At 63.7% G+C, this 113410-nt stretch carries 105 protein-coding genes, 1 tRNA gene, 1 pseudogene and 1 riboswitch (1 of these 108 cut by a window edge); of the genes and pseudogenes, 64 read left to right on the top strand and 43 right to left on the bottom strand.

The features are described 5' to 3' along the window. Nucleotides 1-1535, top strand: the 3' portion of a protein-coding gene (locus B0E51_RS00545) for an EAL domain-containing protein (RefSeq protein WP_077442883.1). The gene continues 1420 nt to the left of window position 1, outside the view; 1535 of the gene's 2955 nt are visible here — the last part of the coding sequence; its start codon lies beyond the left edge, outside the window; it ends in the stop codon at nucleotides 1533-1535. A 4-nt stretch (nucleotides 1536-1539) separates the two neighbouring features. On the opposite strand, the gene B0E51_RS00540 is transcribed toward B0E51_RS00545, so the two are convergent. The 6 genes from B0E51_RS00540 to hemH form a co-directional block, all read right to left on the bottom strand. After that, the gene (locus tag B0E51_RS00540; RefSeq protein WP_077442882.1) at nucleotides 1540-2199 is read right to left on the bottom strand and encodes a DsbA family oxidoreductase; all 660 of its coding nucleotides are present in this window, start codon (nucleotides 2197-2199) and stop codon (nucleotides 1540-1542) included. A gap of 122 nt (nucleotides 2200-2321) precedes the next feature. Beyond that, nucleotides 2322-3977 (bottom strand): NAD(P)/FAD-dependent oxidoreductase, encoded by a 1656-nt coding sequence (locus B0E51_RS00535; RefSeq protein ID WP_077442881.1) that lies wholly within the window; start codon nucleotides 3975-3977, stop codon nucleotides 2322-2324. Nucleotides 3978-4085: 108 nt separating this feature from the next. Further along, nucleotides 4086-4592, bottom strand: a complete 507-nt coding sequence (locus B0E51_RS00530; RefSeq protein WP_077442880.1) for a DUF1993 domain-containing protein — start codon at nucleotides 4590-4592, stop codon at nucleotides 4086-4088. Further along, complete coding sequence (locus tag B0E51_RS00525) at nucleotides 4589-5926, bottom strand: TCR/Tet family MFS transporter (protein ID WP_077442879.1); 1338 nt, start codon at nucleotides 5924-5926, stop codon at nucleotides 4589-4591. Before B0E51_RS00525 ends, B0E51_RS00530 begins: the two co-directional genes overlap by 4 nt. Before the next feature lie 70 nt (nucleotides 5927-5996). Further along, nucleotides 5997-6842, bottom strand: coding sequence for an alpha/beta fold hydrolase (locus tag B0E51_RS00520; protein ID WP_077442878.1), 846 nt, complete (start codon nucleotides 6840-6842; stop codon nucleotides 5997-5999). Continuing rightward, nucleotides 6839-7894, bottom strand: coding sequence for a ferrochelatase (hemH, locus tag B0E51_RS00515; protein WP_077443261.1), 1056 nt, complete (start codon nucleotides 7892-7894; stop codon nucleotides 6839-6841). Before hemH ends, B0E51_RS00520 begins: the two co-directional genes overlap by 4 nt. A gap of 95 nt (nucleotides 7895-7989) precedes the next feature. Here hemH and B0E51_RS00510 point away from each other — a divergent pair, with 95 nt between their 5' ends. The 4 genes from B0E51_RS00510 (at nucleotide 7990) to tatC (ending at nucleotide 10235) form a co-directional block, all read left to right on the top strand. After that, entirely contained in the window at nucleotides 7990-8682 is a 693-nt protein-coding gene (locus tag B0E51_RS00510; protein ID WP_077442877.1) for a lipid-binding SYLF domain-containing protein, read from the top strand. A gap of 61 nt (nucleotides 8683-8743) precedes the next feature. Further along, nucleotides 8744-9004 carry a Sec-independent protein translocase subunit TatA gene (gene tatA, locus B0E51_RS00505; RefSeq protein WP_077442876.1) on the top strand — a complete coding sequence of 87 codons (261 nt, stop codon included), beginning with the start codon at nucleotides 8744-8746 and terminating at the stop codon, nucleotides 9002-9004. 24 nt (nucleotides 9005-9028) lie between these two features. Next, nucleotides 9029-9478: a Sec-independent protein translocase protein TatB gene (gene tatB / locus B0E51_RS00500; protein WP_077442875.1), complete on the top strand. Its 450-nt coding sequence runs from the start codon at nucleotides 9029-9031 to the stop codon at nucleotides 9476-9478. Beyond that, on the top strand, nucleotides 9465-10235 hold the full coding sequence (gene tatC, locus B0E51_RS00495; RefSeq protein WP_077442874.1) for a twin-arginine translocase subunit TatC: 771 nt from the start codon (nucleotides 9465-9467) through the stop codon (nucleotides 10233-10235). The genes tatB and tatC overlap by 14 nt, the downstream gene beginning before the upstream one ends. 34 nt (nucleotides 10236-10269) lie before the next feature. On the opposite strand, the gene B0E51_RS00490 is transcribed toward tatC, so the two are convergent. Beyond that, nucleotides 10270-12444: a primosomal protein N' gene (locus tag B0E51_RS00490; protein WP_077442873.1), complete on the bottom strand. Its 2175-nt coding sequence runs from the start codon at nucleotides 12442-12444 to the stop codon at nucleotides 10270-10272. A 427-nt stretch (nucleotides 12445-12871) separates the two neighbouring features. Next, nucleotides 12872-14089, bottom strand: a complete 1218-nt coding sequence (locus B0E51_RS00485; RefSeq protein ID WP_077443260.1) for a DUF3667 domain-containing protein — start codon at nucleotides 14087-14089, stop codon at nucleotides 12872-12874. 106 nt (nucleotides 14090-14195) lie between these two features. On the opposite strand from B0E51_RS00485, the gene B0E51_RS00480 reads away from it, so the two are divergent. After that, nucleotides 14196-15584 (top strand): MATE family efflux transporter, encoded by a 1389-nt coding sequence (locus B0E51_RS00480; protein WP_077443259.1) that lies wholly within the window; start codon nucleotides 14196-14198, stop codon nucleotides 15582-15584. Nucleotides 15585-15622: 38 nt separating this feature from the next. Then, nucleotides 15623-17497 (top strand): signal peptide peptidase SppA, encoded by a 1875-nt coding sequence (sppA, locus tag B0E51_RS00475; protein ID WP_077442872.1) that lies wholly within the window; start codon nucleotides 15623-15625, stop codon nucleotides 17495-17497. Nucleotides 17498-17550: 53 nt separating this feature from the next. Here the strand turns inward: sppA and B0E51_RS00470 are convergent, their stop codons facing one another. Next, nucleotides 17551-17754, bottom strand: a complete 204-nt coding sequence (locus B0E51_RS00470; RefSeq protein ID WP_077442871.1) for a hypothetical protein — start codon at nucleotides 17752-17754, stop codon at nucleotides 17551-17553. A gap of 111 nt (nucleotides 17755-17865) precedes the next feature. On the opposite strand from B0E51_RS00470, the gene B0E51_RS00465 reads away from it, so the two are divergent. After that, nucleotides 17866-18648, top strand: coding sequence for an SDR family oxidoreductase (locus B0E51_RS00465; protein WP_077442870.1), 783 nt, complete (start codon nucleotides 17866-17868; stop codon nucleotides 18646-18648). 11 nt (nucleotides 18649-18659) lie between these two features. Here the strand turns inward: B0E51_RS00465 and B0E51_RS00460 are convergent, their stop codons facing one another. Further along, nucleotides 18660-19295, bottom strand: a complete 636-nt coding sequence (locus B0E51_RS00460) for a DUF4124 domain-containing protein (protein WP_077442869.1) — start codon at nucleotides 19293-19295, stop codon at nucleotides 18660-18662. Between the two features lie 14 nt (nucleotides 19296-19309). Further along, nucleotides 19310-20248: a DegV family protein gene (locus tag B0E51_RS00455; RefSeq protein ID WP_077442868.1), complete on the bottom strand. Its 939-nt coding sequence runs from the start codon at nucleotides 20246-20248 to the stop codon at nucleotides 19310-19312. Nucleotides 20249-20460: 212 nt separating this feature from the next. Here B0E51_RS00455 and B0E51_RS00450 point away from each other — a divergent pair, with 212 nt between their 5' ends. From B0E51_RS00450 to B0E51_RS00430, 5 genes are all read left to right on the top strand, one after another. Continuing rightward, nucleotides 20461-21252: an AMP nucleosidase gene (locus B0E51_RS00450; RefSeq protein ID WP_077442867.1), complete on the top strand. Its 792-nt coding sequence runs from the start codon at nucleotides 20461-20463 to the stop codon at nucleotides 21250-21252. Between the two features lie 485 nt (nucleotides 21253-21737). Further along, a complete protein-coding gene (locus B0E51_RS00445; RefSeq protein ID WP_077442866.1) occupies nucleotides 21738-24779 on the top strand; it encodes a TonB-dependent receptor in 3042 nt (1013 codons plus the stop codon). Nucleotides 24780-24843: 64 nt separating this feature from the next. After that, the gene (locus B0E51_RS00440) at nucleotides 24844-26679 is read left to right on the top strand and encodes a tetratricopeptide repeat-containing sulfotransferase family protein (RefSeq protein ID WP_077442865.1); all 1836 of its coding nucleotides are present in this window, start codon (nucleotides 24844-24846) and stop codon (nucleotides 26677-26679) included. Nucleotides 26680-26857: 178 nt separating this feature from the next. Next, entirely contained in the window at nucleotides 26858-28354 is a 1497-nt protein-coding gene (locus B0E51_RS00435) for a sulfotransferase (protein WP_168172535.1), read from the top strand. A 150-nt stretch (nucleotides 28355-28504) separates the two neighbouring features. Continuing rightward, on the top strand, nucleotides 28505-30355 hold the full coding sequence (locus tag B0E51_RS00430) for a sulfotransferase (protein WP_143525739.1): 1851 nt from the start codon (nucleotides 28505-28507) through the stop codon (nucleotides 30353-30355). A 108-nt stretch (nucleotides 30356-30463) separates the two neighbouring features. Here B0E51_RS00430 and B0E51_RS00425 read toward each other — a convergent pair whose 3' ends face one another. From B0E51_RS00425 to B0E51_RS00415, 3 genes are all read right to left on the bottom strand, one after another. After that, nucleotides 30464-31897, bottom strand: coding sequence for a sulfotransferase (locus tag B0E51_RS00425; protein WP_077442862.1), 1434 nt, complete (start codon nucleotides 31895-31897; stop codon nucleotides 30464-30466). 105 nt (nucleotides 31898-32002) lie between these two features. Then, nucleotides 32003-33643, bottom strand: coding sequence for a tetratricopeptide repeat-containing sulfotransferase family protein (locus B0E51_RS00420; RefSeq protein ID WP_254424349.1), 1641 nt, complete (start codon nucleotides 33641-33643; stop codon nucleotides 32003-32005). Further along, a complete protein-coding gene (locus tag B0E51_RS00415) occupies nucleotides 33640-35223 on the bottom strand; it encodes a sulfotransferase (protein WP_077442861.1) in 1584 nt (527 codons plus the stop codon). The genes B0E51_RS00420 and B0E51_RS00415 overlap by 4 nt, the downstream gene beginning before the upstream one ends. Before the next feature lie 191 nt (nucleotides 35224-35414). Between B0E51_RS00415 and B0E51_RS00410 the strand changes: the two genes are divergently transcribed. Beyond that, the gene (locus B0E51_RS00410; protein ID WP_077442860.1) at nucleotides 35415-36737 is read left to right on the top strand and encodes an aspartyl/asparaginyl beta-hydroxylase domain-containing protein; all 1323 of its coding nucleotides are present in this window, start codon (nucleotides 35415-35417) and stop codon (nucleotides 36735-36737) included. A gap of 99 nt (nucleotides 36738-36836) precedes the next feature. Here B0E51_RS00410 and grxD read toward each other — a convergent pair whose 3' ends face one another. The 4 genes from grxD to B0E51_RS00390 all read right to left on the bottom strand — a co-directional run bounded on the left by grxD (nucleotide 36837) and on the right by B0E51_RS00390 (nucleotide 40688). Next, nucleotides 36837-37760 carry a Grx4 family monothiol glutaredoxin gene (gene grxD, locus B0E51_RS00405; RefSeq protein WP_077442859.1) on the bottom strand — a complete coding sequence of 308 codons (924 nt, stop codon included), beginning with the start codon at nucleotides 37758-37760 and terminating at the stop codon, nucleotides 36837-36839. Between the two features lie 77 nt (nucleotides 37761-37837). After that, complete coding sequence (locus tag B0E51_RS00400) at nucleotides 37838-38695, bottom strand: UDP-2,3-diacylglucosamine diphosphatase (protein WP_077442858.1); 858 nt, start codon at nucleotides 38693-38695, stop codon at nucleotides 37838-37840. Between the two features lie 101 nt (nucleotides 38696-38796). Continuing rightward, nucleotides 38797-39417: an SGNH/GDSL hydrolase family protein gene (locus tag B0E51_RS00395; protein ID WP_077443257.1), complete on the bottom strand. Its 621-nt coding sequence runs from the start codon at nucleotides 39415-39417 to the stop codon at nucleotides 38797-38799. A gap of 23 nt (nucleotides 39418-39440) precedes the next feature. Continuing rightward, on the bottom strand, nucleotides 39441-40688 hold the full coding sequence (locus tag B0E51_RS00390; protein WP_143525738.1) for an aminotransferase class I/II-fold pyridoxal phosphate-dependent enzyme: 1248 nt from the start codon (nucleotides 40686-40688) through the stop codon (nucleotides 39441-39443). Nucleotides 40689-40866: 178 nt separating this feature from the next. On the opposite strand from B0E51_RS00390, the gene rsgA reads away from it, so the two are divergent. From rsgA to aceE, 5 genes and pseudogenes are all read left to right on the top strand, one after another. Continuing rightward, on the top strand, nucleotides 40867-41922 hold the full coding sequence (rsgA, locus tag B0E51_RS00385) for a ribosome small subunit-dependent GTPase A (RefSeq protein ID WP_077442856.1): 1056 nt from the start codon (nucleotides 40867-40869) through the stop codon (nucleotides 41920-41922). A 52-nt stretch (nucleotides 41923-41974) separates the two neighbouring features. Beyond that, entirely contained in the window at nucleotides 41975-42463 is a 489-nt protein-coding gene (locus tag B0E51_RS00380; protein ID WP_077442855.1) for a hypothetical protein, read from the top strand. Next, a pseudogene (locus B0E51_RS00375) lies at nucleotides 42460-43725 on the top strand (flavohemoglobin expression-modulating QEGLA motif protein); the annotation flags it as partial. The gene B0E51_RS00380 and the pseudogene B0E51_RS00375, both read left to right, overlap by 4 nt. A gap of 137 nt (nucleotides 43726-43862) precedes the next feature. After that, complete coding sequence (locus tag B0E51_RS00370) at nucleotides 43863-46151, top strand: NADP-dependent malic enzyme (RefSeq protein ID WP_077442854.1); 2289 nt, start codon at nucleotides 43863-43865, stop codon at nucleotides 46149-46151. 175 nt (nucleotides 46152-46326) lie between these two features. Then, nucleotides 46327-49020: a pyruvate dehydrogenase (acetyl-transferring), homodimeric type gene (aceE, locus tag B0E51_RS00365; RefSeq protein WP_077442853.1), complete on the top strand. Its 2694-nt coding sequence runs from the start codon at nucleotides 46327-46329 to the stop codon at nucleotides 49018-49020. Nucleotides 49021-49095: 75 nt separating this feature from the next. On the opposite strand, the gene B0E51_RS00360 is transcribed toward aceE, so the two are convergent. Further along, nucleotides 49096-50706, bottom strand: a complete 1611-nt coding sequence (locus B0E51_RS00360; protein ID WP_077442852.1) for an MFS transporter — start codon at nucleotides 50704-50706, stop codon at nucleotides 49096-49098. Nucleotides 50707-50973: 267 nt separating this feature from the next. Here B0E51_RS00360 and B0E51_RS00355 point away from each other — a divergent pair, with 267 nt between their 5' ends. Next, nucleotides 50974-51501, top strand: coding sequence for an OmpA family protein (locus tag B0E51_RS00355; RefSeq protein WP_168172534.1), 528 nt, complete (start codon nucleotides 50974-50976; stop codon nucleotides 51499-51501). Nucleotides 51502-51582: 81 nt separating this feature from the next. Here B0E51_RS00355 and B0E51_RS00350 read toward each other — a convergent pair whose 3' ends face one another. From B0E51_RS00350 to B0E51_RS00335, 4 genes are all read right to left on the bottom strand, one after another. Beyond that, a complete protein-coding gene (locus B0E51_RS00350; RefSeq protein ID WP_077442850.1) occupies nucleotides 51583-51915 on the bottom strand; it encodes a hypothetical protein in 333 nt (110 codons plus the stop codon). A 106-nt stretch (nucleotides 51916-52021) separates the two neighbouring features. Beyond that, a complete protein-coding gene (locus tag B0E51_RS00345) occupies nucleotides 52022-52693 on the bottom strand; it encodes a glutathione S-transferase (protein WP_077443256.1) in 672 nt (223 codons plus the stop codon). A 121-nt stretch (nucleotides 52694-52814) separates the two neighbouring features. Next, a complete protein-coding gene (locus B0E51_RS00340) occupies nucleotides 52815-53732 on the bottom strand; it encodes an arginine deiminase-related protein (protein WP_077442849.1) in 918 nt (305 codons plus the stop codon). A gap of 69 nt (nucleotides 53733-53801) precedes the next feature. Then, complete coding sequence (locus tag B0E51_RS00335; RefSeq protein WP_077442848.1) at nucleotides 53802-55067, bottom strand: MFS transporter; 1266 nt, start codon at nucleotides 55065-55067, stop codon at nucleotides 53802-53804. Between the two features lie 157 nt (nucleotides 55068-55224). On the opposite strand from B0E51_RS00335, the gene B0E51_RS00330 reads away from it, so the two are divergent. Next, entirely contained in the window at nucleotides 55225-55527 is a 303-nt protein-coding gene (locus B0E51_RS00330) for a DUF3247 family protein (RefSeq protein WP_077442847.1), read from the top strand. Between the two features lie 2 nt (nucleotides 55528-55529). Here B0E51_RS00330 and B0E51_RS00325 read toward each other — a convergent pair whose 3' ends face one another. Continuing rightward, nucleotides 55530-56726 carry an acyltransferase gene (locus B0E51_RS00325; protein WP_077442846.1) on the bottom strand — a complete coding sequence of 399 codons (1197 nt, stop codon included), beginning with the start codon at nucleotides 56724-56726 and terminating at the stop codon, nucleotides 55530-55532. A gap of 152 nt (nucleotides 56727-56878) precedes the next feature. Between B0E51_RS00325 and B0E51_RS00320 the strand changes: the two genes are divergently transcribed. The 4 genes from B0E51_RS00320 to B0E51_RS00305 all read left to right on the top strand — a co-directional run bounded on the left by B0E51_RS00320 (nucleotide 56879) and on the right by B0E51_RS00305 (nucleotide 59609). Continuing rightward, nucleotides 56879-57757: a LytTR family DNA-binding domain-containing protein gene (locus tag B0E51_RS00320; RefSeq protein ID WP_077442845.1), complete on the top strand. Its 879-nt coding sequence runs from the start codon at nucleotides 56879-56881 to the stop codon at nucleotides 57755-57757. 72 nt (nucleotides 57758-57829) lie between these two features. Then, nucleotides 57830-58564: a hypothetical protein gene (locus B0E51_RS00315; RefSeq protein WP_077443255.1), complete on the top strand. Its 735-nt coding sequence runs from the start codon at nucleotides 57830-57832 to the stop codon at nucleotides 58562-58564. A 63-nt stretch (nucleotides 58565-58627) separates the two neighbouring features. Next, complete coding sequence (locus tag B0E51_RS00310) at nucleotides 58628-59077, top strand: DUF6491 family protein (RefSeq protein ID WP_077443254.1); 450 nt, start codon at nucleotides 58628-58630, stop codon at nucleotides 59075-59077. Between the two features lie 58 nt (nucleotides 59078-59135). Then, nucleotides 59136-59609 (top strand): DUF6491 family protein, encoded by a 474-nt coding sequence (locus tag B0E51_RS00305; protein WP_077442844.1) that lies wholly within the window; start codon nucleotides 59136-59138, stop codon nucleotides 59607-59609. A 62-nt stretch (nucleotides 59610-59671) separates the two neighbouring features. On the opposite strand, the gene B0E51_RS00300 is transcribed toward B0E51_RS00305, so the two are convergent. Both B0E51_RS00300 and B0E51_RS00295 read right to left on the bottom strand, forming a co-directional pair. Continuing rightward, the gene (locus B0E51_RS00300) at nucleotides 59672-60493 is read right to left on the bottom strand and encodes a ferritin-like domain-containing protein (protein ID WP_077442843.1); all 822 of its coding nucleotides are present in this window, start codon (nucleotides 60491-60493) and stop codon (nucleotides 59672-59674) included. 140 nt (nucleotides 60494-60633) lie between these two features. Beyond that, nucleotides 60634-61050 (bottom strand): universal stress protein, encoded by a 417-nt coding sequence (locus B0E51_RS00295; RefSeq protein ID WP_077442842.1) that lies wholly within the window; start codon nucleotides 61048-61050, stop codon nucleotides 60634-60636. A gap of 283 nt (nucleotides 61051-61333) precedes the next feature. On the opposite strand from B0E51_RS00295, the gene B0E51_RS00290 reads away from it, so the two are divergent. The 11 genes from B0E51_RS00290 (at nucleotide 61334) to B0E51_RS00240 (ending at nucleotide 68880) form a co-directional block, all read left to right on the top strand. Next, nucleotides 61334-61792 (top strand): hypothetical protein, encoded by a 459-nt coding sequence (locus B0E51_RS00290; protein ID WP_077443253.1) that lies wholly within the window; start codon nucleotides 61334-61336, stop codon nucleotides 61790-61792. 125 nt (nucleotides 61793-61917) lie between these two features. After that, entirely contained in the window at nucleotides 61918-62448 is a 531-nt protein-coding gene (locus B0E51_RS00285; protein ID WP_077442841.1) for a peroxiredoxin, read from the top strand. Further along, nucleotides 62448-62987, top strand: a complete 540-nt coding sequence (locus tag B0E51_RS00280) for a hypothetical protein (protein ID WP_077442840.1) — start codon at nucleotides 62448-62450, stop codon at nucleotides 62985-62987. The genes B0E51_RS00285 and B0E51_RS00280 overlap by 1 nt, the downstream gene beginning before the upstream one ends. Before the next feature lie 85 nt (nucleotides 62988-63072). Next, a complete protein-coding gene (locus B0E51_RS00275; RefSeq protein WP_077442839.1) occupies nucleotides 63073-63924 on the top strand; it encodes an energy transducer TonB in 852 nt (283 codons plus the stop codon). A gap of 127 nt (nucleotides 63925-64051) precedes the next feature. After that, nucleotides 64052-64813 (top strand): DUF2884 family protein, encoded by a 762-nt coding sequence (locus B0E51_RS00270; protein ID WP_143525737.1) that lies wholly within the window; start codon nucleotides 64052-64054, stop codon nucleotides 64811-64813. 135 nt (nucleotides 64814-64948) lie between these two features. Next, the gene (locus tag B0E51_RS00265; protein ID WP_077443251.1) at nucleotides 64949-65380 is read left to right on the top strand and encodes a hypothetical protein; all 432 of its coding nucleotides are present in this window, start codon (nucleotides 64949-64951) and stop codon (nucleotides 65378-65380) included. A 10-nt stretch (nucleotides 65381-65390) separates the two neighbouring features. Continuing rightward, nucleotides 65391-65966, top strand: a complete 576-nt coding sequence (locus B0E51_RS00260) for a DUF924 family protein (protein WP_077442838.1) — start codon at nucleotides 65391-65393, stop codon at nucleotides 65964-65966. Nucleotides 65967-65995: 29 nt separating this feature from the next. Further along, nucleotides 65996-66280: a DUF2845 domain-containing protein gene (locus B0E51_RS00255; protein WP_077442837.1), complete on the top strand. Its 285-nt coding sequence runs from the start codon at nucleotides 65996-65998 to the stop codon at nucleotides 66278-66280. A gap of 57 nt (nucleotides 66281-66337) precedes the next feature. Further along, nucleotides 66338-66658, top strand: a complete 321-nt coding sequence (locus tag B0E51_RS00250; protein ID WP_077442836.1) for a DUF2845 domain-containing protein — start codon at nucleotides 66338-66340, stop codon at nucleotides 66656-66658. 65 nt (nucleotides 66659-66723) lie between these two features. Next, nucleotides 66724-67950, top strand: a complete 1227-nt coding sequence (locus B0E51_RS00245) for a low temperature requirement protein A (RefSeq protein WP_254424348.1) — start codon at nucleotides 66724-66726, stop codon at nucleotides 67948-67950. Nucleotides 67951-68031: 81 nt separating this feature from the next. Then, nucleotides 68032-68880: a mechanosensitive ion channel domain-containing protein gene (locus tag B0E51_RS00240; RefSeq protein WP_077442834.1), complete on the top strand. Its 849-nt coding sequence runs from the start codon at nucleotides 68032-68034 to the stop codon at nucleotides 68878-68880. Between the two features lie 7 nt (nucleotides 68881-68887). Here B0E51_RS00240 and B0E51_RS00235 read toward each other — a convergent pair whose 3' ends face one another. Further along, entirely contained in the window at nucleotides 68888-72469 is a 3582-nt protein-coding gene (locus tag B0E51_RS00235) for a M1 family aminopeptidase (protein ID WP_077442833.1), read from the bottom strand. A 44-nt stretch (nucleotides 72470-72513) separates the two neighbouring features. Next, entirely contained in the window at nucleotides 72514-73398 is an 885-nt protein-coding gene (locus tag B0E51_RS00230) for an ABC transporter ATP-binding protein (RefSeq protein WP_077442832.1), read from the bottom strand. Here B0E51_RS00230 and aceF point away from each other — a divergent pair. The 3 genes from aceF to ggt are packed head-to-tail and all read left to right on the top strand — an operon-like array spanning nucleotide 73397 to nucleotide 78587. Next, nucleotides 73397-74968, top strand: coding sequence for a dihydrolipoyllysine-residue acetyltransferase (aceF, locus tag B0E51_RS00225; protein ID WP_343124649.1), 1572 nt, complete (start codon nucleotides 73397-73399; stop codon nucleotides 74966-74968). The genes B0E51_RS00230 and aceF overlap by 2 nt on opposite strands. A 13-nt stretch (nucleotides 74969-74981) precedes the next feature. Beyond that, the gene (gene lpdA, locus B0E51_RS00220; RefSeq protein ID WP_077443249.1) at nucleotides 74982-76754 is read left to right on the top strand and encodes a dihydrolipoyl dehydrogenase; all 1773 of its coding nucleotides are present in this window, start codon (nucleotides 74982-74984) and stop codon (nucleotides 76752-76754) included. A 51-nt stretch (nucleotides 76755-76805) separates the two neighbouring features. Continuing rightward, nucleotides 76806-78587 (top strand): gamma-glutamyltransferase, encoded by a 1782-nt coding sequence (gene ggt / locus B0E51_RS00215; RefSeq protein WP_077442831.1) that lies wholly within the window; start codon nucleotides 76806-76808, stop codon nucleotides 78585-78587. A gap of 160 nt (nucleotides 78588-78747) precedes the next feature. Here ggt and B0E51_RS00210 read toward each other — a convergent pair whose 3' ends face one another. Then, entirely contained in the window at nucleotides 78748-79095 is a 348-nt protein-coding gene (locus B0E51_RS00210; RefSeq protein WP_077442830.1) for a GIY-YIG nuclease family protein, read from the bottom strand. Nucleotides 79096-79361: 266 nt separating this feature from the next. Between B0E51_RS00210 and dapB the strand changes: the two genes are divergently transcribed. Next, a complete protein-coding gene (gene dapB, locus B0E51_RS00205) occupies nucleotides 79362-80162 on the top strand; it encodes a 4-hydroxy-tetrahydrodipicolinate reductase (protein WP_077442829.1) in 801 nt (266 codons plus the stop codon). Nucleotides 80163-80195: 33 nt separating this feature from the next. Here the strand turns inward: dapB and B0E51_RS00200 are convergent, their stop codons facing one another. After that, the gene (locus B0E51_RS00200; RefSeq protein ID WP_077442828.1) at nucleotides 80196-80669 is read right to left on the bottom strand and encodes a hypothetical protein; all 474 of its coding nucleotides are present in this window, start codon (nucleotides 80667-80669) and stop codon (nucleotides 80196-80198) included. After that, the gene (locus B0E51_RS00195) at nucleotides 80666-81247 is read right to left on the bottom strand and encodes a sigma-70 family RNA polymerase sigma factor (protein ID WP_077442827.1); all 582 of its coding nucleotides are present in this window, start codon (nucleotides 81245-81247) and stop codon (nucleotides 80666-80668) included. Before B0E51_RS00195 ends, B0E51_RS00200 begins: the two co-directional genes overlap by 4 nt. Before the next feature lie 122 nt (nucleotides 81248-81369). On the opposite strand from B0E51_RS00195, the gene B0E51_RS00190 reads away from it, so the two are divergent. Together B0E51_RS00190 and B0E51_RS00185 are read left to right on the top strand one after the other, a co-directional pair. Continuing rightward, entirely contained in the window at nucleotides 81370-81696 is a 327-nt protein-coding gene (locus B0E51_RS00190; protein ID WP_077442826.1) for a hypothetical protein, read from the top strand. Between the two features lie 44 nt (nucleotides 81697-81740). Next, nucleotides 81741-82145, top strand: coding sequence for a DUF3224 domain-containing protein (locus B0E51_RS00185; protein ID WP_077442825.1), 405 nt, complete (start codon nucleotides 81741-81743; stop codon nucleotides 82143-82145). Nucleotides 82146-82179: 34 nt separating this feature from the next. On the opposite strand, the gene B0E51_RS00180 is transcribed toward B0E51_RS00185, so the two are convergent. Then, a complete protein-coding gene (locus B0E51_RS00180) occupies nucleotides 82180-82857 on the bottom strand; it encodes a hypothetical protein (RefSeq protein WP_143525736.1) in 678 nt (225 codons plus the stop codon). Between the two features lie 176 nt (nucleotides 82858-83033). On the opposite strand from B0E51_RS00180, the gene B0E51_RS00175 reads away from it, so the two are divergent. Further along, the gene (locus B0E51_RS00175; protein WP_254424346.1) at nucleotides 83034-83984 is read left to right on the top strand and encodes an ATP-binding cassette domain-containing protein; all 951 of its coding nucleotides are present in this window, start codon (nucleotides 83034-83036) and stop codon (nucleotides 83982-83984) included. Further along, nucleotides 83981-85297, top strand: coding sequence for an ABC transporter permease (locus tag B0E51_RS00170; protein WP_077442823.1), 1317 nt, complete (start codon nucleotides 83981-83983; stop codon nucleotides 85295-85297). The genes B0E51_RS00175 and B0E51_RS00170 overlap by 4 nt, the downstream gene beginning before the upstream one ends. Here the strand turns inward: B0E51_RS00170 and dinB are convergent. Both dinB and B0E51_RS00160 read right to left on the bottom strand, forming a co-directional pair. After that, nucleotides 85287-86390 (bottom strand): DNA polymerase IV, encoded by a 1104-nt coding sequence (gene dinB / locus B0E51_RS00165; RefSeq protein ID WP_077442822.1) that lies wholly within the window; start codon nucleotides 86388-86390, stop codon nucleotides 85287-85289. The genes B0E51_RS00170 and dinB overlap by 11 nt on opposite strands. Nucleotides 86391-86414: 24 nt before the next feature. Continuing rightward, entirely contained in the window at nucleotides 86415-87329 is a 915-nt protein-coding gene (locus B0E51_RS00160; protein WP_077442821.1) for a hypothetical protein, read from the bottom strand. Between the two features lie 17 nt (nucleotides 87330-87346). Further along, a riboswitch (S-adenosyl-L-homocysteine riboswitch) is annotated at nucleotides 87347-87423 on the bottom strand. A 185-nt stretch (nucleotides 87424-87608) separates the two neighbouring features. Here B0E51_RS00160 and B0E51_RS00155 point away from each other — a divergent pair. Next, nucleotides 87609-88940, top strand: coding sequence for an amino acid permease (locus tag B0E51_RS00155; RefSeq protein ID WP_077442820.1), 1332 nt, complete (start codon nucleotides 87609-87611; stop codon nucleotides 88938-88940). A 122-nt stretch (nucleotides 88941-89062) separates the two neighbouring features. Here the strand turns inward: B0E51_RS00155 and B0E51_RS00150 are convergent, their stop codons facing one another. Next, nucleotides 89063-90430: a hypothetical protein gene (locus B0E51_RS00150; RefSeq protein WP_077442819.1), complete on the bottom strand. Its 1368-nt coding sequence runs from the start codon at nucleotides 90428-90430 to the stop codon at nucleotides 89063-89065. A 166-nt stretch (nucleotides 90431-90596) separates the two neighbouring features. Between B0E51_RS00150 and B0E51_RS00145 the strand changes: the two genes are divergently transcribed. Beyond that, entirely contained in the window at nucleotides 90597-91028 is a 432-nt protein-coding gene (locus tag B0E51_RS00145) for a hypothetical protein (protein ID WP_077442818.1), read from the top strand. A gap of 80 nt (nucleotides 91029-91108) precedes the next feature. On the opposite strand, the gene B0E51_RS00140 is transcribed toward B0E51_RS00145, so the two are convergent. The 3 genes from B0E51_RS00140 to B0E51_RS00130 are packed head-to-tail and all read right to left on the bottom strand — an operon-like array spanning nucleotide 91109 to nucleotide 92905. Continuing rightward, nucleotides 91109-91516 (bottom strand): hypothetical protein, encoded by a 408-nt coding sequence (locus tag B0E51_RS00140; RefSeq protein ID WP_077442817.1) that lies wholly within the window; start codon nucleotides 91514-91516, stop codon nucleotides 91109-91111. Beyond that, nucleotides 91513-91983 carry an Mpo1-like protein gene (locus B0E51_RS00135; RefSeq protein ID WP_077442816.1) on the bottom strand — a complete coding sequence of 157 codons (471 nt, stop codon included), beginning with the start codon at nucleotides 91981-91983 and terminating at the stop codon, nucleotides 91513-91515. Before B0E51_RS00135 ends, B0E51_RS00140 begins: the two co-directional genes overlap by 4 nt. A gap of 25 nt (nucleotides 91984-92008) precedes the next feature. Next, the gene (locus B0E51_RS00130) at nucleotides 92009-92905 is read right to left on the bottom strand and encodes a phosphoribosylaminoimidazolesuccinocarboxamide synthase (protein ID WP_077442815.1); all 897 of its coding nucleotides are present in this window, start codon (nucleotides 92903-92905) and stop codon (nucleotides 92009-92011) included. Between the two features lie 309 nt (nucleotides 92906-93214). On the opposite strand from B0E51_RS00130, the gene B0E51_RS00125 reads away from it, so the two are divergent. The 3 genes from B0E51_RS00125 to rpe are packed head-to-tail and all read left to right on the top strand — an operon-like array spanning nucleotide 93215 to nucleotide 95067. Further along, a complete protein-coding gene (locus tag B0E51_RS00125; RefSeq protein WP_077442814.1) occupies nucleotides 93215-93535 on the top strand; it encodes a c-type cytochrome in 321 nt (106 codons plus the stop codon). Continuing rightward, nucleotides 93532-94353, top strand: a complete 822-nt coding sequence (gene djlA / locus B0E51_RS00120; RefSeq protein ID WP_077442813.1) for a co-chaperone DjlA — start codon at nucleotides 93532-93534, stop codon at nucleotides 94351-94353. Before B0E51_RS00125 ends, djlA begins: the two co-directional genes overlap by 4 nt. A gap of 45 nt (nucleotides 94354-94398) precedes the next feature. Beyond that, on the top strand, nucleotides 94399-95067 hold the full coding sequence (rpe, locus tag B0E51_RS00115; protein WP_077442812.1) for a ribulose-phosphate 3-epimerase: 669 nt from the start codon (nucleotides 94399-94401) through the stop codon (nucleotides 95065-95067). A 625-nt stretch (nucleotides 95068-95692) separates the two neighbouring features. Here rpe and B0E51_RS19800 read toward each other — a convergent pair. Next, nucleotides 95693-95818 carry a hypothetical protein gene (locus B0E51_RS19800; protein ID WP_256364095.1) on the bottom strand — a complete coding sequence of 42 codons (126 nt, stop codon included), beginning with the start codon at nucleotides 95816-95818 and terminating at the stop codon, nucleotides 95693-95695. Here B0E51_RS19800 and pdsR point away from each other — a divergent pair. From pdsR to B0E51_RS00065, 10 genes are all read left to right on the top strand, one after another. After that, on the top strand, nucleotides 95817-96506 hold the full coding sequence (gene pdsR / locus B0E51_RS00110) for a proteobacterial dedicated sortase system response regulator (RefSeq protein WP_077442811.1): 690 nt from the start codon (nucleotides 95817-95819) through the stop codon (nucleotides 96504-96506). The two genes, B0E51_RS19800 and pdsR, sit on opposite strands and share 2 nt — an antisense overlap. After that, nucleotides 96503-97105 carry a hypothetical protein gene (locus B0E51_RS00105; RefSeq protein WP_254424345.1) on the top strand — a complete coding sequence of 201 codons (603 nt, stop codon included), beginning with the start codon at nucleotides 96503-96505 and terminating at the stop codon, nucleotides 97103-97105. The genes pdsR and B0E51_RS00105 overlap by 4 nt, the downstream gene beginning before the upstream one ends. Before the next feature lie 45 nt (nucleotides 97106-97150). Further along, nucleotides 97151-99166, top strand: coding sequence for an ATP-binding protein (locus B0E51_RS00100; RefSeq protein WP_077442810.1), 2016 nt, complete (start codon nucleotides 97151-97153; stop codon nucleotides 99164-99166). A 57-nt stretch (nucleotides 99167-99223) separates the two neighbouring features. Further along, nucleotides 99224-100699: an anthranilate synthase component I gene (trpE, locus tag B0E51_RS00095; RefSeq protein ID WP_077442809.1), complete on the top strand. Its 1476-nt coding sequence runs from the start codon at nucleotides 99224-99226 to the stop codon at nucleotides 100697-100699. A gap of 362 nt (nucleotides 100700-101061) precedes the next feature. Next, on the top strand, nucleotides 101062-101745 hold the full coding sequence (locus tag B0E51_RS00090; protein WP_077442808.1) for a hypothetical protein: 684 nt from the start codon (nucleotides 101062-101064) through the stop codon (nucleotides 101743-101745). A 128-nt stretch (nucleotides 101746-101873) separates the two neighbouring features. Next, nucleotides 101874-102470: an aminodeoxychorismate/anthranilate synthase component II gene (locus B0E51_RS00085; protein WP_077442807.1), complete on the top strand. Its 597-nt coding sequence runs from the start codon at nucleotides 101874-101876 to the stop codon at nucleotides 102468-102470. Next, complete coding sequence (trpD, locus tag B0E51_RS00080; RefSeq protein WP_077442806.1) at nucleotides 102467-103528, top strand: anthranilate phosphoribosyltransferase; 1062 nt, start codon at nucleotides 102467-102469, stop codon at nucleotides 103526-103528. The genes B0E51_RS00085 and trpD overlap by 4 nt, the downstream gene beginning before the upstream one ends. Nucleotides 103529-103621: 93 nt before the next feature. Continuing rightward, nucleotides 103622-104416, top strand: a complete 795-nt coding sequence (trpC, locus tag B0E51_RS00075; protein WP_077442805.1) for an indole-3-glycerol phosphate synthase TrpC — start codon at nucleotides 103622-103624, stop codon at nucleotides 104414-104416. 5 nt (nucleotides 104417-104421) lie between these two features. Further along, complete coding sequence (locus tag B0E51_RS00070) at nucleotides 104422-105111, top strand: HAD family hydrolase (protein ID WP_083744988.1); 690 nt, start codon at nucleotides 104422-104424, stop codon at nucleotides 105109-105111. Nucleotides 105112-105155: 44 nt separating this feature from the next. Next, nucleotides 105156-105659, top strand: coding sequence for a GNAT family N-acetyltransferase (locus tag B0E51_RS00065; RefSeq protein WP_254424344.1), 504 nt, complete (start codon nucleotides 105156-105158; stop codon nucleotides 105657-105659). On the opposite strand, the gene crp is transcribed toward B0E51_RS00065, so the two are convergent. Next, entirely contained in the window at nucleotides 105656-106390 is a 735-nt protein-coding gene (crp, locus tag B0E51_RS00060; RefSeq protein WP_174570569.1) for a cAMP-activated global transcriptional regulator CRP, read from the bottom strand. The genes B0E51_RS00065 and crp overlap by 4 nt on opposite strands. 255 nt (nucleotides 106391-106645) lie before the next feature. On the opposite strand from crp, the gene speD reads away from it, so the two are divergent. Further along, entirely contained in the window at nucleotides 106646-107431 is a 786-nt protein-coding gene (gene speD, locus B0E51_RS00055; RefSeq protein ID WP_077442802.1) for an adenosylmethionine decarboxylase, read from the top strand. Between the two features lie 59 nt (nucleotides 107432-107490). Here the strand turns inward: speD and coq7 are convergent, their stop codons facing one another. Together coq7 and B0E51_RS00045 are read right to left on the bottom strand one after the other, a co-directional pair. Then, nucleotides 107491-108132, bottom strand: coding sequence for a 2-polyprenyl-3-methyl-6-methoxy-1,4-benzoquinone monooxygenase (coq7, locus tag B0E51_RS00050; protein ID WP_077442801.1), 642 nt, complete (start codon nucleotides 108130-108132; stop codon nucleotides 107491-107493). Between the two features lie 26 nt (nucleotides 108133-108158). After that, nucleotides 108159-109346 (bottom strand): (Fe-S)-binding protein, encoded by a 1188-nt coding sequence (locus tag B0E51_RS00045; RefSeq protein ID WP_254424343.1) that lies wholly within the window; start codon nucleotides 109344-109346, stop codon nucleotides 108159-108161. Between the two features lie 160 nt (nucleotides 109347-109506). Between B0E51_RS00045 and rplM the strand changes: the two genes are divergently transcribed. From rplM to B0E51_RS00025, 4 genes are all read left to right on the top strand, one after another. Then, nucleotides 109507-109935: a 50S ribosomal protein L13 gene (gene rplM, locus B0E51_RS00040; protein ID WP_077440973.1), complete on the top strand. Its 429-nt coding sequence runs from the start codon at nucleotides 109507-109509 to the stop codon at nucleotides 109933-109935. 64 nt (nucleotides 109936-109999) lie between these two features. Continuing rightward, a complete protein-coding gene (gene rpsI, locus B0E51_RS00035; protein WP_077442799.1) occupies nucleotides 110000-110392 on the top strand; it encodes a 30S ribosomal protein S9 in 393 nt (130 codons plus the stop codon). A 12-nt stretch (nucleotides 110393-110404) separates the two neighbouring features. Beyond that, nucleotides 110405-110478: transfer RNA gene (locus B0E51_RS00030), tRNA-Gln, on the top strand. 189 nt (nucleotides 110479-110667) lie between these two features. Further along, nucleotides 110668-112566, top strand: a complete 1899-nt coding sequence (locus tag B0E51_RS00025; RefSeq protein ID WP_077442798.1) for a chloride channel protein — start codon at nucleotides 110668-110670, stop codon at nucleotides 112564-112566. Between the two features lie 67 nt (nucleotides 112567-112633). Here the strand turns inward: B0E51_RS00025 and rpiA are convergent, their stop codons facing one another. Next, nucleotides 112634-113275, bottom strand: coding sequence for a ribose-5-phosphate isomerase RpiA (gene rpiA / locus B0E51_RS00020; RefSeq protein WP_077443245.1), 642 nt, complete (start codon nucleotides 113273-113275; stop codon nucleotides 112634-112636). Nucleotides 113276-113410: the final 135 nt, after the last annotated feature.

Genomic DNA, 113410 nt, shown 5'->3' with positions numbered 1-113410 from the left:
TCGTGGGCGACGAAGTGATCGGGCTGGTGACGGTGCAGAGCTACAGTCCGCTGGTGGTCTACAACGAGGCCGACCAGGAACTGCTCAGTTTCGTGGGATCGCAGATCGCCAACAGCCTGGCCCGGCGCCGTTCTGCCGAATCGCTCAAGCGCGCGTACGAGCAGCTCGAACACCGCGTGGAGGAGCGCACGCTGGCGTTGCGCAAGGAAATCACCGAGCGTGAGCGCATCCAGGATCAGCTGCGGCATCAGGTGATGCACGACTCGCTGACCGGCCTGCCCAACCGTGGCTACCTGCGCGACCGGATTGACCGTGTACTGGCCGCCATCAAGCGCGAGCCGAAACGGCGCTGCGCCTTGCTGTATCTGGATGTCGACCGCTTCAAGGTGATCAACGACAGCCTGGGCCATCTTGCCGGCGACGAGGTGTTGAAAGAGGTCGCGACGCGGCTGGCCGGTTGCGTGCGTCATCCTGATCTGGTGGCACGACTGGCCGGCGACGAATTCGCGATACTGCTGGAGCAGGTGGAGTCGCCGGCACTTGCCTTGAACGTGGCGCAGCGTGCACTGGATGCCCTGGGTGTCCCGATGCATATCGCCGGCAAGGAATTGCAGGGCACCGCCAGCATCGGCATCGCCATCGGCGACGAGCATTACCATGCAGCAGACGAAGTGCTGCGCGACGCCGACATTGCGCTGTACCGGGCCAAGGAGCTGGGACGCAAACGTTTCGAACTGTTCGACGAGACGCTGGCGAAGAACGTGGTCGACGTGCTGGCGATGGAAGGCGACCTGCGCCGGGCACTGAAGCACGATCAATTCGAGCCGTATTTCCAGCCGATCTGCAGCCTCGACGATGGACAGGTGGTGGGCTACGAGGCCTTGATCCGCTGGAACCATCCGCAGCGTGGCCTGCTGAGGCCGGGCGATTTCCTGAAGATCGCCGAAGACAGTGGCCTGATCGAGACGATCGATTGGCACATGTTCGAGCTCAGCTGCAATCTGCTGATGCAGCACGATCACAGCGACACCTTCATGACCTTGAATGTTTCGGCGCTGCATCTGCGTCACGCGGATTTCGACGGGCGTCTGGTGCGGCTGTTGCAGCGCACCGGACTGGCACCGTCACGGCTGGTTGCCGAGGTCACCGAGGGCGCGCTGCTGGACAGCCCAGAGCGCGTGCGCGCCACGCTCGAACGGTTGCGCGTGATCGGTGTCGGTGCCGCGCTGGACGATTTCGGCACTGGCTACTCGTCGCTCAGCTACCTGCATTCACTGCCGCTGCGCATCCTGAAGATCGACCGCGCTTTCGTGCATGAGCTGGACAAGGATGCCAATGCCAGCACCACCACGGTGGTGGCAGCGATCCTCGCATTGGCGCGGGCGCTGAACATCCAGGTGATCGCCGAAGGCATCGAGACTGAAACCCAGCGCGATGTGTTGCTGGCGATGGGCTGCGAGATGGGCCAGGGCTATCTGCTTGGCCATCCCGCACCGATCGGCCACTGGCTGGAATCACGCGTCGCCGACGCATGAACCGCTACGCAGCGGTGATCTGCCGCAATGCCTGTTCGAACGCTTCGGGCGGCTGTCCGCCGGAAATCAGGTGCTGGCCGTTGATGATGGTGGCCGGTACCGAGTGGATGCCACGGCTCTGGAAGAACTGCTCCTGCGCACGTACCTCGTCGGCATAGGCATCACTGGCAAGAATCTGCTGCGCACGCTGGGTATCCAGACCCGCCTCGCCGGCCAGCCGCACCAGCGTGTCATGCGCGCTGACGTCCTCGCCATCGGTGAAATAGGCGCGTAGCAGTACCTGTTTCAGCGCGAGGTGCTTATCTTCCAATTCGGCCCAGTGCAGCAGCCGATGCGCATCGAACGTGTTGTAGATGCGGCTGCGCCGATCCATGTTGAAGGTGAAACCCAGTGCCGCGCCGCGATCACGGATCGCTGCGCGATTGGCGTCGATCTGCTCGGCTGTGCTGCCGTATTTGTGCAGCAGATGTTCGGTGGCATCCTCGCCTTCCGGTGCCATTTGCGGATTCAGTTCGAATGGCTGGAAATGAATTTCAGCGGCCACTTCTCCATCCAGTTTCGCCAGCGCGTGTTGCAGCGAGGCCAGTCCAATCGCGCACCACGGGCAGGAGACGTCCGAGACGAAATCGATGCGGACCGGAGCGGGAGTGGTTTGCGTGGACATGAGGGCACCTTCGGAAATGTGAGCGACGTAGACAGCGGCGACTGGGGATTCGCCCTAGATAGGGTCACCTGATACTGCAATCAATCGTTATTGGGCATTGCCTCGCTGAGGCCGGTGCACCGTCAGGATTGCGGCTTGCCTGTGATGCTCAAGCCCACTGCCTCGGCTATCCGGATGCCATCTACCGCCGCGGAGAGGATGCCCCCGGCGTAGCCGGCGCCTTCGCCGGCGGGATAGAGGCCGCGGGTGTTGAGGCTTTGCAGGCTGTCGTCGCGTTTGATCCGTACCGGCGAGGAGGTACGTGTCTCGACGCCGGTGAGGATCGCGTCGTGCATCGCGTAGCCACGGATCTGGCGTTCGAACGCGGGGAGTGCCTCGCGGATCGCGGCGATCGCATAACCGGGCAGGGCGCTGTCGAGGCTGCCCAGGGTCACGCCCGGCTTGTACGACGGTTGCACATCGCCGAAGTCATGCGAGGCGCGGCCGGCGAGGAAGTCGCCGACCAGTTGGCCCGGCGCGCTGTAGTTCTCGCCGCCCAAGGTATAGGCATGGCTTTCCAGTGCACGTTGCAAGGCGATGCCGGCGAGCGGGCTGCCGCTGTCGTCGAATGGCGCGAAGTCGGACGGCTCGATGCCGACCACCACCGCTGCATTCGCGTTGCGCTCGTTGCGCGAATACTGGCTCATGCCGTTGGTGACCACTCGGCCCGGCTCGGAGGCGGCCGCAACCACGGTGCCGCCGGGGCACATGCAGAAGCTGTACACCGAACGTCCGTTGCCCTCATGATTGCCCTTGCAGTGATGCACCAGCTTGTAGTCGGCGGCACCGAGGATCGGATGGCCGGCCTGCGGGCCGAAGCGCGCATGGTCGATGACCGACTGCGGATGCTCGATGCGGAAACCGATCGAGAACGGCTTGGCTTCCAGATAGACACCACGTGCATGCAGCATCTCGAAGGTATCGCGCGCGCTGTGGCCGACCGCCAGCACCACGTGGTCAGTACGGATCTGCTCGCCGCTGGCCAGGGTCACGCCGCGGATCTGCTGCTGGCCGTCCGCGCCGTGCTCAAGCAAAAGGTCGTCGACGCGCTGGCTGAAGCGGATCTCGCCACCCAGCGATTCGATGGTGGCGCGCATGTTCTCCACCATCGTCACCAGCCGGAATGTGCCGATATGCGGCTTGCTGACGTAGAGGATTTCCTCCGGTGCGCCGGCCTTGACGAATTCGGTAAGCACCTTGCGACCGTGATGCAGCGGATCGCGGATCTGGCTGTGCAACTTGCCGTCGGAGAACGTGCCGGCACCGCCTTCGCCGAACTGCACGTTGGATTCCGGATGCAGGTTGCGCTTGCGCCACAGGTCCCAGGTGTCCTTGGTGCGCTCGCGTACCTCCTTGCCGCGATCGAGGATGATCGGCCGAAAACCCATCTGCGCCAGGATCAGCCCGGCGAACAGGCCGCAGGGGCCGAAGCCGATCACCAGCGGGCGGTGAGGCAACGGTGCGGGTGCCTGGGCGACAAAGTGGTAATCGGTGTCGGGCGTGGGCTGGACATGCTGGTCGTCGGCGTAGCGCCGCAACAGCTCCGCTTCCTGCGGCGTCTCGATGTCCAGCGCGTAGATCAGCGCGATCGCGCCACGCTTGCGTGCGTCGTAGCCGCGCCGGGCGATGGTGTAGCCGTTCAGCGCTGCGGCCTCGATATCCAGCCGCTTGAGGATCGCGGCGGTCAGCATGCCCTCGGTGTGATCGAGCGGCAGTTTGAGGTCGGTCAGTCGCAACATGGGTCTGGGAATCCGGAAACTGAAATCAGCTGCAGGATTTTCGCAGATATCGCGTTGAAGCGACGGTTGGAGCTGGCGCCACGGCCACAGCTGTGGCGCCAGCGTCGGTCAGGCCTGCCCGATGAAGTCCATCTTGCCGATCTCGGTGCCAGCCTCGCGCAGGATGTTGTACGCGGTGGTGCAATGGAAGAACACGTTCGGAAGAACGAAACCCAGCAGATAGGCCTGCCCTTCGAACGTCATCTCGCCGCTGCGCATCTTGAGGACGATCGTGCGGCCCTCGCTGCCGTCGATCTGCTCGGGCTTGAACGTCTTGATGTAGTCGATCGCGCTGTCGATGCGCGAGTAGACCTGCTCCAGCGTGGTCTCATTGTCTTCGAACGACTTCGGTTCGACGTCGGCCAGACGGGCGCTGCCGCGCGTTGCCATGTCACAAGCGATCTGCACCTGCTTGACCAGCGGCAGCATGTCGGGGACCAGCCGGGTCTGCAGCAGCACTTCATCGGCGACGTTCTTTGCCTTCGCATGTTCCGCGCCTTTCTGCAGCACGTGCTTGAGATTGCCGAGCGCGCGGATGAAGACGGGGACGGAAGCCTGGTACATGGACAGTGTCATGGGGTTTGCTCCGGTGGGACGTGGGGAATCGATTCGGATGAAAACTCGTTGAACGGCAGGGTGGGGACGATCTCGTCCGCCGGCAAGGGGCCTGCCGCAGGCACGTGCCGGGTCACCTTTATGGCGATCAAGCCGGCGGTCAGCAGCAGCGCCGCGGCCAGCACGAACGCAGCGCCCGGCAGATGCTGCACCGGCGCGTGGTCACTGATGAACAGTGCGAACAGATTGGAGAACATCGCCGGGCCGAAGATGCCGGCGAGGCTGGCAAGGCTGGTCAGTGCGCCCTGCAGGCGACCTTGCTCATGCGGATCGACCTGATGCGTCATCATCGCCTGCGCCGGCGGCCCGGCCAGTCCACCGAGACTGAGGAACGGAATGCCGAGCAGGAACACCCACGGTAGCGACGCAAAGCCAAAGAACACATAACCGACGATGCACAGTGCGAGTCCGGCCAGGATCATCCGCCGCTCACCCAGTTTCGGCATCAGCCGGCGCACCAGCACCGCCTGGACCAGACCGCTGCACAGGCCGACCAGGCCCAGCGTATAGCCGACCGCCTGCGGTCCCCAGCCATAGCGGTAGTCGGTGTACAGCACGTAGGTAGAGTTCAGCGAGAACTGCGCCAGGTTGATCAGGAAGAACACCGTCGCCAACCCGAACACCTGCGGATAGCGACGCAGCAGCACCACGGCGCCGAACGGATTGGCATGGCGCCAGTCGAAGCGCGCACTGCGGCGTTCCTTCGGCAGTGATTCCGGCAGTACGAAATAGCCGTAGCAGAAATTGATCAACGACAAGGCTGCCGCCACCCAGAACGGCAGGCGGATATGCAGATGACCGAGGAAGCCGCCCAGCGCCGGGCCCACGATGAAGCCGATGCCGAACGCGGCGCCGAGCGTGCCGAAGGCCGCGGCACGCCTTTCCTTTGGCACGATGTCGGCGATATACGCATTCGCGGTGGAGAAACTCGCCGCGCAGATGCCGGACACCGCACGGCCGACGAACAGCAGCCACAGCACCGGTGCCAGCGCCATCACGATGAAGTCGATGCCGAGACCGAAGCTGGAGATCAGGATCACCGTGCGCCGGCCGAAACGGTCCGACAGCGCACCCTGCACCGGCGAGAACACGAACTGCATCAGCATGAACAGCGTGACAAACGCGCCGGCCCACACGGCGGCCTGCGAGATGCTGCCGCCGATCAACTGCACGATCAGATGCGGCAACACCGGGATGATGATGCCGAACGCCAGCATGTCCAGCATCACGGTGACGAAGATGAAGTTGAGGGCGGCGCGGTGGCGCGGAGCGGCGAGAGTGGGTGGCTGATCCATGGGGCGAGGCGAGGCGATGGGATGTGCACGATAGCCGAACGGCGCTGCCGCTACATGTGCGGAGGCTGCGTCAGGTCGCTGCGTCGATCCATGTCGCCACGGCAGCGGGGTGTTCGAGGTGCAGGTGGTGACCGCCATCCATGTGGCTGACCGTGATGTTCGGCACGCAGTCAGCGCGTGCCTGCATCGGCGCTTCCGGCAGGTAGGAGGTGGCCGGCTGCGCCAGCAGCAGCGCGGTGGGTGCCTCGATGCCGCGAAGCAGGGCATGGATCTGCGACTCGGCCAGCCGCACGGGACTGGGCCGGGTCAGCCGGGGGGCGCTGCGCCAGCGCCAGCCCCCGTCGGCCTCGATCAGTCCGCGTTCGACGATCGGTTGTGCAAGCTCGGCCGGCAGGCCACTGACCATGCTGCGCGCACTGGCTGCCTGCGCAATGCTGTGAAAGACGCGTAGCGGCTTGGCGTTGTCGCCACGTGGTGCGAACGCATCGCGGAAGCGCTGCAGCGTATGCGAGCCGTCGTCACCGAGCGGGCCGAGACCTTCGATCAGCCACAGGCGGTCGATCCGCTGCGGCGAGGTGGCGGCCACCAGCGAGGCAATCCCCGCACCCAGCGAGTGGCCGAGCAGCCTGTAGCGCTCCAGCCCCAAGGCATCGGCGGCCGCGAGTACCACCTGCACATAGTCGAGATAGCGATAGCTGGCGCCGGCAGCCAAGTGATCGGAATGTCCGTGGCCGGGCAGTTCCAGCGCGATTACCCGAAAGCGAGCCGCCAGCAGCGGCGCCAGAAGCGCAAAGCTGCCGGCATTGTCCAGCCAGCCGTGCAGGGCCAGCAGTGGTGGCAGGGCTTCATCGCCCCAGACCTGCGCGCTCAGGCTCAGGTGCGGCAGCGCGATGCGGCGCTCGCCGGGTGCGCTCACGCGATGGATTCCGGCCAGCCACGAACATGCCGTCGCACCAGGGCGGCGAGACTGCGCACGTGTTCGGCACTGTCATTGAGTGCGGGGATATAGCGCAGCGTTTCGCCACCGGCAGCGAGGAAGAAGTCGCGGTTCTGCATCGCGATCTCCTCCAGTGTCTCCAGGCAGTCCACCGCGAAACCGGGGCAGGCCACGTCGAGTTTCTTCACGCCATTGCTGGCAAGCTGGCGCACGGTGGCGTCGGTGTAGGGTTGCAGCCATTGCTCGCGACCTACGCGAGACTGGAAGCTGACGAGCATGTCATCTGCGTTGATATGCAGCCGTTCGCGCAGCAGTCGCGCGGTGGTCTGGCACTGGTCGAAATACGGATCGCCCAGCTGCACATAACGCTCGGGAATGCCGTGGAACGACAGCAGCAATTTGTCGCCACGGCCATGCGTTGTCCACCAGCGTTCGATGCTGCTCGCCAGCGCGTCGATATGCCTGGGATCGTCGTGATAATCGTTGACGAAGCGCAGCTCCGGCGGCCAGCGCAGCGTCTTGAACGTGTCGGCGACGGCATCGATCACCGAGCCGGTGGAGGTGGCTGAATACTGCGGATACAGCGGCAGCACCAGCAGCCGGCGCACGCCTTCGCGCTGCAACTGTTTGATCGTGTGCGCCACCGACGGTTCGCCATAACGCATTGCAAGCGCCACGCGCAGCGTGCCCGGTTGCTGCCGGTCCAGCTCGGCCTGCAGGCCCGCGGCGAGTGCCTCGCTGCCGAAGCGCAGTGGCGAGCCCTGCCCGGTCCAGATCTTGCCGTAGGCATGTGCCGAACGTGCCGGTCGTACGCGCAGGATCACGCCATGCAGGACCAGCCACCACAGCCAGCGCGGGTAGTCGATCACGCGCGCATCGCCGAGAAATTCGGCCAGATAAGGTCGCACCGCTTTCGCGGTGGGCGCAGTCGGCGTGCCCAGATTGACCAGCAGCACGCCAGCCTGAACGAACTGAACGCCCGACGCGTGGGAATGGCCGGCAACGTCGGTATAGTGATTGCTGCGTGGCATCGTGGCAGTCATGGCTGGATCAGTCGTGGAGTCTGCCACAAGCCTTGGCGCGCCGCGGCGCGCTGCCCCCATCCCCGAACCAAGTGGAGCCGCCCATGTTCAAGACACCACTGCATCGTCTGCTGTTGATTGGCCTCGCCCTGTTGCTGCCGGCGATGGCCGTGCATGCCGAGGATCCGCCGCTGGTACGTGCGCAGAACGCGGTGCGCGTACTCAACGACATCATGCAGGCGCCGGACAAGGCGATTCCCCAGGATCTGCTGCGCGATGCGAGAGCGATCGCGGTGATACCCGACGTGCTCAAGGTCGGTTTCGTCTTCGGTGGTCGGCGGGGCGAAGGCTTGATTTCGGTGAAGGGACCGGACGGCACCTGGTCCAATCCCAGTTTCATCAGCATCACCGGCGGAAGCGTGGGCTTCCAGGCCGGCGTGTCATCGACCGACGTGATTCTGGTGTTTCGTACCCAGCGCGGCGTGGATTCGATCGTGCGCGGCAAGTTTACCCTCGGCGCGGACGCTTCGGCGGCGGCCGGCCCGGTCGGGCGCACCACCAGTGCCTCCACCGACGAGCAGATGAAGGCGGAGATCTACTCCTACTCACGCGCTCGCGGCCTGTTTGCCGGCGTGGCGATCGACGGCGCGGCACTGCGCATCGACTACGACGCGAATGAAGCGGTGTATGGCGCCGGCATCACGCCGCGCCGCATCTTCGAGGGCGGCGTCAGCAACGTGCCGGGGTCGGTGGTCGATTTCCGCGACCGGCTTGAGGAGTACACTTCGCGTCAATGATTGCGAAGTGTCGGCGCGAATTGCGCCTGTGACTTGGCTGGAATTTGCCTCGAGGTTGATTATGGGTTTTGACAGTATCTGGCATTGGCTGATCCTCCTGGTGGTCGTATTGCTGATTTTCGGCACCAAGAAGATCCGCAACCTCGGGCCGGATCTCGGCGCGGCGATCCGTGACTTCAAGAAAGGCCTCAGCGGTGACGACGAGGCGAAGCAGAAGGAAGAGGAAGCTGCGCGCAAGGCCGCCGAACAGCTGCGCGCCGACCCGCCGCCGGCCGCCGGCAGCAGCACGCAGAGTCAGCGCGACTCCAGCGAAACCAAGTAAGCGCGCGGCGGCCGGAGCGCGGCAATGATCGAGATCAGTCTCGGCAAAATGGTGCTGCTCGCCCTGATCGCGCTGATCGTGCTCGGTCCCGAGAAGCTGCCTGGTGCCGCGCGTACCGCCGGTGCGCTGCTGCGACGCGTGCGCAGCGGCTGGGACAACGTGCGCGCCGAGGTCGAGCGCGAACTGGAGATTGAGGAAATCAAGCGCACCGCGCGAGAGGCGGCAACCCAGGCGGAGGCCGCGCAGAACGCGATGAAGGACACGCTGCAGCAGGTACATGAGCCGCTCGCCGATGCCGCGGCGATGATCAAGGACGTGCCGAGCAAGGACGCGGTGGTCAAGGCCGAGTCGCCAGCGGCTTCGTCGGCCGAGGTGGCTCACGACGAACCGGCCAACCAGATGCAGGCGGAATTGCCGCTGGGTGAACCATCAGCCACACCGCACAACCGGGAAGCCTCGCATGGCGGCGCCTGAATCCGATCCGTCGATCGCCGACGACCTGCAGCAGGGACTGTTCTCGCATCTGCTGGAATTGCGCACGCGCCTGCTCAAGTCGGTGGCGGCGCTGGTACTGGTGCTGGTGGCGCTGGTGCCGTTTGCGAATCGCCTGTACAGCGAACTGGCCGCGCCGCTGGTGGCGCGCCTGCCGCAAGGGGCGCACCTGATCGCCACCGGCGTGACCAGTCCGTTCATCACGCCGCTGAAGCTGGCCTTCTATGCCTCGCTGTTCATCAGCATGCCGGTGATCCTGTACCAGCTGTGGGCGTTCGTCAGTCCGGGCCTGTACAAGCACGAAAAACGCCTGGCCCGGCCGCTGCTGGTGGCCGCGCTCGCACTGTTCTACATCGGCGCGGCGTTTGCCTATTTTCTGGTGCTGCCAGCCGCGTTCCGCTTTCTCATCGCGGTGACGCCGCAGGGGGTGGAGATGATGACCGACATCACCCAGTACCTCGACTTCGTGATGCTGATGTTCTTCGCGTTCGGGCTGTGCTTCGAGGTGCCGGTGGCGGTGGTGATCCTCGCCGCGGTCGGCGTGGTCGATCTGGACAAGCTGCGAAGTGGCCGGCGTTACGCGATCGTCGGCGCGTTCGCGATTGCCGCGCTGATCACGCCGCCGGACATCACCTCGATGATGATGCTGGGCATTCCGATGTGCCTGCTCTATGAGCTGGGTGTGCTGGCCGTTCGCTGGCTGGTGAAGCCGGGTTCACTGAGGTCCGACGCGACCTGATACGCCATCGTCCCGATCGCGAGGCGACCGGCGATCAGTACAGATCGATCGGATCGACGTCCAGCGACCAGCGTACCCGTCGTGCAGACGGCAGCACCGTCAGTGCCAGCTGCCACGAGCGCAGCATCGCATGCAGCGTGTGACGGCTCCCCGCTTCGAGCAGCAGCTGACCGCGCTGGCGGCCCGCGCGCAGTGGCATCGGCGCAGGCATCGGACCGGCGATTTGCAATTGATCGCTGACCGGCAACGCGGCATGGGCGTCGGTGAGAAACGCGTCCATGTGTTCGCGCATTGGCGCATCGGCTCGCAGCAGTACCTGGTAGCTGTAGGGTGGTAACTGGATCTGCCGACGTTCGGCGAGCAGCTCACGGGCGGCGGCGGCATAGCCATGGGCCAACAATGTACGCAGCAGCGCATGTTCCGGCTGGTGCGTCTGCAGCAGTACGCGTCCCGGTTTTCGCGCGCGGCCGGCGCGGCCGGCCACTTGCACCACCAGTTGGGCCAGCCGCTCGCCGGCGCGGAAATCCACGCTGTGCAGACCTTCGTCCACGCCGACGATCGCCACCAGGGTGAGGTTGGGCAGATCGTGGCCCTTGGCCAGCATCTGGGTACCGACCAGGATCGCCGGTTGATCATCCTTGAGCGTGGCCAGCAGTTGCTCGAACGCGTCGCGCCGGCGGGTGGTCTCACGGTCGACGCGCAGCACCGGCACCTGCGGGAACTGCGAGATCAGTGCTTCCTCCAGCCGCTCGGTACCCTGGCCTTGCGGCTTCAGCTCGGTGGCACCGCAGGTCGGGCAGGTGACCGGCATGCGGGTCTGGTAGTCGCAGTGATGGCAGATCAGTTGGCGACGGCCGGCATGCAAGGTCAGCGGGCGATCGCAGCGCGGACACTCGGCATGCCAGCCGCAGCTGTGGCATAGCAGCACCGGCGCATAGCCGCGACGATTGCGGAACACCAGCGCCTGCTCGCCCCGCGCGACAGTTTCGGCAATCGCCGTCAACAGCGCCGGCGACATGCCGTGCTCCAGCCGTTGCGCGCGCATGTCGATGATCTGCACCTGCGGCGGCCGGATCGTGCCGGGACGGGCGCGCAGATGCAGGGTGCGGTAACGGCCGGCCTCGGCGTTCGCCAGCGATTCCAGCGACGGCGTGCCCGAACCCAGCAGCACCGGCACACCCAGCGCACGCGCACGCACCAAAGCCAGGTCGCGGGCGTGATAGCGGAAGCCTTCCTGCTGCTTGTAGGCGCTGTCGTGTTCCTCGTCGACGATGATCAGGCCGGCCTGTGGCAGCGGCGTGAACACCGCCGAACGGGTACCCAGGATCACCCGCGCGCTGCCGTTGCGCGCGCGCAGCCAGGCGCGCGCGCGATCGCCTTCGGACAGATTGGAGTGCAGCACCTCGACGATCACGCCGAGCCGCTCGCGCAGTCGGCGCACGGTCTGCGGCGCCAGGCCGATTTCCGGTACCAGCAGCAGCGCCTGTTTGCCCTGCGCCAGCACCTGTTCGATCAGCGCCAGATACACCTCGGTCTTGCCGCTGCCGGTGACACCATCGAGCAGGAATGGCTGGTACTGGCCGAGGCTGGCGCCGACCGTGCTGACGGCCAGTTGCTGCTCGTCGTTCAGTTGCGGTGCGAGCGATGCAGGCAGTTGGCGGTCAGGCGGTGACCGTTCGCTGCGTTCGAGCAGGCCCGCGGCCGCCAGTCGACGGGCCGTCTCGCGCCAGCCGGGCAGGCGTTCGGTCAGATCCTGAGCACTCATCGAGCCGGCGGCCAACAAGGCCAGCAGCGTCTTGCTGCCGCCGCGACGGCTGCCGGCGTCGTGGGCGCTGTGGCCGGCGCTGCTCAGCGACCAGTATTCGTCGCCCAGTGCCGGCGGCGGCTTCGCTTCGCGCAGTGCCAGTGGCAACGCATTCGCATAGGCCTCGCCGGGTGCGCCGAGCCAGTAGTCGGCGGCCCAGGCCAGCGTCTGCATCAGTTCGGCGTCGAGCAGTGGCGTCTCATCAAGCAGCCGGATCACCTGCTTCAGCCGGCTGCCACTAACCGCGGTTTCGGCCTCGACCGCCACCACCACGCCGACCTGTCTGCCGCGGCCGAACGGAACCAGCACCCGGCAACCTGCGCACGCTTCGCCTGCCGCAGGCGGCAAGTAGTCGAACAGGGTCAGCAGGGGAACTGGCAGGGCAACGCGAAGGACGGCGGGCATGGCTACCTCGTGAGCGGGTCAGTGTACCCGTGCTGCCCGAACTCCCTCGCATGCAAAGGGCGACAGGGTCGAGATGAACCTGCCGCCGGCGCTTGCGCACACTTTCTGCTCGATGGTCGAGAAATCAGAGGTAAGTAGCTCACCGGGGAAGGTTTTAGTGCTTATCCACAAGTGCTGTGGATAAGTCTGTGGATGCAGCGGGGAAGGAGTGCCTCAAAGCGCGTTGTGGCGCCTTTTTCGACACGCTGACCAAATTTTGGTCATGCGAAAATATGATTCATTTTCAATGACTTGAAAATATACGTCAGCGGATGTTCATGCAACTGACAAATGTCGGCATCCCAGCTTGACAGCCCCATGACGCTGTGCAAAACCCGCGGCAACCCGGCTTGATGGGTGCGCTGTGGACGTCGGCGCCGGACGCTGTTCAGTGCGCCATGCCCACGACGGCCGCAACGGCCAGCGCGAAGCACAGCAGCCAGAAATAGCACCAGCCGATGCACCAGAATTTCAGTACGGTCATCGGCCAACCCTGACGGTAAAGGCGTTTCTGCATGATCAGCAGATAGGTGGGGATCCACAGGATCAACGCTGCCTGCAACAGGCCCAGCGCGTAGCCGGTCCAGGCGGCATGGGGACGCAGCCAGGTCGACAGCATGCCGGTCACGGTGATCAACAGCAGGCTGAGGAACATGAACGCATGGCTGTGCAGGGCGACAATCAGATGTTCCATGTACAGCCGCCGCCGGAAGACGTAGAACAGCTTGAGCAAGACCGCGAAAACCGGGACCAGCACGAACATCGTCGGCGGCAAGGCACTGAAGACCCCGCTGATTATCCGTTGCTGGGCTTCTTGGCGAGCCACGGGATCGCCCTTCTTGAGGGCGTGCATGTTTTCCTGGATGTGTTTGCCTAGCTCGGTCAGGCGGGCGTTGACCATGTCCGGCAGCCAGGCGATCTGCACGGGAGTCGATTCCTGCCCGCTGGCCTTGGGCTCGACATCGTCCGGCACGGTGGGGGCGGCCCTCATGGCAGCCGCGGGCTTCACCGTCACGCTGGGAAGGGGCTCCGCGATGGATGCGGCTGATATCGGTGCAGCACCGAGTTCGAGCAAGCGCCGACTGGCTTTCTGGCGCAGATCCCGCGCGGCGACATTGGTCTGATCGAGCAAATTTGGCGCGAGCAGGCCGGTTGCGCGGGCGGTCTGCAGTCCGTCAAGCTGCTTCTGCAGCGCCTTGCGCACCTGCGCCGGGCTGTCGGCATTCTCGATCGCGCTGTCATTCACGCTCACCAATGGAAAGCCGCCTCTTCCGACCTTGCTGCTGATCTGGTCGATCGCCAGATGGAACACGAAGAACGACAGCAGACAGAGCACGAACATCATTCGGAACGGCGCGATATAGCGCACGCGTCGACCGCTGAAGTATTCGAGCGTGAGGAAACCGGGCTTCAGCAACAGCGGCGGCAGCGTATGCACGATGCGGCCGTCGATGTGCAGCACGGTTTCCAGCGTCTCCTCGGCCATCGCGTGCACCGGCTTGAGCACGCTGTGGATCGACTGGCCGCACTCGTGGCAGAACTCGCCCTGCATCGAAGCGCCGCAGTTGGCGCAGTGCAGTCCCTCGTAAGTGGTCAGCTGCTTCATCGCGGTTCCCATCCGGTGCAGCGGGCGATCTTCGCACAGAGCTACATGCAGCGGAGCGTGACGAATGGCTCAGGTAGAATGGGTGACCTTGGAGTCTGCTGTGTCGATGAAACCGTTCCGTCCCGAGCGCGCCCACCTGGCGCACGAGATGCGCGCCACCGTGCGTCTCGCGTTGCCGTTGATCTGCGCCCAGCTTGCGGCGATTGGCAGCAATGTGATCGATGCCGTGCTGGCCGGACATGTCAGTGCGCACGTGCTAGGCGCGGTAGCAGTGGGTGCCAGCATCTGGTCGCTGGCGATCGTCAGTGGCATCGGCATGATGATGGCGGTGCCGCCGTCAGTGGCTCAGCTAGATGGTGCGGGCCGCCGCCACGAGGTTGGCGCGGTGTTCCGTCAGGCGCTGTGGCTTGCGCTGGGGATGGGTATGGTTTTGTGGTTTGCGGTGCGTCATGCAGCGCCGCTGATCGACCTGATCGGGGTGACGCCGAGCTTGCGCGATGACGTGCAGCGTTTCCTGCTGGCGATCAGCTGGGGCGCGCCGGCGCTTACCAGTTATTTCTCCTTGCGCGGCCTGTCCGAGGGGCTGTCGCTGACCCGGCCTTCGATGTACTTCAGCCTGGGCGGTCTGGTGCTGCTGGTGCCGCTCGGCTACGTGCTGATGTTTGGCAAGCTGGGTATCCCGCCGCAGGGTGCGCACGGCTGCGGCGTCGCTACCGCCATCGTGCTGTGGTTGGAGATGCTGACGTTCGGCATCTATGTGATTTTCCGACGCAACTATTGCGGGCTCGGTCTGTTCGATCATTTTGAATGGCCGAACCTGCGTCGCATCGGTGCACTGGCGCACATCGGCTTGCCGATGGCGGTGACCCTGCTGGCCGAGGCCGGACTGTTCGTGGCCACCGCATTGATCATCGCCACATTGGGTGAGGATGTGATCGCCAGCCACCAGGTGGCGATCAACATTGCCTCGCTGTTCTTCATGATTCCACTGGGGCTGGCGATGGCGATCACCGTGCGCGTCGGCAATGCCGTCGGGCGTGGCGACGAGCGCGGCGTGCGCTATGCCGGTTTCTGCGGCATCGGCCTGACTCTGGTCACCCAGCTGTTCTCGGCCGGCCTGATGCTGGGCCTGCCGCATTTCATCGCCACGCTGTACACGCAGGATCCGAAGGTGATCGCGCTGGCCGCGCAGCTGATCATGCTGGCCGGGTTGTTCCAGTTCTCCGATGGCATCCAGGTGGCAGCCAACGGCGCGCTGCGCGGCCTCAAGGACACCCGCGTGCCGATGGCGATCACCTTGTTCGCGTACTGGATCATCGGCATGCCGGTGGGCTGGTGGCTGGCGTTCCATCACGGCATGGGCGCGCGCGGCATGTGGATGGGGCTGATCGCCGGCCTTACGGTGGCCGCGGTGATGCTGTTCACCCGTTTCTGGCGCAGCGCGTGGAAGCAGCGCTGGCGCCGTGCTGCCACCGCTATGTCGGCAACCGCCTGAACGGCTACGCTAGCTGCTATCCCTTTGGAAGATCACGCATGACACCACCGCTCCCGCCGCCCCGCCGCAATGGCTTCTGGGCTTTTCTGTGCACGTTCGGTCGTGGCATCAACATGGTCAGACTGGTGATCCTCAACCTGGTGTTCTTCGGTCTGCTGTTCGTGCTGTTGCTGCTGCTGACTGCCGGCATGGCCGGCAGTCAGCAGCGCACGTTGCAAGACGACAGCGTGTTGGTGATCAAGCCGCAAGGCCAGCTGGTCGAGCAGTACAGCATCGATCCGCTGCAGCGCGCGATGGCCAGCCTGTCCGGCGACGAACCGAAGCAGGTACAGTTGCGCGATCTGGTGGGCGCGATCGATGCGGCGGCGAAGGACAAGCGCATCACCCGCATCCTGCTGCTGCCGGGTGATCTGCAGGGTGGTGGCTTTGCCGCCTTGCGTGAAGTCGGCGCGGCACTGGATCGCTTCCGTGCGGCAGGCAAGCCGGTGATTGCGTGGGCAGTCAACCTGGATCAGGGGCAGTACTACCTGGCGGCGCATGCCGACCGTCTGCTGGTCGATCCGCAGGGCGGTGTGATGATCACCGGGTTGGCGAACTACCGCCTGTTCTACAAGGACCTGCTCGACAAGCTCGGTGTGGACGTCCATTTGTTCCGTGTCGGTGAGTTCAAGAGTGCCGCCGAGCCGTACATCCTCGAGCACGCCTCGCCGGAGGCCAAGGAAGCCGACGGCTACTGGATGGGTGGACTGTGGGACAGTTACCTTGCCGAGACCGCCAAGCTGCGGAAACTCGACCCGGCAGCATTGCGCGCGGACATCGACAACCTGCCGCAGACCATCGCCAGCACCCAGGGTGACCTGGCCCAGCTGGCCCTGAACGAACACCTCGTCGACGGCCTCGCCACCACAGCCGACATCATCACGATGATGCGCAAGGAAGGCGTGCCTGCGGACGAAAAGGGTCACAGCTTCCGCCAGGTAACTCTGGCGCGTTATGCCGCCAGCACCCTCAGCGACGGCAAGCTGTTCACGCCGGGCGTGGCGATCGTGGTGGCCGAGGGCGAGATCGCCGGCGGCAAGCAATCGCCCGGTTCGATTGGTGGCGAATCCACCGCGGCGCTGATCCGCACCGCGCGCGAAGACCGCAAGACCAAGGCGCTGGTGTTGCGGGTCAATTCCCCTGGTGGCGAAGTGTATGCGGCCGAGCAGATCCGTCGCGAAGTGGAGCTGACCCGCGAAGCCGGCATCCCGGTGGTAGTGTCGATGGGCGACGTGGCGGCCAGTGGCGGCTACTGGATCTCGATGAATGCTAACCGCATCTTCGCCGAGCCGAATACGATCACCGGCTCGATCGGCATCTTCGGCATGTATTACTCGGTGCCCAATACGCTGGCCAAGCTCGGCATCCAGAGCGATGGTGTCAGCACCGGGCCGATGGCTGGCGCATTCGACATCACCCGCCCGCTGGATCCGAAAGTCGGCGCGGTGATCCAGGCGATCATCAACAAAGGCTACCGCGACTTCGTCGGCAACGTGGCCAAGGCGCGCGGCAAGGACTTCGCCGCGATCGACGCGATCGCGCAAGGTCGGGTGTGGACGGGGCAGCAGGCGCTTGATCGTGGTCTCGTCGACCAGCTCGGTGGTCTGGGTGACGCGGTCGCCGATGCGGCTGGCCTGGCCAAGCTGGGCAAGGACTATCCAGTGCGTTACCAGGAGGCCCCGTTGGGCAGCTTCGAGCGCTTCCTGATCGGGCTTAACCAAAGCGCCAGCGTGCGCGTGATGCAGTACTGGGGCATCCGCCTGCCAAGCTGGGTGGCCCAGCTGTCTGCGTTGGCGCCGGAATTGCGGTTGTTGCGCAGCGCGAAGGCTGGTACCCCCAACATCTATGCGGATTGCCTGTGCAGCCCATACTGAATGGCTGAAATCATCCCGAGCCACGCTGTGTCCGGGTGACACAGCCAGCCGGCTCAATGATCCTGGGCATCGATCTGTTTGCGCTGTTCCTCGGCCTGCTTGTCGACAACTTTCTGCACGTCCTTGGCGCGCTGCTCGTCCGCCTTCATGGCGTCCCATGGAGTTGCGACCTGGGCCGGCTTGGCCTGAGGTTCCGGTGGCTTGCTGGAGCAGGCGCCGAGCGCAAGCGCGCAGAACAGGAACGGCAGCGTCTTCATGAGGGTTTCCGCGGGTGGCTGAGGTAGCCAGTGTCACGCCGGGCGCAGGTACAGGCAAGGATCGTGTCGGCATCCCTAGGCGCGCCGGAACCGACGTTTTAAGCTGCACGCATGAATAGCCGCATCGATGCCTGGCAACTGCAAGGCCACACCGCCCTGATCACCGGCGCCAGCAAGGGCATCGGTTACGCCACCGCACGCGAACTGGCCGGTCTGGGCGCCGATCTGCTGCTGGTGGCGCGCGACGAGGACTACCTCGAGCAGATACGCGTGGAGCTGGCAGACGAATTTTCCGGGATCGAAGTGCTGGCATTCGGTGCCGATATGACGGAGGCCGAGGAACGCATGGCGGTGTTCGACTGGATCGCCGATCTTGGCGCACCGCTGTCGCTACTGGTCAACAATGCCGGGGGCAACCTGCCGAAGGCCACGCTGGACTATCGCGACGACGAAGTCCGCATGGTGTTCGAGCAGAATCTGTTCTCGGCGTTCGAGATGTGCCGGCTGGCCCATCCGCAGCTGGTGCAACATGCCAACGCCGCGATCGTGAATGTGGGTTCGGTCTCCGGTATCACGCATGTGCGCACCGGTTCACCGTACGGCATGAGCAAGGCGGCACTGCACCAGCTCACCCGCAATCTGGCGACCGAATGGGCGGTGGACGGCATCCGCGTCAACGCGGTGGCGCCGTGGTACATCCGCACCCAGCGCTCGGAGCCGGCGCTGGCAAACGCCGATTATCTGGACGAGGTGCTCGATCACACGCCGCTGCGGCGGATCGGCGAGCCGGAGGAAGTGGCCGCGGCGATCGCGTTCCTGTGCCTGCCGGCGGCCAGCTACATCACCGGCCAGGTGCTGGCGGTGGACGGTGGATTCCTCAACTACGGCTTCTGAACGGGTGACGCTCAGCAGTTGGCCAGTTGGGCGCGCAACTCGTCGTCGCGTCGCTGCAGCGGCGGCTGATCACTCTGGAACGCGCGCCGCAGTTTCTCGGCATTCTTTTCGTATTCATCGCGCAATTCGTGGCAGATCTCCGGCGCGCTCAGCGGGCGACATCGGTCCTGCACCTGGACATAGTTGCTGGCGATCAGCCCGGCGGTGACCTTGCCGCGACTCACCTCCGGTGCCGAGACGCCGGCACCGCCTGGCGCATAAGCCTGGGCCAAGGGCGCCTGTATCGTGCCGAGCACGCCCATCGGCGCCAGGAACGGTGGCGGATTGCCGTTGCTGCTGACATACGCGCTGCCATCGACGGCATGCACACAGCCGTACAACTGGGGCAGCGGCACGTTTGGAACAGATGGCGGCGGTGCTGCTGGCGTATCGTCGACCGCGGCGGTCGTGCTGGCCGGGACAGGAACGGCGGGCGATGGCGCCGACGTGCTGTCCGACAGTTGCAGGGTCTCTTGCGCCTGCGTCTTTGGACAGGGTGCATCCTGATAAGTCACCTGGCCGGCCGCGCTGCTGCATTTGTAGACCGTGCCGGCGATGGCCGGCACGGTGATGGCGAGCAACAGCAGCAGGGCAGCCAGGCGGCGCATGGCAGCGGGACTCCTCAGAACTCGGCGACGTGTTCCTCGGCAGCAAAACCCAGGGTCAGGGAGCCCTCGCCCACATTGACCATGCCGGTAATGCTCATCGGCGCCTCCATCAGCTCGACGCCGGATTCCTCGCAAGCCGCACGCAGGCCGGCATAGCCAGGCAGGTTCGACAGTACGGCCAGGTCGCCGCCATAGCTGACGCACACGATCGGCACCAGCAAGCCTGCGCGTACTCGCTGCGCCGCATAGTTGAACAGCATCTCCGCGCCGTGATCAAAGCCACGCACCTTCCCGACCGGGCCGGTTTCGCCGCGATAGCAGCGCAGCAGCGGCTTGATATCCAGCGCCGTGCCGACCATCGCACTGAACAGACTGACACTGCGATCGCCCCTTTTCTTGACGCGGTTGCGCAGGTGGATCAGGTCACGCGGCAACATGTAACCATAACTGTTGTTGGCGATGTGGGTGAGGCGCTCTCGGATCGTTGCTGGCAGTGCATCGGTGGCGAGCAACCGTGCCGCTTCGTAAATGGTTGGGGCGGTTCCCGCAAAGACGTTGCGGGTATCGACGACGCGCATCATGAACGGCCCGGGGACGTGGGCCTGTTCGCGCACCTGACGATAATTCTTGAGGATGGCGAAGCTGGCGCGATTCACATGCTCGTTGATCGGACTGCGTGTGGCGGTGATGGTCAGGCAGAACACACAGTCGTACTCCAGCACCAGCTTGTCGAGGAACAGTTTCTGTACCTCATCCACCGGGCAGGGCTCGGTTTCCGCCGAGTGACTGCGGCTGCCGAGCCGGCGGTCGACATAGCGCTGGAGCTCCTCGGGTCGGCGGTCATCCAGGAAGGTTTCGCTATCGATCTTCACCGTGACCGGCATGATCGCGACTTTGTGTTTCTCCAGGAACGCCTGCGACAAGTCGCAGGAAGCATCAATGGCCAAGCCCATCCGCATCACGTATCCCCCCGTCATGAATGGCAAACCGAACATAACACGCAACAAGGGACTGCGGCGTCAACCGAAAGTTGCGCAAAGCGGACCATTTTGTCGGGCAAATGACCGTTCCCGGAGATCGTGAACAGCCTTTAAGATGAGTCGACTGTCTCTGGCATCCTGCCGGCGTGGCGTCGCCGGTAACGCATTACGAGTACCACTTCCATATGAAAAGCAAGCAGGAAATCGTCGCCAACTGGCTGCCGCGCTATACCGGCACGGCACTGGAGCATTTCGGCGAGCACATCCTCCTGACCAACTTCGGTCATTACGTGGACCTGTTCGCGCAATGGCACGGGGTCGAGGTACAGGGGCGTGATCGGCCGATGCCGAATGCCACCGCCGACGGCATTACCCTCATCAATTTCGGCATGGGCAGCCCGAATGCCGCCACCGTGATGGATCTGCTCAGCGCGATCGGGCCCAAGGCCGCGCTGTTCCTTGGCAAGTGCGGCGGCCTCAAGAAGAAGAACCGGCTCGGCGACCTGGTGCTGCCGATTGCAGCGATTCGCGGCGAAGGCACCAGCAACGACTACCTGCCACCGGAAGTGCCGGCGCTGCCGGCGTTCCAGCTGCAGCGTGGCGTTTCCACCATGATCCGCGACCTCGGACACGACTACTGGACCGGCACGGTCTACACCACCAATCGCCGGGTATGGGAGCACGACGACACCTTCAAGGAGTATCTGCGCCGCACCCGTTGTATGGCCGTGGACATGGAAACCGCCACCATCTTCGCCGCCGGCTTCGCCAACAAGATTCCCTGCGGCGCGCTGCTGCTGGTTTCGGACCAGCCGATGATTCCGGAAGGGGTGAAGACCGAGGCCAGCGACCGCGGCGTTACCTCGCAGTACGTCGAGGCACATATCCGGATCGGCATCGAGGCGCTGAAACTGGTGCGCCGCAACGGTCGCAGCGTGAAACATCTGCGTTTTGAGGAAGATGCCGAGGCTGAGTGACCCGGTTCGGTTCTTTAAATGTCGGAATGATGCGGCTGCTCACCGAAGCTCGCGGTGGAACAGGCGTTGCCTCTGACCTGTGGATCGGATGACCTGACGCCAGCTGTTGATGGCGTGTGGCGCAACAAGCTTGTTCATATACTTGTATGACTGGAAACGTCCCTGAATCCGTGCTGCGCGCAAGTTTTTACTTGTACAAATTTTGTTGACAATACGTAAAGCAAGCATGATAAAGGCGCATCGCGCTTGGGTTTGATGGCGCGGACTGGTGGCGCGGATGAGTGCCACAACACAGTCCAACGGCAAGACATGTCCGGTGCGGGAGGTATGCTGCGTGTTCACGTAGCGTTATTTGCCTGTTAGTATCGACGAGGATCGGGAGTTCGTGGGTCTGAAGTTCGTCGGCTTGGAAGATCGAGCCAGGTTGCAGTTTTTGGGCAGAACGTTTTCTGACCCATGGCAATAATTAATCGGAGGGTGTCTTTATGAAACTTGGGGTCACAAAACTTTCTTCGGCAGTCCGCCTGGCGCTTTCGCTGGGTGCTGTCATCGCTACTGGCGCGTCGGGTACGGCATTTGCCCAGGACACCAGCAGCCAGTCCACAACCAGCAATACCCAGCCGGACCAGCAGAAGGCGAAATCGCTGCAGACCGTGGTGGTTACCGGTTCGCTGATCCGTCGCGTTGACCTGGAAACGTCCAATCCGGTGGTCACCATTGACCGTGCGCAGATCCAGGCGACCGGCAAGATGACGCTGGGCGACCTCGTGCAGCAGCTGCCGGCAATGACCGGTGGCAACGTCAACCCGCAGGTCAACAATGGCGGCGGTACCGGCGCGTCCAGCATCAACCTGCGCGGCCTCGGCTCGAAGCGCACCCTGATCCTGGTCGACGGTCAGCGCGTCATCAACGCATTGGGTAGTGGCTCGCCCGATATCAATGCGATTCCCGCCAGCATGATCGAGCGCATCGAAGTGCTCACCAGCGGTGCTTCGGCGACTTACGGCTCCGATGCGATCGGTGGCGTGGTCAACTTCATCCTGCGCAAGAACTACCAGGGTGCCCAGTTCACCGCCAATGTCGGCGAGTCCGATCACAATGACGGCGACCAGGCCGGCTACAGCTTCACTTTCGGGCAGACGTCCGACAAGGGAAGCATCATGGGCGGCGTCGAATACAACAAGCAGGACGGCGTTCTGGCTGGCAACCGCAGTTTCTCGAAGAATGCGTTGACCCGCTACGGCAATACCAGCACCCCGCCGGCCACCTATGTCGGCGGTTCGTCCTCGGCACCGTTTGGCCACGTTCAGCTGTCCCCGGCCCTGAAGGCGCAGTTCGGCTGCAGCTACGTGGCGCTGAACGGCCCATCGGCGGACAGCTCGGTGGTGACCACCGCCAACTACCACTGCTTCCAGAACAACGGTCCGCACAGCGACAAGTACAACTATGCGACGGTCAACCTGATCCTGACCCCGCAGGAGCGCACCAATGCGTTCGTCATGGGTACCTACAACCTGAGCGACAACGTTCAGGCCTACATGAATACCTATGTCAACAAGACCTCGGCCTCGTTCCAGCTCGCGCCGGCGCTGTACTCCACGCCGCCGTACGCCACCAGCTCGCTGGATATCTCGCAAAACAAGTACTGGAACCACTTCGGGGTGGAGTTCGGCAACGGCTTCAACTCGTTTGCCTCGCGCCTGACCTCGGTCGGCGATCGCACGGCGATCGCCGGCACCAACACTGCCCAGATCAATACCGGCATCAAGGGCAACTTGACGGTTCTAGGCAAGGACTGGAACTGGGATGTCGGCGTCGACTACGGCCATACGAGCTTGGTCACCACGACCCTGGGTCTGCCCAATTTCAACGACCTGTACACCGGCGACTCGTACATGACCGCGGCCGGTACGCTGGGCTGCGGCACGGCGGCGGCTCCGGTGGCTTGCCCCAGTAACGTTTCGCAGACTTCCCTGGGATTCAACCCGTTCAACCTGAATTCACCAAGTAGCGTGGCGGCACTGAAGCAGGCCTCGGCGGCCGCGGTCAGCAACGCCTACTCGATCGAGAAGGTCTGGCATGCCGATGTGACCGGCGGTCTGTTCGACCTGCCAGCCGGCACCGTGCAGCTGGCCGCCGGTCTCGACTATCGGACCGAGTACACCCATTCGGTCGTCGACCCGCTGCTGAATCTGACTCTGGGAGGCAACGGTGCCTACAGTTGCGTGCTGGGCAGCCAATGCACCGCCGGCGTGCAGGGTGGCTACAATGTGAAGGAAGGCTATGCGGAAGCCTTTATTCCGGTGCTCACTGGGCTGCCGTTTGCGCAGTCGCTGAACGTGACCATCGGTGATCGCTATTCCCGCTTCAGCTCGTTCGGCAGCACGAACAACTTCAAGTTTGCGCTGGAGTACAAGCCGATCAACGATCTGCTGCTGCGCGGCACGATGGCCAATGTGTTCCGTGCCCCGAACATCGCGGAAATCTACGGTGCGCCGAGTTCGAGTGCCCCGCGCATTTCCAGCGATCCCTGCGACGGTTATACCGGCACCCCGGTCAACCCGGCGTGCGTGGGCGTAAAGACCGACGGCAGCTTCAAGGACGCCGCCGTAGCGCAGAACTTGCAGCTGTCCACGATTGTGTCGGGCTCCGCCTATGCAGGTTTCCCGATCAAGCCGGAACAGGGCAAGAACTTCGACCTGGGCGCGGTGTACAGCCCGTCGTGGGCACCGGGCCTGTCGACCACGGTCGATGTCTGGCATCTGTACCTGAATGACATCATCACCACGGTTGGCGCGCAGAGCGTGCTCAACCTGTGCAGTGCCGGTCAGACCGTGTACTGCCAGTTCATCCACCGCTTTGACTCCGGCCCGAACCAGGGTCAGCTGACGTCGTCGTTCCTCCAGCCGACCGGCAACCTCGGCACGGTGAGCACCGGCGGTATCGACTTCTCGGCCAACTACAAGTTGCCGGAGTTCTCGTTCGGCAAGTTCAATGTCGGCCTCAACGCCACCTACCTGAAGTACTACAACCAGCAGACCGCACCGGGTACTTCGTCCAATACCACCTACAACGATGCCGGTCATTTCCTGTCGTACGGCTCGGCGCAGGAAGCGGCATGCCCGGGTGTCGGTACCTGCCTGTTCCCGCGTTGGCGCGCACAGGGTTTCGTGGACTGGCAGGCGGGCAACTGGAATGCCGAGTGGCGCATGCGCTACATCGGTCGCTTCCAGATGGGTTCGAAGAGCCCGTCGCAGGACACGTTCCCGGATGGCACCTGCTATTACGGCAGCTACTGCACGCTGAAGGGTCAGGTCTACAAGTACGGCGCGACGGTGTACAACGACGTGTCGCTCGGCTACAACATCGAGCCGTTCAACACGCGTATCGACGTCGGCGTCAACAACCTGTTCGACAAGCAGCCGCCAATGCTGTTCGCGAACAACACGCTCAATGCCAATACCGATCCGAGCGATTTCGACCTGATGGGTCGTTATTTCTGGGCTCGCGTGACGGTCAAGTTCTAAACAATCGTTTTACACGGTAAGCTTGAGGGCCGCGTGAGTTGATCACGCGGCCCTTTTTTATGTCATGACTCAAGAACCCACCCAGTTGATTGTCGCCGCCCTCACCGCAGGCCATCTGCCTGAGGCGGAGCGCCTGTGTCGTGAGCAGTTGCTCGGGCAGCCACACGACGAAAATTCATTGTTGCTGCTGGCAATGGCGTTGCAATTCCAGCAGCGCCACACGGAAGCCAAGGCCGTCTATCTTCAGTTGACGGAGCTGTTTCCCGACAGCAGTACGCACTGGTGCAATTACGCCACGGCGTCAGCTACGGCCGGATTACTGACAGAAGCTGAAGACGCGTACTTGACCGCGATCCGGCTGGATCCACGCAATATCATGCCGAAAATCCATCTGGGCCTGATGCTGGTTCAGCGCCAGGATTTTTTCGGCGCACGCGACGTGTTGCTGGACGCTTTCGAACTTGACCGGGATTTGCCGCTTGCACGCATCCACGCGGCACGCGCCTGTTGCCTATGTCAGGACTTCCAGGGGGCGGAGGACCTGTTGCGCCGGTGGCGCAACTGGCTACCGCTCAATGACGGCCCGCTGCAGCTGGAATTGGCCAAGCTGTTGCTGCTGGTATGCAGTGCAGCGGACGCGGGGGAAGCACTGGAAAATCTGCTCGGCTATGCCCCCTCCTATCTGGAGGCCAGGCTGCAACTTGCCTATATTTATGAAAGGGTAAATCGACTCGGCGAAGCCGAGTCGATGGCCCAGTCGGTCGTCGACAGTGGAGCGGCGGGGCATACAGAGGCGATCGAAAACGAGGCCGATCATGTCTTCGCCACGCTGGCCTTGCGCAAGGGTGACGCCGCGGCGGCGCGCGTATTGCTGGAGCGCCGAGGACCGCGGCAAGCCAACGATTTCGCCCATTATTTCGAGCTTGGTCGGGTGTACGACAAGCTGCGCGAGACGGATCTCGCCATGCAGTCCCTGCAGACTGCCCATGCACTGCAGGTAGAGGAGCTCAGGATCGCATCGCCGGATCATTTCCGGCCCGGCGCGCTGGCGATGCCTGCGGAAATCCAGAGGGTCACCGAGGATGACTGCGCCAGGTGGCCGCAGCTGAGTGCCCCCGATACGCGCGACTCGCCGGTATTCATCGTGGGATTCCCGCGTTCGGGTACCACGCTGCTGGAACAGATGCTGGACGCGCACCCCGGCCTGCAGTCGATGGACGAGAACCCATTCTTCAACCGTCTCGCCGACAAGCTGCGCAGGCACGACCCGCGCATCATGTTGAATCTGGACCTGCTGCAGCAGCGCGATTGCGATGAATTGCGCAAGCAATACCTGATCATGGTTTCCGAGAAAATAAACCGTCGCTGGAGCGCGCAACTCGTCGACAAGAATCCGTTGAACATGATGTGGATGCCGATGATCCACCGCCTTTTTCCCGAGGCCAAGTTCATTCTTGCGCTGCGTCATCCGTGCGACGTGATGCTCAGTTGCTACATGCAGAATTTCCGCTCCAGCATCGTGGGCGCGGCATGTGCCAGTCTGGAGCGGCTGGCCGCGGCATACGTGCAGTCCATGGAAACCTGGCTGGAAGATGTGCGTATCTTCCAGCCGAGGGTACTGGTATCGCGTTACGAAGAACTCGTTGGGGATTTTCCGCGACAGACCAGACGCATTGCGCAGTTTCTCGAACTGGACGATGACGCGCCGATGCGGAAGTTCGATCAGCATGCGCGCAACAAGGGTTTCATCGGGACCCCGAGTTATTCGCAGGTCATCGAGCCCGTGAACAGAAAAGGCTTGAACCGCTGGACCAGGTACCGTCGCGAGTTCGAACCGGTGCTGCCGATCATCGAGCCCATGTTGCGTCACTGGGGCTATTCGGCCGACCTGAGTGATTGATTCGTGCGATGTGCGACGAAAGCTTCCGATGGTGGTCTGAGCTGCTCTGAGTTTGCGGGCAGTGTGCAGCGCCGTTTGCTAGCATCGTGAAGAGAAAACTGCCGGATGTTGCGTAATGACTGACTCCACCCCCCGACTCTGGGACCGAGCCCAACGCTATTTGTCGGGGGGGCAGCTTTTGGCGGCCCGTATCACGCTGGAGTCGCTGCTGCAACGCGATCCGGTGCACATCCATGCACTGCTGACGCTTAGTGGTATCGCCTTCGAGGAACATCGAGTGCGTGATGCCGCAATGTACGCGTTAACCGCCATGAGTCATCTGCCGGCGGATGGTGGGCTGGTCGTTGATGCGGCCATGATGTTGCTGCGGGTTGGCGAAACGGTGGCTGTGCGCGACTGCCTGGATCATCCGGTGCTGTCGAATACCAGCGACGGCTCTGTCCTGATGGGATTGGCCACTCTGCGCAAGATGCTTGGCGAGCATCGGGAGGCGCTGACTTTGTTCAATCAAGCCGCCGCGGCCGGGATGGGAACCATCGACTTCCGTTTTCAGCGGGCACTCGAGCTGATATTCAACGGACAAATGGATGATGCGGAGGCGGAGCTGAAGATCTGCCTGCGTCTGGAGCCTTCTTTTGGACGCGGTGCGCTGGCGTTGACTCGGCTGCGCAAACAGACACTGGAAAAAAACCATCTGGACGATTTGAGGGGGCGTCTGCAAGAGGTCGAGAAGGGAACCGAGGACCATGCTGCGCTCGAGTTCGCGGTCTACAAGGAGCTGGAGGACACCCAGCGTTACGACCTGGCGTGGGAAGCGCTGGCGCGTGGCAATGCGATCCTGTATGCGCGCCACCAGCATGATCCCGACTACGAACGGCATTTGTTCGGCAATCTGATCCGACGCTGCACACCGCAGTTTCTGCAGGATGCGGATGTGGTTCACGAAGGGCCACAGCCGATTTTTATCATCGGCATGCCACGCTCGGGGACAACCTTGCTTGATCGTGTGCTCGGCAACCACTCGCAGGTTGTTTCGGCGGGTGAGCTGGATGATTTCGGCCTGCAACTGCGCTGGGTGGCGGATCACCGCACAACTTTGGATGAATACGTGCTGGAACGGCTTCCGGATCTGGACTATGCCGAGCTGGGTCGCCGCTATCTGGAGCGAACCCAGTGGCGTGCGCAAGGTGCGCGGTTTTTCATCGACAAGCTGCCACGGAACTGGATGATCGCCGGGCTGATTCATCGCGCGCTGCCGCAGGCACGCATCCTGAATCTCGTGCGCGATCCGATGGATGTGTGTTTCTCCAACTTCCGGGCATTGTTGGGCGACACGTTCCCGTGGAGCTATGACATGCATGCGCTCGCCGCGCATTACAAACAGTATCGCCGTGTGCTCGCGCACTGGCATGCCGCCATGCCGGGGCAGATTCTCGATGTGCCGTACAACGAACTTACACGCGACCCGGAAGCCATGGCGCACAAGGTGCTCGATTACTGCGGGCTGGAATGGGAGCCCGGTTGCGTGGATATAACCCGCAACAAGGCTGCGGTTGCGACACTCAGCATGTCGCAGGTGCGTGAACCGATCCACACCCGCTTCTTCGAGGAGTGGCGGAATTACGAACAACAGCTGCAGCCGTTGCGCGAGGCGATTGCCGAATTGCCCATTTGATGCAAACGTGATGGGCCATTTCAATACTGAGTGACGCATGGTCGCCTTGGTGCCGAAGTAGTCGATTACCATGCAGCTGATGCAACGAAGAAGCTCATTCAGCCTTGCGCCGGTGGCGCGCAGTTCAATCAATTCAAGTGGACACAATCAGTGAAACTGCCAGTTCCCTTTATCCAGTTGCCACTGCAGTTCGATGCCGAGGCGCTCGCGCAAGAGATCGCGGCGTTCGGCGAAGCTGACTGGCGCGAACACCCGCAGAAGTATCCCGGCAATCTGTGGTTGCCCTTGATTGCAGCCAATGGCGACCCCGACAACGAATCCTTCGCGGGCGCGATGCGACCCACACCGTATCTTCTGCAGAGCCCGTACCTGATGCAGGTGCTGTCACGAATCGGCGCCGTATGGGGGCGGACTCGCCTGATGAAGCTTACAGGTCAGGCCGAGGTCACTCCGCACTTTGACGTCAACTATTACTGGCGGGCACGCGCACGTGTGCACGTGCCCATCGTGACCAAGCCGACCGTACGATTCATATGCGGGGAAGGTGAAGTGAACATGGGGCCGGGTGAATGCTGGATTTTCGATACCTGGCGCCAGCATCAGGTAATCAATGGCTCCGACGACGAGCGGATTCACCTGGTGGCGGATACTGTCGGCAGCGACGAGTTTGGGGAGCTGTTACGGGACGGCCAGATGCCGGGCAACCATGTGCCCGAAGGCTGGCGCGCCGAGGTTGTTGCGCCGACTGGAGAGCTCCACCCCGCATTGCGCTATGAATCAGTCAACCTGCCTGCCGTCATGTCGCCCTGGGAGATGCGTGAACACATCAGTTTTCTCCTGAATGAGGTGCGCCCCCATCCGGAACTGGAGCTTGCAAAGCAGGTGACCTCGCGCTTTCTCGCCGCCTGGCAGGCGCTGTGGTCGGAACACGGTACGGATCCGGCCGGTCTGCCTGCCTATCGCAAGGCGTTGAACTCCTATGAGCAGTGGCTGAAGGCCTCGGCAGCGTCACTGCAACTGATCAATGACTCGTCGTTGGTGGTTGCGCTACGACTCATGGTCCTGTCCGTGGCGATTGGCGACAATAATCGCGCTTCCAGTGGCGACGAGTTGCGCCAGAATGCGATCCCTGCAATTCCAGGGCCGCGCACGGATCGTGCTGATCGCGACCCGGTCTTCGATCGTCCGGTATTCATCGTTTCGCCACCACGCTCGGGCTCGACCCTGCTTTTCGAGACCTTGGCGAAGGCCCCGGGGCTTTACACGATCGGTCGTGAGAGTCATGCGCTGATCGAAGGTACCCCCGGCCTGGGTGCAAGTGCGCTTGGTTATGACTCCAACCGGCTGGATGCAACTGCGGCGTCGCCGGAGCTGATCGAAGCATTGCGGCGCCGTTTTCTCGCGGAGCTGCACGACCGGGATGGCAATGCACCGAAACAGCAGCCACTCCGGATGCTCGAGAAAACGCCCAAGAATGCATTGCGCATACCGTTCCTGGCCAAGGTTTTCCCGGAGGCCCGGTTCATTTACCTGCACCGCGACCCGCGCGAGACACTGAGCAGCATGATCGAGGCCTGGCAGTCCGGCGGGTTCCGCACGTATCCGAATCTTCCCGGCTGGACGGGCTTGCCGTGGTCCCTCTTGCTGGTGCCCGGTTGGCGCGAACTGATCGCGCGACCGTTGCCCGAGATCGTGGCAGCACAGTGGGATACCACCACACGCATCCTGCTCGATGATCTTGCTGTACTCCCGCCGGAACGCTGTCATGTTGCACGCTACGACGCGTTGATTGCAGATCCTGCGGCGGAAGTGGCGCGACTGTGCGGTGTACTTGGACTTGACTGGGATCGTTCACTCGATGCTGCGTTGCCACTTTCACGCTACACCGTGACCGAGCCCGCTGCAGACAAGTGGCGCCGACATGAGGATCTGATCAACCGGGTCCTTCCCGGTTTGCAGCCTACCCTCGATCGTGCTGAACGGATTGCTCGCGCTGGATGATCGCTCCGAACGATGGCCTGGAGCCCATGCGCGGCTGGCAGTCGTCTGGTCATGCAGCCTGTTCACGACACAACCCGGCTCAGGGGAACGAGTTGGCCAGAAGGTGACTCAGAATCGCCCCAGCTCCGGCACGTGGGGGAGGTAGTTTTTCCAGCGTCCCACCGACGAGTTGTATATTGGCTGGCGGGCTTGCCATACGCTGGCTGTGGTGATCGCCGTGGTCAAGGTAGCGGCTGCTGCTCCTGTTGCGACGACCGATGGCAGGCCGACAAAGGCCCGCAGTGCTTCAAGGCTCGACTCGGGATCGGCAACCATCGCTTCGTAATCCAGGCTATGCACTGGCATATGCAAGCGCTGCTGCCAGTGCTGCATCAGCTGGTCGTGGCCGCGGAAGAAACCAGCGATGTCGTCGAGATCGCTGGCGAAGCCGTACTGCGGATGCGCGAAGCTCTGCGACCAGATGGACAACGCGGTATCGCGCGGGTCGCGCCGGCAGTGGATGATCCGGGCCTGCGGGAACAGTGCCGCGATCAGGTCGAGATAGCGGAAGTTGTTCGGGTTCTTGTCGATGTACCAGCGTACGGCGGGATCGTCCTGGACGGCGTGCACCCGGTACAGCTCGGCGGCTTGGCGCAGGGCGCCGGCATCGCGCAACAGGTTGCCCGACTGCAGCTGTTCGGCGATGAAGTGGAGCATCGGTAGTTCGCCGCGGTCGCGCATGTCCGGATGTCCGGCGAGTCGCGTTGCCGCCAAGGTGGTGCCGCTGCGTGGCAGGCCGACGATGAAGACCGGCACGAAATCAGGCCTCGACGGCAGCGGTGTTTCGAGCGTGTGCGCTCGCAGGCGGTTATCCAGCCAGTGCGCCCACGCTTCGCGTGACCACGGCTGCGCCTGTCCTGAAAGCTGGTTGGCCGCGCGCAGGGTCTGCGCGGCATGGGCGTAGTCGCCGATGTCGTCATAGGCCTTGGCGAGGCCGAAGCCGGTCACCGCGCGCGCTTGCAGCGAACAGGCGGAGTCCCCGAAATGGGTGATGAAACGCGCAAAGTCCGGGTCGGCGCGATTGGTATAGCGTCGGGTGGCGGCCAGCGCCCCAAGCACAAACCAGCTATCAAGGTCGGCACCGGCTTCCAGTGCTGCGTAATAGTGCGTGCGCGCGACCTCGAACTCGCCCAGCTCGCGCGCCAGATTGCCGGCCAGCACATGCAGACCGGCGTCGGCGTGACCGCGTGCGATGGCTTCCTCGCACAGGGCCGCGGCGAGCGGCTGGCGTTGGCATTGCTGGATGAACTGGGCGCATCGCATCGTCAGCGCCGGCTGCAGGCCCGCGTGCCGGCACCACCCCGCCATCAACTGGCTGGCGGCATGGAGCTGACCCTGGCTTTGCAGCAGCTGGGCCAGCAGCGGTGTTGCCTGGGGATGCATCGGATGATGCGCGAGGATGTCTTGCAGCAGCGCGCGCGCGGATTCCACGTGCCCTTGTTGCCAGAGTGTCTGGGCGGCGCGGAAGCGTTCGGCTTCGTCGGGTTGGTGCGTCGTCGTCACGTCAGGGTTGTCGGCTGATGGTCATGGGGGAGGGTATCGCGGCTGCGGCCTGTCGCGTGCCGGAGCCGTACGTCAGCGGGCAGGGAGTGCCGCGGTTGCATCTCATCACTTGTCCGGAAATTGCAGCAGTTCCGGGACATGCGGTGCGTAGGAACGCCAGCGCGCCACCGAGTGTGCATGGATCGGCTGGCGTGCCTGCCATGCGCTGGCGGTGCTGATCGCATGGTCGGGGCTCCGGGTGGCGAGCAGGTCGTGCCCGGGCAATTCCAGCCAGCGTGCCAGTTCGTCCAGGCAGGACCCGGGGTCGGCGATGAGTTCCTCGTAACGCACGGTATGGATCGACGCGGCATGACGGGCCAGCGCATGCGCATGCAGGCGCTCGCAACCCTGGATGAGCGCGGCGATATCGCCGAAGTCGTAGGCATAGTCGTGCGCGGGGTCGTGGAACGACTGTGACCATAGCGACAGCGCGGTATCGCGCGGGTTGCGTCGGCAGTGGACGATACGCGCGTTCGGCCACAACGCGAGGATCAGGTCGATGTGCAGCAGGTTCAGCGGCTGCTTGTCGATGAACCAGTGCGCGTCGGAGTCATCCTGGCGAAGCTGCGCCGCATAGGTGTTCGCGGCTTGTTCGAATGCGGCCGGTTCCCTGGCGCCGGCCTGTTCGAGCCGTCGGGCCACGGTCGCCAGCCAGCCCAGCTCGCCGCGATTGCAGACCAGCGGGTGGCGCGCGAGCAATTCGGCCAGCAAGGTGGTGCCGGAGCGTGGCACGCCGACGATGAACAGCGGCGTCCACCCGCTCGGGGCGGTCAGCTGGAGTGGCGGCGGCCTGGCCGCCAGGCGTGCCTCGACGAGGCGCCGCCAGCGCTTGCGCGACCAGGTCGAGCGCACATGGGCGAGGGCATTGGCCTGGCGCAGGTAGTGCACCGCCTGCACACGGTCGGCGATGTCGTCGTGAGCCTTGCCCAGGGCGAACAGCGTCGTGATACGCGTCGTCTCGCTCAATCCCGGCCGCTGCAGCACGTTCCGGAAAAGCTGGAAGTCCGCATGGCTGTCGTCCGTGTAGCGCTGCAGGCTCGACAGGCCGATCGGAATGTTCCATTCGACGGCTTGCGGACTGTGCGCGAGCGCGAAGGCATAGCGCTCACGCACGCGTTCGAATTCGCCGAGCTGGATACCCAGCATGCCGGCATAGGCATGGATGCGCGGGTCGCTGGAGCCGCTAGCGATCTCACTCTCGCAGATGGCTGCAGCATCCGCTGTCCGCTGAATATCGTCGAGCATTTCCACAGCCTGGATGACCGTGTCGGCATCCTGCCGTGCGTGTCCGAACAGATCGCGCATGGCGCTGGCCGCGGCGCGCATGCGACCTTGCTGAACTAGCAGGCCCGCCAGCAGAAAGGTCGCTGCGGCGTGCGCCGGCTGTTGCGCAAGCAGCTCATGCAGCAAGGCTTCGGCCGCTGCCGATTCACCGCGTTGCTGCAGGATGCCGGCCAGCGCGAAACGCAGATCGACCGAGCCGGGATGTTTGATGAGCGCGGTAGACAGCACGCCATGCGCCGCTTCGGTGTCGCTGCGCATTACCAATGCGCGTGCGCAGGCCAGCCATTCCACTTCGGACGCACCGGCTAGAGCCTCCAGCAGTTCGCGCCGGGCGGTTTGCATGTGACCCTGCGCGCGCTGCCGTTCGTAGGCGGCCAGACGGTGCTCGCCTGCATCGGATGCCGGTGCGGAAGTGATGGTCATGGGGTGTCGTCACGCTGCCATGGTGGCAACCCGAGCGCCGTCCGCAACGGATCGAGCAGGGCGCCGTAGCGCGGCGCGCGCCTGGTGTCGTGCAGTGGCTGACGCACCTGGGTGGCGCTGGGCGAACGCACCTCGCGCCGGTTTTCATTGAAGCTCAGACAGGCCAGCTCGAACGGCAGGCCGCAGAAATCCAGCAACCGACGAATGTGGGCTTCCGGATCGGCCAGCAGGTGCTCGTATTCATGCTCGAACACCCGCGCTGGATGCAGCATTTGCCAGTGGCGAACGCTGTGATCGAAGTCGCGCCAGAAGGCCGCAAGATCGTCGAACGTGCGGGTGTACTCGTTGCCGGCCAGGTACTGGCGATAGCAGGAGAAGCAGGTTTCCAGCGGGTCGCGCCGGCACGCGATGATGCGCGCCCCCGGCAGCATGGCGCGGATCGCGCCGATGTACATCCAGTTGTTCGGCAGCTTGTCGGTGAAGACGGGACGTTGCCGCCGCCAGTGCGCGGTGCGTTCCAGATAGCGCCGCCCCAGACGTTCCCAGTCAGCCGGCTGCATCGCGTGCGCCCATTGCGGAAACGGCTGGCCGCGGCGACGCGATTCCTCACCCAGCACCTGCGGCAGGTCGGGCAGTTCGCCAGCGCCCTCGACCGAGCTGTGCGAGGCGAGGATCTGCTCGACCAGAGTCGAGCCGGATCGCGGCAGGCTGACAATGAAGATGACTTCCTTGCCGAGCGCTTCCGCAGCGGCGGCAGGCGGTGGCAGGAAAGCCTGGTTGACCGTCGAGATTCCCGCAGAGAAGGCGTCGGCGTTCCACTGCTGCCTGCGTCGTGCAATGGCATTGGCCTGGGCGAGTGCGGCCAGCGAATCGTCAGGGCGCTCGTCATCGTCCAGCGCCTTGGCCAGTGCGAAGCCCATCGCGATCAGGTCGTTTTCGCTGGCCCGCGGCTGTTGCATCGCCGCTTGGATGTGCGCGATGTCGTCATCGGTGAAACGGGTGGTCCGGAGGTCGGCCAGGCCCCACCAGGCCTGGCCGGCCCAGGGCTGTTCCGCGAGCACCTTGCGGTATTCCATTGCGGCTTCTTCGGTCTGGCCGCGAGTGCGCAGCATGTCAGCCAACAGGGCGCGTGCGTCCACATGATCCGGCGCGAGCGCAACGGCGCGCTGCAAGGCAACCACGGCCTCGTCATTGCGCACGCAGCGGGTCAGCATGACACCAAGGTTGTACCAGGCGATGGCCATGCCGGGCTGCAGTTCGCAACAGCGATGCAGCGCGACAATCGCGGCATCGAATTCTCCGGCGTTGCCCAGCAAGGTACCGAGGGTGTTGTGGTAAAGCGCGTCCTGCGGGCGTTGCGCCAAGGCTTGCTGCATCGTGCTTACGGCCTGCAGGGGGCGGCCGCGCAGACTGTGGATGCCAGCCTGCATCCGCAGGACTTCGGGGTGCTGCGGGTCTGATGCGGCAGCGCTGGCCAGGTGGTGCTCGGCCACTTCCACCCGGCCTGCTTCGAGCGCTTCGCCGGCGACCATGATGTGCATGCGGGTGTCAGGGCTCAATCCCTGTAGACGAGGAGTCATATCTGCTCTTTTGGCATCAGGCGAACGGCGGTGTACAGCTTGCTTCAACGGGGCGCGGCGCAAACCGCGTTTCGAAACGACACATTGCCTGCCAGGGCATTCGAATGCGTCACCGCGTATTATGCCGGTTAGTTCAGCCTGCTGCGGCCCGCATCCGGGGTTCCGCAGCCCATCCAGTGGTGAATCCAGCAATGAAGAATGAGCCAGACCAGCGCTCTGCAGATTATCGCGAGCAGGCCCGCACCGAGTTGCGCCAGGGTGATATGGCGCTTGCCGAGCAATCCTATGCGCGTCTGCTCGAGACCGATCCCGGTGATCTTGAGGCGCTGCGGCAATTGGCCAATATTCACCTGGCCCGCGGTGCGGTGAACCAGGCCATCGACCTGCTGATCGCTGCAGATCGTGCGCATCCCGGGGATGCCGTCACGCTGCATCAGCTGGGCGTGGCGCGGATGACGGGTGGCGATATCCGGGGCGCGGTCGCTGATTTGCGCCGTGCACTCGAACTTGCGCCGAACATGTTCGTGGCACGCCTGCGGCTGGGCATGTTGCTGGATCAACTGGGAGAAACCTACGAGGCCCTGGCCGCCTCCCTGATGGCGATCAATGCGGCGCAGGCGCATGGGCGCTGGCTCAGTGACGAGACCACGGCGCCGGAATTCCGGGATGCCGTGAAGAGCGCCATGCGGTATGTCATGCACGGGCGCCGCCAGTTGTTCGATGGCGTATTGGAACCATTACGACAACGCTACGGTCGTTCGGAACTGGTACGGGTGGAACAATGCCTTGCCATCTACCTGGAGGAGCAAATTGCCTCGATGCCGGACCCGCGGCAGCAGCCCAAGTTTCTGTATTTCCCGGGCGTGCCGAGCCAGCCTTATTATCCGCGCGAGCGCTTTCCATGGCAGGCGGAGCTGGAAGCCAACACCGCCATGATTCGCGAGGAGCTGCGCGCCGTGCTGTCGCAGCCACAGGATCTCGAATCATTCCTGCAGACGGATTCGCCGCAGGATGCGGCCGACCTGCTGCGATCTTCAGGCGCCCAGCAGCCCGCTTGGGATGCGTATTTCTTCCACCGACATGGCGAACGCTACGCGGCGCATGCCGCGCGCTGTCCGCAGACCGCTGCCTTGCTCGATGCGCTGCCGCTCGCGCGCGTCCGCGAGCACTCACCGGAGACGCTGTTCTCGGTGCTGCAGCCCGGCACGCATATCCTTCCGCATCGAGGGGTCACCAATACCCGGCTGGTCACGCACCTGCCGCTTATCGTGCCGTCCGATTGCGCCTTGCGTGTCGGCGGAGAAATCAATGAGTGGCAGGAAGGTCGCTGCGTCACCTTCGATGACACCTACGAACACGAGGCATGGAACCACAGTGCCGAGACCCGGGTGGTGCTGATCCTCGACAGCTGGAATCCGGATCTCAGCGAGGCCGAACGGGCGGCAGTGGCTGATCTGGTCGGAGCGATCGGCGACTTCAATCGGGCCAGCGAAGTGCCCACCCCCAAGGGCTGAGCCTGCCGATGGCGGATTGCTGAAACAAAAACGCCCCTGCCGGGGCGTTTTTGTTCAGGGCTCTTGCAGCGCGGTTACCGCGTAGCAAGCCAGTCTGGCTCAGTAGCGCGGCACACTCGAATCGACTTCAGCAGCCCACGCATCCATGCCGCCTTCCACGTTGTATACATTGCTGAAGCCGTGTGCGGCGAAGCGCTCGGCCATGCCGCGGCTGGAGATGCCGTGGTGGCAGATGAAGGCGAGCGCGGTGTCTTTCGGCAGCGCGGCGAGACTTTCGTAGCCCTCGTCCTCCAACACCCGGGCGTAAGCCAACGGCGCGGCTTGGGCGCGGCCGGCGGCCGGGCGCACGTCGATCAAGGTGATGTCGTGTGCGGCCAGACGTGCCTTGAGCTGCTGCACACTGATCGACTTGATCTCCTGCGCACCGGGAAACTTCAGGCTGAGACCTTCACCCTGCACGGTCGAGACCCAGTCGATCACGATGCCCTTGGCACGCTGGGCACTGGCCGGATCGAAGTGAACCTCCAGGCCGTTGGCGTGCGCGACGATGTCGTGCTCGCCAGCCGGGGCGAGTTGGAAGCCGGCGCTGTGGTCGGGACCGATCTCCAGATGCAGTGCCAGTCCTTCGGCGTTGGCCGTTCCCTGGCGGATCGCCTCGGCGGCCGCGTCGGTGATGGTGATCGGCGGCGGCGTGCGATCCGGTGCAGCCACACCGAACAAGGTATGCAGTTCACCGTTGCCGTACATCTGGCGGATGATGTCGGCGCCGCCGACCAGTTCGCCTTCCACGTACAGCTGCGGGATCGTCGGCCAGTCGCCATAGGCCTTGATGCCTTCGCGGATTTCCGGATCCTCCAGCACGTTGACCGTGTGGTAGTCCGGCAACAGCTCGTTCAGCGTGTTGGTGGCGGCCGCGGAGAAGCCGCACATCGGCTGCTGGCGATCACCCTTCATGAACAGCACCACGCGGTGGTCCTTGAGCAGGGTTTCGATACGTTCGCGGGTAGTGCTGTCGAGGGACATGGGGAACTCCGGCAAAGAAGACAATGATACGCCGCCCGATATGCGGTGATCCTGCCGGCCTTCAAGGCGTACGTGGTTCAGGCCGCCCGATGCAACTCGCTGAGGTCACGTTGACAGACGCCCAGCGGCGCCAGCGCCAGCGCGGCGGCTGGGGAGGGCCAAACCAGTTCACGGCTGGCCCGGCCCAGGGCGGCGGGCTGCTCGCTCCAGTGGAGCAGTTCCATCGCGCCGGTATGGTCCTCGATCAGGACGGTGCAGTGCTCGACCCAGTCGCCGTCGTTGAGGTAGAGCACCCCATCCAGCTCACGCACGTGGCCGAAGTGGATGTGTCCGCAGATGTGGCCGTCGAAGCCGCGCTCGCGGGCGTCAGCCACCACGCGTTCCTCGTAGGCGCGGATATACGCCAGCGCCTTGCCGATATGCGATTTGACGATGATCGACAGCGGCAGGTACGGGAGTTCCAGTCGCTGCCGCATCGCATGCAGGCGACGGTTGCTCCAGCAGATCAGGCGGTGCATGGCCTCACCGAAGTGCTGCATCCAGCCGCGGCCGATCTGTTCGGGGTCGAATTCATCGCCGTGGCTGACCCGATAGCGCCGACCGTCCGCGCCGACATGCACGGCGTCCAGTTCGATCCGTACGCCACCGAATTCCTGCCCGTGCAAGCCGCGCATCGGTGCATCGTGGTTGCCCGGGATGTAGATCACCTCGACCCCGCGTTGCGCCAGGTCGAGTATCTCGGCGATCACGGCGCTGTGTTCCTCGGGCCACCAGGGGCGCCGCGCCAGCGCCTCCATGTCGATGATGTCGCCGACCAGATAGAGTTTTTCGCAGCGCAGCTTGCGCAGGAAGTCGAGCAGGTAATCGGCCTTGCAGTCAGGTGTTCCCAGATGCACGTCGGAGATGAAGGCGCTGCGGCAGCGGAGGCTTGTCATGGCGCGTACTCCCGGTGGATACCGGGGCGCCAGTGTGCAAGTCCAAGGTCACCGCGCGATGGCGAACAGGTTGCAAGCTCGTTGCGGCGCAGCGGATCTGATCAGCGCGATGGACGCAGCGCCGCCTGCACTGTGGGTGCGATGCGATCGACCCACAACTTGTACTGCGCCGCCGAGGGATGCAGGCCATCGCCAGCGACGAGCACGGGGTATTGGCGCGAAATGCCGGTGATGTCCACGAAATGCGCACCAGCGCGTGAAGTCTCGTCGCGGGCGATCGCGTTGTAGACGTCCAGTTCGCTGGCGATGCGTGCACGGTCGCGACCCTGTTCATGCGCGAAACGGGTGACACCCCAGTCAGGAATCGACACCACCACCACCCGCGCGGCGTGGCCGCCGGCCAGCGCGACTGCACGCGCCAGCAAGCTGGCGAACTGGCTGCGGTATTCACCGGCTGAGCGGCCACGGTACTGGTTGTTGACGCCGATCTGCAGGGTGACCAGGTCGTACGACGAGGTCAGCGATGCCGCGTCCATGCCCTGCGCCAGTTCGTCCGTGGTCCAGCCGGTAACGGCAACGATACGAGGGTCGTCGATCACCACTCCGGCCCGGCGCAGGCGCTGCACCAGCACGGCCGGCCAGCGCTGATCCGCGGCCACCGCTTCGCCGATGGTGTAGGAGTCGCCGAGGGCGAGATAGTGCAGAGTCGGAGTGGCCGGCATCATTCGGTCAGCCTGGGCATGGCTCAGGCCACCGCAACGGCGGAATGCGGCGACTGTTCGCGCGCCATCCGCGCCAGCACCCGTTCGATCCGCACGAACACCTCGCGCAGCTGCGCCGGCGGAGGCAGCAGGGTCAACCGGAAGTGTCGGCTGCGCGGCACGTTGAAGCTGCTGCCGGGCACCACCAGCACGGATTCCTCCTCCAGCAGGCGCAGGGCGAAAGCCTCGTCGTCGAACGCAGGGAAATGGTCGGCGCGGACTTGCGGGAATGCATACAGCGCACCTTCCGGGACGACCAGCTCCAGGTATTTGCTGGCGGCGACGCCCTGCTGCACGACCCGGCGTGCCTCATGCAGGCGACCGCCGGCGCCGGTCAGCGCGCCGATCGTCGGCGCATCCTGCAAGGCCGGCAGCACGGCCCATTGCGCGGTGACGTTGGCGCACAACCGCAGGGCGGCGAGCAGTTGCAAGGCATCGCGGTAGGCCGCGCTGCGGGCGTGATCTCCGGACAGGCTCATCCAGCCGACCCGATAGCCACAGGCACGATGCACCTTTGACAGGCCGCCGAAGCTGAGGCAGGGCAGTTCGCCGGCCACCTCGGCCAGTGGCTGGAAGCTCGCGCCGTCGTACAGGATCTCGTCGTAAATCTCGTCGGCAAGCAGCAGCAGCCGGTGGCGTGCCGCGATGGCGACCAGTCGTTGCAGCAGCGCACGTGGATACACCGCCCCGGTGGGATTGTTCGGGTTGATCAGTACCAGGGCGCGCGTGCGCGGCGTGATCAGTGCCTCGACCTCGTCCGGGTCAGGCAGGTGGTCGTGCCGGGCGAGGCAATGGTAGTAGCGCGGCTGGCCGCCGTTGAGGATGGTGGCCGCGCTCCACAGCGGATAGTCCGGGCTGGGCAGCAACACTTCATCACCAGGCTGCAGCAGGGCACGCAGGCTGAGGTCGATCAGCTCGCTGACGCCGTTGCCGATGAAGATGCGTTCCGGCTCGACGTCGCGTGCACCGCGCGCGCGCTGCTGCGCGGCGATCGCTTCGCGGGCGAGTTCCAGGCCCTGCTCGTGGCCGTAAGCCTCGCTCTCGTGCAGATGGCCGGCGATCGCCTCGCGCAGGTGCGCCGGTGCCTCGAAGCCGTAACGGCCCGGGTTGCCGATGTTGAGCTTGATGATGTCGAGGCCGGCGGCCTCCAGCTCGCGTGCGCGCCGGGTCAGCGCACCGCGGATTTCATAGCGCACGTCCGCCAGGTGCGCACTGGGTGTGATCGAGGTCAACGCCGGCATCCTTCGAAGTCTGGGAGCACAGTCCAAGCACCGGCACCATCGCCGGCAGGTCGATGCTAGCAGCGTGATGCGGTGCAGCGCGAGCGCTCCTCGGGGCAAATGGCGGTTCATCGTCTGGCCATGCCCAGGCAGGGCATAATCGCCAGATCGTGCCGACCGACTTCCCCGAATGAGCGATGCCGAAACGATCGAACGCCTGCGACGCATCGGCTGGCGCGGTGAGGTGCTGCCTGCCGCCGGCCTGCGGCTGGCACGGGTGGTGGCCCAGCACCGTGCCGGCTACGAACTGCATGATGGCGAGACCCTGTTCGGGGCACAGCCGGACGGACGCTTTCTCAAGCGTGGCATCGACCCGGTCGAGCGGCCGGTGGTGGGTGATTTCGTCGAAGTGGAAAGCGGCACGCCGCCGCATATCGTCACGGTTGCGCCGCGGCGCACGGTGATGTCGCGTGCGGCAGCAGGCGAACGTTACGAACGCCAGCTGATCGCGACCAATATCGACTACGTGCTGGTGCTGACCGGGCTGGATGGCGATTTCAATCCGGCGCGAATCGAGCGCTACCTGTCGCTGACCGAGGATTCCGGTGCGCAGCCGGTGGTGCTGCTGAGCAAACTCGATACCCGTGAGGATGCGGCCGAGCAGATCGAGGCATTGCGTGCACGGTTGCCCGGCCGCACGCCGATCCACGCATTGAACGGCAAGGATCCAGCCAGCGTGGCGCAACTGGCGCCGTACCTGCAACCCGGTGACAGCGCGGTACTGGTCGGCTCGTCCGGCGCCGGCAAATCCACGCTGACCAACACCCTGCTTGGCACGGCGACGATGGCTACTGCCGAAGTACGCAGTCATGACAGCCGAGGCCGCCACACCACCACCCATCGCGCGCTGCTGCAGTTGCCCAGCGGTGGCTGCCTGATCGACACGCCCGGCATGCGCGAGCTGAAGCTGACCGGCGAGGAAAACCTCGACCTGTTTGCCGATATCGAAGCACTGGCCGAGCAATGCCGTTTCGCCGACTGCGGCCACGGCAGCGAACCGGGTTGCGCGGTGCAGGTGGCGCTGGATACCGGCGAACTGGCACCCGGCCGCTGGCGCAATTACCTCAAGCTGCATGACGAGCGCGAGGAGCAGGCGGCGACGCTGGAGGCGCGCCTGCGTCGCCAGCGTGGCGGCCGACCGAGCGAACGGCCGCACGGGCATCGCGGACAGCGCGAGCGGGAATGATTAGAGGCGTGTCTGTTCTAGTATCGCCACACCACCGCTGGGGAGTGCAGGCATGCGTCGGTTGTCGTCGTCCACCACGTTCTTCTACAAGCGGGTCTTTCCGCTGCTGTGGATCGGGTTCCTGCTGGCCGTCTTCGGCTTGCAGTTCTGGGTGGCGAGCCATGCCCGCGCGAACGAACAGTCGCCGCCACTCTTTCCGCTGGTGCTGATGCCACTGTTTCTGGGCGGCATCATGTTCATCGTCTACCGCAAGCTGCTGCATGACCTGATGGACGAGGTCTGGCTGGACGGCGACTGGCTGGTAGTGAAGAACCGCGGCCAGCAGATCCGCGTCGCGCTGCGCGATGTGATGAACATCAACGCCACCACCATGACCAACCCTCGCCGCATCACCGTGATGCTGCGTACCGACTCGCGCTTCGGGCCCAATCTCACCTTTACGCCGGCCAGTCCGCGCGGCTTCGCGGCGGCATTCAAGCCCGACCCGATCGCCACCGAGCTGATCGAACGCGTCGACGCGCTGCGCGGAGCATCGCGATGAATGCCTCCGCTGGCGCCATCCCACCCGAACTGCGGCGCTACGCCGAGCTCGACCAGCGCCTGCTGGCTGCAGTACGCGGCATCCACATCCTGCCGACGGTGGCATGGCCGGCCTCGCTGGAAAGCCGCATGATCGAGGCTTATGGCAAGGGCCAGTTCACCTTGCCGGAAGTCAGTTACACGCGACCCGATCTGGCCGTGGCGCGTGCCGAACTGGCTGCCATCGAGGCTGCTGCAGGTGGCAGTGACGCGCAGGGCATTGATCCGTTGGGTGACTACCTGCGCCGTACCGCCGAGTCGTGGCGCATCGCCGCAGAGATGCTGGAGGCAGTGGGCACGGCGGGAGTCACTGCGCCATCGATCGCCTTGTACGGCAAGCCGGGCGACCTTATCCCCGGCAGCCAGCGCAGCAATCTCGATGCGGCGCGCTACTTCGTCGAGTTGTCCGACGAGCTGGGCGCGGATCTGCTGGCCGATGACGTCGACGAGAACATTCCGGCGACTACCTTGCGCGACGAGCTGGCCAAGACGCTCGACGCGTTCTTCGGCGCCGGCATGATCAAGGTGGAGGTGGATTCCGAGCTGACCGCGAAGGCGGCAGCGGGGGCCACTCGCATCCGCCTGCGCGACGGCACCCGTTTCAGCGAATACGACCGTCATCAGCTTCTGGCGCATGAGGCCTTCGTGCACTCGCTGACCGCGCTGAACGGCCGCCAGCAGCCGCTGCTGACCTCGCTGGCGCGTACCTCGCCGCGGGTCACCGCGACCCAGGAAGGCCTGGCCGTATTCGCCGAACTGATGTCCGGCGCGATCGACATCGCCCGACTCAAGCGCATCAGCCTGCGCATCCTGGCGATCGACATGGCGCTGAACGGCGCCGATTTCGTCGAGGTCTACAAATACTTCAGCGCCTGCGGGCAGAGCGTGGCGGACAGCTTCCACTCGGCCCAGCGGGTGTTTCGCGGTGTGCCGCTGGGTGGCGGTGCGGCGTTCGCCAAGGACAACGTGTACCTGTCAGGCCTGCTCACCGTGCATACCTTCTTCCGCTGGGCGTTCAAGCAGCAGCGGATGGACCTGCTGCGCCATCTGTTTGCCGGCAAGCTGACCCTGCATGACGTGATTGCGCTGCAGCCGCATTTCGCGTCCGGCGCCATCGTGCCGCCACGCTGGCTGCCGCCATGGATGCAGCATGTGCACGGGCTGGCCGGAAAGCTGGCTTTCTCGGTCTTCATCAACGGCATCCACATGAACCGTGTGCACGGCGACGAGCTGCTGCAGAGCGTCCAGTGTGGGGTGTTGCCACGCTGCGAGCGAACCGGTTTGGGTCGCCCCGGTGCTAACATCACAGGCGGTCAGCCGCCTGTTGCGGGCGCCGCCCCTCCCCCAATAAAAACGCACCCATGGCCCTCCCCGAAGATCTGCGCCACGCCGCCCTTGAATATCATCGTCTTCCGCGACCCGGCAAAATCAAGGTCACCCCGACCACCTCGTTGCTGACCCAGCGCGATCTGTCGCTGGCGTATTCGCCCGGCGTGGCCTATGCCTGCGAGGCGATCGTCGCGGACCCCAATGCGGCCAGCGAGATGACCGCGCGCGGCAACCTGGTGGCGGTGATCACCAATGGCACCGCGGTGCTGGGTCTGGGCGACATCGGTCCCCTGGCTGGCAAGCCGGTGATGGAAGGCAAGGGCGTGCTGTTCCAGAAATTCGCCGGCATCGACGTGTTCGACATCGAATTGAACGAGCGCGATCCGGACAAGCTGGTCGACATCATCGCCTCGATGGAACCGACCTTCGGCGGCATCAACCTGGAAGACATCAAGGCGCCGGAGTGTTTCATCGTCGAGCGCAAGCTGCGCGAGCGGATGAAGATCCCGGTGTTCCACGACGACCAGCACGGCACCGCGATCATCGTCGGCGCGGCGGTGCTCAACGCGCTGGAAGTGGTCGGCAAGAAGATCGAGGACGTGAAGCTGGCCACTGCCGGCGCCGGTGCCGCCGGCATCGCGTGCCTCGACATGCTGGTGGCGCTGGGCCTGAAGCCGGAACACATCCTCGCCTACGACCGCGAAGGCGTGCTGTATACCGGTCGCGACAAGATGGATCCGGACAAGCAGCGCTATGCGCGCGATACCGACAAACGCACGCTGGCCGAGATCGTGGCCGGCTGCGACATCTTCCTCGGTCTTTCGGCGGGTGGCGTGCTGAAACCCGAGATGGTTGCGACGATGGCTGACAAACCAGTCATCCTCGCGCTGGCCAATCCGAATCCGGAGATTTCGCCGGAGGACGCGAAGCAGGTGCGCCCGGACTGCATCATCGCCACCGGCCGTTCGGACTACCCGAACCAGGTCAACAACGCGCTGTGCTTCCCGTACATCTTCCGCGGCGCGCTGGATGTGGGTGCCACCGGCATCAACGAGGCGATGAAGCTTGCCTGCGTGCGTGCAATCGCCGGGCTGGCACGGATGGAGGCAGGCGATCTCGCCGGCGCCTACGGCGGCGAGGTGCCGACCTTCGGTGTGGACTATCTGATCCCGCGTCCGTTCGATCCGCGCCTGCTGGTGATGCTGGCACCGGCGGTGGCACAGGCGGCTATGGATTCCGGCGTGGCCACCCGGCCGATCACCGACATGGAGGCGTACCGGGAAAAGCTTGGCCAGTTCATCTACCGCACCGGCCTGCTGATGAAGCCGGTGTACGAGCGCGCGCGTGCCGACCGCAAGCGCGTGGTATATGCCGAGGGTGAAGAAGAGACCGTGTTGCGCGCGGTGCAGACGGTGATCGACGAGAAGCTGGCATTCCCGATCCTGATCGGCCGTCCGGACGTGATCGAGATGCGCATCCAGCGGCTCGGCCTGCGCATGCGCGTCGGCGTCGATTTTGAACTCACCAACATCAACGACGATCCGCGCTTCAATGATTACTGGCAGCAGTACCACGCGTTGACCGAACGCCGTGGCGTATCGCCGGCGGCGGCCAAGAACCTGCTGCGCTCGCGCCCCACGCTGATCTCGGCGCTGATGGTCGAGCGCGGCGAAGCCGACGCGATGATCTGCGGCCTGGTCGGTCGTTATCACAAGAAGCTGGGTTACATCCGCAGTGTGTTCGGGCTCGACCCGGGCGTGCAGTGCACCTCGGCAATGACCGGCGTGATCAACGACAAGGGCGCCTGGTTCTTCCTCGACACCCATGTGCAGTGCGATCCCAGCGCCGAGCAGATCGCCGAGGCCACGCTGCAGGCCAGCTATCGGCTGAAGCTGTTTGGTATCGAGCCGAAGGTGGCGCTGTTGTCGCACTCGAACTACGGCAGCCATGACAACCCGAGCGCGGCGAAGATGCGCCAGGTGTGGCAGATCCTGAAGACGCGCATGCCCAGGCTGGAAATGGACGGTGAAATGCAGGCCGACACCGCGTGGGATGATGCGTTGCGTCACCGGATGTTCCCCAACACCACGCTGAGCGGCCGCGCCAACTTGTTCGTGATGCCCAACCTCGACAGTGCCAACATCACCTACAACATGGTGCGGGTGATGACCGATGGCGTGGCGATTGGCCCGATCCTGATGGGTGTGGACAAACCGGCACACATCCTCACGCCGGCTTCCAGTGCGCGTCGTGTGGTCAACATGACGGCGATCGCCGCGGTGGATGCGCAGATTCGCGCCGAGCAGGGCGGGCGCAGCTGACAGCTTCTGCCGCGCCGTGCATGGCGGCGTGGCATTCCCGCCGTGCGCGGGCGCATGGACATCCGGTGGCTCCGGTGCGCTGCGGCGGCTAAACTCAAGGGCTGACCCGTCGCAATCCCCGGTGGCGGGTGCCCCACTCAAGTCAGGCGCCGCAATGGTGCCGCGGAGAATCTTCATGGATCAGCTCGACGATATCCTCAACCAGGACATCGACCCTACCGAAACCCGGGAGTGGATGGATTCGCTCGACGCGGTGATCCAGCACGACGGTACCGAGCGCGCGCACTTCCTGCTGGAGCGGATGGTGGATACCACCCGTCGTTCCGGTGGTTACCTGCCATTCGACCCGACTACCGAATACGTCAACAGCATCGCGCCCGGCAACGAGGCGAAGATGCCCGGCGATGCCGCGATGGAATGGCGCATCCGCACGCTGATCCGCTGGAACGCGATGGCGATGGTGGTGCGCGCGAATCGCAAGCCAGGCGAACTGGGCGGCCACATTGCGAGCTTCGCTTCGAGCGCCACGCTGTACGACGTCGGCTTCAACCATTTCTGGCGAGCGCCGAGCGCCGACCATCCCGGTGACCTGGTATTCCATCAGGGTCATTCCAGCCCCGGCATCTACGCGCGCTCGTTCCTCGAAGGCCGTCTGGCCGAGGATCAACTCGACCTGTTCCGCATGGAAGTGGTCGGCAAGGGTCGCGCATTGTCGTCGTATCCGCATCCGTGGCTGATGCCGGATTACTGGCAGGTGCCGACGGTATCGATGGGCCTGGGCCCGATCCAGGCGATCTACCAGGCGCAGTTCTTCAAGTACCTGGAACATCGCGGTCTGGTGCCAAAGAGCGACCGCAAGATCTGGTGCTTCCTCGGCGACGGCGAGACGGACGAGCCGGAGTCGCTCGGTGCGATCTCGCTGGCTGGTCGCGAAGGCCTGGACAACCTGATCTTCGTGATCAACTGCAACCTGCAGCGTCTGGACGGCCCGGTCCGTGGCAACGGCAAGATCATCCAGGAGCTGGAAGGCGTGTTCCGTGGTGCCGGCTGGAATGCGCTCAAGCTGGTCTGGGGCAGCTACTGGGATCCGCTCCTCGCACGCGACACCAAGGGCGTGCTGCGCAAGCTGATGATGGAAACGCTGGATGGCGAATACCAGGCGTGCAAGGCGTTCGGCGGCGCGTACACGCGCGAGCATTTCTTCGGCAAGTATCCGGAGACGCGCGAGATGGTCGCCAACTTGAGTGACGACGACATCTGGCGGCTGAATCGCGGTGGTCACGATCCGCACAAGGTCTATGCGGCCTACCACGCGGCCTCGAACACCAAGGGCATGCCGACGGTGATCCTGGCCAAGACCGTGAAGGGTTACGGCATGGGCGCAGCCGGCGAGTCGCAGAACCCGACCCACCAGCAGAAGAAGCTGGACGAGGAGGCGGTGCGGCATTTCCGCGATCGTTTCCAGATTCCGATCAGCGACGACAAGCTCAAGGATGTGCCGTATTACAACCCGGGCAAGGATTCGCCGGAAGTGCAGTACATGCTGGAGCGACGCCAGGCGCTCGGCGGCTTCCTGCCGCAGCGCCGGCGCAAGGCCGAGGCGAAGCTGAAGACGCCGGAGCTGGCTGCGTTCGAGCAGATCACCAAAGGCACCGGCGAGCGTGAGATCTCGACCACGATGGCGCTGGTGCGAGGCATCAACCTGCTGCTGCGCGACAAGCAGCTGGGCGAGCGCGTGGTGCCGATCGTCGCCGACGAGGCGCGCACGTTCGGCATGGAAGGCATGTTCCGCCAGATCGGCATCTATGCGCCGTTCGGCCAGAAGTACAAGCCGCAGGATTCCGACCAGCTGCTGTACTACCGCGAGGACCAGAAGGGCCAGGTGCTGCAGCAGGGCATCAGCGAAGCCGGCGGCATGGCCTCTTGGATGGCTGCAGCTACCAGCTACAGCATCAGCAACCAGGCGATGCTGCCGTTCTTCATCTACTACTCGATGTTCGGCTTCCAGCGCATCGGCGACCTGTGCTGGGCTGCTGGCGACATGCGCTCGCGCGGCTTCCTGATCGGCGGTACCGCCGGTCGCACCACGCTCAATGGCGAGGGTCTGCAGCACGAGGACGGCCATTCGCACCTGATGTCCGGCACGATCCCGAACGTGAAGTCGTATGACCCCACGTTCTCCTATGAGGTCGCGGTAGTCCTGCAGGACGGCACGCGCCGGATGATGCAGGAGCAGGAGGACATCTACTACTACATCACCGTGATGAACGAGAACTACAGCCATCCCGACCTGCCGCAAGGTGTCGAGGACGGCATCATCAAGGGCATGTATTTGTTCAAGGATGGCGGCAAGCCGAAGAAGGGCGAGCCGCGCGTGCAGCTGCTCGGTTCGGGCACGATCCTGCGCGAAGTGATCGCGGCAGCCGAACTGCTGGAGAAGGATTTCGGCGTGAAGTCCGACATCTGGTCGTGCCCCAGCTTCATCGAGCTGCGTCGCGATGGCTTCGATGCCGAGCGCTGGAATCGTTTGCATCCGGAAGCCGAACAGCGCGTGCCATATGTCACCGGTCTGCTCGACGGTCGTCAGGGTCCGGCGATCGCCGCCACCGACTACGTGCGCGAATTCGCCGACCAGATTCGCGCGTTCATGCCCGATGGCATGCGCTATACGGTGCTGGGCACCGATGGCTTCGGTCGTTCGGACACGCGTGCGCACCTGCGCGAGTTCTTCGAGGTCGATCGCTACTGGATCGCGCATGCTGCGCTGGCCGCGCTGGCGAAGGATGGCAAGGTCAACGCCAAGGACGTCAGCCGCGCGATCAAGGAATACAAGCTCGATCCGGACAAGCCGAATCCGCAGACGGTTTGAAGTCTGCGAGCCCGTCGTTCGGGCACATGCCAAGCCGATTCGAAAAGCCGCCGGATGGCGGCTTTTCGATATGCGCTATTCGGCCAGCGCGTCCTGGATCGCTTCCAGTCCGTGACCGCGCGTCTCGATGCCGCCGCGCGCGAGCATCCAGCCGGCCACGGCCATCGGCAGTGCGATCAGCAGGGCCGACAGCATGAAATGATCAAACAGGCCAAGCACACCCAGCGCCGCGCCCAGGATGCCGCCGAATTTCGAACTGCCGGCAATCAGGCCGGCACCGCTGCTGCGTAGATGCACCGGATAGATTTCCGCCGCATAGGGAATCAGGGTGGCGATCACCCCGCTGATGCTCAACAGCAACGCCACGGTGCCCACCGTGGTAATCGAGGCGACGCGTATATCGGTCAGGTCGATCGCAAAAAAGAACAACAATGCAAGCGCGGTCAATCCGATGAAAAGTACCAGCGTGCGGATGCTGCTCCAGCGCTGGTAGAACCACACGACCATGCCGATGCCAGGCAGCGCGAGGATCGCGGAACGGGCCAGCAGCGCGCTGCTGGCGTGTGCATCGATACCCAGCTTGACCAGGTTCGCCGGCAGCCAGAGCAGGAAGCCGAAGTTCACCAGGCCCCAGGCGATCGCGCACATCATCAAGCCCCAGGTGATCGGTGCGTGCCGACCACGCAAAAGGCGGCGCATGCCGATCCGTGCCGGCTCATGCGGTTGCGCTCCGGCAGCGTCCTGGGTGTGGTGCGCATCCGGAATCATCGGCACGGCACCGCCCGAAAATTTCTGCAGCACCGCGCGTGCCTGATCCTCCAGGCCGGCCAGGGCAAGAAAGCGCGGTGATTCGGGAATGTAGCGGTTGAGAAGGACGATCAACGCGCCGGTGGGCAGGTTGAGCAGCCACAATGCGCGCCAGCTGTAGGTCGGCTCGAACAGCGTTGCTGCGCCCGAGGCCAGCAGGTAACCCGCCGAGGTGCCGATGCCGCCCAGTGCCACCAGCAGCCAGCCGCGATGTGCAGTTGGAATGGTCTCGGCCATCAGGGTGAACGTGATTGGCAGCATGCCGCCGGCGGCGGCACCCATCATGAAACACATCAGCAGGTTCCAGCCGAATGCAGGCATCGCGCCACAGATCGAGGTACCCATGAACATCAGTGCCGACAGCAGGATGGTGGAGCGACGGCCAAACAGATCGCCGAGCCGGCCCCACACGACCGAGCCGACCGTCGTACCCGTCAGCGCCGACAGCGCCAGCAGGCCGCCGGTCGAGGTGCTGATCCCGTATTCAGCCGACATGCCCGGCATCACGAAGCCGATCGTTGCCGGCTTCATCACGTCCACCGCCAGCGCGATGGTCAGCACGGTCACCAGCTTCCAGTGCTCGCGATTGAGCGGTACGCCGTCGGCGATATGAAACGGCAGCGGACTGCGGTCGGCGTGCAGTGTGCGCCGCATCTGTTCCATCCGCGGCATCAGGCCATAACCGGCCAGCAATACGCCGAACGGGACCAGCGCCATGCCAACCCGCATCATGTTGTCCATCGGCATGCCGGCAAGGTGGTAATGCATCGGCGCGGCCATCGCCAGCATCGGCAGGTGCGCCAGCACGCCCGCGATCACGGCGGCGCAGCCCAGCCAGAACGCCACGGGGTGATGGAACGCAATGTCTTTTGAAGGCATGGGGCCAGCCAGGCTGGTACACAAAATCCAGCTTAGCAGTGGCCGGAGAGAGACGCCTTGCAGACATACGCTGCGGTCCCGAAAACTTTCCTCGTGACGGGCTCTTCGGGAGTTATCTGCCCGTCATGGGGGCCGTGGCATGGTTGCAGATGGCGTCGCACACGGCGTACCCACATGGTCTCTCCGCGCACTGACGGGATCATGCGGGCTCCATGGCTGTCGCCAGCGTTTCCTACAGAGCATCCGAGCACTTGGAGGACGGTGACTATGAACAAGACGATCCGTATGGGCGCGATCACGGTGGCTGGCATGGCCGTGCTGTCGTTGGCCGGTTGTCAGTGTCCAGGCATGGTGGCCAGACCGATGGTGGTAATGCCGGCACCACCGCCAGCACCGGCACCACCGATGGTCGAGAGCAGGCACGAGAGGCTGTCGGCGGATGCGTTGTTCGCCTTCGGCAGGTCCGACATCGACAGCCTGACCAACCGTGGCCGCAGTCAGCTGGACCGGCTGGTGGACGAACTGCGTGATACCGGCAGGATCCGTTCGGTGAGCCTGGTTGGCTACACCGACCGCATCGGCAACCGGGCCGACAACAACGATCTTTCGCTGAAGCGCGCCAATGCGGTGCGCGACTATCTGGTCGGCCATGGCGTGGACGGCAGTCTGATCAGCACCGAGGGTCGCGGAGATGCCGATCCGGTGGCCGTGTGCCGACAGCTTTCGGGTGAAAGACTGCGTGACTGCCTCGCACCAAATCGACGCGTGGAGGTCAACATCGAAGCGGTCAGGTAAGTTCGTGCCGCAACGGCGTCATGCAAGGGCCGGATGCATGCATCCGGCCCTTCGTCATTCAAGCGGCAGCAAGCGAGTGGCTCATTCGTCGTCGCGGCTGCGGAATACATGACGCAGCAACAGGAACGCGCCGATCGTGCCGGCGACAATCGCCACGCTGGCCGTCGGATGGCGGTTCACCTGACGGCGCAAGCGGCGGTAGTGATAATTCGCCTCGTCGGCGAAATCCTCGGCCGCGTTGGTCAGCCGCTGGCTGTAGTGGTTGCCGCGCTTGCCGAAACGTTCGCCCAGGCTGCGACCGCGATCGAACAGGTTCTGTGCGCTGCTGGCGGCACCATCGGCGTAATGACGCACGCGTTCGCCGGCCTGTTCGCCAGCGTCGCGGATCTGTCGCTCGATATCACGATTGCGCATCAGTCTTCTCCTCGGCATCTGAAGTGACAGGTTGCCAGCGATGTCGTGAGCAGTGCGTAGACAACGGCAGCGGGTGCCGTCGTCCGTTCAGCTATGGAGTACGGAATCAACCGCCGAGATGGTATTCGCCGCCGTTCTGCAGCGCGCGCTGATACGCTGGCCGTGCATGGATACGCTGCAGGAAAGCCATCAATCGCGGGTAGCTGGCATCCAGCCCACCGCGTGCCGCGAAGGCTTCCAGCGGAAAGCTCAGCTGGATGTCAGCTGCACTGAACTCGTTGCCGGCAAACCACTCGCTCTTGCCCAGCTCGCCTTCCAGGTAATCCAGATGCAGCTTCAGCTGTGGATCGACGAAGCTGCTCATCACTTTATGCGCGATGCCTTTGGCGATCGGCTTCACGAAGAACGGCGCTGGCGCGGTTTCGACCCGGCGAAACACCAACTTCAGCAGCAGCGGCGGCATCGCCGAACCTTCGGCGTAATGCAGCCAGTAGTTGCAACGCAGCCGCTCGGGCGTACCTGCGGGCGGCAGCAGGCGCCCCTGGCCGTAGCGCTCGACGAGGTATTCGATGATCGCGCCCGATTCGGCCAGCGTGACCTCACCATCGGTGATCACCGGCGACTTGCCCAGCGGATGCACCGCGCGCAGTTCCGGCGGCGCCAGCATGGTTTTCGGATCGCGCTGGTAGCGCTTGATCTCGTACGGTACGCCGAGTTCTTCCAGCAGCCACAGGATGCGCTGCGAGCGCGAGTTGTTCAGATGGTGGACGGTGATCATGTGGCGCTCCGGTGGTGTGAGGAACGGCAGGAGCGCACCCTGTGCGCGAATTGCTTTTGCGATAACGAAATCGAGAGCCATCGTACACAGGGTGCACTCCTGCATGGCAAGACATGAGAGGTCAGTAAATCTCACCCACACAGCAGCGCAGACTGCCGCCGGCCTTCTCGATCTCGCTCAAATCCACGGCACCGAGCGCGAAGCCGTAATCTGCGAGTGTCTCGCGCTGATCGTCGGTGAGCGCATGGGCGGCGCAGGCGCTCATCCAGACACGCTGGTCGGACAAGGTGATCGCGTTGCCGGCGTACGCCTGCTTTTGCGCCGGGGTCAGCCAGATCGCGCGGTTGCCGTAGGCCTTGGCAATCGCCTGCGGCACCGCCGGGTCGCGGAAGCCGTCGGCGGCGATCATTGCCGCGCGGCTGGCCAGCAGGGTCAGCACTACATTGGTGTGGTATTCCGATTCGGCCAGCTCGAAACAGAACGTCAGGCGCAGCCCGAACGCCTTGTGCATAGCCTGTGCGCCGGCCAGGTCGCAACGTTCGCTGAGGCCGCAGTAGCCGATCCCGCGCGCACGATCGATGATCAGCGAGCCGGTGAGTTCGGCGACCAGGTCAGCGCAGCCGGACAGGTCGATCTCGTCGTAGCCCAGCACGTCGCCGAAGAATTCACGGATGTCGTGGCGATCCGCCTCGCGCTGACGTACCGCGTGCCGCATGCGGCCGATGATCAGCCGGCCTGGCGCGGTGGCGAACACATTGTTCGGGAACACCGCATCAGGCGTGGCCGGGTTGCCGGGAAAGGTGATTACCGGAAGATCCGCGCGCAGCGCCTGCGCCAGCGCGCTGTGCTGAGCCAGCGCCTTCAGCGGATCGACTGTGAGGTTCATGTCCATGTAGCGATTGTCGCGCGCCGATTCCGCTGCCAGCGTGAACTCGGCGGGCGCGACCAGGTATGCCGCGCGCGCAGTGGCAGCGGCGCTCGGCAAGGGTGCCAGCGTGGCGAAGGCTTCAAGGAATTCGGTTGGCGAGGTGATGATCACGTTGCGGCTCCATGACTTTCAGCTTCCGAGGAGACATCACAGTCCGGTGTCTCCCGCCGGGATCAGGCATCAAAGAGTAGCTGCTGCAGGCTCGTCCGGCGCAGCAGATTCGACTTGCAGACGCTGCCGCCGACGCAGGGTCGGGAACATCGTCATCCACAGCCCGACCACCAGCAGTGTACCGATGCCACCGAGTACCGTAGCGTTCACCGCACCCAGCCACGCGGCCAGCATGCCTGACTCGAACTCGCCGAGCTGGTTGGAGGTATTGATGAAGATGGCATTGACCGCGCTGACCCGCCCGCGCATGTCATCGGGCGTATCGAGCTGCACCAGCGAACTGCGAATCACCATGCTGACCATGTCGAACGCACCCAGCGCGAACAGCGCGAGCAGCGACAGCCATAGCGTGGTGGAAAGCGCGAATACCAAGGTGGCCACGCCGAAGCCGGCCACGGCCGCAAACATGATCGGGCCGACCCGACGCTGCAGGTTGTGCCGCGCCAGCCATAGCGACATCAGCAACGCGCCCACCGCCGGCGCCGCGCGCAACAGGCCCAGTCCCCACGGACCAGTGTGCAGGATGTCCTTGGCGAAGATCGGCAGGAGTGCGGTGGCGCCGCCGAGCAGCACGGCGAACAGGTCCAGCGAGATCACGCCCAGCACGTCCTTGCGCTCGCGGATGAAATGCACGCCGGCGAACAGTGTCTTCAGCGTGGCCGGCTCGCGTTTGGGCGGCGCCTGTTCGTAACGCAGCCGGCTCATCAGCGTGGCGGCGACCAGATACAGCACGGCGGCTACCACATAGACCACACCAGGCCCCGCCACATAGAGCAGGCCACCCAGCGCCGGGCCCATGATCATCGCTGCCTGGCCAGCCGATGCATTCACCGCCATCGCGCGCGGCAGGATCGACGCCGGCACCAGCGCAGGCAGCATCGACTGCAAGGAGGGAAACTCGAATGCCTTGGCCACGCCGATCACGAACACCAGCGCGAGGATGCCGATCTCGTGGACGTGCCGGGTCAGGGTGAGCGCAGCGAGTACAACGATCGCCAGCCATTCGACGATCTGCCCGATCAGCACGATGCGGCGGCGCTCAAACTGGTCGGCGACATGCCCGGCCGGCAGTGCCAGCAGTACCGACGGCACGAACTGCACCAGTCCAATCAGGCCCAGATCGAACGCGCGACCGGTGGTCGCATAGATCTGCCAGCCGACCGCCACCGACAGCATCTGGAAGCCGAAGCTGGAGGCGATCCGGGCGAACCAGAATGCGACAAAGGCGCGATGCTGCAGCAGCGAATCCGCCGCCGACGTGGTGTTGGATGACATCGGGTGTCCTTGGGGTCACCCATTATCGGGTCACCACCGACGTCGGCAAAGTGCCGGAGATCATGCACATCGTTCAGCTTGTAGACGGGCAAATTGACATCGCGTTGCCATTTTGCCGACTAGCGTTCGAATCCATTGGGTCGTTCGGAGCGAGTCCATGGACAGCCAGGCAGAACGTGTCTATACCGACCGGGCCAGCGTCCGGCAGCTTGAATCACTGATTGACCAACTGCCAATCCATGGCCACGTGGTGCTGGTCATGAAGGACGGCAGCAGCTGCGATGGCGTGGTCAACAAGCGGCCGAACGTGCAGCTGTTTCGCGATGCCCACGAGCGCGAAGGCATCAACGCCCGCGTGCAGTTGCGGCGCCCCGATGTGCCGGAGTGGAGTCAGCAGGTCTGGCTGGATCAGGTCATGCGGGTCGAACACCTCGATATGAGCATGATCGGCGAGAGCTGAGTTCAGGCAAGATCCTCGGCCAGTCGCGGCGGTGCAGCCATCGCTGCAGTCTTGGAGCGCAACGCATCCAGGCCGAACAATGGTCGCAGCCAGCGCACACGCCGGATCACGAACTCATGCAGCAGTGCACAGCCGCCGATCGTGCCGAGCAGGATCAGCGTCGGCTCGGCCATCGGCCCCAGCCCCAGCGGCAACAACTGCCAGGCGAACAGCAGCAACAGACTCTGATGCAGCATGTACCACGGGTACACCGCTTCGCGCGCATACGGCAGCCAGCGGAACGGGCGGTTGAGCAGTGCATGGCCCCAGCCGAGTACAGCGGTGATCGCGATCCAGGTGTAGCTGTAGTGCAGCCAGACCACGAGCAACTTGACTACGACCAACGCCGCGTGGGCATGGATGAACTGGCCCGCGAACCGGTCGAGGCCTTGGTACGCCGCGAAGCAGGCCAGCGCAAGCGCCAGTGTGACGTGACGCAGGCGCGACAATTCCGCCCACAGGCCGCTGTCAGTACCCAGCAGGTAACCGTAGAAAAACATCGTGGCGTAGAGCGCCAGCGCGTACCAGTCGCCGACCAGCGCATGCGTTTCCGGATAGCGCCAGGACAGCAGCAAGCCATACGCGAACAGCGGCAGCACAGGATGCACCAGCACGCTCGCGCCACGCAGCCGCAGGCAACCCGCGCGCAGGCGCTGGCCGAGGCGCGATTCCAGCAGCGGCAACAACGGCAACAGCAGCGTCGTGAAGAGCCACAGGTAGGGCAGGTACCACAGGTGTGCCCAGGTCAGCCCGTAATCCTTGTAGCTGTGTGTCCAGTAGTGCAGCAGGAATGCCCCGAAGCCCGGCGCGATCATGTGGTCGGTCAGCCCACCCACGTAAGACTGGATCGGGATCACCACCAGCATGCCGAACGCCAGCGGCAGCAGCAGGCGCAGCGTGCGCTTCCACGCCAGCCCGGCTAGCCCGATCCTGCCGCGCATGAAATGCACCGCCAGCCCCGAGATCAGGAACAGCAGTTCCATCCGCCAGCGATTCACGAACAGCATCGGGTATTGCAGCCACGTAGCGAGATAGTGACTGTGCAGCGGCAGGCCTTGCCAGTCAGCCACCGGTGCCACGTAGAGCATCCCGGCGTGATAGAGGATCAGCAGGCCAAAGGCGAGTACGCGTAGCACGTCGATATCATGGCGGCGAGTCATGTGGGAATTCCGGTGGAAAGTGCCGTCATGCTCATGCGCTGTGGCCCCGCCGTCTTGCGCCAAGTGACTGATGGACGCGGGATAGTGACGAACGGTGGGCAGCTGGGGACGAAGCCCGGAGCAATCGGCAGCGTTGCCCGTAGAATTGCCGCATGACGAATCACGCGACTTTCGAATACCGGGACTTCCAGCGCTGGCGGCGACCATTCGAGGTCAGTTTCTGGTTGGTGCTGTACGCATTGAATGCGTCGTTCAACAGCGTGACGTCGGCGATCGACCATGCCGCCCAGCCAGCGTGGCAGCCGTGGTCGTGGGAATGGAGCAGCGCACTGGTGTTTCTGGCCCTGCTGCCGGCAGTGATTGCCGCTGAGCGGCGCTGGCCATTCCGCTTTGATACGTGGAGGCGAAGCCTGCCGCTGCATCTGCTGGTCAGTGTGCCGTTCAGCCTAGCTCACGTCAGCGGCATGGTTGCACTGCGCAAACTGGCCTACACCATCGCAGGCCAGCATTACGATTTTGGCCCGTGGTGGTTCAATTTCGGTTACGAATACCTCAAGGACGTGCGCACCTATTTCTCGATCATCGCCATGCTGGCGTTGTACCGGTTATGGCAGTTGCGCATGCAGGGCGAGGCGCGGCTGCTGGTCGCACCGGACGAAGGGCCGCCGGTGGAGCCGGTGGAACGGCCTGAGCGTTTCCTGGTGCGCAAGCTGGGCAGGGAGTTTCTGATCAATGCGCGTGAGGTCGAGTGGCTGCAGGCCTCCGGCAATTACGTGAACCTGCATGTGCGAGGCCGCGATTATCCGTTGCGCGCCACCATGGCCGGGATCGAGGAGCGGCTGGATCCCGTCCGTTTCGTGCGGGTGCACCGCAGCTATTTCGTGAATCTGGATTACCTCGCCGAGATCGAGCCTTTGGAGAGCGGCGACGCGCGCCTGCAGCTTCGCGATGGAGCGAAGATTCCATGCAGTCGCCGTTATCGGATGCAGCTGCGCGAGCGGTTTGGCGAGGTGGTCGTCGGCACCGTGTGAAATCCGCGCAGTTGCGTGATGCTGCCGGCTCGTTCCACTCTAGGTACTTGTTCCCTCATGGATGCCTTGCCGATGAAACCGTCATTCCATCGCTCCGGTCTGGTACTGCTGTGTGCTGGCTGGTTGCTCGCTGGTTGCTCGCCGCAAGGTGGCCAACCTGCTGTCTCATTGGCGCAGTCGCAGCAACAGGCACAGGATGCCGATGCGGCGAGGAAGCTGGATACCTATCAGCAGCTGCTGCGCATCAAGAATGACGAGATGACGGTGACTATGGGTCACGACATCCTCGATCACTACCCGGGCAGCGCGGCAGCGAAGGAAGTGCAGCAGAGCCTGCCCGCGATCGAGCAGCGCTGGAAGGAGAACAGCGAAAAGAACCGGCTGGCCGCGCTGTGGCTGTACCAGGTGTCGCCGATGGCTGGTGGCACGCAGTCCACTGCCACCATCGTCAGCGGTCAGCCGTCAGGCAGGGAGCAGGTGCAACTGGTGCTGCGCCGGCATACCAGCTGGGGCCAGAGTGTGTTTCTGTACGGCAGCAAGCCCGGTTTCATCTGCCACGGCAACTGCACGCTGACTGCCACGGTGGATGGCAAGCCGGCGCACATCAAGGTATTTGCGCCACCGACCGGCGAGCCGGCGCTGATGATGATCGACGACAGGGGCTTCATCAGCATGTTGCAGAAGGCGAAGAAGATCAGCCTGGATGTGACCTTCGCCGCCGGCGAGAAGAAACAGACCCTGGTCTACGAAGTCGGCGGCTTTGATCCGACCAAGTGGGTCAGCCCCGGCAAGGACAAAAAGAAGTAAGCCGCTGTATGCCTGTCGCCAAGTGATGCGTTATCAACCTTATCCACGATGGAGGGCATCGCCATGAAATCCATGCATCTATTATCCGGGCTGCTCGCCGCTGGCGTGCTCGCTGGCTGCTCCAGCGTGCCCTATGCCCAGCGACAGAGCCAGCGCCAGGCGGAATACGCGGCAGCGGCCGGTGCGCCAGTGCGCAGTTTTCATTTCTTCAGCCCGCTGTATTCGTGGGAGGCATTGAGCGACCAGCAGCTGGCAGTCTATGCCCGGCCCAACCAAGCTTGGCTGCTTGATGTGGACGGCTGTCCAAACTTGACGTTTGCGAATGCGATTGGATTGACCTCCAGCTTCCATGATGTATCGGTGCGTTTCGATCGCGTGCTGACTGGACGGAACGGATACCCTTGCACCATCACGCAGATCCGTCCGATCGATGTGGGTCGTTTGCGGGCCGCGCAGCAGGCCCAGCGCAAGATCGACGAAAAGCCGCGTGAGGCGGCTTCTGGCGCTCAATGATTCGTTTGCCTGATCGATACGTTGCGTCGGCAGGCTTGATTCCACGGAGACCGCGGGCATGACCAAGTCATATTTGCCATTGATCGGTTGCCTGCTGGCCGGTTTGCTGGCCGCCTGCGCCAGCGCACCGTCTGCGCAAGACATGCAGCGGCGTGAAGCCGCCTACACGGCGGCGGCCGGTGCGCCCGTGCGCAGCTTTCGGCTGGTGCCGGGGGCGTCGATCGACTCATGGGAGCCGCTCAGCGATACCCAACTGGTGGTCTATACGCGGCCCACGCGCGCGTTCCTGCTGGATACCTGGCCTTGCAGCGGCCTGACCGTTACCAACAGTGTCGGGTTCACCTCCTTTGCCGGTGAAGTCTCCGTGGGCTTCGACAAGGTGCTGACGACGCGCGGCTATCTCCCCTGCGCGATCAAGCAGATTCGACCGGTGGATCTGGCACGCTTCAAGCTGGAAAAGGGGGCTCAGCGCCATGCCGACGTCATGGCCCGTGATCATGCCGACGCTGCGCCACCCTCGAATGGCAACTGAAACCTCAATCCATTGGCCGCGAATCGTCTGCCTGGGACATGCCATGGCACCGACCGATGAGCTCAGTGCAGGAACAGCTTGCCGCTGATCCGCGCCAGTGGCTTTTCCAGCGCATTCTGCAGCCGTGTCGGCAGGTCCAGCGGCTTGAGCAGCATCTTCACGGTCATGGTGGCCGAGATATGCCGGCGCAACAGACCCTGCGCCCGCTCGCTGATGCGGCGGAATTCCGTTTCGTTGCCCTGATGCTGCGGATAGCACTGGTTGAATACATGGCGCAAGGCGATGTTGCTGTCCTCGCTCTTGATTTCGTTGACCCGGCGCAGGATTGCGCGGAACACCTTGTAGCGGCCGAAACCTTCGCGCTCGCGGTATAGCCGATAGTGCTGGTAGAAGTGCTTGTAGTGGCGCACTTCGTCGCTCTTGATGTGATTGGTCAACTGTTTCAGCACGGGCTCGTCAGTGAGCTCGTGCAGTGCGCGGTACAGACTGGCGGTGCCGGTTTCCACCACGCAGCGGGCGGCCAGTTCCAGTCCACGGCAGGATTCGAGCTGCTCAGCGGTGCACACCGCACCGTATTCGTTCCAGAACGCATTGAAGCCACGCTCCCAGTCGAACTCCGGCCAGACGCGGCGGACATAGGCAGTCAGCGCGCGACCGTGCTGCAGTTCCTCATGCTCCCAGTGCTGGCGCAGCCAGGTCTGCAATTCCTGGTCGCCGGCAAAATGATCGATCAGGTTCTGTGTGTACAGATCCGAGCCGCTTTCGACGAACGACGAACTGCACAACAGAAAGAACAGATCCTCATCGTGGCGCACGCGCGCGACATCGATACGGCTGAGATCCAGATTGTCCAGACTCCAGGGCAGGGCGTGGGAATAACTCAAGCGGACGTCCTGTGTGGTTTGGGTTGGACGACAGGCATGAGAGCCGCCGTCGCATGACGAGAAATGCCACAGGATAGTGCTTCACGCCGGTGGAGGATTAACCTGCGCCGACTTGCCGTCCGCGGATTCGCCGGCATGTCTCAGCGCACGACCGTCACCGGTACGTGGGCACGTGCCAGCACGTTGTTGGATACCGAACCAAGCAGCCAGCGTGCCAGCGCGCCGCGCTCGGTGTGGCCGATCACGATGTGGTCGATGCCATGCAACGCGATCTGGCCCAGCAACACATCGCCCGGGCTGCCATAGGTCAGCTCGACATCGACCAGACTGGCGGCATCGGGCACGATCGCGGTCAATTCCTCCAGCAGTTCCCGGGCGCGCTGTGTACCGGAGTCCGCCATCATCAGGGTAGAAGCATCGGCGCCGCCCTCGGTGACCTGCAACACCGACACTACGCGCACGCGGCCTCCACTGCAGCGAATCAGGTCGATCGCGAATTGAAACGCGCGCCGGGATGCGTCGGAGCCGTCGTAACCTACCAATGAATACTTGACCATGGGTTTCCTTCGCTGCACTCCGGCATCGGAGTCATGTCGAGTCTAGACAGTGTTTTCCGCGCGTCACAAGCCTGGGTCGTGCTTTGAATCGGGATCGGCGACAGTCTGCGCGGGGGGCTGTTATCGAATCATCAAGGCTGGCAACCTGAACGGAAGTCATGCTTGTGCACACCGCTGTCACGCCGCGGTGCACACGCTGTCTCCACCACACAGCGGCGTGCCGAGCCTCTTAAGGGAAGCATGTTCGACTCTGTGTTGGCAGAACTCATTCAAGGAGATGATCATGATCAAACGTACTTTAGGAATGGCCGCCCTGGTGCTGGCTTGTGCGACCGCGACTACCGTGCTGCCGGTTTCCAGTGCGCACGCAGACGAAGCAATGGTGCAGTGCCATCTCAGGTTCAACCTTGCCGGCTGGTCGCTGATCTACAAGCATGCCGAGGGCAATGGCACGATCCGCTGCGACAACGGACAGAGCGCCAACGTCAAGATCAGCGTGGTCGGTGGTGGCATTACCGCTGGCAAATATCGAATCAACGACGGCAAGGGCGAGATCAGCAACGTGCATGGCATTCGCGAAGTCTTCGGCGACTATGCACAGGCTGGTGCCGAGGCTGGCGTGGTCAAGAGTTCCCAGGCGCAGGTATTGACCAAGGGCACCACCTCACTGGCGCTGGCCGGGACGGGCGAGGGCGTCAACCTGGGTGTCTCGGTGGGCAAATTCACCATCGAGCCGCGTTGATGCCAACGGAATGTCAGATAAGCACGATGTGACATCGGAGGGCGCCGCATGGCGCCCTTCGCTTTTGGGCGCGTAAACTGCGGCGGCTGCACTTCCTCCCCCGTGTTCCCGCTGGAGATTCCGTCATGCGCCGTCTTTGTTGTCTGCTCGTGTTGACCCTGCTGTGTGCTTTGGCGGCGCCGGCCTTCGCCGCTACCCCGCAAGTGGGTGACACCGCGCCGGCTTTCCACCTGCAAGACCAGAACGGCCACTGGCATGCGCCAGCCGATTTTCATGGTCACTGGCTGGTGCTGTATTTCTATCCGAAAGACTTCACGTCTGGCTGCACCACCGAGGTGTGCGCCTTCCGCGATGACATCGCCAAGCTGCGCAAGACAGGTGCCGAGGTGGCGGGTGTGAGCCTCGATGGCGTGAAATCGCATGCCGAGTTTGCCTCGAAATACCATGTGCCGTTCCCGCTGCTCTCCGATGCCGACCGCAGCGTAGCCACCAGCTACGGCGTGCTCACCGAACGCATGGGCATCCACTACGCCAGGCGCACCACCTTCCTGATCGACCCGCACGGCAGGATCGCCAAGGTTTACGTGGATGTGGACCCGGAAAAGAATTCCGCCCAGGTGATGAACGACCTGGCTGCCCTGAAGGCGGCAGGCTGATGCCCTTGATGATTCGCGACCGGTCCATGCAGCCGCACGGGCTGGCCATCTGGCGTGTCTTGGTATGGGCGCTGCTGCTGCTTGCCGCACTTGGTTGCCTGCAGTATGTACGCCACGCGCAGCAGGTCTGGGAGCAACTGCAGACACTGGCACCGGCGGAGCCTGATGCGGTCGCAGCGCTGCACAGCATGCTTGGCTGGGACATGGCTTACCTGGTGGCTGCGTTCAGCCTGATCGTGATCTGCGCCGGCTGCGTTTTGCGCCAGTCCTGGGCGCGGCCATGCATGCGGTTGGCGGCGGTGTTGCTTGCGGCATGGCTGATATACAGCGGCATCCTGCTGTGGCTGGAGTGGCAGCCGCTTTTCTCAGGAGCCAGCGGCGACTTCCTGCATACAGCAATGCACCAGGAATTGCCGCAGGTTTACCGCAGCATGCAGCTGGCGCTGCTGTTCAAGGGGCTTGCCGTGCCCCCCCTGCTGTGGCTGAGCTGGTGGCTGGGGCGCCCGGCGGCACGTACCCAGTTTCGGCTGCGTCGCTGAGGTTCATACGACTGATTGTCGAACGACTGCTTGCATCGTGGCTTGGCGCTAGACTGCTCAGCAGGCTTACTAAGGAGGGACAGCGATGAGACGCTTATTGCTGGGGTTGTTCTGTGTATTGCTGTCGAGCGTGACGCTGGCCGCCGGGCCCAATGCGGTGCGCAAGAGGGCACAGGCGAGCATGTTGGTTACCGGAGTGGTCGAAGTGGCCCCGGATGGCAGCGTCCACGAATATGCCATTGATCAATCAGACAAGCTCCCGCCTGTCGTCGTCGATCTTATCCGGAAGAACGTCCCTGCCTGGACGTTCGTGCCTGTTCTCGTCAACGGTCAACCCGTGGTTGCAAAAGCGAAAATGAGCTTGCGCATTGTCGCCAAACGGATCGACGACCAGCATGAATCGATCGGCATTGCCGGCGCCCAGTTTGGTCAGGAGGATGACGATGCCACTGAGCATGTCAGTTACAAGGAGCATCCTGCTCCACGTTATCCGAATCTTTCATTGAGAGCACATGTTTCCGGCACCGTATATGTATTGGCACGCATTGACCGGCAGGGGCAAGTGGCGGATGTGGCGGTCGAGCAGGTCAACCTCGGCGTCTATACCAATGACAACGAGATGGCTGAATTCCGGAAGGATCTCGCCAAGGCTTCCTTGGCGGCAGTCAGGCAGTGGACGTTCAACACGCCCACCCACGGTAAGGGTATAGCTCGCGATTACTGGGTGGCGCGGATACCGATCAACTACAGTGTGAACGGCTACACCCCGGTCGCGAAATACGGTCAATGGCAAGCCTATGTGCCTGGTCCGAGTGAATTTGTGCCGTGGGCGCATACAGATACGCTGCTTGCAGGAAGTGCCGATGCCACCCCGGACGGATCCATCCAGCAGATCGACCAAGGCCTGCATCTCAAGACGCAGCTTGGTGGCACCTGATGCCGGAATCAATAAGCTGAAATAGCTGAGTGCCTGCAGAGATCTCGCTGGCCGATCTGTCGCATTCAGCATGGGTTGCTGGATGACAGGGTATCGCTTGGCTGACATCTCTCAGGAAATTCACTCGATGCGTCTGCCTTGCATGATTGCCGTCCTCGGCGTTGGACTGGCCATGTTGGTGCCATCTCTTCATGCACAGGAGTTGGCAACCACTTGCCATGCCAGCAGCAGTTATGACGTGACATTGCGACCGGACAGCCTGTTGTTCGATCGCCCATCGCCGGCACCGTTTCATGTCGAGCTGCAGCAGGGTGCATTGCGTACCGATGGTGCCTCGATGCCCTTGAACGCGGAGGATCAGGATCGGCTGGTGCTGTTCGAACGGGAGCTGCGTGCGTTGGCACCACGGGTGCGCGCAGTCGCACAGAACGGCGTGGACATGGCGGTGCATGCCGTGCACGCCGAAACTGCCGGCCTGGGCTTGAATGCCGATACACGCAGCGAATTCAACCGCCGTCTCGATGCGCATGCCAGCGAGCTCAAGCAACGCATCGCGGCCAGCCAAAGCACCCATGACTGGCAGGGCGATGCCGCCAACCAGGTCATGAACCAGATGGCGGCTGATCTTGTACCACTACTGGCAGCCGATCTCGGCCAGCAGGCGATCAATGCGGCACTTAACGGCGACCTGCAGACTGCAGCAGATCTGCGCGATCGCGCCGCAACGCTCGCCACCGACCTGCAGCCCCGCCTGCAACAGCGTCTGCAGGCGGCACTGCGTCCGCAGATTGAAGCATTGTGCCCGTCGATCCAGCGGCTGGCCGAGCTGCAGCAAGGCATACGCGGCAGCAACGGCCGGCTGTTGAATCTGCTGCAGATCGATCAGTGAGCCGCCAGACGGGCCCGACGCAACCTGCTCAAGGCTGACTGCAATCCCGCAGGCTGCCCCGGATTAATCTCCCGCTAAGTGAGAGAGGACGACGATAGCGATGTGATCCATCCATCGTCCAGCCAGGAGGCGGCTGTGCAGCCATATCCTCCGCAAGCCATCTGTCATGCCCTGATCCGGCGCAGCGTCGATTTGCAGCGGCTGTATCGGCATGCCGCTGTGGCATGCGAGCCGGGCTTGCGGCTGGTGCTGGGCGAGAATGCACACACGCTGGGTTTGCTGATTGCCGACCTGCAACGTGCCAGCAGTAGCGCGTCGCGCCGACATGGCAGTTGGCGCGGTACCGTGCATCGACATGTAGCCGGTTGCCTGGTGCGTACCGCCGCACGTCGCGACAGCGCCTGGATCCGCGTGCTGGCACATCACGAGAGTGCGTTGCTGCACGCGTTCGAACAGGCGATTGCCGCGCTGCCTGTCGAGGCGGCGCTGATTCTGCATCGCCAGCTGCCGCGCCTGCGGGGCATTCATCTGGACATGCATAGCCTGGTCGGCAGTGCGCGTTACTGACCGAACAGCGATGCTCACAACCGCAAGGGATGTCCTCGATTTCTGGTTTGCCCAAGCCAACGCTGTACGCTGGTTCGGTATCGATACGGCCTTCGACGAAGAGATCCGCGAACGTCTCGGTCATGCGGTCGACGCCGCGGCCGATGGTCGGCTGGATGGCTGGACGGCCACCCCATCGGGCTGGGTGGCGCTGCTGATCCTGCTCGATCAGTGTCCGCGCAACCTGTATCGCGGCGATCCGCGAGCCTGGACGCAGGACGTAAAGGCCCAGCATCTGGTGTTGTCAGGTTTGGTCCGTGGTGACGACCGGCGATTGCCGCCACTTCAGCGCGTATTTGCCTACATGCCGTTGCAACATGCGGAAGACATGGGATTGCAACAGCGCTCGGTGGAGCAGTTCGGGGCGCTATGCGCAGATGTGCCTATGCAGCAGCGTGAACGTTTCGCAGGATTTTTCGATTATGCTCGGCGACACTGCGAGGTGATTGAGCGCTTCGGCCGTTTTCCGCATCGCAATGCCGCACTGGGCCGTGCCAGCACACCGGAAGAGCTGATTTACCTGGCCAAGCCGGGTACCGGTTTCTGAAACGCATTCATCGTACGAAGGAGAGTGCCATGCGTCATCTGTTGCTGCTTCCGTTGCTGGCTTTCAGCGTTGCTGTCTGTGCGAGCGAGACCCTGCGTGTCGGCCAGCAGGTGCTGGCGGTGGGTGATACCGCTGCGCACACGCTCGACCTGCTGGGTACGCCGACCTACAAGGAGCCGGTAGAGAACAAGTTCGGCGCATTTCTCGGTGAGCGTTGGCAATTCAGCCGCGAGGATGGCCATGTGATCACCGTGACGATCATCGCCGGCAAGGTTTCCGCGATCGAGGATCGCCTTGAGGAACGTCGCGGCTGAGTCGACTCCATTGCAGCGGTAAGGACTACCGAACTTCATCAGACCAGGGAGAAGGTCATGCACATTCGCCTCATCGTAGCCTTGTTCGCGCTCACCGCCGCGGCGCAGGCGTCCAGCAGCTTGCGTGTAGGCAGTCAGGTACTCACTGTCGGCGATAGCCGGGAGCGTGTCACCGAGCTGTTGGGCAAGCCGTCGTCAAAATCGCACAAGCGCAGTTCCCATGGCCGCAACAGCAGCGGTGGCAGCCGACGTGGCGGTGTCCGTGTACAGACCAAGGACAAGGGCGGCGAGCAGTGGCGTTATCGTCGGGACGACCATGTGACCGTGGTGACGATGGTGGATGGCCGGGTCAGTGAGATCGAGGATGAGCGGATCTGACCCGATCGCGTGACGGTATCCGGGCTGCCATGCGATAAAGGCGCAAACCTGCCTGAGGTCGCCATGTGAGCATTCCCTCGTCAGCCGATCCTGCCCGCACCATGCGACATGGCTTGCTGCGCGCGCGCCATGCCGGCGGCCATGGCAAGGTCACCAACATCGAGCTGTTTTTCGACCTGGTTTTCGTCTACGCGGTGACCCAGCTGTCGCATACGTTGCTGCATGGTCTGAATGTGATCGGTGCGCTGCAGGTGTTGCTGCTGTTCCTGGCGGTGTGGTGGGTGTGGGTGTTCACCAGCTGGGTCACCAACTGGCTCGATCCGGAACGTCCGCTGGTGCGGCTGCTGCTGCTGGCACTGATGTTCGCCGGGTTGCTGTTGTCGATCGCTCTGCCCGAGGCATTCGGCGCACGTGGCTTGCTGTTTGCCGGTGCTTACGTCTTCATGCAGGTGGGGCGCACGTTGTTCATGCTATGGGCGCTGGGTGATGCCGCGTCGGCGAATACGCGCAACTTCCAGCGGATCACGGTCTGGCTCGTTATATCCGGTGCGCTTTGGCTTGCTGGTGGCTGGCTGGACGGCCAGTGGCGCTGGATGTTGTGGATTGCTGCACTGATGCTGGAATACCTCGGGCCGGCACTGGCCTTTCCCGTGCCCGGCCTGGGTCGCTCGAGCACTACCGACTGGGATATCGACGGCGGTCACCTGGCCGAGCGCTGCAGCCAGTTCGTGATCATCGCACTGGGCGAGTCGGTGCTGGTGACTGGGTCGAGTTTTGCCGAGACCCTGGCGCAACCGCAGGCGCTGCTCGCATTCGCCAGTGCCTTCGCCGGCAGCGTGGCGATGTGGTGGATCTATTTCGATCTGGCAGCCGAACGCGGCAGTCGGGCAATCCGGCAGTCGGCCGATCCCGGCCGCACGGCGCGGGTTGCCTATACTTATCTGCATCTTCTGATCGTCGCCGGCATCATCGTCAGCGCGGTGGCCGATGAACTGACCCTGCACGATGGGGCGCAACGCGTCGACACGATCAGCGGCACCGTGCTCCTGGGCGGCCCGGCGCTGTATCTGTTCGGCAATGCGTGGTTCAAGAAGACGGCGAACAGCACCAACCTGCCCCTGTCGCATCTGCTCGGGCTCGGCTTGCTGGCGGCATTGGCGCTGACGCTCACGTGCTGGTCGGTGGCATCGCTGGGCATGGCGACGACGGCCGTATTGGTATTCGTGGCGCTGTGGGAGGTGTGCTCATTGCGCTCGGTACGCCAGGCGCTGCGCGAGTCGGCCACGCACTGAGTCATGCACTGGTCGCCGTCGGCGAATTCTTCATGACGGGTTTGCTAGGCTGACGCCGGTTTTTTCCGCGAGCCGCCAGCCATGCATGATTTTCTGGAACGCCTTCTCGGGCACGATCTTGGCGAAGCCGTCATCACGAACGGACTGCACCTGCTGGAAGCTCTGCTGATTCTCTTGCTGGGCATCTGGCTGGCCGCACGGCTTGCCAATGTCACGCAGCGGGCGCTGCAGCGCGCGCGAGTGGACACCACGCTGAGCGGATTCCTGCGCAACCTGATCTACGGCGTGCTGGTGGCGGTGCTGATCGTGATGGCGTTGACCCAGGCCGGCATACCTTCAGCGCCCCTGGTCGCCGCACTGGGTACCGCCGGACTGGCGGTTGGGCTGGCGTTGCAAGGCTCGCTGAGCAACCTGGCCTGGGGCGTGCTGCTCGTCGTGTTCCAGCCGTTCCGTGTCGGTGATTACGTGACCGCCGGTGGCATCGAGGGCACGGTGGAAACCATCAACCTGATGCACACGCTGCTGATCCTGCCGGACAACCGCGAAGCGATCGTGCCAAACGCGAAGATCGGTAGCGACGCCATCCTCAATTTCAATCGCCGTGGCACGCGACGCTTTGAACTGAAGTTCGGTGTCAGCCATCGCGACGACATCGACAAGGTGATGGCCGCCATCACGAAGCTGTTCGAAGCCGATGCACGGATCTTGAAGAATCCTTCACCGGGCGTATCGATCGATAGCCTGGCTGGTGAGACGGTGAACCTGGTCTTGCGCGGCTGGACGCGCGTCGGTGACAACTCGGCGGTCCAGGCCGACCTGCTGCGCGCGATCAAGCAACGGATCGACGCGCAGGAGATCAGTATTCCAACCACGCCAATGGATATCCGATTGATCCAGGGCGTGGTTCCGCCGGTGGCGAAGCCGGACTGAGCAGCCGCTACTGCAGCGTCACCGGCCTCCGGTTGTCGCTGGAGACACGGTCGATCAGTTCGTTGTACGGATCGATGCCGGCGTCGAACGGCTTGCTGTCGACAGTCACCGTGATCGTGCTGTCGCCGTTCGCCACCATCTGCTCCTTCAGGTACAGCGGCTTGCCGTCCTTGCCATCGGCAGGTGCGGCGAACACGCCGATGTCGATCGGGATGTCCGGCGTGGCATCGGTTTCCTTGCCGGTGCCGTCGACGTAGACCTTGCCGGCATGCACCTTCATGGTCACCTCGTACTTGCCGTCCGGCAGCTTCTTCGCGGTGGCCTCGGTGATGCGGTTGTCGAACAGGGTGATCTTCCAGAAGAAGTCATCCAGCAGCGGCTGCCACTTCGGCCCGACCGCCTTGGCCAGTGCGTCCATGAACTCCTGCGAGGTGGTGTAGGGCGGTTGCTGAAAACCCTTGTCGAGCAGGAACTGCTTGAGCATCGCGTCGAGCTTGTCCTCGCCGATGTAGTCCTGCAGTGCATAGAACACCAGCGAACCCTTGCGGTAATGGATGTACTGCTGGTTCTCCACTTTCGCCAGCGGTTCCTCGGCCAGCTTCTCGGTGGCACGGCCCGCCAGGTAGTTGTCCAGTTCGTATTTCAGGAACTTGTGCATCTGGTCGGCGCCGTACTTCTGCTTCATCACCATCAGCGCGGAATACTGCGCCAGCGATTCGCTGAGCATGGTCGAGCCCTGCGTGTTTGCGCCGATCACCCGATGCGCCCACCACTGGTGGGCCACTTCGTGCGCGGTGACGTAGTAGACGTAGTCGATCTTCGACTTGTCGCGCAGGTCGGCGATGAAGCCGATCGATTCGGAGAACGGAATCGTGTTGGCGAACGACTGCGCGAAGGCGGCGTAGTTCGGGAATTCCAGGATGCGCAGCTGGTGGAACTGGTACGGCGTGTAGTTCGTGTCGTAATAGTCCAGCGCATCCTTGGCGCCCTGGATCATCCGGTCCACGTTCCATGCATGCGCCGGGTTGTAGTACACCGAAATATCCACGCCCTTCCACGTCTCGTGCTTCACGGCATAGCGTGCCGAGAGGTAGGAGAAGAACGGCAGCATCGGCTGGTCCATGACGTAATGGAAATAGTGCCGCCCGTTCGCGGTCCATTCCTTCTGCAGATAGCCCGGTGCCACCGCGACCTGATCGGCGGCGGTGGATACGGTGGTATCGAAGCTGATCCAGTCCGCATCGTTGCTGAGGTAGGTGTTCGCGCGTGCCCTCTCGTCGCCGAGCTTCGGCATCCGCGGCACCTCGCCTTTCAGGCCGTATTTGCGGCGATCGTTGCGATCGGTGATCTGCGCTTCCGTCTGGTAGCCGAATTGCGGCATCACACTGTTGTTGAAGAAGGTGCCGTTATAGGCGAGGAAGGTTCCTTCCGGACTATTGGTGAAACCCTGCGGTGCGTATTCCAGATCGAAGTCGAAGTTCATCGACGCGCCCGGTGCCAGTGGTGTTTTCAGTCGGTAGATGGTGTAGCCGAGATCCTTGTCCTCGCTGACCGTGTCGTGCGGTGCGAAATCCAGCGACTTCAACTTGAAGCCGTCGGTGTAGTTCACGTGCAGTTCGCTGATCGGCGTGTCGTGCTTGTTGACCAGGGTGTAGTGGCCGCGAATCTCCAGCTTGCGCTGGTACGGATGGATGTCGACATCCGCCTTCACCGCGGTGATGCGCGGCTGCGGCAGATCCTTGTACTTCGCGTATTTCTTCTCGTAGTCGGCGCGTTGTTTCAGTTTGTCGCTGCTGCTCAGGTAGTGGTTGAGCAGGTTGGTGTTGTAGTAGATCCACGCGCCACTGCCGATGAAGGCAAGCAGACCGAGCGCCAGTGCAATCTTCGTCGGCGCGCGCAGTCGTGAGCGTGCTTCACGCATCCGCTCACGCCAGACCTGGCCGGTGCCGCGAACCCAGAACAGCGCGGCCAGCACCAGCAATACCACCGCACAGCTGGCCCAGTAGAAGTCGAACCACAGCGTCGCCTTGAGGAAATGCCCGAAGCCGTTCATGTCCGAATACGGCGCAGACGGTACGTTGCCGTAGTTGTACAGATTCTGTTCCCAGTGCAGCAGCCCAAAGCCAATCTGGCAGACGAACCACAGGATGGTCAGCAGGTAGCCAAGAAACTTGTTGTTCGACAGCACCTGCAGGAACAACGCCAGCGCCGCCAGCAAAGCGAACGGGATCGTATCCAGCGCCAGTGTTTCCAGATACAGGCCCAGCTCCAGATGGGTGTAGCCGTGCGCCAGCTGCCAGCCGATACCGACCAGCGAGCCGACCAGCTGGAACACCACGATCACCGCCAGCAGGGCGCCGAGCTTGGCGGTCAGCGGGATCCAGTCCGGCAGCGGGAACGCATCGGTGACCTCGGCTGAGCGCTGGCTGCGCTCGCGCCACACCAGTTCGCCGGCGTAGAACGTGATGATGATGAAGAGCAGCCACTGGAAGCTGCCGCGCACGCCGTCCAGCACCTGGTGGGTGACTGGCCAGGTGGCGGTGCCATAGATCTGTCCGGACAGCGTCAAGACACCGAACAGGTTGGCCAGCCCCAGCGCCAGCATGATCAGGAACGGCACGCCGCGCAGCACGCCGAACGTGTCGAATGCGAACTGCGTGCGCAGTTGCAGCAGGTGCGCGCCAAGATTGTCGGCCAGACGCACTTTGGGCAACGTCAGCGTGGCATGGCTGGCCTGTGGGCGCAGCATCGGCGGTTCCGCACGCTTCTTGCGTCGCGGCAGCTGCAGGCCTTCGCGGTTCGGCCGGAACAGTGCAAATGTGGCACCGAACATGGCAAGACTGACGCCGGCCCACAGCAACCGGTTGAACAGCAGCACGCCAGTCAGTGGGGGCAGTTCGTGATTGGACTGGTAGGCCGACCAATAGCGAGTGACCAGCGCGATGGTGCGCCCGCCGAAGGGGTCGAGCATCGCGGCGATGAAATGGTTGTTGACGTCCTTGGTCAGCTGACCAACGATGCTCTGCAGCACGAAATAGACGATCACACCGATATAGGTGGCCAGCAGCGAGCGCGTGGTGCTGGCCAGCAGGAACAACAGCGCGGCGATGAACAGCATGTCCGGCACCACCATCACGCCGAATGCCCACGCATAACCATGCCAGCTGGGTGGCCCCAACCGCAGCGCATCGATCCACGGCATCATGCCGCCGAGCGCTATGCCCAGCGCGCAGGCCAGCATGATTGCCAGCGACGCCAGATAACCCGCAGCAAAGCGGCCACCGAGATAGGCGCCACGACTCATCGGTGTGGTGAAGAACAGCTCTGCGGTGCGCTGGTCGAAATCGCGCAGCGCGGCGCCGGCGACGAACACCGTCACCAGGAACATGCTGAGTATCGTCAGCACGCTGAGCAGCCGGACGATCACCAGCGGCGCATTGCGCAATACATTGCCACTGGAGCCGCCGATGATCACCGCATCGGTGGTTACCAGAGTGAAGGCGAGCGCGCCGAACACGGCAGCGATGATCCAGAACAGCGGCGCCTTCAGCTGCTGGCGCAATTCAAATCGGAGTATCTCGAAAAACATATTCCCGTCCCTGTAGTGGAAGACTGCCGAAACAGCGGTTGGCGTCAGGCTGCCTTGGCCGTGGCCTGCTCGCGCAGGCGGCCGAAATAGACGTCTTCCAGATCGGGCGCGACGGCCTCGAAACCTTCTTCCGGTCGGGTGTCGGCCAGCACATGCAGCAGGGTGCGGCCGCCGGCGAGGCGGGTGGACAGGATGTTCATGCGGGCGCGGTAGCCATCCAGCTCGGCCTTGTCGATCGTGCGTCGCCACACGCGGCCGTCGAGCGAGCGGATCGCCTCGACCGGCTCGCCGCTCAGCAGCACCTGGCCCTGGCCGATGATCGCCATGCGCGAGCACAGGTCGGTGACGTCCTCGACGATATGCGTGGACAGGATCACCACCACCCGTTCGCCGATCTCGGCCAGCAGGTTGAGGAAGCGGTTGCGCTCCTCCGGATCGAGTCCGGCGGTGGGCTCGTCCACGATGACCAGGCGCGGATCGCCGATCAGCGCCTGGGCGATGCCGAAGCGTTGGCGCATGCCGCCGGAGTAGGTGCCCAGCTTGCGCTTGCGCACATCCCACAGGTTCACCTGGCGCAGCAGGGCCTCGACCAGTTCGCGCCGCTCGCTCTTCACGGTGACGCCCTTGAGCACGGCGAAGTGCTCCAGCATCGCTTCGGCGGAGACCTTCGGGTACACACCGAACTCCTGTGGCAGGTAGCCGAGCAGGCGCCGGGTGGCCTGCTTGTCGGCCATCAAGTCCATGTCGCCGAGCTTGATCGTGCCTTCGTCCGGATCCTGCAGCGTGGCGATCGTGCGCATCAGCGAAGATTTGCCTGCGCCGTTCGGACCGAGCAGGCCGAACATGCCGTTGGGAATATCCAGCGACACGCCGCGCAGTGCCCTCACTCCGTTGGCGTAGGTTTTCGACAGGTCACGAATCGTCAGCATGGCTTGCTTCCTTGTACCGCCCGGCGCGGTGTTGGCTGAGCCCCAGATTAGGGCATGGGTTGGGTGCGTGCGTGCGCTCAAGGTCATGCATACGCGCGCGCATGGTGATCATTACAGGCATACGAATCGTCAGGCCTTCGTTATGATTGAGGCCTTGTCTGCGGCCGCCATCCCCGAGCGGCACGCCATCGCCATCGCAGGAGTCATCATGGCTGACCTTAAAGAAGCTCGTGTTCCCGATATCGGTCACGCCGACGTCCCCGTCATCGAAGTGCTGGTCAAGGTTGGTGACCGTGTGGAGAAAGAGCAGAGCCTGATCACGCTGGAGTCGGACAAGGCCACGATGGAAGTGCCTGCACCGTTCGCCGGCACGATCAAGGAAATGAAACTGAAAGTGGGCGATGAGGTGTCCGAGGGCGCGGTGATCGCGATCATCGAGGCCGATGGCGCTGCCGCTGTACCTGCCGCCGAGCCACCAAAAGCTGCCGCGCCGGCTCCCGCCCCTGCGCCTGCGCCGGACAAGGTCTCCGCACCGCAGGTCGAGGAAAAGCCCGCGCCGATCGGCGGCCGCAGCGTGTTGCCTGGCAACGTGCCGGAAGGCGACGTGTCGCCGGCGGCGCGACCGCCGCTGGATGCGCGCCTGGTGATGCCGGGCGATGCGCCTTACGCCAGCCCGGCGATTCGTGCCTTCGCGCGCGAGCTGGGCGTCGACATCACCCAGGTGAAGGGTTCCGGTCGCGGCGGCCGCATCCAGCGCGAAGACGTCAGCGCCTACGTGAAGCATGCGCTCGCTTCCGGTGCGCGTCCGACAGGTGGCGCCGCGGCATCGCTGGGCGGCCTGAGCCTGCTGCCGTGGCCGAAGATCGACTTCGCCAAGTTCGGCGAGATCGAGGAAAAGCCGCTGTCGCGCATCCAGAAAATTTCCGGCGCGAACCTTGCGCGCAACTGGGCGATGATTCCGCACGTCACCCAGCACGATGACGCCGACATCACCGAGTTGGAGGCTTTCCGCAAGAAGCTCGGCGAGGAGAACAAGGAACTGAAGGTCACCCCGCTGGTGTTCCAGATCAAGGCGGTGGTGGCAGCGCTGAAACAGTTCCCGCAGTTCAACGCCTCGCTCGACGAGAGCGGCGAGAAGCTGATCCTCAAGAAGTACTTCCACATCGGCATCGCGGTGGACACGCCCGACGGCCTGGTGGTGCCGGTGATCCGCGATTGCGACAAGAAGGGCCTGCTCGATCTTGCCCGCGAGCTCGGCGAGATCTCCAAGAAGGCACGCGACAAGAAGCTTGGCCCGGCGGAGATGTCTGGCGGCTGCTTCTCGATCTCCTCGCTCGGCGGCATCGGCGGCACCGGCTTCACACCGATCGTCAATGCTCCCGAAGTGGCGATCCTCGGCGTCTCCAAGGCGGCGACCAAGCCAGTGTGGAACGGCAAGGAGTTCGCGCCGCGGCTGATCCTGCCGCTGTCATTGTCGTACGACCATCGCGTGATCGACGGTGCGCTCGCCGCACGCTTCGCATCTTTCCTCGCCACCCAGCTCGGCGACATCCGTCGCTTGCTGCTCTGACAGGAGAATGACGATGGCGAACACGATCGAAATCAAGGTTCCGGATATCGGTGGTCACGACGGCGTGCCGGTGATCGAAGTGCTGGTGAAGGCTGGCGACACCGTGGCGAAAGAGCAGAGCCTGATCACGCTGGAGTCGGACAAGGCCACGATGGAGATTCCCTCGAGCGCCGCCGGCGTGATCAAGGAATTGAGAGTGAAGGTAGGGGACGAGCTGTCCGAAGGCGCGGTGATTGCCGTGCTTGAGGTTGCCGGCGATGTTGCCGCGCCCAAGGCCGAGATCGCGCAAACCGAAGCGCCGAAGGCGGCCGCCGCTCCGGCTCCGGCCAAGCCTGCACCGGCGCCATCGGCGGCGAGCGCATCTGGCCGCAAGGCGGATATCGAATGCAAGCTTGTCGTGCTTGGCTCCGGCCCTGGCGGCTATTCAGCTGCGTTCCGCGCTGCGGATCTCGGTGTCGATACGGTGCTGGTGGAGCGCTATGCCACGCTCGGCGGTGTCTGTCTCAACGTGGGTTGCATTCCGTCCAAGGCGCTGCTGCACGCTGCCGTGGTGATCGACGAGGCGGCAGCAATGGCTTCGCATGGCGTCAGTTTCGGCGCGCCAAAGATCGACATCGAAAAACTGCGCGATTTCAAGAACAAGGTGGTCGGCCAGCTCACTGGCGGGCTCAGCTCGATGGCGAAGCAGCGCAAGGTGCGCACACTCGAGGGCGTCGGCACGTTCGTGTCGCCGAACGAAATGGAAGTCCAGACGAAAGATGGCGTAAAGCTGCTCCGTTTCGAGTACGCGATCATCGCCGCCGGTTCGCAGTCGGTGAAGCTGCCCGCGTTCCCGTGGGATGACGAGCGCATCGTCGACTCCACCGGCGCGCTGGAACTGAAGGATGTGCCGAAAACCTTGCTGGTCGTGGGCGGCGGCATCATCGGCCTGGAAATGGCTACGGTGTACGGCGCGCTGGGCAGCGAAGTGACTGTGGTCGAGTTCATGGATCAGCTCATTCCCGGCGCCGATGCCGACCTGATCAAGCCGCTGGCCAAGCGCATGGGCGGCAAGCTCAAGGGCGTGCATCTGAAGACCAAGGTGGTCGAGGCGAAGGCGACGGCGAAGGGTATCGAGGTCAGCTACGAAGGCGACAGCATTCCCGCGACTACCTTGTTCGATCGCGTGCTGGTGTCAGTGGGCCGTTCGCCGAACGGCGGCAAGATTGGTGCAGACAAGGCTGGCGTCGCCGTCACCGAGCGCGGCTTCATCAATGTCGACTCGCAGATGCGCACCAACGTGCCGCACATCTTCGCGATTGGCGATCTGGTCGGTCAGCCGATGCTGGCGCACAAGGCCACCCACGAGGCACATGTGGCTGCCGAGGTGGTGGCGGGCCTCAAGAGTCATTTCGACGCGCGGGTGATTCCGTCGGTAGCCTTCACCAACCCGGAAGTGGCATGGGTGGGTGTGACCGAACGTGAGGCGAAGGAAAAAGGCCTGAAAATTGGTGTCGGGCGTTTCCCGTGGGTGGCCAGCGGCCGCGCCATCGGTATCGACCGTACCGAAGGCTTCACCAAGCTGATCTTCGACGAGGAAACCCATCGCATCGTCGGTGGCGGCATCGTCGGCGTGAACGCCGGCGATCTGATCTCCGAGATTGCGCTGGCGATCGAGATGGGCAGTGAAGCGGCCGATATCGCGCTCACCGTGCATCCGCATCCCACGTTGGGCGAATCGGTCGGCATGGCAGCGGAAGTGTACGAAGGCACGATCACCGACCTGTACCTGCCAAAGAAGAAGTAAGTCGCGCCGCCGCGATAAACCAAAAACTCGGGTCGCCCCGAAGGAGGCGTGATGAGTCATTCGCAGATCCGGATCGGCGCTGCCGTCGCCCTGTTGGTGGGGCTGACGGCCGCGACGAATGTCGGTGCCGATGTCGGCCGGGGCGATCGCTACTCAGGTAAGCCCTGGGCTTCCCGTTCGCCAGTGCTGGCTCAGCACGGCATGGCGGCGACCGAGCAGCCACTGGCCTCGCAGATCGCGATCGACATCCTCAAGAAGGGTGGCAGCGCGGTGGATGCGGCGATCGCGGCGAATGCGGCGCTCGGCCTGATGGAGCCGGTGCTGAATGGCATCGGCGGCGACTGCTTCGTGATCGTGTGGGATCCGAAGACGCACAAGCTCTACGGCTACAACGGCTCCGGCCCGTCGGCGAAGGGCCGCGACCTGGCGAAGATGCAGGCCGAGGTAAAGGCCGCGTATCTCAAGGCCGGGCTGCCGGCGAAGGATCACATTCCCGCCGTCGGCTCGCTGCCGATCACCGTGCCGGGCACCGTCGATACCTGGGGTGCGCTGCATGACAAGTTCGGCAAGCTCTCGCTGGCCGACGACCTGGCGCCCGCGATCGGCTATGCCCAGAACGGTTTCCCGGTCACCCAGCTGGTTGCCCAGTACTGGAAGGGCAACATGGCGGCGTTCGAACGGATGCACGGGTTGATCGAGGAAAGCGCGAATGCGCGCCACACCTATCTGATCGATGGCCACACGCCCGCCGAAGGCGAGGTGTTCCGCAACCCTGATCTCGCTCGCACGCTGACCATGATCGCCAAGGGCGGCCGCGATGCGTTCTACAAGGGCGCGATCGCGCATACCATCGATGCCTACTTCAAGCGCATCGGCGGCGACCTGCGTTACGAGGATTTCGCCAGTCACCACGGTGAGTGGGTAACGCCGCAATCGGTGAACTACCACGGCTACGACGTATACGAACTGCCGCCGAACGGACAGGGTTTCGCTGCGCTGGAAATGCTGCAGCTGCTCAAGGGCTTCGATCTGAAGAAGATGGGCGTGGGCAGCGCCGATGCGATCACCGCGATGCTGGAAGCCAAGCGCCTCGCCTATGAGGATCTGGCCAAGTACTACGCCGATCCGCGTTTCGTCGACGTGCCGATGAAAGGTCTGCTGTCCGAAGGCTACGCCGACCAGCGGCGCAAGTTGATCGGTCCCGAGCACGCCAATCCGGATATCGGTCCCGGCGATCCGAAACTGTTCAACGGTGACACCACCTATTTCACCACCGCCGACAAGGACGGCATGATGGTGTCGATCATCCAGTCGAACTACCGCGGCATGGGTTCGGGCCTGGTCGCCGACGGCCTCGGCTTCATGTTCCAGGATCGCGGCGAGCTGTATTCGCTCAAGCCCGGTGCCGCGAATGTCTACGTCGCCGGCAAGCGTCCGTTCCACACCATCATCCCCGGCTTCGTGATGAAGGATGGTGCGCCATACATGTCGTTCGGCCTGATGGGTGGCGACATGCAGCCGCAGGGTCACATCCAGGTGCTGACCAACATGATCGACTACGGCATGAACGTGCAGGACGCCGGCGATGCCGCGCGCTGGCGCCACTACGGCAACGCCGAACCCACCGGTGAAGCCTCGCAGGGCATCGGCACGGTGGAAATGGAGTCGGGCTTCGATCCTGCGGTAAAGACCGAACTGGTCAAGCGCGGCTACAAGGTCGTGCCGGGTACCGGCAACTTCGGCGGCTACGAGGCGATCATGTTCGACGCCAAACAGCACGTGTACTGGGGCGCCACAGAGATGCGCAAGGATGGCGAGGTGATCGGGTATTGAGGTGACGTGTGTAAAGTGCTGGCTAGGGATGGTTTGAATAACTCGTCATCCCAGCGAAAGCTGGGATCAAGTGCCATTGCAAGTCACAGAAGACGCTGGATTCCAGCTTTCGCTGGAATGACGGCAATGACTTATTCAGACCATCCTTGGCTTGATTTGATCAAAAGATCGATGTTGGTATCCGCAACTGTTCCGACGAATCGGCAAATAGAAACGCCAACTTCCGCTCCCGCGGCAGCTGCTTGATCACCCACTCCGCACGCGAGGCGCTGGCGCGATCCGGATAGCTACGAAAACCCAGCAACCGCAGCGGCGGGTTGGCACGTGTGTAGCGAGCACCGCGGCCGGCCATGTGGGCAGCGTAGCGTGCGTCGAGGTGGTTTGTGATACCCGCGTAATAGCTGCCGTTGCGGCATTCGATCAGGTACAGGCACCACGCGCCGTTGGCTTTCGGCGATTGCGATGGTGCGTCGGCGGTTGGCGTTGCTGTCACGAGATCTCGTTTCATGTCGGTGGCAGCTGAATCGGGTCGGTGCGGAATGGTGCCTACTTAGCCTCGTCATTCTCGCGGAAGCGGGAATCCAGTGCCTCTCGCTCCACCCGAAAACCTTGGAGTCGCTGGATTCATGCTTTCGCAGGAATGACGAAAGATGAGGTTTACTGCTCAAGCGAGTGCCATTCGGGTCGGTGCGTTCAATCGTCGTCGGTGATTCGGGACAATCGTGCCACGCGCAGATTACTCTGCGCTGATCACGACAAGAACCAGAGGTCACCATGTCACTGAAAGTATGCGTTGCCGGTGCCACCGGCTGGGCCGGCTCAGAACTGGCGCGCGGCATCGCCGCGGCCGATGATCTCGCGCTGGTCGCCGCTGTGGCACGAAAGCACGCCGGAGAGAAACTTGCCGAAGTGCTGGGCGAGCCGCGACTGGCGACACCGATCTTTGCCAGCGCCGCCGAAGCGCTGGCGCAGCCCTGCGACGTCTTCGTCGAATACACCAAGCCGGACAGCGCGAAGGCAAACATCCTTGCCGCGCTGGAGCATGGCGCGCACGTGGTGGTCGGTACCTCGGGTCTCACCGACGAGGATTACGCGCAAATCGACGTGCTGGCGCGCGAACGTCAGCTCGGCGTGCTGGCCTGCGGCAACTTTGCACTGACCGCGGTGCTGCTGATCAAGTTTGCCGAGATGGCGGCGAAGCTCATCCCTCAATGGGAGATCATCGACTATGCCTCGGCCGGCAAGCCGGATGCGCCCAGCGGCACCGTGCGCGAGCTGGCCGGTCGGCTGGGCAAGGTGCGCCAGCCGACACTGGAGGTGCCGCTGGAGCAGACCATCGGCGTGCGTGAAACGCGCGGCGGTACGCTGGCCGGCAGCCAGGTGCATGCGGTGCGCCTGCCGGGTTTCGTGATCGGGGTCGAGACGATCTTCGGCATGCCGGATCAGACCCTGAGCCTGCGTCACAACGCCGGCAGCAGTGCAAAGCCCTATGTCGGCGGCGCGCTGCTGGCTATCCGCAAGGTGTCGGGGCTGGTTGGCGTGCATCGCGGACTGGATGCCGTGCTGGATCTGTGAGCGGCAGTGATCGGCCGGCGCATATCTCCTGCGTCAGTCGTGCCCATGTCTGTGCTGCTGCCATGAGCCCAGCAGCCACGACATGCCGATGCAGCCGGCGAAGGCCAGCAGCCAGCGGATGGCCAGTGGATCGGGCGCAGGCAACGCCGCGCTGATCGAGGGCAGCCACGCCTTGCCGTAGATCACCGTCGCCCAGCCGGTGGCCAGCCCGAAGACGATGACGAGGAAGGTCGTCAGGACAAGTTCGAAGCGGGTGCCGGACAGCGGTTTGGCCGTCCTGCCGGTAGCCAGCGTGGCCATGTGCCGCGCGAAATCGGGCGGCAATGACTCCTGCAACGGTTGCCGCAATATACGCGCCAGCATCCGGTAGCGCGAGGCCTTTGCATCATCGCCTGCAGGGTCGAGGTGCAGACGCTCGCGCCGCATGGCGCGTTCCTGCAGCAGCCATTCGTGTTCGCGGGCTACGTCGTCGAAGGGCGGGATGGTGTCGTCGATGTCGTGGTTCATGCTGCAACTCCGGTCCGGGCTTCGAGCGCGCCGCGCAGGCGCAATCGTGACCGGAACAAGTGGCTCTTGATGGTGCCGCTGGCCAGCCCGGTAATCCGGGCAATCTCGGGTATCGTGATTTCTTCAAGGTAATACAGCGTCAGCACGGTCCGCTGCAAGGGCGGCAGCTTCTCGATGGCGGCATGCAGGTGCTGCATGGTTTCCTCGTCGGCGCAGGCGGCTTCGAGATCGAATCCGTCACCGATGTTTTCCACCAGCGCATAGTCGTCGCCGTCGTCGGTGTTCTCGAGCAGCGGGATGCGCTTGTGCTGCAGGTGGCGCAGCGCGATGGTGTAGGCCACGCGTCCGATCCACGATTTCAGCGCGCTCTCGTAGCGATACTGGTGCAGGCACTGATGCACGCGCAGAAAGGTGTCCTGGCACAGCTCGCGCGCATCCTCGGGGTGGCGCACCATCCGATGGATGATGTGCCAGCACAGGCCTTGATACTCGCGGACCAGGCGCTCGAACGCGCCCGGCCGGTTGGCCAGCACGGCGTCGACCAGTTCGCGGTCCGGGCTGCTGCGGATGTCTTCCATGCCGCAAGGGATACGCGCATTGCCACAATGGTTGCAAGCGGATTGCTGCAACCGTCGCGAGGGTGGCCGTATCTATGGTCCCGACAGCCAGTCATCCCGTCATCACTCCCAAGGAGAGCCTCATGAATTTCGGCGACTTCATCCCGATCAGCCTGTTCATCTGCATTGCCTACTCGATCAAGGTCTGCGTCGACGCCATGGTGCGCCGGCACATGGTCAACGCCGGCGGTTCCGAGGATCTGGTCAATTCGATCCTGCGCGACGAGGCGCTGCGTCGGCGCAACTCCTCGCTGCGCTGGGGCATCGTGCTGGTGTCAGTCGCGGTCGGCTTCGGCCTGATCCAGTGGTTCAACTGGCAGGAAGTCACTCCCGGCCTGGTCGCCGTGCTGGCCGGCGCCACCGGCCTGGGCAATCTGGCGTTCTTCGCGATCTCGCGCCGGTTGAGCTAGGCGACCCGATGGGTGCGATCATGTCGCACCCAGACCGGAGAGTCATGAGCATGCATGCCAGTGGCACGTTCGAAGTGAAGATGATCCCGCAGCCGGCTGAAGACAGCGTCGGTGACGCCAGCATCGGCCGGATGGCGTTGGACAAGCAGTATCACGGCGACCTCGTGGCGAGCGGCAAGGGCCAGATGCTGGCTACTCGCACCGCGGTCGAAGGTTCAGCCGGTTACGTCGCGCTGGAACGGGTCAGTGGCACGTTGCATGGACGCAGCGGCTCGTTTGCGTTGCAGCACAGCGGCATCATGACGCGCGGTACGCCGCAGTTGATCATCACGGTGGTGCCCGATTCCGGCGACGACGAGTTGCAGGGGCTGGCCGGGGCGCTGGCCATCACGATCACCGGCGGCCAGCATTTCTACGATTTCGAGTACACGTTGCCCGAGCCGGGCTGAGTACGCTCAGGCATCAACAACTCTCCGCCAGCGCTTACCGGCTTCCCTGCGTCTCGTCCGGAACGGCATCGGCGAGATGTTTCTCCAGTTCCTGCAGATTGTTCTTCATGCTGGTGATGGTCACCTTCATCTGCTGCACGGTGTAGAGGAAGGCTTGCGGATCCACGTCGCGGCCCAGGTCCAGATCGGTCCTGAAGTTGATCACCCTGGGCACGTCCAGCATCAGCACGCTGTCGTGCTGCACCCAGGCGTCGGTCTCCCGCTGCGCCGCGTAGGCGGTGGAAAATTTCTTCAGGTTGGCCGGTTCGACCCAGCTCACCGACTGGTTCGCCACCGCCACGTCCCAGGCCGACGAGGGCAGGCCGGGCCAGTTGAGGTTGAGCTGAAAGCCGTGCTCCTGTGCGCGGATGTGCTGGTTGATGACTGCCGGCGGCAGGCCATCCTTCAGGTCGGCGATGAGCGTGGCATCGAGCTTGCCGACCAACTGCAGTGTCGCCTCATTCTTCTGCAGCGATTCACGCGTTTCCGCAAGGTTGTGGCGCAACTCGGCCGTCATCTGCCGGCTCGCTTCTTCGGCCGCATGCGCGTGGTGTACATGCTCGATCCATGCCTCCAACCCAAGCGCGGTGAGGATGCTGAGCACGATCATCAAGTAATGTTTGATGAAGTCCTTCAACGAATGGATGCGGACTCTGGGCAGTTCGAAATGCATGTCGTTGTTCCAGTCGCGGACGACGCGTCCGATGGGCGCGCAGCGTACACGATACGCGCGGCACGGCTCACGATGGTTCACGCGCACTCTGCCACAAGTCATCTGCGCGCTTTCCCGCTTGCATGCTATTTTCGCGAAAGGGGGCCGCGTGCCCGACATGCCAGGGACACGGGACCATGCCATTGCCTAGCGTCAGCGTCGAATCCGTCACCAAGCGGTTTTCAGGACATACCGCCGTCAACCGCCTTTCGCTGGAAGTTTCCGCCGGCGGCATCTTCGGGCTGCTCGGGCCGAACGGCGCAGGCAAGTCCACCACGATCCGACTGATCATGGGCATCCTTGAACCGGACGAAGGCAGGGTGTCGCTGTTCGGGTCCGCGCATGGCAGCCGCAAGCTGTCGGCGCGCATCGGCTACCTGCCGGAAGAGCGTGGGCTGTACAAGAAGATGAAGGTGCTCGATCACCTGATCTTCCTGGGCGAGACCAAGGGTATCTCGCGTGCAGATGCACGCCGGCGCGCGCAGGCGTGGCTGGAGCGGCTTGGCATCAGCGAGTGGGCGCTGAAGAAGGTCGAGGATCTGTCCAAGGGCATGCAGCAGAAGGTGCAGTTCGCCGGCGCACTGCTGCATGAGCCGGAGCTGGTGATTCTCGACGAGCCGTTCTCGGGACTCGATCCGGTCAACGCCCAGGTGATGAAGGACATCGTGGTGGAGATCGCCGCCAGCGGCCGCACCGTGCTGTTCTCGACCCACGTGATGGAGCAGGCCGAGCGCATGTGCGACCACATCGCGATCATCGCGCGTGGCGAGACGGTGGTCAGCGGCACGGTGGCGCAGGTCAAGGCGGACTTTGGCGGCCGGCATGTCGCACTCGGTTTCAGCCACGACAAGCCGCGTGCCGAGGCCATTCTTGCCGACCGTTCGCTGATTGCCCGCGTCGACGATTACGGTGCCTCGGCGGAGCTGCAGATGGCCGAGGGTGCCGATCCCGAGCAATTGCTGGCGGCGCTGGTGCACGCAGGGGTCGGGTTGCGCCGGTTCGAGGTGGTCGAGCCGTCGCTGCATGCCATTTTCATCGCCAGGGTCGGCGCCGATGCCGCCGTCGCCCACGCCGGAGCAGCCGCATGAAGAAGATCATCGCCGTGATCCGCCGGGAGTTCGTCGAGCGCGTGCGAACCAGGGCGTTCCTGATTTCCACGATCCTGCTGCCGGTGTTCATCGTGCTGATGGCGGTGCTGCCGGGGCTGATGATGAGCGGCTCGGACCACACCAGCCGGGTCGCCGTGGTGGACGCGACCTCGGTGGGGCTGGGTCAGCCGGTCAGTCAGGCCCTGCAGTCCGAGAAGCTGGGTGACGGGCCGGCGGCAAAGGCGCGCTACAGCGTGCAGGTGTTTCCCGCCACGGCGGCGAACCTGGCGGCGGTGCGCAACGATCTGATTGCCAGTACCGGTTTCTCGAGCAAGAAGCAGAAAGACGGCTGGGACGGCGTACTGGTGCTTACGGATGGCACCTTGGCCAGCGGCAAGCTGGACTATTACGGCAGCAATGTCGGTTCGCTGGATTCGATGTCGAAGCTGCAGCGCAGCGTGTCCAATGCGCTTGCCGGTGTGCGGCTCGGCAAGTCGGGCGTCGACGAGGCGCTGGTGAAACGTGCGATGGCACCGGCCGACATGGATACCACCAAGGTGTCCGACGGCAGGTTGACCGGGCAGAGCGGCGAGGACTCGTTCCTGATCGCCTATTTCATGGGCTTCATCCTGTACATCTCGATCCTGCTCTACGGCCAGCAGACGATGACCTCGGTGATCGAGGAGAAGACCTCGCGCATCATGGAGGTGCTGACCTCGTCGCTGACGCCGTTCCAGATGCTGCTCGGCAAGGTGCTTGGCGTGGGCATGGCCGGTCTCGCGCAGATGGCGATCTGGGGCGGCTCGGTGTTCCTGGTCAGCAGCCAGCGCGCGCACCTGGCCGGCCTGTTCGGCATGAGCGCGGATGCGGTGCGCAGCTTTCCGATCCCGAGCATGGCGCCGGGCCTGCTGGTGGTGTTCCTGCTCTACTTCGCGCTGGGCTTCCTGCTTTACGGCGCGCTGTACGCGGCGATCGGCGCGATGTGCAACACGATCCAGGAGACCCAGCAATACGCGGTGTTCGTCACCATGTCGATCCTGGTGGGTTTCTTCTCCGTGTTCAGCCTGATCAAGGATCCGACCGGCAGCCTGGGCGTGACGATGTCGTATATCCCGCTGTTTGCGCCTTTCACTATGCCGGTGCGCTGGTCGCTGAGTTCGGTGCCTCCGCTGCAGCTGTCGCTGTCGCTGGGCCTGATGGTGCTCGCGCTGCTCGCCTGCGTCTGGCTGGCCGCGCGGATCTACCGCACCGGTATCCTGATGTACGGCAAGAAGCCGTCGTGGCGCGAGTTGCTGCGCTGGATCAGGGCCTGACGTCTGCCGCCGGGGCGTCGAACAGGTCACTCTGCGCCTGGTAGCTGTCCTGCTCGACGAAGCCGGCCAGGCCGACGCCGACCAAACGGTAGCGGCTGTCGGCAGGACGTTCCACGCGCTCACGCAGTGCACAGGCGATGTCAGCCAGTTCGGCTGCCGACTGCGGGCGTGTGGCAGGTGTGAGACTGCGCGTGAGCGTGTGGAAGTCCGACGTTTTCAGCTTCAGTACGACGGTGCGCGCGACGCGGCTTTCTTCGCGCTGATGGCCGGCCCACGCTTTCTCGGCGAGCCGGCGGATGTGCGGTTCGAGCTCGCCCAGCAGCAGGTCATGTTCGAACGTATCCTCGGCAGAAACCTGTAGGGTGGAACGTTCGGGCTGCACCGCGTGCTCGTCGATGCCGCGCGCCAACTCGTGCAGGCGCCGACCCCAGCGTCCGAAGCGCTGCTCCAGTTCCGCCAACGCGAAAGCACGCAGTTCGCCGACGGTGGCGACGCAGAGCACGGCGAGCTTCGCCTCCATCACCTTGCCGACACCTGGCAGGCGGCCGACCGGCAATGGCGTGAGAAATGCGTCCACCTGGTGTGGACGGATCACGCACAGACCGTCGGGCTTGTTCCAGTCCGAGGCGATCTTGGCTAGAAATTTGTTCGGCGCTACGCCAGCGGATGCGGTGAGCTGGGTTTCCTCGCGGATCGCCGCGCGGATCGCTTCGGCAGTGGCAGTGGCCGATGGCAGGCTGGTCTTCGTCATCGTGACGTCGAGATAGGCTTCGTCCAGCGACAGTGGTTCGATCAAGTCGGTATGTCGCGCGAAGATCTCGCGCACCTGTCGCGACACCGCCTTGTAACGCACGAAATCCGGTGGCACGAAAATCAGCTGCGGGCACAACCGCTCGGCGCGGATCGCCGGCATCGCCGAGCGCACGCCGAACACGCGCGCCTCGTAACTCGCGGCGCACACCACCGAGCGTGCGCCGCGCCATGCCACCGCCACCGGCTTGCCGCGCAACGACGGATCGTCGCGCTGCTCCACCGACGCGTAGAACGCGTCCATGTCGATATGCAGGATTTTTCGTGCGGGCGGGACAGGCATACGGTGATTCTAGGGCGTGGTTGCCTAGTTGTCGGTGCTGTGCGGAAGTTGTCGATCAGCGGGAAGACGGTCTGCCACCAGTTGCGCCAGCCGTTCGGCTGCTGCCGGATACCCGGCAAGATGCAGGAACGGCTCGATCAGCTCCAGTTCCATGATCAGGAAGCGGCCGGCGCAGATCACGCCGTCGACGCGCACGTATGCGTGATTGCCATGTCCGATCCCGGCAACTGCGGCGAGTGCACGTTCGGCGGCTGCCAGCGTCGCGGCACTCGGCACGATCGGGTCGGCACTGCCGCCGTACTCTTCCTGCACGCGATATTCGCCGGCGGCTGGACGCTTGATCACGGCGTGACTGAACTCGCGGTCGAAATACAGCAGCGACCATTCGCCCTCGCTGATGATTTCCGACACGAACGGTTGCACCAGGTAGTCGTATTCGCGTGGCAGTTTCGCCACCGCCTGCGCAAAGATTTCGTCGCCGACGGTGCCTCGCAGCGTATGCCAGGCGCTGCCGCTGATGGTCGGCTTGATCACCACCTGCTGCACCGGCATCGTCGCCAGCACGTTGCCAAGCTCATGCGCGCTGGCGAGCCGGGTGGGGATAATGTCGATGCCGTGTTGGGCGAGTTCGAGCAGGTAGCGCTTGTCGCTGTTCCAACGCAGCAGCTGACTGTCGTTGATGGTGGGGATGCCCAGTCGGTCGAGCCGGTCGAGCCACGCCAGGAACGCTGCGTGAAGCTTGAAGTAATCCCAGATGGTGCGGATCAGCACCGCATCGAACGTCGACCAGTCGACGTCCGGGTCATTCCACACGCAGACGATCGGCTGGAGGCCGAGGTGTTCCAGTGACGTTGCCAGATGGGCGTCGTCCGGCTGGATGGACGGGTAGTCCGTGGATGTGGCGAAAGCGAGCCGACGAGAAGCAGGGTGAGCAGACATGGCGACATCTCCAATAAGTGGAAAGGGCGCCCTTGCGATGGAGTCGCAGACCGAGCGTGGCGGACGGAGATCCGCTGCAGCACCCCTCGGTAGCGATGACGCAGCGAAGTGGCCGCTGCATCATGAATCGACAGCGCGTATCGCACTGCCAATACCAGTGTTCCGAGACCAAGGGCGCTTGTCAATTTGCACCTGGAGCTGTCATTGCCGCAGCTTGAAAAAGCTCATATGCCACGCGGGACTGGCTGAAACACCATCCACAATGGCAAGGTAGCGTCCATGCTGACCGAACCCGCCAATGCCTATGCCCGTCGCCTGAACACCTGGGACGCCGCGATGATCGTCATCGGCGGCGTGATCGGGGCGGGCATCTTCATCACACCGGCCACGGTGGCGCAGAACACGTCATCCGGCATGCAGGTGCTGGTCCTGTGGGCGATCGGCGGTCTGCTGACCCTGGCCGGCGTGCTGTGTTACGCCGAACTCGGCGCGCGGCGGCCGCAGGCGGGCGGCATCTATGTGTACCTGCGCGAGGCGTTCGGCCTGCTGCCGGCGTTCCTGTTCGGCTGGACCATGGCACTGATCAACTATCCCGGCAGCGTGGCGGCGGTGGTAACCAAGTTCGCTGTCTATTTCTGCCGGGCGCTGGGCCTGAGCCGGCTCTACGAAATGCCGGTCGCGGTCGGCGCGATCGTGTTCATCGTCAGCATCAACCTGTTCGGCATCCGCGCCGGTGCGTGGATGCAGAACATCTTCACCGTGCTGAAGGTGATGGCGATTGCGTTGCTGGTGGTGGCTGGCATGGTGCTGGCACATGGCCAGCTGGGACTGGTGCTGGTGCCGGATACCACGCAGCCAGTGTCATCGTGGGCCTTTGCCGGCGCCTTGCTGCCAGTGCTGTTTGCCTATGGCGGTTTTCATTACCTCAACGACCTGGCCGGCGAAGTGCGCAACCCGCAGCGCACCCTGCCGCGCGCACTGGGCATGGGCATGGCCGGTGTGGTGCTCTGTTATGTGCTGGTCAACTTCGCCTACCTGGCCGGGCTCGGCCATGCCGGCCTCGCAACCAGCCTGGCGCCGGCGGCTGACCTGATGCAGAAGCTGTTCGGTGTGCACGGTGCCACCGTGATCGAGGTCGGCATTGCCTGTTCCACCTTCGGCTATTGCAGCATTGCAATAGCCGGCGGCGCACGCGTGCTGCAGACGATGGGCGCGGACGGCGTGTTCTTCCGCGCGACCGGGCGCGTCGATCCACGCACGCGTGCACCGCAGATCGCACTGGCCGTGCTCGGTGCATGGGCGATCGTGCTGACCGTGTCAGGCAGCTTCAACCAGCTGCTCAACTACACCACAGTGGGCGAGTGGCTTGGGCACGTATTCGGCATCGGCACGCTGTTCTGGTATCGCAAACACTTCATCGACCAGCCGGCGCCGTACCGGGTGCCGTTCTATCCGCTGCTGCCGTTGATCTTCGTGATCACCGTGTTCGGCGTGATCGTGGCCAGCGCGATCCATGCGCCGGGCGATGCCGGCATGAGTCTGCTGATCATCGCGCTGGGCGTGCCGGTGTATTACGGCTGGCAGTGGTGGTCGCGCCGGCGCGTGGCATAACGGGCAGGTAGTTTTCCGACGGAGCCGCTCTCAACCGCAGCACATTCTTGCGGCCTCGATCCCGTCATTCCGGCGCAGGCCGGAGTAGCTTCACAACAGCGAAGCTGGTAATCGCATGTCACTTACTTTCGTCCGATGTCGCGATCGCGCTTGCGATGCTCGCCCTCGGCCAACACCTTGAAACGATTCAGTGATTGCAGCCACAGTGCATCGTGACTGGCATCGCTCTCATGCGTGGCTTCGTTCTCGCTTCCGGTGTCGGGGATACGGTTGAACGGGATGCGCATCGGTGCGGCGTCGTGTTCCAGCGCCAGCTGCATGCTGCCGAAGTAGAGCTTGTTGTAACCGAACTTCGCATTGATACGATCCACGAGTGCGTCGACACGGCGCGTGTCCCGGGTCGGTGCGAACAGTGAACCGCTGCTCTGCGTGCGCGGCACCAGCCGCGTGAGGGTCACGCTGACCGATAGCGGCGTGGCATTCACTGGTCCTGGCAACAGCCGGCGCTGATTGCCGCTGTCCAGCATGCCGTTCAACAGGCGCAGCAGTTCGCGGCTGTCGTCGGTGGGGTCGAACGCGAGATCGCGTTCCCAGCGCTGGTCGTGGCCGATGAAGCGGATGCGCACAGCCAGCGCACCGCTGAGCATCTCTTCGCGACGCATGCGCATCGCCGCCTTCACCAGCAGTTTCTTCAGCACCGCACGGGCGCCGATGGCGCTGCGCAGTTCCGGCCCGAGCACATGCGAGTGGCCGATCGAGCCGCGTTCGGTGGGTGCAGTCGGTAGCCAGGCACCGCGCAGCAGGCCCCACATGCGCTCGCCTTCGATACCACCCCAGGCATGCCGCAACCGATGCTTGTCGGCGGCGCTGAGCTGGGCCACGCTGGTGATGCCGGCTTCATGCAGGCGCGCTTCCATCGAATGGCCGATGCCACACAGGTCGCGCAATGCCAGTCCATGCAAGGCCTGCGGCAGGTCGGCCTGCTCGATCACAGTGAGACCGTCGGGCTTGCGCATATCCGAGGCGGTCTTGGCGAGAAAGTCGTTCGGCGCGATGCCGATCGAGCAGCGGATCGCGCCGCCGGGCGCGGCCAGTGCGACTTCGTCTTTCACCTGCTGAGCGATGGCTTCAGCGATGTCGCGCCGGCGCTGGCGGCCGACCAGCTCGCAGGCCACCTCGTCGATCGAGCCGACGCGGGCAATCGGAATCGCGTGATCGATCGCCTCGATCAGGCGGTGGTGCCAGTACACGTAACGTTCCGGCCGGGCCACGCGGATTTCGATACCGGGGCACAGTCGTCGCGCCTCGCGCACCATCGTGCCGGTGCTCACGCCGAACGCCTTTGCTTCGTAGCTGGCGGCAATCAGGCTGGTGGTTTCGGCAGCTACCGGCGCCACGCCGACCGGCCGCCCGCGCAGGGTTGGATCCTCGTGCTGCTCGACCGAGGCGAAGTAACTGTTGAAGTCGATAAACAGGCTGCGCAGGCTCATGGAGCATCTCGTAAGCGAGCGGGTGGTATAGCTTGCTCCGGTCTCGTGGGAGGAGACAGTGCAATCGCACATGCGACGATGGAATCAGCTAGGCTGGCGCCACCGTCGGGAGGGGTGGCATGGGGAGTGCCACGCGGCGGCTTCTTCCACTTCAAGGGGAGGTTTTATGGGTACTTCTTCGTTGGCTGCGCTGGCTGGCATGGGCATGCTGGGCCTGCTGGTCATGATCGTAGGTGGCATCCTGCTCGGCGCACTGATCCTGTGCCTGTCATTTCGTATTGCGGTCGGCTACATGCCGTCGTATCTGCGCTCGATCGGCGCGATCCTGCTGACATTTGTTGCCGTGATCGTGGTGTCTGTGGTGCTGAGGATGGTTCTTCCGCAAGGGCTGGGCAGCCTGCTGTCCTTGGTTGCGGACTTCCTGGTTGGTGCGGCGGTGACCAACTATCTGCTGCTGGCACAGGACGGCAGTCAGATCGGGTTTGGCAAGGCTTGCCTGGTGCAGCTGATCTATATGGTGATCTTCTTCGTGTTTTCCCTTGTCATCGGCCTGATCATGGCGATGGTGTTCGGTGCCGCGCTGTTCGGCATGCACTGAGTACGACAGTCTGCTTTCAGCGTTTCGAAGACAGAAATGGGCGGATGAAATCCGCCCATTTCTGTGGCGCAACCCCCGGATCACGCCAAGCTGGTGGCGATGCCGAAGCTGATCGCCATGATCGCGGCCACCGCCATGCAGGCGCTCCCGGGGCGGATGCGGTGCGCGTCGATGCGCGGGGTCAATCGCCACAGCAGGAACGTGCCGATCAGCATGTCCAGCACCAGAGCACAGCGCAGCAGGCCCGAGTTGAGCAGTGCAGCGTAGGGCGGGTGCAGATGGCCCTCGTACGCGGCCACGCCGGTGATCAGCAGCAGGCCGATCATGGTCCACACCAGGCAGGCCAGATAGATGCGGTTGAATACCACCGCGCAACGTTCGGTCCAGCGCAGCACCGACCAGCCGATCAGGGCGAAGAACAGCGCGCCGATGCTGCTGTAGAGCACCCACCAGAGCAGGGTGCTGATCAGGGTAAGCAGGGTCGTCATGTGGTCTGCTTGAATCCCAGCCGGCGCAGCAGCTTGGCCATCAGCCAGGCGGGGCCGATCAGCAGATACGACAGGTCGGTGAGAAAGCTTGGCCGGCGTCCCTCGAACTGGTGGCCGATGAACTGGCCGATCCAGGCGACCACGAAGACGCCGATCGCCAGGTAGCGCAGCGAGGCGCCGCCGAGCTGGTAGTACAGGAAGTTGGTGAGCAGGCCCAGCACGGCGAACGCGAGCAGCAGCGCAAAAGCCAGTCGGTGCGAGCGCCGCCAGTACCAGTAGAACGCCAGCACCATCGCCAGCACCGCCCATGCGCCAGGACGGAGGAACGCCGTCGGTACCGGGATCGTCCACAGCAGCGCGATCACCGACCACACGATCGGCGGTACACACAGCCAGTGGAACACCTGGTTGGTCGGGTTCTGGTGGTCACTGCTGTAACTGTCGAGCCAGTCCTGCATGGTGCGCATGGGGCAACTCCGCGTTGAGTTGGATCTAGTCGAGCTTGATGCCGGCCAGCCGCTGCAATGCCTCGGCATATTTGGCAGCGGTGGCAGCGATGACATTGTCCGGAATCACCGGGCCGGGCGCAGTCTTGTTCCAGTCCTGCGTCTCCAGATAATCGCGCACGAACTGCTTGTCGTAGCTGGGCGGGCTGATGCCGACGCGGTATTCGTCGGCAGGCCAGAAGCGCGAGGAATCCGGCGTCAGCATCTCGTCCATCACGTACAGCTTGCCGCTCGCATCGGTGCCGAATTCGAACTTGGTGTCGGCGATGATGATGCCGCGTTCGGCCGCATAGGCGGCCGCCCACTGGTAGATCGCCAGCGTGGCGTCGCGCACCTTGCCGGCCAGTTCGGCGCCGACCGCATCAACCACCACGTCGTAGCTGACGTTCTCGTCGTGGTCGCCGACGGCGGCCTTGGTCGACGGGGTGAAGATCGGTGCGGGAAGCTGCTGCGCCTGCTGCAGGCTCGCGGGCAACCTGATGCCGCACAATGAGCCGGTGGCCTGGTAATCCTTCCAGCCCGAGCCGATAAGGTAGCCGCGGGCGATCGCCTCCACCGGCACCGGTTTCAGCCGCCGCGCCACCACCGCGCGCTTCTCGTACAGCGCCAGATCGGTGCCGGGCGGCAGTACCTCGGCCAGTGGCACGTCAAGCAGATGGTTTGGCAGCAGGTGCGCGGTCTTGCCGAACCAGAAATTGGAAATCTGCGTGAGCATCTCGCCCTTGCCCGGGATCGGGTTGGGCAGCACCACGTCGAACGCAGACAGCCGGTCGGTGGCGACCATCAGCAGCCGATCGTCGGACAACGCGTAGACATCGCGCACCTTGCCGCGATGGAGCAGTTCCAGGCCGGGCAGGTTCGATTGCGACAGGGTGGTGGGCACGACGGGGGTTCCACGGAGGGGGAGGAGAGCGTCCATTCTAGCCGCTGCAGCCGATAGGCCGGAAAGTCGCACCCGGCAGGCCGGATCACCGGGCACTGCTAGAATTGCTCGCCTTCACCCCCATGTGTTGCCGATGCGAACCCCAGAGCCTGCTCATGATCTGCCAGTGGCCCGCGCCACGGCCCAAAGGGTTGAGCCGCTGTGGCCGCCATGCGGCAGCGCGCGGCTTGACCTGACGGCCAGTCAGGCGCTGCGCCACGCACTACCACCTGGCGGCCCCAACAACTCAACGCGAACCACTGGCAGATCATGAGCAGGCTCCTGATAGCGGCGCTGTATCTGGTCGCCGCCACGCCAGCCCTTGCCCACAGCCAGACCGCGGCACCGGTACAGCCCAGTCGGCTGGGTCTGTGCGCGGCCTGTCATGGCGAGACCGGTCACGCCAGCATGCCCGGCGCGCCGAACCTGGCCGGCCAGCAGCTGGACTACCTGCGCAGCGCGCTCAAGCAATACCGGGATGGCAGTCGCGACGTGCCGCTGATGCGTGCGGCAATCGGCCCGGTCAGCGATGCCGATCTCGATGCGCTGGCGCGCTGGTATAGCGCCCAGTCACCGCAGGCACATCCATGAGTTTTACCTACACGATGTGGTTCGCGTTCTTCGGGTTGCTCATCGGCCACCTGCCCGGTGCGATCACCGGTGCCGTGGTCGGTTTCATCTTCGACAACCTGCAGCACAGCCAGCGCAAGAACGCCACGCCGGAAGCGGGCGGCTATGTCGGTCCGCTGTTCACCCTGCTCGGCGCGGTGGCGAAATCCGATGGCCGTGTGTCGGAGGCGGAGATTGCGGTGGCCGAACGCCTGATGACGCGCATCGGGCTGGATACCGAACAGCGCAAGCAGGCCGCGGTCAGCTTCAATGTCGGCAAGCAGCCGGAGTTCGATGTCACCCAGACCATCACGGCATTGCGCAACTGGGTCGGCATGCGCCGCGATCACGCGTTTCCCGTGCTCGACGTGGTGATCGAGACGGTGCTGGCCGAGGGTAGTCCGGCACCGGAGAAGATGGCGATCCTGCGCCAGCTTGCGTTCGCGCTGCGGGTCAGCGAGATGGAGCTGATGGCGCTGATGGCGATGAAGGGTTACGCGTGGAATGGCGGCGGTCAGCGCGGTTACGGTTACGGCCAGCAGCAGGGTCATGGTTCGGCTGGAGGCGGTTACGTGCCACCGCAGCGCACGCCGCAGGGGCCGGATCCGTACGCGGTGCTCGGCATTGATCGCAGCGTCGACGATCGTGCGGTGAAACGCGCCTACCGCAAGCTGATTTCCGAGCACCACCCCGATCGTCTGGGCGACCTGCCCGAAGACATGCGCAAGCGCGCCGAATCGCGGGCAAGCGAAATCAACGCAGCCTACGATCGGATCAAGGAACAACGGGGTTTCAAGTAATCTTGATCTGGCATCGCCAGGCACGTTTCCGCACCGAGAAAAATCATGAGCAAACAGACTGCGATCATCGCCCCGTCCATCCTCGCCGCTGATTTCGCGCGACTCGGCGAAGACACCGCTGCGGCGCTCTCTGCCGGTGCCGACTGGGTGCATTTCGACGTGATGGACAACCATTACGTGCCGAACCTCACGATCGGACCGATGGTGCTGCAGTCGCTGCGCGGTTACGGCATCACCGCACCGATCGACGTGCATCTGATGGTCAAGCCGGTCGACCGCATCGTGCCGGACTTCGCCAAGGCCGGCGCCAGCCTGATCAGTTTCCATCCGGAAGCGAGCGAGCATATCGACCGCACGCTCAGCCTGATCAAGGAATCGGGTTGCGAGGCTGGACTGGTGTTCAACCCGGCCACGCCGCTGGATTACCTCGACTACGTGATGGACAAGCTCGACCTGATCCTGATCATGTCGGTCAATCCCGGCTTCGGTGGGCAGAAGTTCATCCCCGGCACACTGGAGAAGTTGCGCCAGGCACGCGAGCGCATCGAGGCCAGCGGTCGCGCGATCCGACTGGAAGTGGATGGCGGCGTCACCGCCGACAACATCGGCGCGATCGCTGCCGCTGGCGCCGACACCTTCGTCGCCGGTTCGGCAATCTTCCACACGAAGGATTACCGCGCCGAGATCGCGGCCATGCGCAAGGCGATCGGGTGAACATCATCCATAAAAATCCCGGCGCATGGAATGAATGCGCCGGGATAAACGTCGTCGGATGACGTGAGAGGAAACACCATCGATTGGTGGTGTGCCGACACGACCGCATCGGAGGGAGGGGTCACGGCCGCATCGGCACATTCCACGGCAAATGGAACCGACACCAATCAGTAGTTCTGACCGGGTCGATCCGGTTTGGTTCCGGACAAAATCGTGAACGCGCGGAATCGACGGCCCGATGCGGTTCAGGTTCAAAAAAATCCCCTCGCAGGGAGGGGAAAGGAACCACCATGTCGGACGGAATACAGGTGCGGTGGTGCGCTACACGGGTTGCCAGTCCGGATCAGGATCTTCCTGCCCCGCGTCCGGCGCGATTCCCTTCGCGCCGGACGCACCCATGCCTTCCACGGCTGAAAGTTTGAAGATGTGTAGATGCACGGCGTCGACTCCGGATCAATGCATGCCGAGGATCAGGCCGAGCAGCAGGGCGCCCAGCGCCAGCGTCACCCGCAACGGCTCGAAATCGCGCAGTTCGGCATTCGGGTCACGTTCGGTGGATTCGATCTTCGACATTGTCCGGCTCCATGCGTGGTGCATGGTTGACATCAAACATCCGGCCGCGGCGTTAGCGCCGGCACAATCGGGCCGGCTTGCCGCTGGCTTGTGGCAAAACGCGGGCACGGACGGTGTACGGCTTGCGCAGCGGCGGTTCGCATAGCACGCTGCGCGCACTACCAAGGGAGCGTGCCATGGGCCGCAGCATTGCCATTGTCGAAGACGAACCATTGATCCGTGCCAACTATGTCGAGGCGCTGAACCGCTTCGGCTACGACGCGCGTGGCTATGGCTCGCGGCGGGAAGCCTCCACGGCGTTCGCCATGCGTCTCCCCGAGTTGGTGATCATCGACATCGGCCTCGGCGACGAGCCGGAGGGTGGCTTCGATCTTTGCCGCGAACTGCGTGCGAAGTCATCTACGCTGCCACTGATCTTCCTTACTGCGCGCGATTCGGATTTCGACGTAATCTCCGGCCTGCGCCTGGGCGCCGACGATTACCTCAGCAAGGACACCAGCCTGCACCAGCTGGCCGCGCGCATCGCTGCGCTGTTCCGCCGCATCGAATCGTTGAAGGCACCTGCTTCCAGTGAAACCGTGATCGAACATGGTCCACTGAAAATGGAATCCGAGCGCATGCGGATCAGCTGGAATGGCGAGGAGGTTCCACTCACGGTCACCGAATTCTGGATGGTGCACACGCTGATCCGCTTCCCCGGCCACGTGAAGAATCGCGACCAGCTGATGCGCGAGGCCGAGCTCGTCGTCGACGACGCCACCATCACCTCGCACATCAAGCGCATCCGCAAGAAGTTCATCGCCGTGGCACCGGAGTTCGACGCGATCGAGACGGTGCACGGTGTGGGCTACCGGTGGAAGCCATGATGAAGAGTCTGATGGCTCTGCTGCTGGCATTGGCATCGCTTGCTTGTCATGCAGGAGATCCTGGTAAGGATCGGGGGATCATGGTTTACGGCAACGCAGATCAGGAGATTCCAGGCTGGGCCATCCAAGCAGATTTGCCGGATGGCTGGACTGGAGACTGCTGCACGTACGCCAAAGCCATCGGTGTAAACCTCGTTCTGTACCAGGGCGAATGGACGGGCAAGCCCGAGCGCGTAATGGTGCTCAACGTTTGGCCATCCAAACTGTCTTCGCTGGAAGCCGAACTTCAGGATGACCGGCATCGCTACCTTGACCGCGATCCGAAAGCCAAGGTCAGTACACTGGTAGTTAACAACAAGGCCATGACATGTCGTGGCGTGCACTACGAGGGTACTGATCACGAGGACGATCTGGTCGTGTTTTGTGATCCGGGTCTTGCGACAGGTGTGCGCTTCAGTTGGTCGATGACGCTGGCCCATGGTGATCCGAAGATGGCAGACCTTGCGGCATCTTTCCTGGGCGTGGTCGGACAGTCGACTTACCTCAAGTACACGGATGAAACGAAGGGCAAGACTGGCAAGGCCATGGTTCATCCTTAAAGCCTTCCGACATCTTCTGCGTTCCTGCCCTGTATCGTTCGTTCCATGAACCTTCGCCGCAAGCTGTTGCTCGTCGCGCTGTGCACGCTGGCCCTGCCGGTCGCAGGCTGGTTGTATGTGCGACAGATGGAGACCTTGCTGCGCGAGGGTCAGGCGCAAGCCCTGCTGGCATCCGCGCGGGCGGTGGCACGCAGTCTGGTAGTGACCGATGCCGTCGTGTCTGGACAGGGCAGGGCTTGGTATGTACAGCAGACGCCGGATCCGATTACCGTGGACGGCTATGGTGACGACTGGGCGCCGTTGACGCCGTGGAGCCAGTCACTGGGCCAGCGCGGCCGCCTGCTGCTCGCCGAGGATGATGCCGGCCTGTACCTCTATGCGGATGTGCCGGATACCCAGCGCACCCGTGCCGATACCGATGATGCGAATGCACTGGCAGCCGATCACCTGATCCTCTCGCTCGGCAATGCCTCCGGCCAGCGCCGCTATCTGCTGGCCAGTGCTGCGCCGGGGCCACTCACGGCACGGCCGCTCGATCCGGCGGTCGATGGTCTGCCTGACCTGATCACGGCCCAGTGGCAGGAAGACGGCAGCGGCTATCGGGTCGAGCTGCGCCTGCCGCGCAACCTGTCATTGCGCACGTTTGGCGTGGGCGTATATGACGCCCACGCGGGCGGTGATCCGATGGCGGCCGATACCCGCCCGCTGCTGCGATTCTCCGGCACGCTTTCCGGTGAGTTGGCGAAGCTCGCGCCCGACGAGGTTCAGGCGCGCGTGTTGTCGCCACAGGGCTGGTTGATGGGGCGCAGTGGTCGCCTCAACACGATGCCCGGCAACGATGGCCAGCCAGGCTGGTTCGCCTCGTTGGTCTATCGCTCGCTACTGGCGACCCGTCTGGAGGATGCCAATCTGTGGTCGCAGGACGTGCCGCGTCTGGATACCCGCGAAGTCAGCACGGCGAGTACCGGCACTCCGGTCAGCGTCTGGCGCAGCGGCGAGGAGCGCGGCAGCGTGGTATTGGCCGCCGCGGTGCCGATCGAGCGGGCGGGCCAGGTCGATGGCGTGTTGCTGCTGGAACAGGCCAGCCGCATCGTGCCGCTGCTGGCCAACCGCGCGTTGCTCGGCCTGCTGCTGACCAGTTTTGGCGTACTGCTGGTCGCTGGCGGCATCCTGCTGACGTTCGCCACCCGGCTCAGCCTGCGGCTGGGTCGTTTGCGCAATGCGGCCGAGCGCGCGCAGCTCAACGATGGACGTCTGGACGGCCTGTTCGAGCAAGGTCGTTTTCCGATGACCGATGCCACGGACGAGATCGGCGACCTCGCGCGCAGCTTCGAGCGCCTGTTCGTGGTGGTCGACGGTTACACCGATTACCTGCGCACGCTGGCCTCGAAACTTTCGCACGAACTCAACACGCCGCTGGCGATCGTGAAGTCCTCGCTGGACAACCTCGAACATGCGACGCTGCCGGCGGAGGCACAACCGTATTTGGCTCGCGCCCGCGACGGTGTGGCGCGGCTCGGTGCGCTGGTGCGTGCGATGAGCGAGTCGAGCCGGATGGAACGTTCGATCACGGCAGCGGAACCGGAAGACGTCGACTTGCGCGATGTGGTGCGTGGTTGCGCTGATGCCTATCGTCCGTTGATCGGTCCGCGCCGGCTCGAATGCGTGCTACCCGAGGCACCGCTGCATCTGCACTGCGCGCCTGAGCTGATCGCGCAGGCGCTGGACAAGTTGCTCGACAATGCACTGTCGTTCACGCCGGAGCGTGGCTGGTTGCGGCTGAGCCTGCGGGTGGTCGACGCCGGTGCCGAGATCGAGCTGGCCAATCAGGGGCCGCTGTTGCCCGAAGCGATGCAGGGCCGGCTGTTTGATTCGCTGGTCAGCCTGCGCGACAAGGCCACGCCTGGCGCCGCGCCGCATCTGGGCCTGGGCCTGTACGTGGTGCGACTGGTGGCCGAGCGTCACGGTGGCGCGGCATCGGCACGTAACCTCGAGGATGGCAGTGGCGTGGCCTTCAGCCTGCAGCTGCATGGCATGCCGCGACAGCGGTTGAGTGGCTGAGCGCGTGCTTCGCCTACAATGGCTTCTCCCTCAGCTTGGCCATGCGGACTTCCCTACGTGATCTCCCGAGACGAATTCGACGCGCTGGTTGCCCAGGGGCATACGCGCATCCCGCTGGTGCGCGAGGTGTTTTCCGACCTTGACACGCCGTTGTCGGTGTATCTGAAACTGGCCGACGGCCCGTACACCTTCTTGTTTGAATCGGTCGAGGGCGGCGCCACCTGGGGACGCTATTCGATCATCGGTCTGCCGGCGAAGCGCGTGTATCGCCTGCGTGGTCATGAGCTGGAAGTGGAAGACTCCGGCGAGATCACCGAGCGCCGTCATCTCGACGATCCGCTGGGCGAGATCGAGAAGTTGCGCCAGCAGTACGACGTACCGCGCCTGCCGCAGCTGCCCGCGTTCAGCGGTGGTCTGGTCGGCTATTTCGGCTTCGAGACGATCGGCTATATCGAGCCGCGGCTGGCGCAGTGGGATCGTGCGGACGAGCTGGGTACACCCGACGTGTTGTTGATGCTGGCCGAAGAGGTTGCGGTATTCGACAACCTCAAGGGTCGGCTGTACCTGATCGTGCACGCCGATCCATCGCAGCCGCAGGCGTACGCCGCCGCGCAGCGCCGGCTCGATGCGCTGGTCTATCGGTTGCGCCAGGGTGGCGCCTCTTATCCGCAGCTCACCCAGTCGATCGCGCTTGACGAAGGCGACTTCAAATCCTCGTTTACGAAGGAAGAGTTCGAGGCGATGGTCGAGCGCGCGAAGGAATACATCCGTGCCGGCGATATCTTCCAGGTGGTGCCGTCGCAGCGGCTTAGCGTGGGTTTCAACGCACGGCCAGTCGATGTGTACCGCGCACTGCGCGCGTTGAACCCGTCGCCGTACATGTATTTCGTCGACCTGGGCAACACCCAGATCGTCGGCTCCTCGCCGGAGATCCTGGCGCGCCTGAAGGACGGCAAGGTCGTGGTGCGTCCGCTCGCCGGCACGCGCAAGCGCGGCGCGACGGAAGCCGAAGACCAGGCGCTGGAAGCGGAGCTGCTGGCCGACCCGAAGGAGCGCGCCGAGCACGTCATGCTGATCGACCTGGGTCGCAACGACATCGGCCGCATCAGCGAAACCGGCAGTGTCGAAGTGAGCGAGTCGTTCGTGATCGAACGCTACTCACATGTGATGCACATCGTCTCGCAGGTGCAGGGCACCGCCAAGCCGAACCTCAGCTACATGGACGTGCTCAAGGCCACGTTCCCCGCCGGCACGCTCAGCGGCGCACCAAAGATCCGTGCACTGGAAATCATCCAGGAGCTGGAGCCGTACAAGCGCAACATCTACGCCGGCGCAATCGGCTGGATCGGCTGGTGGGGCGATGCCGACACCGCCATCGCGATCCGCACCGCGGTGATCCAGGACGGTCGCCTGCACGTGCAGGCGGGCGCCGGCATCGTCTATGACTCCGATCCTGCCGCCGAGTGGGAGGAGACGATGAACAAGGGGCGTGCGCTGTTCCGTGCGGTGGCGCAGGCGGCGAAGGGGCTGTGAAATGCTCAAGCTAAGTGGTGCACGAGCTTTTCAGCGTGTCCGCTTGGACGAGAGGTAAGGCCTCGACTCATGTCCCTGGCACCACTGCAGATTACAGATGAATGCGTTGCGCCTACAGCCCAAAAGCTTGTTTAGATCGCCAAATCCATACTTCGACGACAGCGCTTTTCGTAGGGTTTCAGCGGCTGAAAATAGCAACGGATGATCAGGTTCCATAGGCATACCGTCAAGCTGAAAACCTCGTGACGTCAGCGCTCTGGTCGATGTAGTGCGCCCTGGCGGCTTGCCTGTCGCGGCCTGTGCAGCCGTGTTGCTGCGGTTATCATGCGCGCTTCGTATCTGAGCGCCGCGCAAGGAACGTCATGAACCCGTCGACCAGGCGCAACGCTGCGATCGTGCTGCTGTCATGGTTGTGCGCGTTGCCGGTTGTTGCCCGCGAGCCCGAGCCAAGCTGGCCGGATACGCTGCTCGCACGCACGCAGGCATTGGCCGAATTGCAGACGTTGAACGCCGATCTGTTGAGTCACTCGAGTGCCACGCTGACGTTGGAGCGCTGGTGCGGTACGCATCATCTGGCAGCAGAGGCGAAGATCGTGGCGCATCGCGTGCATGGTGCGGACAAGCCGTTGCCGGAAGGTGCGCGCGCGCACCTTGCCATCGGCCCGGACGAACCCGTGCGCTATCGACGGGTGCAGCTGGCTTGTGGTGACATGGTGTTGTCCGATGCGGACAACTGGTATGTGCCGGCGCGGCTCACCGCGGCGATGAATCAGCAGCTGGACAGCTCCGACGTACCATTCGGCAAGGTCGTCCAGCCGCTGCACTTCCGTCGTCAGACACTTTCTGTAGAACTGCTGTGGCCGCCACTGCCGGACGGCTGGGACAGCGGCACACCACTGCCGCCGTCCAGCGACAAGCCGCTAACTCTTCCCATTCATGTATTGCAGCACCGCGCGCTGCTATACACACAGGATAACCAGCCCTTCAGTCTGGTGATCGAGAGCTATACTGCGAACGTGCTGTCGCCTGTGCACGCCGAACATTAGCCATTCGGCCAATGCTATGGCCACGGCCTCGCGTGACCCGATGCGGGCTGCAGGGCGACGCGGTGGTCTATCCAATGCCATCCTGCGAGTATCATTCCCTATCCGCAGCGCCAGCCGATGAGCCATCCATGCTCCTGATGATCGACAACTACGACAGCTTCACCTTCAACCTTGTGCAGTACCTGGGTGAACTGGGGAAGCAGGTGAAGGTGGTGCGCAATGACGCGCTGGATATCGCCGGCATCCGTGCGCTGAAGCCCTCTCATATCATGATCTCGCCAGGGCCTGGTACGCCGGATGATTCCGGAGTGTCACTGGATGTGCTGCGCGAGCTGGCCGGCGAGATTCCGGTGTTTGGTGTGTGCCTCGGTCACCAGGCGATCGGCCAGGTCTTCGGCGGCAAGGTGATTCGCGCCAAGAAGATCATGCATGGCAAGACCTCGCCAGTGCGCCACCGCGGTCAGGGCGTGTTCGCAGGCTTGCCGGATCCGTTCGAGGCGACGCGCTACCACTCGCTGGTGGTGGAGCAGTCTTCGCTGCCGGATTGCCTGGAAGTCACCGCGTGGACGGAGAACGCCGACGGTTCGATCGACGAGATCATGGGCCTGCGCCACAAGACGCTGCCGGTCGAAGGCGTGCAGTTCCATCCCGAATCGATCCTGACCCAGCATGGCCATGACCTGTTGCGCAATTTCCTCGGCCTGCCATTGAAGCTGGCCGCATGAACGGGCACGGTCGCGACATCACGATCACGCCACAGGAAGCCTTGCAGCGCACGATCGAGCATCGCGAGATCTTTCACGACGAGATGATCGCGCTGATGCGCCAGATCATGCGCGGTGAAGTGAGTCCGCTGATGACCGCGGCGATCATGACCGGCCTGCGCGTGAAGAAGGAGACCGTGGGCGAGATCACCGGCGCGGCGCGCGTGATGCGCGAGCTGTCTGAGAAAGTGCCCGTCATTGGCAGCAACGAACATCTGCTGGATATCGTCGGTACCGGCGGTGACGGCGCCTCCAGTTTCAACATCTCCACGGCGTCGATGTTCGTCGCGGCGGCGGCGGGTGCGCGCATCGCCAAGCACGGCGGTCGCAGCGTGTCGTCCAAATCCGGCAGTGCGGATGTACTGGAGGCGCTGGGTGCATCGATCGATCTCAAGCCGACGCAGGTGGCCGAGTGCATGGCCGAGACCGGGATCGGCTTCATGTTCGCGCCGAACCACCATCCGGCGATGAAGGTAGTGGCGCCGGTGCGCAAGGAGATGGGCGTACGCACGCTGTTCAACATCCTCGGCCCGCTGACCAATCCGGCCGATGCGCCGAACATCCTGATGGGTGTATTCCATCCCGACCTCGTCGGCATCCAGGTGCGCGTGCTGCAGCAACTCGGCGCGCAGCACGCGATGGTGGTGTGGGGGCGCGATGGCATGGACGAGATCTCGCTCGGTGCGGTGACCCTGGTCGGCGAGCTGCGCCATGGCGTGGTGCGCGAGTACGAAATCGAGCCGGAGGACTACGGCCTGGCGATGGCTTCCAGCCGCAATCTGAGGGTGGAGAATGTGGACGAGTCGAAGGTGATGCTGCTGGAGGCGCTGGAAGGCCACCGCGGCATACCGCACGACATCGTCTGCCTGAATGCCGGCGCCGCACTTTATGCAGCCGATGTCGTGCCGTCCATTGACGACGGCATCGAGCTTGCACGTGTCACGATTGCCAGCGGCGCCGCACATGCGAAAATGCAGGCCTTCGTGGCGACCACCCGACGGCTTGCCGGCGGGCAGTAGCTGCACATCGAAGCGCGTGCGTTCATCGCGTTGACGACACGACATCGCAATCGCGCATAGGATGCGCTCCATAACAGCAACGAGCGAGATGCCATGACCGACATCCTCAATCGCATTCTTGCCCGCAAGGCGGAAGAGATTGCCGAACGCCAGGCCAAGCTGCCGCTGGCCGAACTGATGGCGCGCATTGCTGAGCAGCCGGATACCCGCGGTTTCGCTGCGGCGATCGAGGCAAAGATCGCCGCCGGCCTGCCGGCAGTGATCGCCGAGGTGAAGAAGGCCAGCCCGAGCAAGGGTGTGATCCGCGCGAATTTCGATCCCGCCGCGATTGCGAAGAGCTATGAAGCCGCCGGTGCGGCCTGCCTGTCGGTGCTGACCGACAGCGATTTCTTCCAGGGCAGCGAGGCCTTCCTGCAGCAGGCGCGCGCGGCCTGTTCGCTGCCGCTGTTGCGCAAGGATTTCATCATCGACCCGTATCAGGTGTACGAGGCGCGCGCGATCGGTGCAGACTGCATCTTGCTGATCGTCGCGGCACTCGATGACGACGTGTTGATGCAGCTGTCGTTGCTCGCGGCCGAGCTCGATCTGGACGTGCTGTGTGAAGTGCACAACGAGGAAGAGATGGAGCGTGCGCTGGCGCTGCCGGTGCCGTTGATCGGCGTGAATAACCGCAACCTGCGCAATTTCGAAACCTCGCTGGAAACTTCGCTTTCGCTGCAGTCCATGATCGAATACGACCGCGTGCTGGTGGCCGAGTCGGGCATTCACACGCCGGAAGACGTGGCGCGCTTGCGCGAAGGCGGCATCCAGGCATTCCTGATCGGCGAGGCCTTCATGCGTGCCGAAGATCCTGGCAGCGAGCTGCGACGGCTGTTCGCCACGCCGTGACCAGCATGCCAAAGGGGGAGATGGACACGGTGACCGCAGAGACGGTGACGCAACGTGTGGTGTTGTTCGATTTTGACGGCGTGCTGATCCACGGCGATGCGTTCTACCTGTTCATGCGCGAACGTTACAAACGCGCGCCGTGGCGAGTATTGCTGGCACTGCTGTGCTTCCCGCTATTGCTGTTGCAGCTGCCGTTCTCGCGGCGGCTGCCGGTGCGCACGCTGGTGCGCATTGCACTGCTCGGACTGGGCGAGAAACGCTACCAGGCCGCCGTGAATGCGTTCGCAGCCGTCCTGGTGCAGCGGTCGCGACAGTTTTGTCGCGACGGCCTGCAAGCGCTGCGCCGGCATCAGGTGGCCGGCGATCGGGTGATCGTGGTGACCGGTTGCGAGCACACCCTGGTGAGCGGCATCCTGCAGCAGCTGGGCCTGACCCAGCTGGAAGTGCTTGCCTCGCAGCTGCGCCGCGGCTGGTTCGGCATGCGGCCGCTGTGGCATAACGTGGGCCGGCGCAAGGTCGAGAAGCTGGCGCAGCACGGGCTCACGGCCTGGCAGGTGGCGTACGGCGATTCGATGTACGACGCGCCGATGCTGAAACTCGCCGCCGAAGCCGTGCTGGTCAACGGTACGCCCACGCTGTGCAAGAAGATCGAGAAGGCGCTCGGTCGGGCGGTCACCCGCGTCGAGTGGTTCTGACTACATTGCCGCTGCAACCGAAGATCCTGGCCAGGCACACTACGTTGATACAGTCACAGGTCGAGATCGTGTCGTTCGAGCCGCATTTGCGCGAGCACTTCTACACGCTCAATGCCGCGTGGCTGCGAAAGCACTTCGTGATCGAACCCATCGACGAGCAGGTGCTGCGCGATCCGGAGCATGCGGTGCTGGCGCCGGGCGGGGCGATCTTCTTTGCCCGACTGGGTGATGCGGTGATCGGCACCTGCGCGCTGCTGCACGAGGCACCAGGCGTTTACGAGCTTTCCAAGATGGGCGTGGACGAGTCGTTCCGTGGCCTGGGTGCCGGCCGCCTGCTGCTGGATGCGGCGATCGCCGAATTCCATCGACGCCGCGGCCATACCCTGTTCCTTGAATCCAACAGCAGCCTGAAGCCGGCACTGCACATGTACGAGCGGGCTGGCTTCGTGCTGCAGCCGACGATCCGCGCGGGTTCGCACTACGCGCGCGCGGATGTGTACATGATCTACGCGCCGGAACAGGGTGCTGCGCCGGGGCGAAAGTCTTAGCGGGTACCGCGCACCACGATGGTCTTGCCGGAGACGTCGATCATCCGCTGCTCTTCCAGCTGCTTCAGCACCCGACCGACCAGCTCACGCGAACAACCGACGATACGGCTGACTTCCTGGCGCGAGATGCGGATCTGCGTGCCGTCCGGATGGGTCATCGAGTCGGGCTCCTGGCACAGGTCGAGCAGGGTGCGCGAGATGCGGTTGGTGACGTCCATGAACGCCATCCGGCTGACCTGGCGCGAGGTGCGCAGCAGGCGGTTGGTGAGCTGCGAGCCGATCGCGAACAGGATCTTCGGACATTCCTCGCGCAACGGGCCTTCCATCAGCTGGAACAGGCGCTCGTAGCTGACTTCGGCCATTTCGCAGGCCGTGCGTGTGCGCACCATCGATTCACGCTGGGCCTGTTCCACGAACAGGCCCATCTCGCCGATGAATTGGCCGCGGCTGATGTACGCGAGGATCAGTTCACGCCCCTGCTCGTCCTCGGTGCATACCGCCAGCGAGCCTTCGACGACGTAATACAGCGTATTGGCCGGGTCACCGGGGCGGATGATGGCGGTCTTGCCGGGATAGCGGCGGCGATGGCAAAGCGCCAGGAACCGCTCCATCGAGGCGGGGTCGGGCGCAAACCCGAGCGGGGCCTGTGAGCGTTCGAAAGCCTGCTGAAGTTGGTACTTGAGTTGCGCCACGGTGTCTTCCGAAAGGTTGTAATTCCAGGACGCAGCCATGGCCGCGCCAGAGTATGGATTCTCGTTTATGCCCCTGTCCCGGCGGCATTATGGCAAACCCGGACCGCTTGCCGGAGGTTCATTTTCTTTGCGTTTTACCGCATACTTAGCGGTCTTTCGGCTGTGATGAACTTGTCGCATGCCGTTCACAAGGGTCGCACAGACTGCTTGTCCGTGCTTCACACCATTCTGCGGGGACCCTTGTCGCTAACCCGCCTCTACTGCTGACCGGATGTCCGGTCATGGAGAGCCGCCGTGGTCAAACCGCTTCCCCGTCTGCGCCTGCAGGGTTTCAACAACCTCACCAAGGCGTTGAGCTTCAACATCTACGACATCTGCTACGCCGTGTCGGAAGACCAGCGCCGCAACTACATCGAGTACATCGATGACCAGTACGATGCCGACCGCCTGACCCAGATCCTCACCGACGTGGCGGAGATCATCGGCGCGAACATCCTCAACATCGCGCGCCAGGACTACGACCCGCAGGGCGCCTCGGTGACCATGCTGATCTCCGAGGAGCCGGTGCTGGAGAAGCTTGGCCGCGACACCATCTCCGGTGCCGTGGTCGCGCACATGGACAAGAGCCACATCACCGTCCATACCTATCCGGAAACGCATCCGCACAACGGCATCGCCACCTTCCGAGCGGACATCGACGTGGCCACCTGCGGCGTGATCTCGCCGCTGAAGGCCCTGAACTACCTGATCGACAGCTTCGAGTCGGACATCGTGGTGTGCGACTACCGTGTGCGCGGCTTCACCCGCGACATCAAGGGCAAGAAGCACTTCATCGACCACAAGATCAACTCGGTGCAGGACTACCTGGCCAAGCACATCCGCCAGAAGTACGAGATGTTCGACGTCAACGTGTATCAGGAAAACATGTTCCACACGAAGATGCATATCAAAGACTTCGACCTCGATACGTACCTGTTCGACTCGCACGCCGACGACCTGTCGTTCAAGGAGCGCCAGCGCATCGAGCAGCTGCTGCGCCGCGAGATCGAGGAACTGTTCCACGGCCGCAACCTGATGTGACGAAAAACCCGCCGAAAGGCGGGTTTTTTCTGGATGCCACGGTTTCGCTCGATCTGTCGCTATACGCGATACGCCACAGTCTTCATCACCGTCGAACTGAAGTGCATCAGCTGCGGCAGCGGGAACGGCAGCTCGATACCACCGCGCTGCTGGGCCGCCTGCGCATGGCGTATTTCGTCGGCCTGCATCTGCGTCAGCACGGCGCGCGAGCGTTCGTCCTGCGCGGGTAGTTTCTCCAGGTGTTCGGCCAGGTGCGCTTCCACCTGACGCTCGGTTTCCACCACGAAGCCGAGGCTGACGGGATCGCCGGCCAGTGCGGCGGCCGCACCGATGGCATAGCTGCCGAGGTACCACAGCGGGTTGAGCAGGCTGGGGCGGCTGTCCAGCTGCCGCAGGCGTTGCGTGCACCAGGCCAGGTGGTCGGTTTCCTCGGCCGCGGCGTGCAGCAGGTGCTCGTGGTTGTCCGCGTTTCGTGCCAGCGCGGCCTGACCGAGATACAGCGCCTGGGCGCAGACCTCGCCGGTATGGTTGATCCGCATCAGGCCGGCAGCATGGCGGCGTTCGGCATCGTCCAGCTCCGCCTCGCCGATGCCGACGGCGGGCGAGGGAAGTTGGGCCGCCGGCGTGCCGGCGATCGCTTCCAGTGCGCGCTCACAACCAGCGAGCAGGCGATCGAGCGGGGTCAGCGTGCGGACGTTCATGGACTTTCCTGCTGGAAGGGGTACGTTCAATGGGCGTGGATCAATTGCTGGGCCAGCAAGGTCAGTGGGTGCCGGGTAGGCCAGTGCAGGCCCTGCGCATCGATTCCGACGGCCAGATGCAGGCGACAGCCGATATTGGACGACAACAACTGCTGCGGATCCAGCGTGGCGGCTTGTCGCAGTGTCGCGTCGCGCAGTTGTGCGGCGCGTTCGGGGAATTCCAGCAGGTGACTGCCAGCAGCGCCACAGCAGTAGGGTGGTCGCGGCAACGGCATCACATCCAGGTTCGGTACGCGGCGCAACAGCTGCAGCAAGGCGTGCTCGCTGCGCGCCACATTGATCTGCGTGCATGGCAGGTGCAGCGCGAGCCGTTGCGCCAGTGGGCGAAAAGCCAGTGCATCAGCGTGCGTCGCCAGCAGTTCAACCGGGTCGACCACGCTTACGCCAGGTAGCGCGCGACGCAGCGTACCTAGGCAACCGGACGTCACCGAAACCAGTTGCGAGGCACCGCACTCGGCCCAGGCACGACGTACATGCTGGGCGGCCCGTTCGGCAGATTTCACGGCGCCCCCATGCAGATCCATCGCGCCGCAGCAGAACGCGGGCAGCAGGCTGACCTGAAAGCCGGCGGCCTGCAGCAGGGTGATCGCCGCCTGTTGCGCCTCGGCATCGTCGATGCTGGCCACGCAGCCGGGAAACAGCGCAACGCGTGATTGTCCATGGTTCTTGTCGTTGGCCCGGGCGCGCGCCGCCGGGGCCTCAGTGGGCATCAGCAGCAGGGCAGCACGCCAAGGCGAGTCCGCCGGCAGTCGTCGTGCCAGCCAGCCTTTCCAGCGTGACAGCGCCAGCCAGCCGCCGATCCGGCGAAGGGCGCGCATCAGGACCGGGCGCTTGATCAGGTTCAGTAATTGCGGGGGAGATTGCGGCCCAGGCCCCAGCAAGGCGCGCGTTTCGATCAACAGTTCGCCATACTGCACATTGGCTGGGCATGCCTTTTCGCAGTTCAGGCAGCCCAGGCAATGATCCAGGTGTTCGCGCAGCCCGGCAGTGGGATCGACCTGGCCACGGGCCAGCGCAGCGGCAATCGCGATGCGGCCGCGCGGCGATTCCGCCTCGTTCCGGTCCAGTGCATAGGTGGGGCATACCGGCAGGCACAGCCCGCATTGCACGCATTGGTCGGCCAGCTCGGCAATGCGGCCGGCAGGCGCGTGCATAAGGGACTTTTCAAGCGGCATGCTCATCATGCTATCATTGCCAGCTCACAAGCCCGCCGGTCGGTGGGCTTGCGCCATGGATGACAGCTCCGCTATCATCTCGCGCCTTTGTTCCACCGATTACGCCCACCGCCTCACGGCGGCAGACAGGTATTCTGAAATGAAAACGTTTAGCGCCAATGCAGACAACGTCAAGCGCGACTGGTTCGTGGTTGATGCCACGAACAAGACGCTCGGTCGCCTGTCGACTGAAATCGCTCGTCGTCTGCGCGGCAAGCACAAGCCGGAATACACCCCGCATTGCGACACCGGCGATTATATCGTGGTGATCAATGCGCAGAAGGTGGCCGTCACCGGTGCCAAGCTGGACGACAAGAAGTACCACCGCTTCACCGGTTACATCGGCAACCTGAAGACGACCAGTCTGAAGGACCTGCTGGCGACCTACCCGGAGCGCGTGATCGAGATCGCCGTCAAGGGCATGCTGCCGAAGAACCCGCTGGGCCGCGAGATGTACCGCAAGCTCAAGGTCTACGGCGGTGCCGAGCATCCGCATACCGCACAGCAGCCGCAGGCGCTGGAGTTGTAATACGCAGTCCCTGCGTGTGAAAGCGGCCATCCGTGGTCGCACTCTTAAATAAACAGGCAACATCATGACGATCCAGCAGAATTACGGCACCGGCCGCCGCAAGACCTCCGCCGCCCGCGTGTTCCTGCGCAAGGGCAAGGGCGCGATCGAAGTCAACGGCAAGTCGCTCGAGGCCTTCTTTGGCCGCGAGACCTCGTGCATGATCGTGCGCCAGCCACTTGAGCTGACCCAGAGCACCGACAAGTTCGACATCAAGGTGACGGTCGCCGGCGGCGGCATCACCGGTCAGGCCGGCGCGATCCGCCTGGGCATCGCCCGCGCGCTGATCGAGTACGACGAAAGCCTGAAGTCGCCGCTGCGCAAGGCCGGTTTCGTGACCCGTGACGCCCGCGAAGTCGAGCGCAAGAAGGTCGGTCTGCACAAGGCACGTCGCGCCACCCAGTTCTCGAAGCGCTAAACTCAGCTTCATAGCCCCGTCGCCAAGCGGTAAGGCACCTGACTCTGACTCAGGCATCGGTGGTTCGAATCCATCCGGGGCTGCCATATCCCGATACCGCCACCACGCAGTGATGCATGGTGATACGGCAAAAAGCCCGCCTTCAGGCGGGCTTTTTCGTTTCCACCGCTGGATATGTGATTGCAAGATGTTTCGCGTTGAATCGGGGTCTTCAGCTCTTCGGTTCTGCACCGCAGCAGCGTAAAATTTCCGCCTTTGACCCGTCGGATGGATCGATGACTGCTGCGAACGAGAACGAACCCGGTCATCCCGGCGTGCGCACCGAGGGCAGTACGGATGCACTGCCGCTGGCACCTTCGATGAGCGCGAGCCTGGACGCGGCACGCATGCCGCGCCGCTCGACCCTGGTGGACAAGCGTGTGTTGCGGATCACCGCCGTCTCGGTCGTGCTGGGCGCGCTGGCGGCCGTGATCGCGAAGCTGCTGACCGCGCTGATCGGTCTGGTGACGAACCTGGCGTTCTACGGCCGCTGGTCCACCGCGTTCTCGTCGCCGGCCGATGCGGTGCCGCACCTGGGCTGGTGGGTGGTAGTCATTCCGGCGGTCGGTGGCGTGATCGTGGGCGTGATGGCGCGCTGGGGTTCGCGTGCGATCCGTGGCCACGGCATTCCCGAGGCGATGGAGCAGGTGCTGCTCAACGAATCGAAGATCCCGCCGCGGATCACCTTCCTGAAGCCGATCTCCTCGGCGATCGCAATCGGCACCGGTGGCCCGTTCGGCGCCGAGGGCCCGATCATCGCCACCGGCGGTGCGCTGGGCTCGTTTGTTGGCCAGGTGGTGAAAGTGACCGGCAGCGAGCGAAAGGTGCTGCTGGCGGCCGGTGCCGCGGCCGGCATGGCGGCGGTGTTCTCCGCGCCGATCGCGGCGGTGGTGCTGGCGGTCGAGTTGCTGCTGTTCGAGCTGCGTCCGCGCTCGCTGATTCCGGTGGCGTTGGCCTGCGTCGCGGCCACCGGCGTGCGCTACGCGCTGCAGGGATCGGCGCCGGTGTTCCAGATGCCGGTGCTGGCTGCACCCGGCGGCATGGCGCTGTTCCTCTACGTGATCATTGGCGCAATCATCGGCGTGGTCAGCGTGTGGACCACGCGGATCGTCTACGGTATCGAGGATCTGTTCGAGAAACTGCCGATCCACTGGATGTGGTGGCCGGCGCTCGGTGGTCTGGTGGTTGGCCTGATCGGCTATTACGCACCGCTGACGCTGGGCGTGGGCTATACCAATATCGAGAACATCATCAATGGCCGGATGACGCTGGCAGCGCTGGCCTTCCTGTGCGTGATGAAGTTCGTGTCGTGGTCGATCGCGCTGGGCAGCGGTACTTCCGGCGGCACACTGGCGCCGTTGTTCACCATCGGCGGTGCGCTGGGCGCACTGATTGGCCTGGGCATCGTGGCGGTGGCGCCGCAGTTCGGCGTGGATCCTCGCATCGCTGCGCTGGTCGGCATGGCGGCGATCTTCGCCGGCGCCTCGCGTGCGCTGCTCACGGCAGTCGTGTTCGCGTTCGAGACCACCGGCCAGCCGGCCGGCCTGCTGCCGCTGCTCGGTGGCTGCACCGCGGCCTATCTGATCTCGGCGCTGATGATGCGCAACACCATCATGACCGAGAAGATCGTCCGTCGCGGTGTGCGCGTGCCATCCGAGTACGTGGCGGACTATCTCGATCAGGTGGGCGTGGGCGAAGCCTGCACGCGCGAGGTGGTGACCCTGCACACCGCGCAGGCGCTGGCCGAAGTGCGCCGCTGGCTGGCCGAAGGCATGCCGGAGACGCAACACCAGGGCTATCCGGTGCTGGACGAAAACGGTCGTGTGCGTGGCGTGCTGACGCGTCGCACCCTGCTCGATCCGCAATGGCATTACACGTTGTCGCTGGGCGAGTTGCTGACGCGGCCACCGATCGCGGTGAACGAAAGCCACTCGCTGCGCGAGGCCGCCGATCACATGGTGGCCGAGAGCGTGGGGCGCCTGATCGTGGTGAGCAAGGACGATCCGCACAAGCTGGTCGGCATCATCACCCGCGGCGATCTGCTCTCCGCGCATGGGCGCCGGTTGCGCGAGGCGCGCAAGTCTTCCCGCCATCTGCGCTTCCGTGACGGATTGAAACCACGTCCCGCCGCGTAATTCATGCGAAACGAAAAACGGCCCGCATGGGCCGTTTTTCATCAAGGTTCGAGCATGCGTGGCCGGGTTACATCAGCTGGTCGCCGATCAGCACCACATCGGCCGGCCGACGCGCGAACAGGCCGACCGTGACGATCCCGGGCAGCTGGTTGAGCTCGCTCTCCAGCGCGGCAGGGTCGACGATCTGCCAACCGTGCACGTCGATGATCCAGTTGCCGTTGTCGGTGACCACGCCGTCGCGCCATACCGGCTGACCGCCGCGCTTGACGATCTCGCGACCGATCAGGCTGCGCGCCATCGGGATCACCTCGATCGGCACCGGGAACTTGCCGAGCAGGTCGACGCGCTTGCTGGAGTCGATGATGCAGACGAACTTCTCGCTCGCCGCGGCGACGATCTTCTCGCGGGTCAGCGCGGCACCGCCACCCTTGATCAGGCGCTTGTACGGGTCGCACTCATCGGCACCGTCGATGTAGATCGTCAGCGGACCGGCGCTGTTGAGGTCGAGTACCGGAATGCCCAGCCGCTTCAGCTGCGCGGTGGACTGTTCCGAGCTGGAGACCGCGCCCTGGATGCGGTCCTTCAGGTCGGCCAGCGCATCGATGAAGAACGCCACGGTGGAACCGGTACCGACGCCGACGATGGCGCCATCCTCGACGTAGCGGATCGCGGCCTCACCGGCCTGGCGTTTTTCGTTCGGATTGCTCATGAGATTGCCGTCTTGAATGAATGTCGCATTATGGCGGTCGGTCGGCTTATGGGCGAGCATCTGCCTGTAGTCCTGAGGTTGCTGCCCAGGCGCACTTGATGTGCTCCCTCCCCTGCTCGCAGGGGAGGGTTGGGG

Origin of the sequence: Rhodanobacter sp. C05, assembly GCF_002001165.1 — a bacterium.
Lineage (GTDB): Bacteria > Pseudomonadota > Gammaproteobacteria > Xanthomonadales > Rhodanobacteraceae > Rhodanobacter.
Note: the sequence above shows the minus strand (reverse complement) of the source record. Positions and strands in the feature narration are given on the sequence as shown.

What these genes read in the sequence shown, in the direction of transcription:
- B0E51_RS00540 (WP_077442882.1), bottom strand. Translation starts at nt 2,199, where the DNA reads ATGTCCACGCAAACCACTCCCGCTCCGGTCCGCATCGATTTCGTCTCG.
- B0E51_RS00535 (WP_077442881.1), bottom strand. Translation starts at nt 3,977, where the DNA reads ATGTTGCGACTGACCGACCTCAAACTGCCGCTCGATCACACCGAGGGC.
- B0E51_RS00530 (WP_077442880.1), bottom strand. Translation starts at nt 4,592, where the DNA reads ATGACACTGTCCATGTACCAGGCTTCCGTCCCCGTCTTCATCCGCGCG.
- B0E51_RS00525 (WP_077442879.1), bottom strand. Translation starts at nt 5,926, where the DNA reads ATGGATCAGCCACCCACTCTCGCCGCTCCGCGCCACCGCGCCGCCCTC.
- hemH (WP_077443261.1), bottom strand. Translation starts at nt 7,894, where the DNA reads ATGCCACGCAGCAATCACTATACCGACGTTGCCGGCCATTCCCACGCG.
- B0E51_RS00510 (WP_077442877.1), top strand. Translation starts at nt 7,990, where the DNA reads ATGTTCAAGACACCACTGCATCGTCTGCTGTTGATTGGCCTCGCCCTG.
- tatA (WP_077442876.1), top strand. Translation starts at nt 8,744, where the DNA reads ATGGGTTTTGACAGTATCTGGCATTGGCTGATCCTCCTGGTGGTCGTA.
- tatB (WP_077442875.1), top strand. Translation starts at nt 9,029, where the DNA reads ATGATCGAGATCAGTCTCGGCAAAATGGTGCTGCTCGCCCTGATCGCG.
- tatC (WP_077442874.1), top strand. Translation starts at nt 9,465, where the DNA reads ATGGCGGCGCCTGAATCCGATCCGTCGATCGCCGACGACCTGCAGCAG.
- B0E51_RS00490 (WP_077442873.1), bottom strand. Translation starts at nt 12,444, where the DNA reads ATGCCCGCCGTCCTTCGCGTTGCCCTGCCAGTTCCCCTGCTGACCCTG.
- B0E51_RS00485 (WP_077443260.1), bottom strand. Translation starts at nt 14,089, where the DNA reads ATGAAGCAGCTGACCACTTACGAGGGACTGCACTGCGCCAACTGCGGC.
- B0E51_RS00480 (WP_077443259.1), top strand. Translation starts at nt 14,196, where the DNA reads ATGAAACCGTTCCGTCCCGAGCGCGCCCACCTGGCGCACGAGATGCGC.
- sppA (WP_077442872.1), top strand. Translation starts at nt 15,623, where the DNA reads ATGACACCACCGCTCCCGCCGCCCCGCCGCAATGGCTTCTGGGCTTTT.
- B0E51_RS00470 (WP_077442871.1), bottom strand. Translation starts at nt 17,754, where the DNA reads ATGAAGACGCTGCCGTTCCTGTTCTGCGCGCTTGCGCTCGGCGCCTGC.
- B0E51_RS00465 (WP_077442870.1), top strand. Translation starts at nt 17,866, where the DNA reads ATGAATAGCCGCATCGATGCCTGGCAACTGCAAGGCCACACCGCCCTG.
- B0E51_RS00460 (WP_077442869.1), bottom strand. Translation starts at nt 19,295, where the DNA reads ATGCGCCGCCTGGCTGCCCTGCTGCTGTTGCTCGCCATCACCGTGCCG.
- B0E51_RS00455 (WP_077442868.1), bottom strand. Translation starts at nt 20,248, where the DNA reads ATGGGCTTGGCCATTGATGCTTCCTGCGACTTGTCGCAGGCGTTCCTG.
- B0E51_RS00450 (WP_077442867.1), top strand. Translation starts at nt 20,461, where the DNA reads ATGAAAAGCAAGCAGGAAATCGTCGCCAACTGGCTGCCGCGCTATACC.
- B0E51_RS00445 (WP_077442866.1), top strand. Translation starts at nt 21,738, where the DNA reads ATGAAACTTGGGGTCACAAAACTTTCTTCGGCAGTCCGCCTGGCGCTT.
- B0E51_RS00440 (WP_077442865.1), top strand. Translation starts at nt 24,844, where the DNA reads ATGACTCAAGAACCCACCCAGTTGATTGTCGCCGCCCTCACCGCAGGC.
- B0E51_RS00420 (WP_254424349.1), bottom strand. Translation starts at nt 33,643, where the DNA reads ATGACCATCACTTCCGCACCGGCATCCGATGCAGGCGAGCACCGTCTG.
- B0E51_RS00415 (WP_077442861.1), bottom strand. Translation starts at nt 35,223, where the DNA reads ATGACTCCTCGTCTACAGGGATTGAGCCCTGACACCCGCATGCACATC.
- B0E51_RS00410 (WP_077442860.1), top strand. Translation starts at nt 35,415, where the DNA reads ATGAAGAATGAGCCAGACCAGCGCTCTGCAGATTATCGCGAGCAGGCC.
- grxD (WP_077442859.1), bottom strand. Translation starts at nt 37,760, where the DNA reads ATGTCCCTCGACAGCACTACCCGCGAACGTATCGAAACCCTGCTCAAG.
- B0E51_RS00400 (WP_077442858.1), bottom strand. Translation starts at nt 38,695, where the DNA reads ATGACAAGCCTCCGCTGCCGCAGCGCCTTCATCTCCGACGTGCATCTG.
- B0E51_RS00395 (WP_077443257.1), bottom strand. Translation starts at nt 39,417, where the DNA reads ATGCCGGCCACTCCGACTCTGCACTATCTCGCCCTCGGCGACTCCTAC.
- rsgA (WP_077442856.1), top strand. Translation starts at nt 40,867, where the DNA reads ATGAGCGATGCCGAAACGATCGAACGCCTGCGACGCATCGGCTGGCGC.
- B0E51_RS00380 (WP_077442855.1), top strand. Translation starts at nt 41,975, where the DNA reads ATGCGTCGGTTGTCGTCGTCCACCACGTTCTTCTACAAGCGGGTCTTT.
- B0E51_RS00370 (WP_077442854.1), top strand. Translation starts at nt 43,863, where the DNA reads ATGGCCCTCCCCGAAGATCTGCGCCACGCCGCCCTTGAATATCATCGT.
- aceE (WP_077442853.1), top strand. Translation starts at nt 46,327, where the DNA reads ATGGATCAGCTCGACGATATCCTCAACCAGGACATCGACCCTACCGAA.
- B0E51_RS00360 (WP_077442852.1), bottom strand. Translation starts at nt 50,706, where the DNA reads ATGCCTTCAAAAGACATTGCGTTCCATCACCCCGTGGCGTTCTGGCTG.
- B0E51_RS00355 (WP_168172534.1), top strand. Translation starts at nt 50,974, where the DNA reads ATGAACAAGACGATCCGTATGGGCGCGATCACGGTGGCTGGCATGGCC.
- B0E51_RS00350 (WP_077442850.1), bottom strand. Translation starts at nt 51,915, where the DNA reads ATGCGCAATCGTGATATCGAGCGACAGATCCGCGACGCTGGCGAACAG.
- B0E51_RS00345 (WP_077443256.1), bottom strand. Translation starts at nt 52,693, where the DNA reads ATGATCACCGTCCACCATCTGAACAACTCGCGCTCGCAGCGCATCCTG.
- B0E51_RS00335 (WP_077442848.1), bottom strand. Translation starts at nt 55,067, where the DNA reads ATGTCATCCAACACCACGTCGGCGGCGGATTCGCTGCTGCAGCATCGC.
- B0E51_RS00330 (WP_077442847.1), top strand. Translation starts at nt 55,225, where the DNA reads ATGGACAGCCAGGCAGAACGTGTCTATACCGACCGGGCCAGCGTCCGG.
- B0E51_RS00325 (WP_077442846.1), bottom strand. Translation starts at nt 56,726, where the DNA reads ATGACTCGCCGCCATGATATCGACGTGCTACGCGTACTCGCCTTTGGC.
- B0E51_RS00320 (WP_077442845.1), top strand. Translation starts at nt 56,879, where the DNA reads ATGACGAATCACGCGACTTTCGAATACCGGGACTTCCAGCGCTGGCGG.
- B0E51_RS00315 (WP_077443255.1), top strand. Translation starts at nt 57,830, where the DNA reads ATGAAACCGTCATTCCATCGCTCCGGTCTGGTACTGCTGTGTGCTGGC.
- B0E51_RS00310 (WP_077443254.1), top strand. Translation starts at nt 58,628, where the DNA reads ATGAAATCCATGCATCTATTATCCGGGCTGCTCGCCGCTGGCGTGCTC.
- B0E51_RS00305 (WP_077442844.1), top strand. Translation starts at nt 59,136, where the DNA reads ATGACCAAGTCATATTTGCCATTGATCGGTTGCCTGCTGGCCGGTTTG.
- B0E51_RS00295 (WP_077442842.1), bottom strand. Translation starts at nt 61,050, where the DNA reads ATGGTCAAGTATTCATTGGTAGGTTACGACGGCTCCGACGCATCCCGG.
- B0E51_RS00290 (WP_077443253.1), top strand. Translation starts at nt 61,334, where the DNA reads ATGATCAAACGTACTTTAGGAATGGCCGCCCTGGTGCTGGCTTGTGCG.
- B0E51_RS00285 (WP_077442841.1), top strand. Translation starts at nt 61,918, where the DNA reads ATGCGCCGTCTTTGTTGTCTGCTCGTGTTGACCCTGCTGTGTGCTTTG.
- B0E51_RS00280 (WP_077442840.1), top strand. Translation starts at nt 62,448, where the DNA reads ATGCCCTTGATGATTCGCGACCGGTCCATGCAGCCGCACGGGCTGGCC.
- B0E51_RS00275 (WP_077442839.1), top strand. Translation starts at nt 63,073, where the DNA reads ATGAGACGCTTATTGCTGGGGTTGTTCTGTGTATTGCTGTCGAGCGTG.
- B0E51_RS00270 (WP_143525737.1), top strand. Translation starts at nt 64,052, where the DNA reads ATGCGTCTGCCTTGCATGATTGCCGTCCTCGGCGTTGGACTGGCCATG.
- B0E51_RS00260 (WP_077442838.1), top strand. Translation starts at nt 65,391, where the DNA reads ATGCTCACAACCGCAAGGGATGTCCTCGATTTCTGGTTTGCCCAAGCC.
- B0E51_RS00255 (WP_077442837.1), top strand. Translation starts at nt 65,996, where the DNA reads ATGCGTCATCTGTTGCTGCTTCCGTTGCTGGCTTTCAGCGTTGCTGTC.
- B0E51_RS00250 (WP_077442836.1), top strand. Translation starts at nt 66,338, where the DNA reads ATGCACATTCGCCTCATCGTAGCCTTGTTCGCGCTCACCGCCGCGGCG.
- B0E51_RS00240 (WP_077442834.1), top strand. Translation starts at nt 68,032, where the DNA reads ATGCATGATTTTCTGGAACGCCTTCTCGGGCACGATCTTGGCGAAGCC.
- B0E51_RS00235 (WP_077442833.1), bottom strand. Translation starts at nt 72,469, where the DNA reads ATGTTTTTCGAGATACTCCGATTTGAATTGCGCCAGCAGCTGAAGGCG.
- aceF (WP_343124649.1), top strand. Translation starts at nt 73,397, where the DNA reads ATGGCTTGCTTCCTTGTACCGCCCGGCGCGGTGTTGGCTGAGCCCCAG.
- B0E51_RS00230 (WP_077442832.1), bottom strand. Translation starts at nt 73,398, where the DNA reads ATGCTGACGATTCGTGACCTGTCGAAAACCTACGCCAACGGAGTGAGG.
- lpdA (WP_077443249.1), top strand. Translation starts at nt 74,982, where the DNA reads ATGGCGAACACGATCGAAATCAAGGTTCCGGATATCGGTGGTCACGAC.
- ggt (WP_077442831.1), top strand. Translation starts at nt 76,806, where the DNA reads ATGAGTCATTCGCAGATCCGGATCGGCGCTGCCGTCGCCCTGTTGGTG.
- B0E51_RS00210 (WP_077442830.1), bottom strand. Translation starts at nt 79,095, where the DNA reads ATGAAACGAGATCTCGTGACAGCAACGCCAACCGCCGACGCACCATCG.
- dapB (WP_077442829.1), top strand. Translation starts at nt 79,362, where the DNA reads ATGTCACTGAAAGTATGCGTTGCCGGTGCCACCGGCTGGGCCGGCTCA.
- B0E51_RS00200 (WP_077442828.1), bottom strand. Translation starts at nt 80,669, where the DNA reads ATGAACCACGACATCGACGACACCATCCCGCCCTTCGACGACGTAGCC.
- B0E51_RS00195 (WP_077442827.1), bottom strand. Translation starts at nt 81,247, where the DNA reads ATGGAAGACATCCGCAGCAGCCCGGACCGCGAACTGGTCGACGCCGTG.
- B0E51_RS00190 (WP_077442826.1), top strand. Translation starts at nt 81,370, where the DNA reads ATGAATTTCGGCGACTTCATCCCGATCAGCCTGTTCATCTGCATTGCC.
- B0E51_RS00185 (WP_077442825.1), top strand. Translation starts at nt 81,741, where the DNA reads ATGAGCATGCATGCCAGTGGCACGTTCGAAGTGAAGATGATCCCGCAG.
- B0E51_RS00180 (WP_143525736.1), bottom strand. Translation starts at nt 82,857, where the DNA reads ATGCATTTCGAACTGCCCAGAGTCCGCATCCATTCGTTGAAGGACTTC.
- B0E51_RS00175 (WP_254424346.1), top strand. Translation starts at nt 83,034, where the DNA reads ATGCCATTGCCTAGCGTCAGCGTCGAATCCGTCACCAAGCGGTTTTCA.
- B0E51_RS00170 (WP_077442823.1), top strand. Translation starts at nt 83,981, where the DNA reads ATGAAGAAGATCATCGCCGTGATCCGCCGGGAGTTCGTCGAGCGCGTG.
- dinB (WP_077442822.1), bottom strand. Translation starts at nt 86,390, where the DNA reads ATGCCTGTCCCGCCCGCACGAAAAATCCTGCATATCGACATGGACGCG.
- B0E51_RS00160 (WP_077442821.1), bottom strand. Translation starts at nt 87,329, where the DNA reads ATGTCTGCTCACCCTGCTTCTCGTCGGCTCGCTTTCGCCACATCCACG.
- B0E51_RS00155 (WP_077442820.1), top strand. Translation starts at nt 87,609, where the DNA reads ATGCTGACCGAACCCGCCAATGCCTATGCCCGTCGCCTGAACACCTGG.
- B0E51_RS00150 (WP_077442819.1), bottom strand. Translation starts at nt 90,430, where the DNA reads ATGAGCCTGCGCAGCCTGTTTATCGACTTCAACAGTTACTTCGCCTCG.
- B0E51_RS00145 (WP_077442818.1), top strand. Translation starts at nt 90,597, where the DNA reads ATGGGTACTTCTTCGTTGGCTGCGCTGGCTGGCATGGGCATGCTGGGC.
- B0E51_RS00140 (WP_077442817.1), bottom strand. Translation starts at nt 91,516, where the DNA reads ATGACGACCCTGCTTACCCTGATCAGCACCCTGCTCTGGTGGGTGCTC.
- B0E51_RS00135 (WP_077442816.1), bottom strand. Translation starts at nt 91,983, where the DNA reads ATGCGCACCATGCAGGACTGGCTCGACAGTTACAGCAGTGACCACCAG.
- B0E51_RS00125 (WP_077442814.1), top strand. Translation starts at nt 93,215, where the DNA reads ATGAGCAGGCTCCTGATAGCGGCGCTGTATCTGGTCGCCGCCACGCCA.
- djlA (WP_077442813.1), top strand. Translation starts at nt 93,532, where the DNA reads ATGAGTTTTACCTACACGATGTGGTTCGCGTTCTTCGGGTTGCTCATC.
- rpe (WP_077442812.1), top strand. Translation starts at nt 94,399, where the DNA reads ATGAGCAAACAGACTGCGATCATCGCCCCGTCCATCCTCGCCGCTGAT.
- pdsR (WP_077442811.1), top strand. Translation starts at nt 95,817, where the DNA reads ATGGGCCGCAGCATTGCCATTGTCGAAGACGAACCATTGATCCGTGCC.
- B0E51_RS19800 (WP_256364095.1), bottom strand. Translation starts at nt 95,818, where the DNA reads ATGGCACGCTCCCTTGGTAGTGCGCGCAGCGTGCTATGCGAACCGCCG.
- B0E51_RS00105 (WP_254424345.1), top strand. Translation starts at nt 96,503, where the DNA reads ATGATGAAGAGTCTGATGGCTCTGCTGCTGGCATTGGCATCGCTTGCT.
- B0E51_RS00100 (WP_077442810.1), top strand. Translation starts at nt 97,151, where the DNA reads ATGAACCTTCGCCGCAAGCTGTTGCTCGTCGCGCTGTGCACGCTGGCC.
- B0E51_RS00090 (WP_077442808.1), top strand. Translation starts at nt 101,062, where the DNA reads ATGAACCCGTCGACCAGGCGCAACGCTGCGATCGTGCTGCTGTCATGG.
- B0E51_RS00085 (WP_077442807.1), top strand. Translation starts at nt 101,874, where the DNA reads ATGCTCCTGATGATCGACAACTACGACAGCTTCACCTTCAACCTTGTG.
- trpD (WP_077442806.1), top strand. Translation starts at nt 102,467, where the DNA reads ATGAACGGGCACGGTCGCGACATCACGATCACGCCACAGGAAGCCTTG.
- trpC (WP_077442805.1), top strand. Translation starts at nt 103,622, where the DNA reads ATGACCGACATCCTCAATCGCATTCTTGCCCGCAAGGCGGAAGAGATT.
- B0E51_RS00070 (WP_083744988.1), top strand. Translation starts at nt 104,422, where the DNA reads ATGCCAAAGGGGGAGATGGACACGGTGACCGCAGAGACGGTGACGCAA.
- crp (WP_174570569.1), bottom strand. Translation starts at nt 106,390, where the DNA reads ATGGCTGCGTCCTGGAATTACAACCTTTCGGAAGACACCGTGGCGCAA.
- coq7 (WP_077442801.1), bottom strand. Translation starts at nt 108,132, where the DNA reads ATGAACGTCCGCACGCTGACCCCGCTCGATCGCCTGCTCGCTGGTTGT.
- B0E51_RS00045 (WP_254424343.1), bottom strand. Translation starts at nt 109,346, where the DNA reads ATGCACGCGCCTGCCGGCCGCATTGCCGAGCTGGCCGACCAATGCGTG.
- rplM (WP_077440973.1), top strand. Translation starts at nt 109,507, where the DNA reads ATGAAAACGTTTAGCGCCAATGCAGACAACGTCAAGCGCGACTGGTTC.
- rpsI (WP_077442799.1), top strand. Translation starts at nt 110,000, where the DNA reads ATGACGATCCAGCAGAATTACGGCACCGGCCGCCGCAAGACCTCCGCC.
- B0E51_RS00025 (WP_077442798.1), top strand. Translation starts at nt 110,668, where the DNA reads ATGACTGCTGCGAACGAGAACGAACCCGGTCATCCCGGCGTGCGCACC.
- rpiA (WP_077443245.1), bottom strand. Translation starts at nt 113,275, where the DNA reads ATGAGCAATCCGAACGAAAAACGCCAGGCCGGTGAGGCCGCGATCCGC.